Source organism: Lichenibacterium dinghuense (genome assembly GCF_021730615.1).
Classification (GTDB): domain Bacteria; phylum Pseudomonadota; class Alphaproteobacteria; order Rhizobiales; family Beijerinckiaceae; genus Lichenihabitans; species Lichenihabitans dinghuensis.
In genome coordinates this window covers 3385859-3498575 of record NZ_JAJLMN010000001.1, presented here as the reverse complement: position 1 = coordinate 3498575, position 112717 = coordinate 3385859, and the positions used below count along the sequence as shown (strand labels likewise).

Genomic DNA, 112717 nt, shown 5'->3' with positions numbered 1-112717 from the left:
TGGGTTGTGCTATGGCCTTCGCAGCCTCGAAGCCGCGCATGCCGTCGGCATTGGCAGTGGCGAAGTCCTCCATCTCGGGAACGTTGTCCACCTGCGCGTCGGCCGCGGTGATCTTGGTTTTCTTGAACAGGCTCATTCTGACCTCCCTGGGTCAGTCGAGAAACGCCCGTCGGCGCCGGAAAGTGCCCTATCAGCGGCCCGGCGTCGGCTGATCCTCGCGATCCACCTTGGCGATATGCGCTTCGAGGCGCGATCCAGGTTTCACGGGTGTAAGCGTGTCATCCTCGCAGGCCTTGCCCTTGCCGGGCGCAGTGACACTCCGCAGGTAGCCCCAGCTGGCGACAACGGCAGGAGCGTCGTGCCGCTGCGTCATGATGTCGGCTTCATGGTGGGTAGGGATGGTTCGACCTCACAGCGCAGCAAAGCCCCGTCTTCGCCCGGCTCGGGATCGGGCAGACGGGTGAAGCTTGCCGCGATCAGCGCGCCGAGGCTGTCCTCGGCAGTCTTTGCCTCGTCGAGGCTGAATGCCTGTCGGTCGAGCGGGACGAGGTTCTTGAGCGACATCGACAGATCCTTGAGCGCCGCGATCCGTCCGGGGACCTCGACGGCTTTCAGCATCGCGTTCCGGCGCTGCGGGGACTTGTCGTCCGCCGTTGCCTCCTCGATCAGCGCCACGAGTTCGTCCCGCTTCGTCGTCACCGCTTCGAGTTCGTTGAGCATGCGGTCGGCAAGGTCAAAACCCCGCCGGAGGATGGCTCGGTGCTCGCGCACGACAGCGACGCCGCGGTCAGCAGCCATGTCGATGGTTCGGGCCTCGCTCTCGCGTGAAGACCCCGAACCCGAACCCGAACCGAACCCCGAACCAACAGGCTTAGTATCCTCGCGGGCGAGCTTCGCCCTGGTCTCCTGGCGTACCCTCTCCCCGAGATCGCGGACCCATCCCTGGGCCTTGGCACGCTTGCGGATCGCCGCATCGGTGATGCCGTGCTGGCGGGCGATCTCGCATACCGAGAGCTGGCCAGCCCTGAATTCTCGCTGGATCGCCTCCCAATCCGCACGGGGGGCGTTATGGGGCGTGGTCACCTCTGCACCTGTTCGGTTTCACCCAGGATGGGCCCCAGGCGCGAGCGCATGAGATCGGCCATGCCCGCTGCCAGCTGGTCGGTCATCCCGCAGAAGATGGGCTCGACCCCGCATCGCTTCAGCACGGGAGCGATCGGCTTGAGATCAGCAGCCGACGCCCTGGACGCGATGGCGAGACGGACCTTGTGGAACACGCCGGCACCGCTGATCGCGATGCCCTGGGACATCACCTCGCCCACGGCGGGGAGGATGTCCTTGGAGGCCCGCCCGGCCTTGCACGCGATCACGGTTCCGGAGCCATCGGCGTGGAACAGCAGCAGGTCGATACGGCCTCGGGAGATTGGGAAACCGGTCTCGCAGCGAAGGATGGGCGGGAGATCGTACATCGCTGCGAGTTCGCCTTGGTCGAGCCAGTGCACCAGTTCCCGGATCACTCCAGCCTCGGAGCCGCCGAACTCGTCGTCCAGCACCTTCCTGACGCTGTCACGGTAGCGCTGGAAGCATGCGTCGACGGCTGGCCAGTCGATGGCGCTGGTCTGCTGGTGATCGGTCATCGGGCGGTTTCCTTCACGGTGGTGCGCCGAGAGGCGCGGGCGGGGCGGGGATGGGCGGCACCCTGGTGCTGGGCAGCGCGATCGAGCAGGGCGAAGCCGTGCGTGATGGCTCGCACGGGGTCGGCGAAGACGCCGAGGACCTGCCCCGAGACACCCACGACATGCACGGCGATGCCACCGGCCTTGAGCGTGAACACCAAGCGCGGCCCTACGCCGGTGACGTCGTCGAAGATCTCGGCGGCGCCATCGGCTGCGAGCGCGTCGCGGAAGGCCGTGGCGGCGTCGAAGCCCGGGGCCTGGACGCCGCCCCGCTGTCGGATGAACTGGCGGGGCTTGGTCACGCTGCGGTCCTCCGAGCATCCTCGATGAGGCGATTAGGGACACGACAGCCGGGCTTGCCGATCCCAGGTCCCCAGCCGTCGATCCACCCGCCGCGACGGATCACGTCCACCACGGTCGCCTCCGCCACGAGGCCGGCGGGGCCGAGGTCCACGCGGGGCACATGCTCCGCAGCTGTCGTGGCAGCCTTGGCGGTCAGGAAGCCCTCAAAGCGGCGGCTCGTGAGGAACTTGACCGCATGCACAGGCCGATAGGTCGGATCTTTGCGGCAGTAGGCTACGAACTCAGGAACCGCGGCCGTCGCCGAGAGGCGATCAACGTCGGTCATCCGGCTCCATGCCCGGCCTGCGTCCGCCTTCGACATGTTCGGATCGGTCGGGTAGCCCCGCCAGAACCGTTCGAAGTCCTCGGGATACGGCTTGCGGGTCCGATCGGGCGGAGCCCGTTTCGGACAAGAGATAGACTCTCCGTTCCGTTCTGTTCCGTTCAGAGCGTTTTCCGCGGGATTTCCGCCGGAAAAGTCTCTGGCCTCCGCCGGAACGGGCTGTGATGAGGCGTGGAAAGCCTCGCCGTTTCCGGTGTCCGGGGTCGGACCGGGAGTTTCGGGGAGCTTGCCCCCTTCTCCGTGTCCGTCCATTCGCTCCGAGGAGCCGCTCGGGGTCGGAGTGCTCACTCGGATCTCCAGCGGCTTCGCTGGATTTTCCAGCGGAAAGAGCCCGCGTTCCTCGCGGACCTTGTTCTCTTTCCTGATACGATCAACCTCTTTCCGCCAGCGGTGGAAAAGGGTTGAGTTCCAAGCCTCAATGGCCTTTTCGGCGAGGACACGATGATGCAGCCGTCCGTCGCTGCAGAGGACCCAGCCATAGAGCGCGCCCTCGCGATGCTCGCGCCACGCCGCCAGAGCTCGACCGAAGCCGGCGAGGGCCGAAAGTTCGACGTCGTCGGCCGGCAACGTTCCGGCCGGAACCTGATGCCAGGCGGCGCACCACAGGAGCAGGCCGCACCGGAAGGCCTCACCTGACACCGATGCAGCAAATCGACTGTCACGCAGCCGCACGACGTCGATGCTCATCGACGGAAAATGGCGGAGGTCGACGTCTGCCGGAACGAAGGGGGCGGGCAAGTTGCTCATCCGATCACCCGCGCGCATGGTCGGACATGGTCGATGACGCCATGTTGCACCAGAGCTTCACCGTCACAGTCGGGCCGGCACGATTTTTTCCAATGATCAACTCGGCGTCGTTCTGGACATCCAAGAAGCGTGAGAGCGCGGCGGGGTCGTTCGCCTTGAAGGCTTCCGAGGCCTGGATGTGGTGGGCCTCGCGGTGCAGGAAGGCGACCACGTCGGCATCGGCTTCCAGGTCACCGCTGTCCCGCAAATCGGCCAGGGTCGGACGCTTGTCCTCGCGCTTCTCCAGTTCGCGATTGAGCTGACAGAGCAAAACAACGCACACGTCTTCATCCTTAGCGATCTGCTTCAACGAATACGATATCTCGCCTATTTCTTGTACGCGATTACCCTTGTATCGATCTGAAGCGGAGACCTGCTTGAGATAGTCGATAAAGATCAACTTGAGATCGACACCGCGCGCCGCCATGCGCTGGCGTTCAGCTCGAACCCGCATGCGGATCTCCCCTGGCGACAGGCGCGATGCGACGTCGAGCACCAGTGGTCGCTTTGCCAGCAGTTCACGGGCATGATTCAGCTTTTCGAGCTGCGACTCATTGAGGACGTTGGCCTTCACCTGCGCCCGCAAAATATCGCTGTAGGTAATGGGATCGTTGGCCGAGTAGGTGATGTCGGCGAGCAGGCGCGCCATCACCTGCGGCTCGGAGATCTCCAGGCTGAACAACATGACACCCCAGCCACGACGAGCAACTCGATTAGCGGAACTCACCGCGAATGCGCTCTTTCCAACCGCCGGCCGAGCGCCGAGATTCCATAGGCTGCCGCCTTGGTAGCCGCCCGTGGCGCGGTCGAGGTCGGCGAAGCCGGTCGACACGGTCCGGTCCGGAACCTCACCAGCCATGGCCTGCCGGATCGAGCCCAGCACGGTCGAAGCGCTCACGTGGGCGTCGCGCCGCGTCGAGCGAGCGCCGTCTTCGCTAGCGAGCTTGAACAGGGTCTCGACGGCCTCGCCAGCGACCTGAGACGGGCGAACGGTCACGGGAAGATCGTGCGCCTGCTCGATCAGCTCGGCCGCCGCTTCGATCATGCGGCGCCGCACCGCGAGATCATGCACAGCGATGGCGAAGGAGCGTGCGGAGAGCGGCGCCGCCTCGTGAGCCGCAAGGCGAGCGAGGTAGTACCGCGTCGACATGCCTTGTCCGAGGTCGTGGTCGCCGAGGAAGTCGATCAGGGTCAGCGGTGTGGCCGCGCGCCCGGCAGCAATCAGGGATGCCGAGACCTCAAAGATGCGGCGGTGAACCTCCTCGGTGAAGTCCTCCGCCTTCACCAGCGGCGCCACGACATCCATCGTCCGATTGTTCAGCAGGAGGGAGCCGAGCAGCGCTCGCTCCATGTCGACGTTGGACGGTGGCAGGCGCACAGCGGCGCCAGCGTGCTGCGGCGTATAAGCATTCATGACCGATGCCCCCGGATTTTGGAGAGCACCCGCTTGAGGGTTGCTGTCTGCTTTTCGGACAGGTCGGCGTCGCTGCGGAGGGCGGGGACATTTGAAGCAATGAAATCCCGTTCCCACCGGGTCAGGTTCGAGTATGGATCGGCTGCTGCCTTCGTCAGCTTGTCTGCCTGGCGGCAGCGGATGGACGTGGTGCGCCGGCTAGAGCGGACTGGCGAGACGCGGATCGGCTCGGTCGGGCTGATCACCGCAGCGAGTACGTCCAGGTCCACCCCAGCGCCCACCAGCGTGCGGCGGAGCGCCCGAGCCGCGTCGAGAGCTTCGGCGTCCTCATCGGAGCCGAGGAGGCGCACGAGGTCGGCGACGCGCGGAGCGATGACGGAGGGAAGGGTCGCGGCCATCACGACGGCACTCCGCCGACCGGAGTGTCGCGAAGATTTTTGGCGCCTTCGACGTAGCCGAGCCAGTGCTGGAGAGCTTCGGCGAGGCGCTCGAACTGCTGGCGATCATTGCAGAGGTAGACGACTGCGCCCTTGATCGTGCCAGCGGCTAGATAGAGCGAGTCGGTATCGCCGTGCAGTTCCTGCAAGGCCTTCAGACCATCGAACACATCAGCCGCCATTCGGTCGACGATGTCGCTGTGAGCCTGCTCACGCTCGGCTGTGGTGCGGTGATCAGCCATTGGTGACCTCCACCAGCACCAGTTCGGCAGACGGGAAGCGCCAGCCGTCCACGGGCTCGCGAAAGGCGAGAGACGCAATGGCGCGAGCCGTAGCGGCAGGCATCCCGAGGCGCTGAAGCCGCCGCTGGCGGAGAGCGTGCGGGCTCGACTGAGGGATGACGATCCCGGAAGGATGTTGCGAAAAAACGGGCAAAATTTGCGCTCCAGAGATGAAGCGCGGCGCTTGGCGAATGGGCCGAGATGCGGTAAATGGAAGTTGCGAGCATCCTATACCGAATTTCGAGCCCCCGCCGGCATGCCGCGCGGGGTTTCGTTTGTTAGGCGGCCTGACCGAACTTCGGCAGACTCGCCATCATGCGGTCGATGGACGCCCGCGAGATCACAAGGCGCTTGCCGAGCTTGCGGCCTTCCAGCTCGCCGGCCTTGAGCTTGTTGTAGATGGAAGAGCGGCTCAAGGCCGAGTAACTTTTGGCACCATGGATGTCGAACCAGGCCTGTTCGGGCTTATCGCTCATCGTTTACCTCGTGCACGCCGCCATAGATCGTGGCGGACTGTGGTGGACGCACTCAGAGGTGACCGAAAAGGAAGCTCAAGGCGAAGGAGTTAAAGGGAGCCGAAGGGAGTGAAATTCAGCGACAGTTTCGATCCTCGCCCTTCCGCATACCCCGCTCGATGCGCTTGGACCTGGACTCTACCGATCCCGAACCGGCGGCCCGCCGCCCAACAGCTTCCAGAACGGTTTTACGAGGTTCACCACCGTTGATGCGTTGAAGCGCCTCGCTGATGAGAGGAGCATCCTGCTTGGCGAAACTCCCAGATCCGGGTGGGCGACCTCGTGAACGAAAACCCGTGGCTATGGCAGGCGCCGGCTCTTGTTCGATGCTTTCGCTAAAATGGAGCTTCAGACCATCAAGCGTCCATTTCCAACGCAAGACATCTGCCGCGACAATGACGGGATTCTCGTAGGCCGGCACGCCATCTCGCCGCAGTTCGTCAAAGCAACGTGTCTCTCCGTCGACTGTTTTCCAGGACAAGCGCGCCCATTCCACCGCGGGAATCTCTTGAGCCAACGCGCCATCGTCGCGCCGGGCTCGAACCTCACCACGGATCAGCGCTCGCCGGAGTACGGCACTCGCCTGCGCGAAGCTCATGAGGTGCCCTGGACGGCAGGCATCCCGCACGGTGCACCCTTGCCAGACCGCGAAGCTCGCCACGGCGAGCAGCGCGCTCCTGGGGTCCTGTGTCATGATCCAGCAGCAAGCTACCTGCCACGGCCAAGCATCGTTTCGAAGTGCAGTCGCATCCGCTTCGGTGATGAAGCTCGCGAAATTGCCCAAGACAGGGCCGAGTTCGGCTTCTATTTGCAGCTCGGCATCGAAGGGCTTGAGAGGTGGTCGCTGCTGATCATCGATCACTAGATCCATGATCTGCCGTCGCCTCAGGAAGGGCTCCGGTCGACTCCTCGCGTCCCGCTGCTCGGCCTGTATGTCGGCGAAGGTAAGCCCTGTCCCAGGCGGGGCGTCATCCGGCACTCGCCGCAAGATGCCTTTGGCATCCCGGAACATGCGTGGACGCTGGCGCTCTGGCGCCTCTTCATTATCGGTCATCGCCGCTCCCCAGCGGCCCCGCGAAGGCGGACGCGGAAGCGAGGCGGGGAACCTCGCGTGTCGGCCCGTCGACCTATCCGCGTCCTTCTCGAATGCCGCCGCAAGCGCGACGGCTGATCCTATGAGGCTACGCTCGACGGTGGAGCGAGGCGAGTCGAGCCGAATGGTCATCTCGAATCCTCCGCCGTCATGGTGATCTCGGCCGCGAGCTCGTCGACCTGCCGCGTCAGATCGGCCAAGCCCTGCCTAAGCACGGCGACGCGCTGCGCCAGCGTCAACGGTTCTGCCACGGTGACGGCCGGTCCCCGTCCTCGCCAGTCCGAGAAGCGCTGTCGGAGATCGTCCAGCGTCGCGGCCGACCATGCCCCTGCCCTGCCGTACCAGGCCTCGCGCACACGCCAGTCGTCCGGTTCATAGCCGAGGTGCCGCGCGGCTTGCCGGATCTGCGCCGCCACGGTCTTGCCCACCACGTCGTCGGCGGCCCGGCGCACGATGTTCCTGGCCTCGGCCGCGACGGCGCTCGATGCGTCCCCACCAGCCGTGGCGTGCCTCCCACCAGCCGTGGCGCGCCTGCGTCGCCGATCCTGCGATGCTGCCAGCACCAGAGGCAGGAGGACGACATGGCAGACGAGAACGACAGCGAAGAATTGGCGGCGATGTGGACCGTGCGCCTGAGCGACGTGGAACGGCTGCTTCCCGATGACGACGACGACGAGGGGCTCTGGGCCGTCGAGTTCGAGCTGAACGGGCCAGGCGTGAACGGGTCCCTCACCGCGTTGGTCGGTCGGTCGGTCAACGAGGACGACATCATTCCACGGGCGAGAGAGATGCTGCAGGACGGGTTGCGCCGATGGCTGCGAGTGCTGACGGCTCGGTCCGGCGCCGAGCAGGTTAAGCCGAAGCCGGAGTGACGCGGCGTCGATCAAGGCGTCTCTGTCGGCGACAGCGAGCCGGAGCCGGGCGCAGAGAACACGTCCGAGCACGTACAGTGTTCGATCGCGGCGAAGCGGCGTCCTATCAGCACGTAGGGAGGGCGCGATCACGCCGATGCCCCGAGCGCGGCAGCGTCGCGCACCGCCGACAGGACGAGGTCGCCGTAGCGCTCCAACAGGCCTGCGCGGGCCGTTGGATCCGTCCCGAGCACAGCGAGCACGGCCGCGGCCTTTGCTGCCAGCTCGGCCGACGTGCGGGCGGGCAGCTCGGCAAGCCGGGTCGCGGCTCGATTGAGGCGGGCCTGGGCTCGATCCTGCCGCCCGCGCAACGTCGGCAGGCCGAGGCGCTCGGCCTCGGCGACCTCCTGCTCTGGCGTAGCGTCGAGCGGGATCGCGTCTTCGGCGGTGGCGACTTTGTCCGCAAGATCGGTCAGGCGGGCCGCCAGCGCTGGGACGGAGGCAGCGACGTCGAGCAACGCGGTGCGGGCGAGCTGCGCGTCAGCAGCCGGGGCCGCAGAAGCGCCGCCGGTAGCGAGCCCGAGAGCTGCAGCACCGGCGCCGCCGATCGCATCGCGGCGGGTGAGGCGGGCCTTCACAGGCGAGGCGAGAGTGCTGACGGAGGCGCGAGTGTTCATGGTGTAGATCCTGAGGCAGTGCGGGATGACGTGAGGGGGCAGAAGCGTCGGGTCAGACAGTCGGCTGCGGGCTGAGAGCGTCAGCGACGCGGCGCGCCATGGCGCCGAGCGAGCGCCAGGGGTCGAGCGGGGCCGCGGGGGCGGGGTCGACGTCGACAGGCCCGAAGATCGCAGCGCGGCGCGCGAGGGCATCTCGCAGGTTCGGCAGGGGCGCCGGGGCCGGGAGCCGCGGCAGAGGAGCGGACGCGAGGGGTCGGTCACGCAAGAGCATGGTCGAATTCTCCACTGGATTTGTAGATGAATGGTGGTGGGCCGGAGCGGTTCAGGGCGTACGGATCACAACCGCATCCCGAGCGCGGCAGCGCGAGCGTCGATTGCGGCGACTTCGGCCACCATGCGGCGGGAGCTGTCGATCATGAGGGCGGCGGTGCGCTCGGCCAGGATGGCGGCGTGCGAGGCCGGGAGGGCAGCAGCAGCGCGGTCGCGCTCGTGGCACCAGCGCTGGGCGCGAGCGGTCTCCCAAGCCGAGGACAGCGCAGCCTTGAGCGCAATCTTGTAGCGGCGGACTCGGCCGCGCCGCGCCGCATCGGCGACCTCGTCACGAGCGAGGGAGTGGGCCAGATCCATGATGGCGCTGGTGTCGTAGCGGCCGGCTGCGGTGAGGAGGTGTGGTCGGGGTGGGGTGCGGGTGGAGGACATTTCGTTGACCTCAGTTCGCTGCTGTGCGAAACCTGAGGTATTATATGCGGCCTCAGGGCTCGTCAATGCCTCAGGCATCATATTATGCCAGAGGGATCGAAAAAGGATGATCCGTGCTGACAAGCGAGTTGATCCGAGCAGCGCGTGCGCTACTGCGATGGGAGCAAAAAACCCTCGCGGAAGCATCGGCGGTGTCGCTACCGACCATTAAGCGTCTTGAGGGGAAGCCGGGCCCACTTGGTGCGCACCAGCCAACTGAGAACGCTCTCCGCTCTGCCCTCGAAGCCGCTGGCGTCGAGTTCATCCCGGAGAACGGCGGCGGGGCGGGGGTGCGGCTGCGGAAGGTCGAGAGCTGATGGCTCGTGCACCCCGGCCTGAGGCGGCCGTCGTCGAGGCGAAGCCTGCCGCTCCCGAACGCATCAAGCGCACCGGGCGCAATCCGGAGTTCGAGGTAGACCTTGGCGCCCGCATTCGCGCCACTCGCCTAGCCGCCCACATGAGTCAGGGCGCCCTCGGCGCGGCCGTTGGCATCAGCTTCCAGCAAATTCAGAAGTACGAACTCGGCAAGGATCGCGTCGCCGCCAGCACTCTACAGGGCATCGCGGCAGTCCTGGGCGTCCATCCCGGATCATTCTTCGGCAGCGAAGGGCCGGCGCCGGCTGGCGGAGTTTCGAAGGTCCGCGAGGCCATGGCGGTCGCAGCCGACTGGCAGCGCATCAAGAACCCGGAAACCAGGAGAGGGCTTGCGAAGCTTATCGCGACACTCGCAGGAGAGAGCGAAGCCGGGCACGAGAGCGAGGACTGACGATGCGCCGTCCCCATGTCTTCGAGCGCTCGGCACCGCGAGCCCGGCGCGACGTCGAGCAGGAGGGCGGTGCCGACTACGTCCCCGCCGCCCGCGCTGCCATCGCCGCCCTGCCGGCGCTGTTGCGGGAAGCCGAGGCGGCCGGCGCCGTGACGTTGGCTCGCCACCTCGGGCAGGCGCTCACCGAGGCCGAGGGGATCGTGAGGCGGGCGCCATGATCTCCGCCGCCGACTATCACCGCGTCGTCGTGCTGCCCTCCCTCGCGGATTTCTGCGCCCGCAACGGAGACCTCCGGCTCGCCATGCACGCCGCGATCTCGCTGACCCACGCCATCGACTACGTGTTCCAGAACCGGGGACCGGACCCGAAGACGGCCGGCGAGGCCGCTGAGGTCTACCGGCGTGATCTCGTTGGGCGCTGCTTCTCGTTTCGTGTGGTCGAAGGGTTCGCGATGGCGTCGAAGCACTGCACGTTGAACCGGAGGGATCTCAGGGGCTTCTCGTCGAGCCAGCAAGCCGAGTTCTATCCTGCATACTGGGGGACGGCGAGATGGGGTAGGACCTTCTGGGGCGACAAGGTAGGCGGCATCTGCATCCGCTGGCTGGACCATGGGTGGGTCAACCTCACCGAAGCGCTGCGGGGAGCCTGCGCCATTCTGGAGACCGAACTCCCCGAGTTGACAGCCTCGCCAGAACCGCCACGGCCGGCGAACGCACCGTGACGCCCTCCCCCGATCTCTCGATCCTCCGCCACCTCGCCAGCCGCACCCACGCGGGCGCGGCCTTGCGAAATGGTAGGAAGCGCTCCATTATCCTCTCAGGGCCAAGCGCCCTCCGGCCGAGCGTTCCATTTCACGACGCGCTCACTACCGGCTTCGCAACGCGTGACGCGATCATGCTTCGGCGATGATCGAACGATCTGGGCGTCCTGTCCGGGTTGACCGTTACTTTGCGAGGTCGCATGTGCAATCGTCTTCCATCCTTCTCTTCCCTTTCTGCCATGTCGCAGCGAGACGCTGACATCGCGTTGTGGCCCTACAAGCGCGATCTTCTTGCTCAGCTCGACGATGACGGAGTCCACTATAGTCATCCTGGCCGCGCCTATCACCGGGGGCTCACCCGTCGCAAGCTTGCCAGGATTGCCGCGTTCGAGCGGCGTCTCGGCATCTCAGTGTGAATAGCTGAACTCGAAAAGCACCCCCTTCCCGGCCAGTGGTGATGACCTTCGGCCACGGAAGGAGCGACCAGCATTCAGCGGCGAGGATGGCGCGTGATCTCCTCCCCCGAACTCACCATCCTGCGCCACCTCGCCGCCCGCACCACCGCCAGCGCGACGGAGATCGGCACCGCCTGCGCCATGTCGCCCGGCGAGGTCCGCGGCCGCCTCGTCATGCTGGAGACCATGCGGCTCATCGCCGGCCGGCACGAGGCGCTCCTCGTCCTGCCGACGCGAGTGTTCGTGGTGACCGGTGAGGAAAAACGAAAGGTGGAGTCCTGACGTCACACCTCTCGCCATAGCGCAATGAATGCCGCAGTGCAGGCGCCGACCAAAGCCATGCACATCACGCAATTGAAGCCATCGCCCATCGCCCAACCCTCTCTCCTGAAACAGAGACGCGGCGACCTCGTAATGGTTGCGTTCAAGCTGTCTGTGCCGTAGCTGGCCCTGACTTGTCAGGGATCATAGCGTGGCTACATCAACACCTGATCTTGATGTGCTGTCCTGGCTCGCCAGCAACGAGCATGCTACGGCGTCGGAGGTCGGTCATGCGTCGGGCATTGCCCTACCGAAGGTTCGTGACAGGCTACGCCACCTGGAGAGGCAGAAGTTCGTCACCGGAAGGCCGAACGGTGCGGTGCCACCCAATCGGGTCTACGCGATCACGGATGAAGGGCGGCGGATGGTCCAATTCTCATGATCCCGACAGGCTCACAGATCCGGTCGGGACGCGAGTTGCTCGGCATGTCTCAAGATGACCTCGCCATCGCTGCTAACGTCGGGCTCGCGCTGGTGATCCGCGCCGAGATGGCGGCTCATCTCCCACAGATCACGCGGAAGGACTCGACGGCCATCCAGGGCGTGCTTGAGGCGGGAGGCGTGGAATTCGTCCAGCGGGATGGCGGGGTCGGCGTGCAGATGCGGAAAGCCGATCAACCGTGACAGCTTTCTACCGCGACAAGCTCATCGAGGCCGTGCGCGCTCTGGCCGACCACGGCGATCTCAACATGCGCCTGACGCATGCCGCGGGGTGCCTGCTCCAGATCGACGATGATGACGTGCCCGCGGGCATGCTGGGCGAGTTCGAGCGCGTCCGGGACCCGCTGATCGAGCAGCCCATGGTGGCGAAGGGCGAGATGCTGCCGCGAGAGTTCGAAGCGTCGAAGGCCAGGGCAGCAGCTCAGGACATCGTGAGCTTGCTCGTGGCGGAGATGACGAAGCCATGATACGCACCCGCGGCGGCCGCCTCCTCGCCTGCCACCATGAGGCCGGCCACGCGGTCGCGCGCTGGCGGCGAAAGGTCGACAGCGATGGCATCTACCGCTTTGGCTTCGTGCTCGCGATGCTGTTCGCGCCGACGGTCGCGAAAGCAGGCGAGCCCTCGCCGCGGCCATGTCCATCGCTCGTTAAGCCTGGGATACCGTCAGACGAGATCGGGTCGACACCCCTGTTCCGACCTCATTCACACGGAGCGACGGTGATCCCACCGTGGCTGTCCCAGATGTTGCAGGCCGAGGCTGCGGCTCGGGAAAGACGCGATGCCCCACCCTCACCAAGGGCTAGGTATCATCCAGGCTGTCTGGTGTGACCCCCTCCCCCGAACTGGCCATCCTCCGCCACCTCGCCACCCGCACCACCGCCAGCGCGACGGAGATCGGCGCCGCCTGCGCGATGTCGCCCGGCGAGGTCCGCGGCCGCCTCGTCATGCTGGAGAGCCAGCGCCTCATCGCCGGCCGCCCCGGCAAGGCCGCGGGCGAGAGAACGCCCCGCCGCGTCTACGTCATCACCGCCGAAGGCCGGCGCGCGGCCGGGGATCACACGCCGGCTCCGACCCGTTCGGGCCAAACGCTCAGTCCAGGGAGGTGATGACGCATGGCACGTCACAAGATGGAACTGCGGCACCTAGAAACGGCGGACCGCCACCTTGCCGAAGGCGCCGAGCGGATTGGCAAGCAGGAAGCGCTCGTCGCCCGTCTGGACCAGGATGGGCACGACACGGCGGAGGCGCTCCGCCTACTTGAGCAACTGAGGAGCCTGCAGGAGCAGAGCATCGCGCATCGGCAACACATCCTCGAAGCGCTCGCCGAACCGGGAGACGGAGTTACGATCAGGACCAGCGACGCGAGGTCGACGACGGTGTGACCGCCCCGCCGACACTCACGGCCGCCCAGGTCCGGCAGGCCCGCGCCCTGCTCCGGTAGTCCTCGCTGCGCCTCGCGAGGCAGTCCGGCGTGGCGTTCGACCTCGTGCTGAAAGCGCAGGGGGACGACGACGCCATGGCTGCCCTGCCCTTCTCCGACGGGTGGTCGCTCCGCTCGACCCTGGAGCGGGCCGGCGTGCGCTTTGCGTTCGAGGCCGAGGAGCGGCCGGCGTCGGAGATGGGCGGGACATGATGTCTGCGAGGTGATCCTGATCGAGGCGAACGCGATCTGTCGGTTGGCCGTCGCCGCTCTACGTCGTGCCGATCAGGCAGGAGCAGGCGATGTCGGATTACGTTTTGGCTGTGGGCACCCACGATCCGCACGGCTTCTCGGCGCAGGGTGAGGCGGACGCTGTCCGCTACGCGGTCGGCTACATCGAGGCTCGACATGCGGGCGAACTCACCGACCGGCCCGAGGAGGTCGCGACCCTCATGGGGCCGGACGGCCTCGTCACGCGCCCGAGCGAGCGCATCGATGAGTTCGTAAAGCGCGTGCCCGGCGACCATCCCGGCATCGACCCGACCGCGTTTCAGCCCGGCGACGCCAACACGCCGGACTGCAACGGGGACTGACTCCCTCGCCGAGGATCGGTGTCAGCGTGCCTCCCGTCGGTGTATACGGCTCGCGTAATGGAGCGGAGATCGTCGTGGCGGAGAGCGAACACCCTGCCGTGGAACTGCGCGGCTTCCGACCTGTCGACCTCGGCGACGATCAGATCCAACTGCGGTTCGACGCCCTCGCTGTTCCCGCCGGAGCCGTAGAGGTTGTGCCGACGCTCACCCTGTCGCGGGAAGACCTGGGCGACCTCGGCACCAAGCTGAAGCTGCTCGCGTCCGACCTGCCGATGGTCGACGGGGAATGACCGGTCATCTTCCGTGGCAGGGGCAGGCGTGAGACTGCGGATGGCTGAGCCGTAACCCTCACGGCGTTCCGACTCAGCAGGCGGCCGCTTATTCGACGACCCTCGCTACACCCACATCGCCTATTCCACAGGGCTCCTGCCCCTGTCTGCCCAAATTCACGAGGTCGGTTTGATCTTCGACTACGTCCAGTCGCTCAGCCTTGCGTCGCTGCTCGGCCTGCTCTTCATCGCCCTCGTCCTGGCCAGCGAGATCGGTCACCAACTCGGAAGGCGCTTCGGGCGTCCCTATCACCGCGACAAGGACGCCGCCACGCTTGCCACCGCAGCCTTCGCGCTTCTGGCCCTGCTGATCGCCTTTACCTACTCCATGGCGTTGATGCGCTACGACATGCGCCGCACCGTTGTGCTGGAGCAGGCGAACGCCTTACGCGACGCCGCTCGGGTCGCGCCCCTGCTGCCGAACGACGCCGGCCCGCCGATGGTGAACGACCTCCGCCGCGTCGCCGATCTCGCCATCGGCCTCGGGGTCCCCTACGACCCGAAGAAGTTCGACGCCGACGTGGCCGACATGACCGATGTGTCGACCCGGCTGTGGGGGCATCTCACCGCCACGGCGGCGGAGGCGCCGACCTCACTGCCCGTGTATCGCATGACCACGGCCCTGCAGGCTCTCGACGATGCCACCGAGCGGCGCGTCACCGCCCTGCGCAACCACGTGCCCATGACGGTCTACTGGATCCTGGTCGGCACGGCGCTGGTTGCGATGGCCTTCGCCGGTCACGGTGCCGGGTCTGCGGAGACAAGCCGGCGCGTGTCAGCCGCCATCATGGCCGCACTGCTCGCCTGTGTCATCACCGTCACGCTGGACCTGCAGCGGCCAGACCGCGGCACGGTCGAGATCCCCGTGACGCCGCTGCTCGACGCGCAGCGCGCGTTGGCGCCGAGATGACCGTCGCACTCGCCATCCTCCGCCACTTCACCGGCTACATGCACGACGCAGGCCTGCGGTCGTCGGGGGCACGATTTGCAACCCCGTACCGTCCTCCACGTTGGCGGACGCACAAGGGAGGAAGAAATGTGTGCCCTTCGAACAATGGTCATCGCGACCGCACTCGCCGCCTCCGTCTCGGCCGGCTCCGCTCAGAGCCTGACCAACGGCCCGAACGGAAACCAGCCGAACTCGCTCTCGTCGAATAACCCGGCCTCAGGGATCAACGCGAACAAGCCGAGCCGGGCCAGGACGCAGGGCTCAGGTGCCAGCCTCCTCCACGGCCACAAGCGCCACCAGCGCCACTGATCCGCATATCGGCATGGGTCGGCATGCTCCCGATCCACCCGGAATGTCACCCATGTCCGGATCGTAGTCGCCGCGCACGCCGCGCTGCTCGATCAAACGCCGGCTCTCTTGACCAGCAACGCCGCATCCCACGGCGGCCTGATGACGCGCGGCGTCCATGATCTGCAGCCGCGGGCGCGCGGCGGTGCTATCGGTGAGCCATGACCTCCTACGACGCTCCGCTCCGCGGCCCCTTCCACGATTGGTACGAGACCTGGCGCGCCCAGCAAGCCGACCGCCGCGAGGCTGCCGAGAAGGAGCGACGCGGGCACGAGCGGGACGACCGACGGATTGCGATGCTGCTGATCGCCTACATGGTCACGGGTGGCGCGCTGGCCGCCCTCGCCGTCGCGCTCGTGATGGCGCACTGAGGTGGGCTGCCGTCGCCGGTCCGTCCACCGCCCCCATCGATCGTTCCTCACCGTGACGGCGGCTGAGACCGCCTCAGACGTCCACACCCTCACCCGCCGGGTGGAGCGAGCCATTCAGGAGGCGGAGATCCTAGGCTTGCCAGATGTGCGGCACCGCCTCGACGAGGTGCTGGCGCTCGTGGTGCGGCATGCTACGGGGGACGAAATGATCGCCGGCGAGGCGCACGAGGTCGAATCTCTCGGCCAGCATGGGCCGACCGCATGAGGCTCGACGTCCAGCGGCGCACCGCCCTATCCCTGCGGCGCGGGCAACAGGACGCCACGCCGCGTCTACGCCATTACCGGTGAGAGGCGCCGGGAGGCGGGCATCAGCGTTGCACGGCGGACAGGTGCATGACGATCGTCTACTGCCCCGCCTCCAACGCCTTCGGCGGCCCACCACTGGACAGCACCCATCGCTCTCCGATCAGGCGCCACGTCGCCGAGGTCGCGGACCTGCGCCGGCCGACGGTCACCTTGTACTCGACCCGCAGCGTGTTGCTGGCTCCAGGCGGAATCACCCACGAGCCGGAGACGTCCGTGTTGGGCCCGCTATCTCCGACCGCGCCGGCGTCCGACGCCGATAGCGCGACGCGAGGTGAGGCCTCAACGTGCACCACACGCCCGGCATGGAACGCGTAGAAGTCGAGAAGCATGAGCGTGTGGCCCTGAAACGTGCCGCCGCTCTCGATCGCGATACCGTCGTCCTTCCCGATCCGAACGGGCGAAATATCGCCGGGGTAGCCCGAGGTCCCTGCCTGGCCGAAGTCGATGGCCTTGTTGACGAGCTTGAGCCCGCCGCCCGTCCGCGCCAGGAAGTAGGCCGAGAGCGATGCCGAGCAGCCGTGGCAGGCTTGTCCAGGCTCGTTGCCCATCGTCAGCAGCACGTCGGCGCTGCCGTATCGGAGCACCTGGAGCGGGTAGATGCAGGCGGCATCCTGCTGCGATGGCACCCCATAGTAGGGCTGGCCGAACACCTGCCGGACGGCGTCGGATAACTTGAAGTCGCCTTCCACATGCTGTCGGGCTGCCGCGCAGAAGTTGCGGATGCCCTGCGCCATGGCGGTGCTGGGCGAGGCAGCGCTCACAAAGGCAGAGAGGAGAGCGAGGGCGAGTCGGTAGCGCATGGGTTGCAGATTAGGCCCGCGTCCGCGTGAGTCGGAAGGGGGCGTTCAGCCTCCGCCATTGCCGATCGGCGTGGTGCGGTCTAAACGCCGCACCTCCACCGAGGACCCGCCATGCCGAAAGCTCCCAAGCCCGCCGTCCCTGACGCGATCGTGAAGACCCGCAAGGCCGGGCCCGGCCTGACGAAGCCCTACACACCCTCGACCGAACTTGCCGCGGTGGTCGGCCCTGGTCCGATGCCGCGGACAGAGGTGGTTGCCAAGGTGTGGGCCTACATCAGGGAGCACGGCCTGCAGGACCCAGCCAACAAGCAGGCCATCCTGGCGGACGACAAGCTGCGCGCCGTGTTCGGCCGGGACCGCTGCACCATGTTCGAGATGCAGGGTCTGCTCTCGCCGCACCTAACGGCGGTTTGAACGAAGTGTGCCGGTCGTATGGCTACCAACGTTCGTCTTCACGGGCGCGGCGCGGCCTCGACCGTGAGGCCGCGACCGCCTTTGGGCCTCGGGTCCGCGCCACCAGTGCGGCGGTTACGCTGAAACCCATGCGGCTCAACGCCGGCCAGCTCCCTGCCCTGCGTCTTCGTCACTACGGGTGAGGGGCGCAGGAAGACAGGGGTCAGTTCGCCGGTTCCATCTCCGACGCCAGTTCGTCTCAGGAGCAATCTCTAAATCCGTTCCATCAGCGGATGGGCATGTCGAGTTCTCGATTGCGATTGGCTGCGACGCGGTCGAACAAACCTCCAAGTGGGATGGTGTTCCGATGAGCAGCGCGGACGCTAGCAACGCAGGCTGCGGCCGACCTGCTCGCCTTCGCGACCTGTTCCGGAGAGGCTAAACGGTCGGCCTCGGAAAACTGGCCGCCGGTCAGAGCGTCGAGTAAGTCGGCCATCGCGCCGTCTACGGCGGGGCCGTCAGCACGCCATACCCGCGGTTTCCAGGTATCATAAGCGCCATCAACTAGAGCCTGAGCGGCCGACAGCTTAGCTTCCGCGACACGGAGCTTTTGGATGTCTACGGCGTCCTGACTCCAGTATTCGACTGCCTGTACGGAGGCGTCGACAATCGCCTTGCAGAGTTCGTCCGTCCTCGCCACGAACTCGTCCCGACGAAGCTTCCAAACGTTGAACACGGTCGAAAGTATGAAGCCGAAAGCGGCGCCGATTAGGCCGAAAAGCAGGCTCAAGGGCGCTCAACCTCGACGACGGCGCTCTTCGTCAATGTACCGATCCGCACGCACGCGGTGCGCAGCAAAACGAGGCGTCTCCGCCTCGATGCTGAGATGGTTCTGGACGTCGCGGAAGCTGAAGCCATTCCGAAGCAGCCCGGCAAACGCCTCGTCGAGGAAGGACGAGCCGTAGCCGGCCACGCCGTCAATCAGCACGTGAAGCCTGCCCCCGCCAGCGACAGCATTCCTTAAGGCGGGTGCGAGGATCTCCTCCCGGAACTGCTCCCCGCTGAAGCTGCCGTCGCGACGGTAGCGAGGGCCGGGATAACGGGAAAAGTCCTGGGCGACACTGATGGTCCTGTTTGGCATGTCGGCCACCTTCAGCGTAAGCGAAGCTTCCATTCCACCAGCGTGCCGTCGAGGGGTTGCGCCAAGCTGCGCGCTTGTGGTTTGGCCCCCGTCGTCCATACGAATTCCCCGTTCCTGCTCAGCACCCGCAATCGGCCCCAGGGCGCGCCCCGAGCGACCTCAAGCATCGTGTTCAGTCCCTTGCCATGTTGCGGCAGGCCCGTCGATGACCGAGCCACCGCCATGGCGAGACGTATTGCCATGCCATCGTATGTGGGGCTGTCCAGCGCCTCAATCACCCCCGCTCGCGCGGCGATCTTGGCCATCAAGCGCTCAAGCTTTCCGAATTGTTCCCAGCCGGGCAGGCTGGCTGGGATCGAGACGCCCTGATCGTAGGCTACGACGGTTACCTGGCCGGAACGGCTGTCGAAGGCTCCTGTGATCCACCAGCGTTTAAGCGGTGCGTGAGACCATCGGTGCCCGTCGGGGTATGCGTGATTGTGAGAATTGAGAATGGCTTCAAGGATGCCACCATAGGCGTTCGTATCGCGGAGGCGTTCTCCCTCGTCATCGGGCAGCATGGCCACTAGGGAGTTCTGGAGCCGATCGACCGAGACGCCATCCGCATTTTCTCCGGACAGGAACCTTAAGGTGCGGATCGGGCCATCGCTCACTTGTGGCAGGTCGCGTGCTTTGAGCTCCAGCAGCTCCTTGAATCCTAATTCCAGAAGCACGTCGCTGATGGCTGGGCGCCAACGCCGCTCATCGACGGTCGAGAGCTTAGTTCCGGTCATGTGCTTGCGCCGGTCGAAGATGGCGGCCAGGACAAGAGCAGCCGAGGTGCTGATCCGCCGCATGTTCGAGAAGTCGCTGTAGGCGCGATTGCCCGTACGCCTGAGCGCGGAGCGCTTTACCGAAGTGGCGCGATGGTCGTCAATGAAACGCTGTGCCTCACCGAGCATCTGAATGCGAAGTCGGCCGAGAAATCCCAGAGTCTCTTCGAGATTGTCTTCCAAGCAAAGAACCGCGGGCATAGGGAGGCGCTCTGTCGCCCACATGCGCCGCTCCGTCACGCCGTCGCTTACGACGACCCTGTGCCTGATGCCGCAGTTTTTCGCTCGACGCCATCTATTCCAGAGGAGCCGTCTGCGGAGATGATTGCGCGCGTGGATCGCTAGCCATCTTCGCCGCTGCAGCGGCAGTCGCTTCAACGACGCGAACCCAATCTGCATCGGCAAGGGGTTCGCCTTGATCTGGTGCGCCTCATGCCCGTGCTTTCAGCCTCGGCTTGCGGTGATGATTCGTGATCTTCGACCACCTGTCGGTAGAAGCCATAAACATCACCGTCGAGACCCACGTCAACTGACGCCGAAGATCAGCCGTGGTGGGGCTCACCATCCTCATCGGCCTCGTGGTGGTCATGCCGCTTCGGCCACCTTCGGACGTCCCCGCTTCGGCGTGACATGCGCCCGATACAGCACGGCGGTGAGAGCCCGCCATGCCGAGAGCCGCTTCGCGAAGGCGACCTCTTTCGCCTCGGCGAGCTGCTTCGGCGTGATATCCCGCAGCGCCACCGTGATCCGCTCGGCGCCGATCGCACCCGCATAGTCGGGGTCGAGCAACAGAGCCTCGGCGATGCGGATGTGGTCGGCGATCACCGGCGACAGCTCGGCAGCGGCGACGATCTCCAGCACCTCGCGGGCCCGCATGGCGCCGCGCTTGTCGACGAGGCGTCGCACCGCGCCGAGCGCCATCGTGTCGTTGACCCCGTAGACGCCATCGGTGGGCGGATAGGTCAGGAGCTTGATCCCGGCGCGGTCGAGCACGTTGCGGATCGTCGTGGCGTCCTCGTCGCCGGCCGCCACTGCGGCGTGCCAGACCTGGGCAGGGGTCGCCTGCAGGCGGTCCACAGCGTGAGACACGAAGGCCCGCGCCCGGCGCTCGTAGTCGCTGCCGTCCACGGCCAGGATGGGGATAGACGCGATGTCGGGATGGCTGGCCGCCGCGATGGCGGTGTGCTGGCCGTCGATCACCTCGAACCCGCGATCCGTGATGGCGACCACGGGCGGCTTGAACTTGAGCCAGTCCCAGCCCTCGACGATGGAGCGGATCAGCCGCAGCGAGCGCCCGGAGAGGCCGCGCTGGTAGCTTTCATCCACGAGGAGGTCGCCAGGCGCGATGCGGTCGAAGATGGGTTCCGCGACGCCGTCGAGGCGCGCCGGCTTGAGGCCGGGCAGGTCGACCGCGGCGACGGGGTGAACGGCAGCGCCGGACTTGGTCAGGGCAGCATGATGCGGCATCAGTTCGTCCCCATGGCTTTGGCGCGCCGCGCCGCGACTGCCGCGGCCGGGATGCTCGGGTATTTCATCATGACCATGCCGGCCGCGGTCTCACGGGTCGCCTTGACCTGCGCTTCGACGATGTCGTGCCGGACGTGCCCGGGCAGGTTCGGCCAGTCAGGCAGGTTGACCATCGCCCGCATGCGATCGTGGAGCAGGCCGCCGGCGATGCGCGCGAAGTCGTCGTGCTGCTGGTCGGAGAGGTCGACGCCGCGGATCTTCCGCTCCACCGGCGCGGGATAGACCCCGATGTCGAGCAGGGCCTGGGCGATCGGGTCCGCGTTGGCGCGCTGCTGGTAGATCGCCGTGGCGTAGGGGCCGCCGAGCGCGTCGCGGGCGGGGATCGGCATGCCCCAGACATCGCGTTTCGGCAGCAGCGACTCGGACAGGCCCGGGATCTTGGCCTTGATCGTGTCGACGATGGACCGGGCCTCGCGGCTGTATGGGTCCGAGGCGCGGGCCATTTGCGCCAGCGCGGTCGAGTAGGGCACGAAGCCGGCGAGCTGGTTCCGGATGTAGCTCGGGCCGTAGCGGGCGGGATCCTGCACGGCTTCGATCAGGTCGGCGGGGCCCTTCACGAAGGACTCATCCAGGATGTTCTGCGTGAAGGCGTGCATCACGGCGCCGCCGGCCTTCCCGAGGTCGCCGTCGCTGGCATAGCTGCCGATCTCCGACAGGTCGGCGGCGACACCCATCAGCATGCCCAGCGGCCCGAGGCGGTGGACGTCGTACCAGAGGTCGCCGACGCGGACGCTGTGAGCCTGGTTGCCGGCGAGCTTCCACATCGCCTGGAGATGACGCGTCTCCTGCTCGTCCTTCCCCTGCGGGCCGGAGCCCGTGACGAGGCCCTGTTTCGCCAACAGGCCGAACGTCGTGGCGAGCGCGGTCCCGGCGATCATGCGGCCCACGGCGAGATCCTGCGCCGCCGGGCCGTTCTTGCCGGCGAGGCTGGCGCTGATCTCGGGCGCGAAAGCGCCAAGCGGCGTCCGCTCCATCAGCGCCTGACCCATGACGTTGCCGGAGATCTTCACGAACGGGTCGATGAAGCGCAACGGTTGCACGGGGCCGACGCCGGGAAGCTCGGGCGTCCAGTTCAGCAGGGCGGAGAGGCGCTTCACGAACTCGCCGCCCTGGCCCATCAGGGTCAGGTTGGTGGCGGTGCTGCGCGCCTGCTCCATCACGGCGTCGGTCGGGTTGGCATGGATGTCGGCGACCCGCGCCGCGAGCTGCTCACCCGCAAGCCCCTCGTTCGCCGCCGTCCGGTAGGCGATGCCGGCCTTGTCGATGCTGTAGTTCATCGCCCGGAAGAAGGAGTGGATGGCGGCGACGTTGCGACCCGGGAAGCGGACCACGTCGCCGACGGGGAGCACCGTGACGCCGCGCACCGCGACGTTGGGCCAGTAGCCCGCCGCGGGATCGCGTTGCAGACTCACCATCGGGCCACCACGGGCGCCGGTGACGAGGTCGGAAGCCGATGCCCTGGCGATGCCGCCGGCCGCCAGCACGCCGTCTTTGAGGCCCTGCATGACGCTGAACAGCGTGGCGTGCTCGTCGAGACCGGCCGCCGGCGTGAAGTCGTGGCCCGCGAAGGGCAGGAACGCCGGCCCACCCTCGCCCGGGAGCAACGTCGTGGTGCCGGTGCGGTAGGCGTCGAGCATGGACTGCGCCGCCGGGGCGAGGCCGCCAGCGGCACCGCGGAGTTGTGCCCCGACCTCGCCCAGCCTGACGCCGCCTTCGCCGCCGAGCCCACGCCGGAGCGCGCCCACGGCCGCGGCGGTCGGCAGCTCCACCAGCATGCGGTTGGCGGTCAGGATCGTGTTGCCGATGGCGTAGGTGGTGTGGGTCACCGGCCCCGAGATCAGGCCGTTGACGTACAGCTCCATCAGCAGCCGGCCGGCGCTGGGCCGGTTCGTGTCGGCGGTGAACTTGGACAGCTTCTCGGGCGTGTCCATCGTCGCCATGAGGTCGGCTTCGCGCTTGAGCTGCAGCAGCGTGCGGCCGGTGGCCTCGCGGGCGAACAGGTCGGCCGACTTCGCCTCTCCGCTCATCGTGATGTCCCGGAAGGCGCGCAACGCCCGGCCCGCCTCGGCCGTCGCCTGCGCCACCGTGCCCTGCAGGAGCTGGTGACGGGCTTTGGCCTCGGCGAAGGACAGCAGGGCTTGCGGGTCGCCGTCCCTCGCGGCCCGGGCCGCGTCGGACAGCCCCTGTGCGGATTGCACCAAGGCCTTGCGGAGGGTCATCACCTCGACGGCGTTGAAGGCTTGGCCCTGGACGCGCTTCGCCACGATGTCCATGGCGCCGGACAGGCCCGCCGCCTCGGCGAGGTCCATCACCTGCCCATCGGTGACGCGCCCGCCGCGGTCGCCGATGAAGTCCTGATTTTCGGCCGCGGCATCGCGGATCGCCTGGCGCACGTCGTCCGACGTGGTCAGGGTGTCGAGCCGGATGTTGCCGGCGCGGTCTACGAACCGAGAGACGTCGGGTCGGAACCGGGTGGCGGGCCCTGGAGCGAGGGGCTTGCCGAAGTCGGCGGCGCTGCCGCCGGCGCTCCGCCCGGCGCCATCACGCTCGGAGGCGGCTGATCCGCCTCGCTCGCCGCCTCGAAGTCCATCGCCTTCTGCCGCATCGTCGCGACCGCCTTGGCGCTCCGAAGCTGCTGCGTCGCTAGCGCCGCCGCGCCCGGTGACAGCGTCGGGTCCGCCGCCACTGCCGCCCAATCCGTCGCGTCCGCCTGCGCCTTCGCCAGCTTGTCGGGCAGGCTGGGTTCCGGCGCCGCCTGCGGCTTGATGCTGCTCGGCTTCCCGTGCTGCGGTGACCCTGTTCCGTGCGGCTTCGACTTCACTGAGGTGCTCCGGGTGAGCTTCGGCGAGCGCGCGGGCGGCTTCGGCCTCGGCACGATCAGCGGCGCCGGCCGCTTCATGGGGCTCGACCGCGAGGGCATCGCCCTCGTGCACGTCGGCCAGCGACGGGCCGCCCTCGCGCTCGGGCGCAACCACCGTGCGCTGCGGGTCGGTCGAGAGCAGGCGGTCGAAGACGGCGCGAACGTCGGGGCTGATCTCGGGCCCGAGCCCCTTCAGAGTGCGGTAGATCGTGGTCAGCCAGTCGCGGAAGCGCGCGAACACGCCGGCGAGTTCCGGCGACGGCGCCACGCCCTCGCGCATGTACTGCTCGAACCCGCGGGCGAAGCGCTCGTGCTGCCTCGTCTTGAGCGGCCCGCCATCGCTCTTGAGCCAGTCGCGCACGGTCTGCGCGTCGGCGCGAAGATCGTCGGGCGCCTGCGGGTGAGCGGCGTCCTGCATCATCTCCTCCAGGAGCTGATGCCCGCTCTCGTGGATGAACGTCGAGGCGTCGGCGGTGCCGAACATCTTGAGCAGCGGCCGGGCGCCGGGCCGGAACGTGATGGAGGCGTTGGCGCGATCGGCTCGCGAGCCCTGGAACATGGTCGCCATGGCCTCGGGCGTCTTGGCCTCGGGCGGGAGCGCAGCCTCGGCGGCCTTCATGTTGGCGTCGAAGGTCGGGTCAGATGCCGCCCACCCGTCGCGATGCTCGGCGAGCCAGCGCGGCGACAGGAAATAGGAACTGCCGTCCCCCGCCTTCACCTCCTGATGCCACCTCACCGCGTCGGCGTCGCGCCGCTGCCACATCGCATGGCCGTCCGGCAGGAGCACGCCCGAGGGCTGCATCTTGATGCCGAGATCCTGCTGAACGGCGGCGTAGAGGTCCCTCGCCACGCCCTTGCCGCGGGCCGAGGGCTTCACCTCGACCATGGCGACTTCCCAGCGACCGTCCTCACGCTGCTTGAGCTGCACGTTGCCGAGTTCGCGGCCGAGGTCGCGCGAAGGCGTCCTCACGCTGTCGAGACCGCCTTCCGGTTTGGCATAGATCCGGTACGTTTTGACGTCGTCGGCGAAGGCGTGACGCTCGTCTGTCGCCACGGTGACGGCGTGCCGGCCGGCTTCGATCACCTTGGCCCGGGTGAACGGTGCGCCGCGGGGCGTGTTGGGATCGCGGGGCGCCGCCTTGTCGGCCGCGGGGAGCCTGTCGAACTCCGGAAGGGCCTCGCGGAACGCCGCGGCCGTGGCCTTCCGCTCGGCGACCTTCTGCGGGTCGGCGCCGCTGGCTTCGAGTTCGGCCGCCAGGCGGTCGTAGTGGTTCGCGGCCCGGAACGCATCCTGCCGCGTGAACCATCCCCGAGACGCCGGGACGTCGCCCATCGGCGGCAGCACGATCGAGAGCCGGGGCTGCTCGCGCTGAAACAGCGTCGTGGTGCTCTGCCCGCGCTCGGCCGCGTCGATCGCGCTGCGAATGTCGGCGAGGCCGTGCGGATCGGCGTCGTGCGCCCCGGCGTGCTGGGCGATGTCGAGGAGCCCCTGCGCGACCTCGGCCGCTGTGCCGTGGGGCTGGAAGAACGTTCCCTGGCCGGGGTCGACCTCGTCGGCGGCAGGCTGCGTCAGCTCGCGGGTGTCGGCTCCGGCGCCGAGGTGCTCGCCTGCTGTGCCAGCGACAGGGCCGCGAGCGTCTGCCCCATGGTCCAAGCCGCCTTCCACTGCTCGGCGGAGAGCTTGGAGGAACTCCCGGCCGGCGGCGGCGCGGCTGAGGTCGCCGGCCTTGAAGCGTCGGGCGACGTCGCTGAGGGCGTCTGAGACAGGGCCGGCGTGGGTGGCGAGGCTGGTGAAAAGGTCGGCCGCTTGCTCATCCGTGGACAGTCTCCCCTCGTTCGCGCTCCGATCGAGCGCATTGGCGCCGGCGCCTTCGATGCGTTCCGCCTCGGCCACCAGCGTGCGGAAAGTCGCCTTGTCCCGCCGGAGCTGCGTCATCGCCTCGTCGGCGACCTTCGCACGCTCCAGCACGATCGACGAGGCGAAGTGCTCGTCACCGAAGAGGCCGCCCTGGCGCGTCATCTCCTCGGTGCCGGTCGCCATGATCTCGCGGACCACCATCTCGGCCTGACGGGCGTTGTCGGGCTGCACCTTCGCCAGCACGCGCATGGCCTCGACCTGCTGCAGCGGGTCGGAGACGAGGCGGCCCACCATGGCGGCCTGCCCGGTCGGGACCACTTCGTTCACCGCCATGCCGAAGGCGTCCGGTCCGAGGCGGGCCAGCGCCTGGCCGTCGCGGACCAGGGCGGAGCGCGGCGGCAGCGGCGGCAGTTCGATCCCGCCGTCACGGGCCTCGCGGATGACCTTGGCGGCGTCGATCGCGGTCCCGGTGCCCTCGGCGATGTTTTTCGCCGCGGCGATGCTGCGAGCCTGCGCGTCCGTGATCCCGTCCCGGGCGTCCAGCACGTAGCTGTTCACGCGGATGCCGTCCTGCCCCTCCCCGGCGAGGCGCTGGGCGAGCCCGACGCGCTGGTGACCATCGGCCACCCAATGCTTGCCGTCGGCGTCGCGGAACACGAGCGCCGTCCCGGCGAGGCGCGGGTCCCACGTCGTGACGCCTTGCAGGCGATCCGTGAGGCCGCGGGCGTCGCCGCCGGCCTTGAACTGAAACCGTGCGGCATCCACGCCGATCTCGCGCGGGTCGAGCGCCTCGATGCCGCCGGCCGGGATGCCAGCGGGCTTGTCGCTGGGCGCCGCCGTCGCGGTGTCCCGACCGATGGTCGGTCGCTCCGGCGTAGGGATCAGCGGCGCCGGGTCGGCCGCCCGGGTCGCACCCGAGCGTGTGGCGGCGCTCTCCTGTGCGTCGAGGACGCCGCGGGCGAGTGGCGCCGGGCCCGGGATGCGTCGTCCATCGGGGCCGACCATCGTGGGCGAGATCCGGCGATACAGCTCCTCCGGCGTGCCCAGCGCACCCTTGAAGCGTGCGGAGCGGGTCGCGTAGTAGGCCGCGCTCAGGAGACCATTGGCCCGTGCTTCCTGCTCCGGCCGGCCCGCCGCGATGAGCTGCCGCATCACGTCCGCGGCGATGAACTGGCGCTGCCGCTCGATCGAGGCGGGCGTGAGCGGCAACGGTTCGGCCGCGGGGCCCCCCGTGGGACTGACCGGCGACGGGGCGGGCACCTGGCTCGACATCGGCGTGCCGGCCTCTGCGGCGGCTCCGGGCCGCACGGGCAGAGCCGCCGGCTGGGCCGGGGCAGTCGCGACCTGAGTTTCGACGGGCGCCGGCGCTGGAGGCTCGATGGTCGACGATGCAGGGTCGGCAGGATGCGCCACCGCCGGAACGGTCTCCACGGCGGCATGGTCGGCCGCCATGCGATACGCGCTCGCCACCTGGGGGCCGAGGTCGCGCAGCTCGTAGTCCACGGCCATGAGGTGCTGCCGCGCCTGCGCGACCTCGGGCGTGTCCACGGCGGTTCCGGCCGCAAAGGCGTCCCGGCGGGCCTGGATGGCGTCGACGCCGCGCTGTGCATCGCGGACCTGGGCACGGAGCCGGCGAAGCTCGGCCTTGTCGCTGCCGGCGCCGCTGGCCGGGATTTTGTCGAGCTGCGCCTGGATGGCGTCCCGCTTCGCCACGGCCTCGGCCATGGTGCCGTCGGACGGATTCAGCGCTTCGGCGATGGTGGCCCGGAAGGCGTCGCGCTGCTGCACGAGCCGTATCCCTGCGGTGAAGGCCGCCTTGTGGAAGGGGCGTCTCGCGGCTGAGATCTGCCCTTATTGACGTCCATAAGGTCAGAGCCTTGGCCCAGCAGCTCAACGTTGTCGAACTCGGCCGCCGCCGTCGCTGGTCCGAGGACGAGAAGCTCCGCATCGTGATGGAGAGCCTGGAGGCACCGCGGCTGGTGTCGCCGACGGCTCGCCGGTACGGCATCTCCCGGTCGCTGTTGATGGCGTGGCGTCGCGCGCTGAAGGTCGAGCGTGCTGCTCCCGATCCGGCGCCGGCCTTCGTGCCCGCCGTGGTGGTGCCCGAAACCCTTTCCGAGGCCAAGCCAATGGCTCGAAGGGCTCGGCGGCAGGCCGCGCAGGGCCGCATGGTGATCGAGGTGGGGCGGGGGCGGCGCGTGGTGGTGGACGGCGCCGTGGACGCCGAGGCGCTGGCCCGCGTGCTCGACGTGCTGGACCGGCGATGATCCCGGCCCCGTCCGCCGCCCGGGTGTGGATCGCGGCCGGCCACACCGACATGCGCCGCGGCATGAACGGCCTGTCGCTGCTGGTGCAGGAAGGCCTCGGGCGCGATCCCTTCGCGGGCGACCTGTATGTGTTCCGGGGCCGGCGCGGCGACCTGATCAAGTGCCTGTGGCACGACGGGCTGGGCCTGTCGCTCTACGCCAAGCGCCTGGAACGGGGCCGGTTCGTGTGGCCCGCGACGGCGGGCGAGAGCGTGGCCATCACGCCGGCGCAACTCGGCTATCTGCTCGAAGGCATAGACTGGCGCCATCCACAGCAGACTTGGCGACCGAGCCGAGCAGGATGAAGACGGGACTGTTATCAACACTATCGATGCTCGCCACTCTGGCGTTGTTCGAAGAACTATGATCGGCTCTGTTCATGGCGAAGCGGCCCAAGTCCGAGAAGATCGACGTCGAAGCGCTGCGCGCAGCCCTCGCGGCCGCCGAAGCCCGCGCGGACGAAGCCCGGGCCGCAGCCGATCGCGCCGAGGCCGAGGCGGCCGCGGTGAGGGCGCAGCTGTCGGGCGACGCCGCGTTGATCGCCCACCTGCGGCTGGAGATCGCCAGGCTCAACCGGACCCTCTACGGCCAGCGCTCCGAGCGCACGCAGCGCCTCATCGACCAGTACGAGCTGCAACTCGAGGAACTCGAGGCCTCGGCGGCCACCGACGCCCTCGCGGCCGAGAAGGCCGCTGCCAAGGCCGCGATACCGGCGCCGACGGAGCGTCGGAAGCCGTCGCGCCAGCCCTTCCCGGCCCACCTGCCGCGCGTGCGCGTCGTGGTGCCGGGCCCGGGCGCCTGCCCGTGCTGCGGCGGCACGCGCCTGTCCAGACTCGGCGAGGACGTCACCGAGACGCTGGAGGTGGTGCCGCGCAGCTGGACCGTGATCCAGACCGTGCGCGAGCGCTTCGCTTGCCGCGCCTGCGAGGGCGTCAGCCAGACGCCGGCGCCCTTCCACGCCGTGCCACGCGCATGGGCGGGGCCGAGCCTGCTCGCCATGGTGCTGTTCGAGAAATACGGCCAGCACCAGCCGCTGAACCGCCAAGCCGAGCGCTACGCCCGGGAAGGCGTGCCGCTCAGCCTGTCGACCCTGGCCGACCAGGTGGGCACCTGCGCGGGTGTGCTGGAGCCGCTGTTCCGGCTCATCGAGAAGCACGTGATGGCGGCGGGGCGGCTGCACGGGGACGACACCACCGTTCCGGTGCTGGCCAAGGGTAAGACCAGCACGGGCCGCGTATGGGTCTATGTGCGCGACGACCAGCCCTTCGGCGGCGCCGATCCCCCGGCGGCCCTGTTCCGCTATTCGCCCGACCGGCGGGGCGAGCACCCGCAGGCGCACCTCGCCGGCTGGACCGGGGTGCTGCAGGCCGACGCCTACGGGGGCTATGGCAGGCTCTACGAGGGCGGGCGCAAGCCCGCGCCGATCATCGAGGCCGCGTGCTGGGCCCACGCGCGGAGGAAGTTCTTTGAGCTGGCCGACATCGAGGCCGCGGCGCGCCAGAGGGCCCGCAAGAAGGTGGCGGTGATCGCGCCGCTGGCGCTCGAAGCCGTGCGGCGCATGGACGAGCTGTTCGCCATCGAGCGGGAGGTGAACGGCCGGCCAACGGCCGAGCGCCTGGCGGCGCGGCACGAGCGCTCCGCCCCGATCGTGGCGGCCTTGGAAGGCTGGATGCGCGCCGAGCGCGCCCGCCTGCCGCGCGGTGCCGAGGTGGCCCGGGCCATGGACTACATGCTCGAGCGTTGGCCGTCCTTCGCCCGCTTCCTCGACGACGGGCGCGTGTGCCTCAGCAACAACGCAGCCGAGAGGGCCCTGCGCGGCTTGGCTCTGGGCCGCAAGGCGTGGCTGTTCGCCGGCTCGGACCGCGGCGGACAGAGGGCGGCCTTCTTCAACAGCCTGATCGTGACGGCGAAGCTGAACGACGTCGACCCGCAGGCCTGGCTGGCCGACGTGCTCGGCCGCATCGCGTCTCACCCGGCCCAGCGCCTCGCCGAGTTGCTGCCGTGGAACTGGAAGCCGACCTCGGCCGCCCCGGCGAGCCTCGACGTCGCAGCCTGACCCGGACGCTCAGCCCCGGGCCTTCCCGACCCGCGATCACGCCGCGACGAAACCCGCAAGCCCCGTTTCCGCGGCCCTCGCCGTAGGCGTACCACGAGCCCGTCGTACCGACCGAAGATCTCGGGATCGAGCCGGCGCGCGACCTCGTGGAGAGCGGGGCCGGGCACGGACGGGCGCATCACCTCCGCTTCGGCGCGGGCAGTCTCCTGCGCCGCCATCTCGCTCGCCCCGTCCTGGACGTGGTCGCCGCGGAACACGTCTTCCGTGATCCCGGGGCCCATCACCTTGAGGTCGGCGGCCTCGGCCAGGGTCGGCGGGAAGGTGTAGGGCTGGAGCCGGCCGGCGAGGTGCTCGGGTGCCTCGAAGTTCTGCGCGAAGCCGTTGACCTCGTCCCAGCCGCCATGTGGCGTCACCTCCTCCGGGGTGGCGTCGAAGAAGTGGACCGTCTTTGGCCCGTCAAAAGCACGAAAATTGCGGGCGTACTCAGCATTGGGCGCGACCCATCGCGCCCCGCCGCTCGCTGGATCGGGGCCGCCCCGCCAGCCGTGAAAAAAGCGGACCATGCCGGGCTCGGGCGACAGCGTGCCCGCGCTTGGGGGAGCACCCTGCGGCCCCCCACCATCCTGCTCCGCCGCGATGGCGTCGACGGCCGGCGCCGCCTCTGGCGTGACACCGCGGCCGAGCCGCCCGCCCCAGGTCTCGATGGCCTCGCCGATTCGCGTGGGCTTGTTGAACACCGTCCCGAAGGCGGTGGCAGTCGCCACGCGACGCCAGTCGATCGGGGTGCCCTCGGCCTTCTCCTGGCCGAGTTCCATCCCGCCCATCAGCGTTCCGCCGAACATACGGGCCGTGACCGGGTTCGCCATCAGGCGCTGGATCGCGGTCGAGTTCTGGGCGAGCTGCGCCGTGCGGGCGAAGCCACCGGGCGACGCCATCAGCACCATGGGGGCGAAGCCGCCCAGCATCACCGCATCGGGGTGTTCTGCAGCCTCGCGCCGGCGGGTCCCCTCGTCCTGTCCGGCTGCTTCCTGCCATGACTCCGGCAGCTTGGAGATCGCGTAGTCCTGCGCCTTGGATGTGACGTAGCCGGCGCCCGTCGAGGTCAGCAGGCCGCCGATCAGCGCGCCGGCGGGGACTGTGATGGGAGCGAACGGCCCGCCGAAGGCGCCGAGCGCCGCACCACCAGCGGCGCCGGGCCCGAAAGCACCGGCGGCAGCGATGGTCGGGAAGACGCCGCGCTCGGCTTCGTGAAGCCCGGCAGCTCCGGCCGTGGTCGGCGCCCGATAGGGCTTGAGTTCGCCGGGGCCGACCGCGTCGAAGGGGTTGGCCTCGTCCACCGAACCCATCGCCGGAGCAGCGAGCACAGGCGCTACAGGCTCGGTCGCGGGCGCCGGCGTGGCAGGAGCCGGCTGCGGCGGAACTGGCGCGACAAGGGGATGATCGGCGGAGACGGACGCGACGTCGCCGCCGATGTCGTCGAAGGGGTTGCGCTGCTCGTCGAGGGCCATCAGCGCGTCGCTTCGGGCTGTAGTTTCAGCATCAGCGGCTCGCCACGCTTGGCGCGCTCGACGGCTTCGGCCACGAGACTGCGCAGGATCACGCCTGCGGACTCACCGGTGCGATCAGCGAGGCACAGGAAGGCCTCGTGTAAATCAGGCGGGCAGAGCGCGACAAGGCGCTTGGATTTCAAGACGGGTGACGGCTGCAGCATCTTCTGCACAGGTTCGATACAAGACCTGCATATTATCCACTTCGTCTATCCATCTTTCAATAAGGAATCCAGGAATGGTCAATCCGATGGTAATCATTCCATCGTCGTCCTCTATTGTCCACCAACGTTTTTTGTCGGTGCGATCAGGGTCACGTTAGTCGGCTCGACGATGCCCATTGCTGGTAAGGCGGCCCGCACCGTCTCCGCCACATAGGATGGTGCGAGATGGGCGTAATGCTTTTCGGTGATGCGGGTGTCGGCGTGGCCGAGCTGTGCCGCGATGACGCCCATGGGGACGCCCCTCATCGCTAGCGCCGACGCATAGGTGTGACGAAGAACGTGGAAAGTCGCGGGTGGGTCGATGCAGGCCCGCTTCGAAGCCACGTCGAGCGGCTTCTGTTGCTGTGATGCCTTCCAGGGCTCGCCGTCGTCGCGCCGGAACACCAGCGTGCGGCCGTTTTGCCCGGCGGTGAGAGCTTTGAACACGGTCTGCCCCTCATCGGTGAGAGCGACATGACGAGGTTTGCCGGCCTTCGACGTCCGCACCGCGATGGTTCCGCCTTCGGGGTGGAAGTCCTCGGCCCGCATCCGGGCAAGCTCGCCATACCGGGCGCCTGTGACCAGGGCGCCACGCACCAGCGATCGGAAAGCGGGCTCGCTGGCGTTGACCAGTCGCACGCACTCGTCCGCCTTGAGGAACCGCACCACGGCGGAGTCGACCTCGCGGAACGGCTTGACCTTGCGCCAGGCCTCATCCGAGGCCGCATGCTTCTCGTGGTAGGCATGGTTCAGTGCGGCTTTCAGGACCGTCAGGACACGGTTTGCCGTGGCACGTCGTGCACGAACGGCATCGGGGTCGTCTTCGTCATGCGCCTTAGTAGCGCGCTCCGCTGCGCCCTTCTTCGACCTGACCAGCTTCGCGGCGGCGGCGAGGCCAACGTGCCAGTCTGAGCTTGCCCCGGTTCGATGGACACCGATGATGCTTTCGCACGAGGTGTTCTCCCATGCCCAAGACACGTCCACCCTATGCGCCAGAGTTCCGACAGCAGCTGGTCGATCTGGTCCGCTCCGGCCGCGACGCGCAGGATCTGGCCCGAGAGTTTGAACCGTCCGCCCAGGCGATCCGGAACTGGGTAGCCGAAGCGGACCGCCGAGACGGCCGGCGAGAGCCGAAGCCGGCAGCGGTCGACGCCACACTGACATCGGTGGAGCGGGATGAACTGGCCCGCCTGCGCCGCGAGAACAAGCAGCTGCGCCTGGAGCGCGACATCCTCTCTCGAGCCGCGGCCTGGTTCGCGCGGGAGACCGGCGTGGTGCCCCCGGGCTCTACGCCTTCATGAGCGCGAACCAGGCTGCCTTCCCCGTGGCCGTGATGGCACGCGTCCTCGGCGTGTCGAAGGCTGGGTTCTATGCGTGGCGCGAGCGAGCCCCGTCAGCCCGTCAAGTGGCAGACGGGGCGCTGCTCGCGCGGGTGCAGGATGTGCACGGGGCCTCGCGCGACACCTACGGGGCGCCGCGGGTCCATGCCGCCCTGCGGGCCCAGGGCGAGCGGCACGGCCGCAAGCGCATCGCCCGGCTGATGCGCGCGGCCGGCCTTGTCGGGGCCAGTCACCGCAAGGGCGGCCCGACCACGACACGGCGCGACGAGGAGGCCCGACCAGCGCCCGACCTCGTCGACCGCAACTTCAAGGCACAGGCTCCTGATCGGTTGTGGGTGGCCGACATCACCTACGTACCGACGATGAGCGGCTTTTTGTACCTGGCTGTTGTTCTCGATGTCTACAGCCGCAAGATCGTCGGTTGGTCCATGAAGAACCATCTGCGGACCGAACTGATCCTGAACGCGCTCGATATGGCCATCGGTCAACGCAAGCCGAAAGACGTCATCCATCATTCCGACCAAGGATGTCAGTACACGTCGCTCGCCTTCGGCAATCGATGCAAGGAAGCCGGCGTCAGGCCCTCGATGGGATCGGTCGGGGATGCCTACGACAACGCCATGGCCGAGAGCTTCTTCTCGACCCTGGAATGCGAACTGCTGAGCCGGCGGTCCTTCTCTTCGCAGACCGAGGCTCGCATGGCCTGTTTCGCCTACATCGAGGGCTTCTACAATCCGCTGCGCCTGCACTCGGGCCTCGGCTATCGATCTCCCACCGACTACGAAAGGAGCTTCCATCACGACCAAGCCAGCCCTATGACGAGCCTACCCGAACAAGTCCACTGACCGTCCACGAAACCGGGTCAATCCCACCCTCGGATCTGCCGCGTGGTGAGCTTCGCGACCTCGATCATACCGAGCAGCGGCACAATGCGAGCGTCGGCCGCGTGCTTGTCCGCCTTGAAGCCCTTGGAACCCCGGGCGGTTCGGGCCGCGAGATAGTCGTTGAGCGCCAGGGCAACCGTGTACGGCCCGGCGTGGGTCTCGATCTCGCCAGACAGCTCCTTCGCTCGCTTGGCGAAGAAGGCGCGGGCCCGCTCCTGTGCTTGGTTGAAGGAAAACACGGTGCGGCCGTCGGGGTCGCGGGCATCATCGGCGGCCCCAAGCGCCTCGTGATGCTGTTTGCCGGTCTCATCGCGGAACCGTGCGAGCCACGTTCCGCCTTTAGCCCCGCGCCGGTAACCGATGGCGCATCCCTTCGCGATCACCGTCCAATAGGGCTCACGCCTCGCGACCAGGCCGGCCCGTGCCGTCCGGGTATCCATCTTCGGGTTCCGGACCGCCCTCGCCATCGCGCTCGACCTCCGTACGGAAAACGTACTGAAAAGCCGTAGGCAAACGATCGTGGACGATCAAGGACGGAAACGTCATTTTGTTCAGGCGGCGGCGCGTCCATGTCCGTCCACCGTTGACCAGAAAAGGGCGACTTGTCCCTCTCTCACGGCGAAAACCGGGGTTCGATTCCCCGTGGGCGCGCCATCCGCGTACAAAACCGGGAACACCGCCTTCATGCTGCCGGACGAGCCGCTGGAGCGTGTCGCGCTGTCCGACAATGCGGATGCGGTCGTACCCGACCTCGATGGTGCTGACGACGGACGCGATGTAGGCGCGCCGGGCATTCACGTCGCCCTGGTCGAGCTTGTCGCGCATGAGCTGGCCGAAGCGCTCGAGGACGGCTTCGTCGATCACGCACGCGGCTTCCGAGTGGGTGCCCGCGCGCCCGAGCGCCGCCTCGGCCTTGGCCTTCTCGGCGCGCAGCACCCGCAACCGGTCCTCGAGCACGTCGTCCACCTCGACTGCCCCGTCCTCGACGAGCCGGTACAGGCGCTTGAGCCTCCCCGCCGCGTCGGCCACCGCTGCCTTCAGGTCCGCGACCCGCCCCGCCACCTCGGCGTCGTTCCGCTTCTGGCGCTCAAGCAGCACCCTCAGGATCTCGCCGAGGCGGCCCGGCGCGAAGAGGCGCTCCTTCAGCGCGGCCAGGACGGCGTCGTCGAGCTTGTCCGCGGGCATGTGGCAGCCGCGGCACTCGGTCTTGCCTTTTAAATTATGGCCCGCGCAGCTGTAGTATGAATAGCGCTTGCCCCGGCGCGTCGTCCCGGTCCGCATCAGGCCGGCGGCGCAAGCGGCGCAACTCGTCAGGCCCGCCAGGAGGGCGGGACCGTTCACGACGCGCGGCGGCGTGACGTTCGGGTTGCGGCTGGCCAGCTTGGCCTGCACGCGCTCGAACTGCGCCTCGTCGATCAGCTTGGGGATCGGGATGTGCACCGTGACCTTCGCAGCATCCGGAGCGTCTGCCTGCCCGGTTCCGACCGTGTAGGGGTAGAGCCCCGTGGCGTAGTAGCTCGAGGTCAGGATGCTGTGGACCGGGCCGACGCCGAATCGCGCCCCTCTCCGCGTCCTGTAGCCGCGCTCGTTCAGGAGGTTGGCGACTTCCTTGACCCCGAGCGCCCCTCGGCCCGGTAGGCCGCGGTCGTACAGGTCGAAGATGGTGTGCAGTACTTCGGCCTCGACCGGCTCGACGGCGAGCCGCTTCTTCACCTTCGTCCCGCGGCGCTCGGCCTCGACCGACTCGTAACCCAGCGGCGTCGGCGTGCCGTTCCAGAAGCCCTGCTCGGCGTTCTCGCGCATGGCCCGCCGTACGTTCTTGCCGTTCTCGCGACTGGTGTGCTCATCGAGCACGCCGATGATCTGACGCAGCATCACCTGGGTGTGGTCGTCGCCGATCGGCTGCGACACGGACTGGACGCGGACGCCCTTCTTGGCCAAGTCGCGGATGAGCAACTCCGCTTCCGGACCGCTGCGGTAGAACCGGCTCAGGCTGTGAACCACGATGGTGTCGAACGGGCAGCCGGGCTGGCGGGTGAGCTCCAGCATGCGCTGGAAGTCGGGCCTGGCATCGTCGGTGCCGCTGATGGCGTCCACGAACTCGGCGACGACGGCCCTGCCGATCGTGTCGCAGTGCGCGAGGGCAGCCCTGCGCTGGGATGGGATCGAGACGTCGCCTTGGAGCTGTCGCGTCGTGGACACGCGGAGGTAGACGGCGGCGCCCGATGCGGGACGGGCCTGCCCCCTGTTCCGGAAGGCTTTCAAGCCTGCATCGCTCGCCATCGCCGTCCCTCGCCCCCTGCACCTGAGCCCGGCTCAGATCGGATCGTCCCCGCCTAGCCCGGGCAGGCCGGCGAGGAAAGCGCGCAGGTCCTCGCCCAACAGCACCTCAATGGCGTCGACCTCAGCGCGGGAGATCCCGGGCACGTCCGCCATGACGATCTCGACCGCCGGCAAGCTGTCGGGCATCCCGTTCCTCGCCGCCGCGCGCGAAGCCTTGCTCGACGTGGACCGGCCCGCACGCCGCGGCCGCGATGCTTCTCCGGCCGTGCAAGGCCGGTGCGCTGGATCGCATCGGGGTGTCGCGTCGGCGCCCTCCATACCCGCTGAGGACACGGCGGTGCGGTCGTCCGGTCGCGCCGGCACGTCGCCGGCTCGCGCGGGCGCGATCTTACCGTCGATCTGCTTCGGACGGGGCCGATGCCCGGAACGCGCCAACGCCTGCCTCCGCGAGGAGGCATCCAACTGTCACCTTTTCCACTCTCTGTTTTCAGGACTTATCTCGCGGACCGCGCCTCGTGCCCTCGCGCCAGCCGAGCCGTACCACCCCGGCTGGCGTCCTTGATTCGATCCGCGACGACACTGTGGACAGGCGCGGGGAGCAGTGCCCCCATGCTTGACGGCGGGGGGACGGGTGCGCCGCTGACCTCCTTCAACTTCGCGGTTGGGACAGAAGCGGGGGCTTCAGGCGAGGGTTAGAGCCGCCGAGATGGGCTTGCGGCCCAAGCCCTATGCTGGGTCCGATCGGTACGACGTCATGGCACGGCTTCCGAGAGCCGCTCGACGGAGGATTCAGTGCGGCAAGGCCGAGATCGAGAGCCTCATCGCCCAGTCCTGTTCGTCGAAAAGCGGTAGAGTGCTGGACATACAGAGATGGTTCGGGGGCACACATGACCACAGCCGACGAACAGGCCATCCTCGACCTCGCGGACGGGCGCTGCCCCACCAACTGCCGCGAGTTTCGGTGGGTTCGTGCTGACGGCATCTTCAACGTCGGCTGGCTCGCACGTTTCGTGAACCTGGGGATGGTGCAGGCCCTAAATCGCCGGCTCACGCCGGAGATGGTCGCCACGATGGCGATCGACGTCGTGCCGCTCAGCCAGAGCGATCAGGTCGGCGCGTTCGCGGACCTGACCCTGGCAGCACCCTGCCTAGGTTACGCGCGGCCCGACGGCACCGCAGTGCTGATCGATGGCCTGAAACGCGCCAGGCAGAGCTTCGCCTCGGGGCACCCCGACGTGCCCGCCAAGATCATGATGCTGGACGATGCCCGGAAGCTCGGCACGAGCGCCGAACATCGAAAGCTTTGGAAGGTGCTCGAGGCGACGGAGCATCATCCGGTCGGCGCCCGGCAGAAGCGCAACTTCGACAGAGCCATCGTCGAGCTGTCCGACGACCGCGAGGCCGAGACGCCCGGCCGCGGACAGCCCAGCTTCTCCGACGATCAGAACGTCCTCTCGTGCAGCGCGACCTACCACCTCGTGGCCTTGATCGAGGTGGAGTTCTATATCTACAGGACCCACCCTGGATCGGCGCTGTTTGGGCACATCAGACGCGGCCTCACGAGGCCCGTCTGGATCGAAGCCTTCCTGCGCGAGCTCAACCGCAGCGGCCGGCTCCCCGTCGCCCACAACACGAGCGAGGTGGCCAACTAGGCCGGGGTCGCGATCGCACGGGCGGCAGGTGTCGAGAACCGAGCCGCGTACAAGCGGCTGGGGAAGGCAGACTGGCAGCAGATGTCGCCTGATGCGCTGGTCGTCGAGAGGAATACAACTCTCGATCTCTGTGCCGCCGTCATGAAAGCCGCTCTGCGACTCAGGCTGAGGCAGACATCCAGTCGGACGCTCGTGAACTGGGAAAACGCTTCACGACTGGACGTACAGTGGCGAGATGTGCACGCCGCTGTGGAGGGACCTGACGAGCGTCGCCGGATAGCTTTCGACGGAAGCAAGCTGGCCTTTGATGACCAACTGATGGTGACACATCGTACCGGCGTCAACATGAACGACGTTTATCACGAATACACCAACTGGGATCCGCTCTTTCAGGCTTATGCCTTCGCCTTTCTCATCGAGCGACAAAGGAAAGCGCAAACAAATCCTTGTATGGTGGAGGCAGTCGTTCACCGCCGCGCGATGGACATCTTGGGTCAGAGCGACGCATTGACCTTTTTCTGGGACGGCCTCTTCGAGCAATGGCAGCGTGTGGGCCTCACCGATGCGAAGCTGCTCGATATAATTCGGGACCTCGATACCTTTCACGATTCAGCTCGCAATGTTTATGACGGCATGGAAGTCGTGGTCTTGTGAACGCTGAACGGGCTACGACCCGTCTCGCGGCGCTGCGTCGCCGAAGGCCCCCGGCGTCCGTGATCGGTCGATGGCGCCATCGAGCCAGCCCGAGATCAGCGCGGCGAGCTTGGCGACATGTGTGCCAAGCAGGCCTGCGCGTTGCGGATCGGCCGCGCGCACGCCTGCTCGGCCTCGGCGGTGTCTTTGACGGCATCCTCGAGCCTGCGCTGGACGATGGCGCGTCGCTCCTCGACCTCGCGCAACTCCGCTTCAAGCTTGCGGACGACCGCTCTGCCGTCGGCGGCCGCTCCCGCGAGATCGACGAGATGCCTGAAACTGACAGCCTGGTCTGCGAACAGTCTGTCCCGGACCGGGGTCGTGAGCCTGGCCAACTGGATGAGCGCCTCCGTCACGCCCCACTGATCCATGGACGCCGCGACCGCAAGCAGGCGCTGGATCATGCGCCCTCGAACCGCGGGCGGGTACAGGTCGAGCGCGTTGGCGAGCAAAACGATCGCAGGACCAGACCCGGGGCTGACGGCTGGGCTCGGCGTCCCGGCCAGTGTCGCGAGGTATGGGTACTCCTGGCCGTTCGGAGGGCTCGCCACGGCCGTCCGCACGATACGGAACGCCTCGGCCAGCAGCCCCCACCGGCGCGACAGTTCCTCGTCCGTGGACACCTCGTGCTCCGGGTCGATCGCGTGCACGACCCGCAGCGCCCGTTCATCCTCGAGGCTGACCCGGCGGTATCCGGCCCAGCTCGCCGCTGCGAAAGACAGTAGGAGCGTGAGGAGCACGCAGGTGCTGACGAGAAGGACTGCTCGCCCTAGCCCGTCCCTCGGCGGCCGCCGCCCGGGGGGCGCTTGGTTGGGGCTGTAAATGTAGTCGGCCGGGTCCACGTCGCGCATCGCGGTGCGCACGACGGGTAGCCAGCGCTTCTCGGCGTCGCTCACGGCAGGAACGTCCGGCGGATGGCTTCGGCAAAGGCGGACTCGAACGTTATGGTTTGACGCGCCATCCAGCGCGCGACAAAGAGTTGAAAACGACGCGTGAAGTATTTCGTCGCAATCTCGTGCTTGCGTCCGGTCAATCCCAGGCCGGCGATGGTTTTGCGCGCGATGTCGGCGATGCTGACCCCGCAGGCCGCCGCGAGGTCCGAGCACAGCGCGCCGGCGCTTTCGAGATCGCACTCGACCATGCCGGCCGCGAGCATCTCCCGGCGCTCGTCGGACTCCATCCAGATCGTGTAGTCGTCCGGCTCGCGCCCCTGGCCGAAGTTCCTGACCATGACGACGCCCATGTCGCCCGTCATGGCCTTGCTGCGCCCGAAGTCGATGCAGTTGTCCTGGTTGAGCGGGTTGGTGGTGATGGGCCGGATCACGATCAGGCGCGCCCCGAAGCTCTTCAAATGTTCCGCGAGCGGGGCGAGGTGCTGGTGGAAGTGATGCTCGCTCCCCGCCGCGCTGTCGACGACGACGCCATGCACCAGGCCGAGCTCCATCTGCTCGGCAGCCTCGAATAGGACGCCCTCAAGGTCCTTCTTGTCAGCGCGCACGGCATCATCCGCGCCCGACAGTCCCACGCGTGACAGGTTTTTGTTGATGAAATCGGCATCGAGCACGAGTACTTTGTTCTTCGCGCCTTTCTCACCAATGGAGATCGTCTCGTAGGCGATCTGGACCATGACGGACTTGCCGATACCGCCCTTCTGATCCAGCACGATGACGAAGAACTTGCGCAGCCGCTTGATCTCGACCCAGGCCCGCTCCTGCTTGGGGGATAGTTGCAAGGCGGCGGGCGTCTCCGCCGCGGGCTGGGCGCCGTCCGCCTTCACGCTTTCGGAGATGGCTGCGGGCCGGCGCGCCATCAGGTGCCTGACGGCCCGCCGAAGCAGGCGGTTGGCCGCGGTCGCCTTCTTGATCGGCCCGACGCCGGTCAGGAAGGGGCCGATCAGCGCGCCCGCCGCGGACGATAGGCTCGCCGCCGGTTGGCCCAAGGGTGTCTGCCGGTGCGGGCTGAGATCGGCACTGGTCTCGGCCATTCGGAAAACAGTGTCAGTCATTGGTGTGGTCCTTTGCGATCGTGGTCAGGAGCGCGGGGCGATAAACCTTTGGTAATCGGGTGCCCGCGTGGACGCTCGCGAGCGCTGGGCAGCGCTGCGGCCACCGCTGGAAGACTTGTCGGACGTCGTCGGCGGCGCTGGTACTGCGGGCGGCTCCGGTGTCACCGGGACAGACGGCGCGACGCCAGCCTTGCGGGCGGCCGCCAAATAAGTTTCCAGCGTCTTTAAGGCCACTGGGTCGCCATAGGCCGCTTCTACGGCGCGACGGATGACTTCCCATTCCGCGCGGCGGCGCCACCGCCGCGTGGCATCCAGCCATGCGGCGAGGACGACCGCGACCCGCGCCACGTAGGCCTTCAGGGACTCGCCGGGCGCGGCGGTGGGCAGCGGCTTCCGCCGCGCGGCGAAGCCGTCCGGGTGCATGCCGGGCGCATGCCCGCCGGTATCTTGATTTTCGTCATCCATGGTCTCGCGCCCTCATTGCGGTGGCTGGTGAGTTGATCGACGTCGATCGACCCGGTGCCACGAGGCGCCGGTCAGGCCGCGGAGATCAACAGGCCGCAAATAAGTCCTGAAAATCCTGCTCGGGCCGATGAGAGGCTGGCTGTGGTCCAGCGGGGTGAGCTGCTGCGGCAGAGTGAAAGGGATTCGCCGAATACCCGATCACGGACATGGCGCCGCGAGTGCCGGCCAATGTCACCGCGCACAGGGGGGGGGTGCGACCTCGTGAATGCGATGGCGAACCGTAGCTTTCAGGATCAGTGGTCAGAGCGCTGTCGCACACTGACAATGATCAAGTTCGATTAACGTCGGTCCAATCTGCATAGTTACTCACCCTTTCTCTTCCATTTGGAATGAGAAATGCGGATATACGGACGCAAGCGATCCTACCTAGACGAGAGTGATCTACGCTCTCGATTGCTAACGAACCAGATGATGGGGCGGACGCTATTTCGGAGTATCAGCATGAGCATGCCGCACACCGTCGCTGAGCTGTCGGCGGATGATCCCGTCTTCTTCTCCGTGCAGCCGCTGGCCACCCTGAGGCTGGCGCTCAGCACTGGCAGCCTGCCCGCGCTCACCACCATCTTGGCCGACCCCGCGGCGCAGACCGTCGGCGTGCGTGCTCACGACGTCGACAGGGCTGGAATGTCGCTTGCACCTCCCTTCCACGGCACGGTCGGCCAGCATGTGGCCCTGTCGGTGACCCCGCGCACGCTCGCCGCCTTCGCGTCGTCGCGACCCGGTGGTGCGGGCGCGACCCACTTCGAGCGCCATCAGCTTGCCATCGTCTGCCTGTCCATGGAGCAACTCTTGAAGCGTGGGCGCCGGGCGCTGTTCCACGCGCGCAGCCTCCTGCGATCGACCGACGGCGTGTCGGACGACCCCGCCGTCCTCCGCGAGGCGGCCTGGGATTTCATCACCCGTCACCACATCAGAAGGGATGCGAGCGACCCCGATCGCCTCCGGCGTTACGATGCGGGTGCGCTGGTGCGAGACAGCCTGCCGTTCGATGCCGTCCAGGCCATCGCCTGTGCGGGTCCAGAGAGCGAGGCCGAGGTTCTGGCCTGGGCGATGCCGCCCCATATCGAGGTGATCCAGAGGCCGAAGTTCTTCTGGTAGCCAAGCCGAAACGGCGCCGGTTCGCAGAGATCTCGCGCACCGACCCTTCAAGCTGTCCAGCGCCGTCTGCGTCGCCCGGGCCCGGCGACGCTCGTCATTCGACGCATCGACGCCCGGATGGCACACTGGCACCTTGTGCAGACCCGGTCGCTCGGGGAGCTATGTCGAAATCTGGGCGACGGGGCCGATCAGGCGGCGCGGTCTTTGGGAACTTCGATGACCTCGATCCCATCCTTGAACGTGACACCGGCGACGACCTTGGGCAACAGGTTTTCGCCCTTCAGCCTTCGCTAGGTCCTGGCGGCTGCCATGACGAGCTTGAACACCATCAGCTTGGCGGTGGTGGGAAACAGGGCGCCCTTTGTGCGAACCGTCCGGTGCCGGACCGTGGCGAAGACGGACTCGATCGGGTTCGTGGTCCGCAGATGATCCCAGTGCTCGGCCGGCAGGTCGAAGAAGGCGAGCAATGCGTCGCGGTCCTTCATGAGACATTCGGCTGCTTTGGGATACTTGGCGCCGTACTTCTCGACGAAGGCCGCGATGGCCTTCTCGGCTGCGGCCCTGGTGGGGGCCGCGGAGATCTCGCGCAGATCGACCTTCATGTCGCCCTGGACGGACTTCGGGACCTTGTCGAGGACGTTCATGACTTTGTGCAGCCAGCATCTCTGGTGGCACCTGCCGGGGAAAACCTCGTCGAGCGCTTTCCAGAAGCCGAGTGCGCCATCGCCGACCGCGATCTTCGGGGCGATCGACAGGCCGCGGGCTTTCATGCCGACCAGCAACTCACGCCAGCTCTGGGCGCTTTCGCGCACGCCGGCCTGAAAGCCGATCAGCTCTTTCTTGCCTTCCGGCGTGGCGCCGATCAGGACCAGCATGCACTCGGCCTGATCCTCCATCCGGGCCTGGAGGTAGATCCCGTCGGCCCACAGATACACGTATCGTCGCGTTGACAAGTCTCGCGCCTGCCAGCGCTCGTGTTCGGCCTGCCACTCGCCCGTGAGACGCCCGATCACCGAAGGTGACAGGTTCGGCGCGTCCTTGCCCAGCAGCGCCGACAGCGCCTGCTGGAAGTCTCCCGTCGAGATCCCGCGCAGGTACAACGTGGGCAGCAGGGCATCGAGACTGCGCGTCCGCCGCGCCCAGCGCGGCAGGATCGCCGAGGTGACCCGGATGCGCTCGCCGCCATCGGCGGCCCCGCGGTCCCGCACTTTGGGCCGGGCCACCGCGACGGCCCCGATCCCGGTCTGCACCTCCCGCTCGGGCGCGTGACCGTGACGGACCAGACGTGCTCGCCCGTCCGAAAGCTTCAGGCCCGCCCGCTCGGCCAGGAAAGCCTCCACCTCCAACTCCACCGCCTGCGCCAGGAGTTGGCGGGCGCCGGCCCGCAGCACCTCCGTCAGGGGATCATCGACCGCGTCGGGCTGACGAAGCCTGACAACGTTGCTATTGTCTTCCATGGTGTATCGATCTGTCCGGAGAGGTTCTGGCAGGCTTGGACACCCGCCTCGATACACCGCCTTTCTCAGGTCGCCGTCACCCAGAATCCCGTATAGCTCCCGCTCGGGTTTGCCCCGCTCGATGCCGCCTGCGGCCGACACGGCGCGGCGATGCCGGCCGAAGCCGAAGCAGCCTTCTACGCCGCGCTTGAGGCTATCCCGATGGCGGCGTAGCTTCCAAGCCAATCAGCCTCCGACAAACCCGGCGCGGTTCGGTATCCAGCTTGATCTCGTTCGTGCGCGTTCGGTTGGCGCCAGGTCCCGACGTTCAGAGATCGCCACCTTGCGGACATTCAGATCGAGATCTCGAGTGGACCGAGTCGATCCAACGCTGACTGAGGGAAGGTCCGCTGCCAGGCGAGCTCGGCTGGTTGGTCGAAGCGACGCTGCTGTAGATCTCATTTTTTCATACCAAGCTGCGGGCCCGGGCACGACACTATTTTGCTGACCCACGAATGATGGTTTACGATCCATAGCTGCAGCTGCGATACATATCTCGTGAGAACACAAGGGCGAGAAGTCGGATGGGTGGAACGGGGGTCGAACAGCGGATGGCAATTCTGCGAGGCTCGGTCGATCAGCAGATTGTCAAACCGTTCAGGACGCATGGCTGGACGGCTGAGATCACCGGCGTGGTCGAGGCCGGCGAGTACATGGTCGTAACTGCCACCAAGCTCGGCAAGACGAAGAAGGTGGCACTTCTTTATTCATCTGCTACAGACAACAGGGTGTACAAGGCGCTTGACTCCGAAGTCGACCGCACCTTCACAAATGGTGAACTGTATAAGCCAGAAAGTTTTGCGTACGGGCTTACCAAGCCAGTCACACCTATCGATGAATTTTATTCAACGCTTATAGGCTGGAACAAGGAGCTCTTCCCTGCGAATACTCGGCGGGCAGCCAAGTCCCGACCTTCGACCGTCCGGCGCATCAAAGCAGAAAACCCGCTGATCAGCGTGTGGGCGCGCCTGGATCAATTTGCAAGCACGCATCTGGCGGAGAAATTGATCTTACGCCGCGCAAGCGAACAGAATGTCCAGCTAATACCTGGTGCAGCCGGATCGAAAGGTGAGGGTCTCGCCTTCACACTGCGCAGTGCGTCTGACTACTTTAAATCAGCTCAAAATGAGAGCCTCAATCGCAAGATCATCAGCCTCTACTACGGGACCCTGGCACTATCCTTCGCTGAGATCCTAGCCTCGCCAAGCGGGCCCGTCGATCTCGATGAGATCGAGGGTTACACGAAACAAGGGCACGGCCTTTACACTTTCAGCACACAGGTCCGCGGTTTCAGTGAAATGGGCGTTGGAGTTCTGGCTACCGGCTTCCTGCCCAGGTGGGCTGCCTTCCTCGGCCACGACATCAGCCACTACCCAAAATCAAAGCCCAAAGCCGACGACGCTGTAGAGAAACTGCCTCGTGGCGTGTTCTGCACTGTCCGAGATCTGTTCGCGACGCTTCCTGAGTTGGCTGACCTATTTTCCGAAGTTTTCGAGAGCGAGCCGTCCTGGATCATGCCGTCGTACGACATGGAGGCTAGCCGTCTGCCCAGCTTCAAGCCTCAGCAGCAGTCTGGCAGCAGCTACATCAAGCTCATCGACCGCTCAGGTAAGGTCCGGCAGGAGCGCATCGAAGGCGCGGGCTGGCCGCTTGCCGAACTCAGTCGCCTTCCCGACCAGCCGGAAGGGCAGATTTTCCGGGCTCGCGTCGATCATCCCGATGCCACATACTGGCATGAAGTGCTTCCCATTCATCAGAGCTCTTTCGAGAACAGCGGGGCTCTGATCCTGCCGGCGCTAGCCGATCTCAATGAGTACAGGGTAACGGCGCTCTGCCTTCTGTACGCGCTGTCGATCATGGTGCGCTACATGCCAAGTACATGGAGGCGGGTTGAAGGAGGCGACCTCGATCAATATCTGACCATCGTCAAAACCGCCCTGAGCGTCTTCGAGAGGTCTCTTCCCCAGCTCTATCTTGAGACTATTACGGGCGAGCACATCGTCGCAGTACAGCCGGGCAGCTTGCTCGGCTGATCAGTCTCAACCTGGATCAGGAGTAAATCGCCTCTGCGCGCCTCTAGCTACAATGGCGTGCCGGCGGAGTCGATCTCTGTTACCAGCTGCAGCACTCTCAGCGGAGCAGGGCGACGTTTAGCGCCGGCGATTTCTTTTCCACCCGCGATTTAGCGCCAGGGCCGTCGGACAGACAAACGGCGTCCCTGGCGGGATGAAGCCCCCTCCGGTCTCGGCTCTGGAGCGGACACTCTGAGTGACGGCTGTGGGTCAGAACCGCCCATTCTCGAGGGCCTCGGCACCGGCTCGGATTGTCCGTATGAAGCTCATGCCAGCGGCGGATCCGGCAGGCGTTTCAGCATGTATGCTGCCGCCGCGGACGGTGGCCAAGTCAGGGCGGCGGCACTTCTAACTGCCCTGCACCGCACCCTCCTTGGGGGTGTGCGGCGACACCCGCGCCGCCTCCGTGACGCTGAGCGCTGCTCAGTCTCTGCTTCTGATTGAGAGCCACGCCACTTGGGAGACGGCGCCCCGGCCGATGTGGATGTAACCGCGCGCCGCCAGGTCCTCCAACTCGATCAGTTCTAGGCTGTCCGCTTCGCCCTCGCGGTCGCGCCTGTCGCCGGCCTGCCTACTCGACGGCCGCCACAAAGCACCCATCGGGCGGCAGCAGGCGGACATAGTGGTCGTGCCCGTGGGGCTCGCCGGCACCGACCCATGAGGGGCGCGACGCCGGAGAGCCCATCGGGCGACCGCGGCTGGGGCCGCCTCCGCCCACCTCGACCCGGATGACCGGCCCGGCCGGCCTTGCGCTCCCCACCCCGCAGGCCGGCGCGTCAGCCCCCCGCGGTCTCGCCGGCGGCCTCCGCCTCGGCATCCACCTCGCGCCGGATGGCGTCGAGCCGGGCCTTGCAGAAGGCGTGCGCCGCCTTGGCCTCGCGCAGGTCCTGGACTAGGGCGCGTTGACATTTAGCGACATTAGGTTTCCCAGCGGGCGAAAGTGGGATTCAAGGCTGGAAAAGGGAGGTTCCAGCATGGATCGCGACGTGTTGAAGGACGAGCAATGGGAGCGCATTGCCCTTCTGCTTCCCGGCAAGGTCGGTGATCCGGGGCGGTCGGCCAGCAACAATCGTCTGTTCATGGAAGCTATCCTGCACGTCGCACGGACGGGCGGACCATGGCGAGACTTGCCGGACCGGTTCGGCAACTGGAACTCCAATTTCCAACGTTTCCGCCGGTGGGCCAAGAAGGCGGTCTTCGACCGCGTTTTCGCCGCTCTGTCGGGCGACCCTGATTTTGAATACGCCATGGTGGATGGCACGATCATCAGGGTCCACCAGCACGGCACTGGCGCAAAAGGGGGACTCAGGATCAGGCCATCGGCCGTTCTCGCGGCGGTTTGACCACCAAGATCCTCGCCCTGGTGGACGCGCTCGGCAATTTGGTGCGCTTTGTGCTGCTGCCGGGGCACCGCCACGACGTCAAAGGCGTCAAGGATCTGATCGCCGACGTGCCCTTCAAGATGCTTCTGGCCGATAAGGCCTTCGACGTCGATTGGCTTCGGGAAAATCTTGAAGGCAGAGGCATTGCCGCGGTGATCCCGCCCAAAGCCAATCGCAAGCGGCACATCCCCTGCGATTTTGCCGCCTACAAATGGCGGCACCTCGTCGAAAACTTCTTCTGTTCGCTGAAAGCCTTTCGCCGCATCGGCACGCGTTACGACAAGACTGACACGAGCTTCAGCGCTATGATCTACGCGGCAAGCATCGCTCTCGCCCTGCGCTGAATGTCAACACGCCCTAGTCCATCGAGGTCAGCGGCCGCGCCGGCGCCCTTCAACTTTTCCGCAATGGCGGTCAGGCGCGCGTAGGCAGACGCGTAGGTCTCGGTCGTGGCCGGAGCCTTGACGGTGCTGGCGGCGATGGTGGTCTTCATGGCTGATCTCCCGTTGTGGGCTGATGGAGCCGCACGGCGATGGCGCCGTCGGCGAAGGTGAGGGTGACGCTCGCGGCGGCGCGGGCCGCCGCGGCCGAGGTGACGGGGCGCCCGGAGGCGTCCGTCACGAGCGCATAGCCGCGCTGCAGCATGTGCGACGGCTCGGCAGCGTCGAGTACGTCTGTGTGCCGGTCGAGCGCCGAGGCCGCCGCGTCGATCTGGCGGGCCGCAGACGCCTCGACCGTTCGCATCGAGCGTTCGAGGGCGGCGTCCTGCCGCCGATGCGCGGCGCTGACGGCTGCAGCGACGCCCGCGAGGGCGCGCGCCCCGTCGTCTGCGCGGCCGAGGCGGGCCCGCGCGTCGAAGCGCACCCGCTCAGCGCCCGCGTTGAGCGACGTCGAAGCGCGCGCGACCACCGCCGCAGCGGCGTCCGGCAGTTCGCGTCCGCGTGCGGCGAGCCCGACCTCCGCAGTCGCGACCAAGGCCTGCCCGCGGGCCACGGCGACGGCGAGCAGGCCAGCGCCGCCGTCCGCACCCGCCGAGGCTCGGCGCGCGCGGGCCCGCACCGCCTCCATCAGCGCGGCGAGCTCGGTCGCGCTCCGGTCGAGGCGGACGGGAGCGGCCCCGGCCGCGTCGGAGGCGAGCCGGTCGAGCGCGTCGCCCTGCCGCGTCAGGCGCCCGCGCGCGCCCTCGGCCGCCGTGCGCACCGCGCCCCAGGTGCGGTCGAGCGCCTCCGAGGTCGCCACAGCGCGTCGCGTCGCCTCGGTCGCGACCCGCCGTTCCGCCGCCGCGAGAGCGGGCCCGGCGCGGTCGAGGCCGGCCGCCACCGCGAGCAGCACCGCCCCGTAGTCCGCCCGCGCACGCCGGCTGGGCGCGGCCATCAGCTCGCGCAGAACCGTCAGCGTCTTGGACGGCGTATCGGCGCTGCGCCAGCACACGCGGTCGGCGAGCGTGAGATCGACCGCGTGGCCGAGGCCGCACAGGACCGGCACCGGCAGGGCCGCGACCGCCCGCGCCACGGCCTCGTCGTCAAACGGGGCGAGGCTCGAGGCCGCTCCGCCGCCGCGCACAACCAGCACGAGGTCGGGGCGGCCGCCCGCCACATCCTCGGCGGCGCGCCCGAGCGCGACCGCGATGCCCGCCGCGGCTCCGGGCCCCTCGAAGGCGGTCGGCACGGAGCGGACCGCGAGCAGTCCGGCCGCCTGCCATCGGGCGAGCTCGCCCGCGACGTCGGCCCAGCCGGCGGCACCGGCCGGGTGCACTACGGCGACGCGCGTGACATCGCGCGGCCGGGCGAGCCCGCGCTGGCGGTCGTAGGAGCCGTCGCGGCGTAGGCGCGCCATTGTCGCCTCGAGCGCGCGGCGGGCGAGGCTGGCTTCCAGCCCCGGGGCAAGCGCCTGCACCCGCCCCGACAGGCCCCACCGCGGCGACAGCTCGACGGCGAGGCGCGACGTCACCGTCATGCCGACGAGGTCGACGCCGTCGACCGCGTGCCCGGCCCGCTCGCGCAGCGCGGCCAGCACGGCGTCGGGCAGGTAGGCCCGCAGCACGCCCGCCTCCGCCCGCGACACCTCGGGCTCGACCAGCTCGAGCGAGCAGCCGCCGCGCGCCGGCTTGCAGGCCGCCACGGCCGCCACGACCCAGACCGCATCCGGGAGTCCAGTCCGGATGGCCGCGCTGGCCCGGCGCAGCAAGTCCCCGAGCGGCACCGCGCCCGCCAGCCCGGGCGCGGGCGGGCCACCGTCGATCGGCGCGGGCGATGGCCGCGGCGCGATCTCTCGCGCCGCGGACCTGCCCGTCATCGCGACGGCCGTCACTGGACCGGCCGTACATTGCGCAGCCCCAGCGCCGCGTCGACCACGATGTCGGCGCAGACCCGCGCCAGCGCGCCGAGGTCGGCCTGGGGCCTCATCAGCGTGATCTCGGTCGCGGCCTTGTATCTCGTGCCGTGCCGGTAGTAGCGGTGCAGGAACGCGGTCTCGACGCTGGCGCGGGCGCAGAGCACGCGGCCAGCCTCGGTGCCGGCCACCGTCTGCAGCCGCAGTGGCAGCAGCGCGCGGTTCAGCGCCGCCTCGAACTGCCCGGCTGTCATCCCGGGCGGCAGGTCCACCTCGACCCCGTGCAGGCACAGGCGCACCGGGCTCGCCACGTGTTGGGGCGCGAGCTGCAGCCTCGGCGCCGGGCTGAAGCAGCTGAAGCCGGCCTCGCGTCCGTAGCAGCGCGGGCCGCGCATCCAGGCGCCGTACTCACAGCGCCCGAGGTCGGCGACGCGCTGCGCGAGGCTCTCGAGCGCGGCGGTGCCGACCTTGGCGAGGCTCGTGCCGTTGAGGCGCGCGGACAGTGCGCCCAGCCCAGGCGCCTGCAGCACGTAGGCCACCACGGTCCGCGCCCGCTGATATGAAGCCGCCCAGGCGTCCGACCCATACACGGCCTCGTGGTCGCGCCCGGCCGTCAGCGCGGTTAGGCTCGGCAACTCGCCCACCTCGCGCGGTGTCCAGATGCGCCGCGCCTCGGTCACCCCGAGCGCTTCCAGCGCGGCGCGGCGTCCAGCCGCGTCGAGGCGCGCCAGCACCGCCACGGCGGCGACGGCCTCGGCGCCCAGCTCGGCTCCGCGCACACCATCGTTTCTGATCGGTTCCATTCCGATCTCCTCCCTTCTTCTCTCCTTGGGGGTCGACCCCGCCCGCCCCCACCCAGCGCGATTTGGACACCGCCCTTCGCCTCCGCCGCTCCCCCCGGCTCGCCATAGAACTCGGACCTACGCCGCGAGCCCGTCGCCTCCGAAGGTCAGTACGCTGGAGCCGGGCTCACGCCTCCCCGGCGACCTCACCGCCCCAGCGTCGTGCCTCCTGGGCGCCGCCGGCCGCGAGCACGGCGGCGAGTGCGGGCCGCCTCGGCCAAGCCCAGGCGGCGACGATATTCGCCACCCGCCTCCGATCGTCCGCCGCCGCGGCCGAGGCGGCCGGGACGACGCAGAGCGCGAGGCAGGCGCGTTCGAGTACCACCGCGGCCCGCGCCGCGACCGCGCGGTCGCCGGCGGACACGGCGACGGTCAGGCGGCGGAACGACGCCAGCACCGGACCGAACAGGAGCTCCGGGTCGGCCGCCCCGGCCAGGGCAGCGGCATAGCGGTCGCGGTCGCGCGCGGTCGGGCCTGCAGCGTCGGAGCCGACGACGCGGTTCACTGCAGCGCTCCACTCGCGCGCTCGAGCGTCGCGGAATGGAGCTCGAGGGCGAGCGCCGCCTCGACCAGGGCTCCGACGTGGCCAAGGCCTGCTCGGGCCAGCGCGGGTACGGCCCCGTCGAGCGTCGTGCGGCGGTGATCGCGATCCGCCCGCGAGGCCAGCGGCGCCGTCGCGAGCACCAGGACGCCGTGCGCCGCCGCCAGCGCGGCGCCGTGGGCGAGCGCGTCACCCCGGTCGGCCAGCCAGCGGTGAGCCGAGAGGTCGCGACGGATTCCCTCGATCTGCTCGGCCAGCGACCGCGCCGCCGCCGCGGCCGGCGGCGACACGGGCTCGTCCAGGAATGCCGGGCAGCGGCCGCGGCTCGGGGCGTCCGCGGTCACGCGGCGCCCTCCCGCGGCGAGCGCCCCGCCCGGCTCGCCATCACCGCAGCATCTCCGGCCGCCGCAGAGCGCACCATGGCGGCCGCGAGCGGCACCCCGACGCGCTCCAGCGCCTCGGCGCTCCGGCGCTTGATGCCGATGTCCACCTCCGCACTGGAGCCTTCCGAGCCGGCCGGCGTCGCCGCGCGCAGGAGCATCGCCCGCAGCATCACAGTGAGCGCGCCGGAGGCGAGCTGGATCTCGCCGGCGGCGAGGAGCAGCCTCGCATCCGCTGCCGCGTCATCGGCCACACGCTGCAGATCCGCGACCCGACCCTCGTCGGCCGCCGCCGCCGCGTAGCGCGCCTGCCGCGCGAGCGGTATGTCGTTCGCCATCGTCTTCTCCCATCGGGGCACGCCCATTGTCCCCCCACGCCGACTGCTCCTCACCGCCACCGTCGAGGCCGCTCCGTCCGTCGCCGAGCGTCGGCTGCGCTCCCGGCGCGGAGGCGCCCGAGCACCATCCGCAGCGCCGCATCTCTGATCGGAAAGCGCACGAAGCCGACCGTGCGGCCGGCGTGTCCGACCGACGCCGCTCCCGCGCCGCCTGGAGCCGCGGGGCTCACCCTCGATCGCGTCAGAATTGGACGAAGCCGGCCCGCTGTCGGACGATGCGTGGCGCGCCGCCGAGCAGGGCCGCGGCGGCACGGAGGTCGTCGGCCGTGAGGGCGTCGCGGCCGGCGTCGAGCGCGCCGGCGAGGGCGGACGCGATGAGCGCGCGGGCGCGGCGCAGCCCGACGCCGTCCAGCACTGCCAGCGCGTCGATGTCGAGCGCGGTCGGGGCGACGCCGTGGTCGAGCAGGATGTCGGCAGCGAGGTCGTCGAGCGCCCGGTGCCGCTCCCTCCCGGACAGCGCCGCAACCTCGATCACCACGCAGCGGTCGAGCAGCGGGGCGGAGAGGCCGTGGAGGTCATTGCCGCAGAACAGCCAGACGATGCCCTCGGCCCGCATCGGCACGTCGAGGTACCCGTCGCGGTAGTAGCAGGCCGTGCCGGACTCCAGCGCGGACAGCAGGGCGTCGAGCGGATAGGGCAGACCGTCGACGGCCTGGATCTTCTCGGCTTCATCGACGACGATGACTGGCGACGCCGTCGCGCCTTGCATGAGAGACTTGGCCACGAGCCCAGGGCTGGCTCCTTTCCACCCAGGATGGTAGCCGATGATCTTGCCGACGTCGGTGATGGTGCTGCCGACGATCGTGCTCGAGCTTACGCCGAGCGCCCCGGCCAGCAACGACGCGAACCGCGTCTTGCCGCAGCCAGGCGGGCCGACGAGGACGATGGGCGGCACACGGAGCGGCTGGCGGGCGTAGCGCGACACGACGGCTGCGCGCCGCACGATCTCCACGGCGCGGGCCATGTTCGGCGCCTCGCGAACGAGGCGGCCGACGCGCGCCAGCATGGCGTCGTCCGCGATGACGTGGCGGCGCCAGCACAGGTCCGGGTCGTCGCGATAGCGCGCGAGTTCGCGTTTGCGGGCAGCGTCCTCGCGCGAGGTCGCGCCCGCGCCGTCCCAGTCGTCGTCGGGCGACATGCCACCGACCGCCGCCTCGAGGTCGATGCGGCTCATGATGTGCACCCCCGGTACCTCGTCCGCCATCCCGATCGTCTCGTCGTCTCCGCGACCGCCCGCGCCGGCCGCGCCATCCATTTCCTCTCGCATCTGTCCGCTCCCGTGGGGCCTCGGGCCGGTGTCGACCCTTGCCCCCCAGCGCGCGGCCTTTCCCCCAAACCGCCGTTCCGCCACGTCGGCCGTGGCGCCCCAACGCGGGATCCCCAAAGCCCCGCGTCGGCGCTGGTGCGAGGATGCATCGATCTCGCACGGGCACGAGGCCGCGCCGTGCGCCGGGCCTCTCGGCGGCCTACCGTTCCCGGCCCTTGTTCCGGCGACCCAGCACGGCCTTTCGCTTCTTGCAACGCTTCTCGAGCTCCTCCTCCCACTTCTTGCGTCGGCGCTCGTCATCCGCCGCGGACGCAGCCTCGGCGTCCACATGCGGATCCTCCGTAGGCATGTGCATGCCCCCGTCGGGCGGAGGTGCCCGGCTCGTGATGGTTGCAGGTGGCGCGGCGGATGATGCGGCGGGCGGCACACTGCCGGTGGCCACGGCCGGCACGGCTGTGGTCGGACTCGCCTGCGTCGCCCGAGCGGCGGGCTCAAGTGCCGGAGCGCGCGAGGCGGGCGCGATCGGCGGGCCGTCGGAGCCCAAGGTGGGCGGGGCCGCGCCGGTCGCGCTATCGCCCGCCGGCGCCCTGTCTGAGGACGTCCTCGCCACCGCCTCACCGTCCCGCGACGAACCCTCCGCCGCCTTTGTCTGGACCACAGCCTTCGCAGCCCCCGCCGCCTCGGCCATTTCGGCCGCCGCCGCCCGCTCCGCCGCTTTCTCGGCCTTCTTGTGTGCTTTCAGGCTGTCGTAGAACGCATCGATCGCCTTCATGCGACCGTCGGCATCCTCGATGCCGTCGACGACGGCCTTGATCCACCGCGACACCGTCTCCGACACGGCGAGGAGGTCACCGAGGGTCGGCATGCCCTGCAGTCCCGGCATGGGCCGATGCACGTCGGCGCGGGTCGTGGAGTTCCGCCCAAGCCCGGCTTGATGGGCTGGTCGCGCCGTCGGCACACGGGTCGGCGAAGCCGCCCGCGCCGCCCCGTCCGCGCCATCGATCTTCTCGCGCGATGGTGTGGGCTGCGGCTCCGGCGACGGGCGCACCGACTCGGCCACGGCCTGCCGCATGATCGGCGACCGGGTCGTGCTCGGCGACTGCGTCAGCTCACGCCACTCGGTCACCGCAGCGGCGACCCGGACGCGCAGCGACTTCCTGGCCACCGCCGCCTCACGACGCGTCTTCTTCTGCTCCTCGAGCGCCGCCTCGTGCAGCAGTCGCGTGACAGCGGCGTCCGGGGCCTGGGCGCGCACGACCGGGTACTTCGACCTCGCGGCAGCCTCGACGGCCTTCGGAGCCGTCGCTTCGACGATGCGCCCGAGCGAGGCCATGGCGGCCCGCTCCATGACATTCACCTGCACCGCCTCGCGCCGGGCCCGAAGCAGGCGCTCCGCCGCGGGCTTCAGAAAGGCTCGCGGCACGGTCGACAGCGGGGACACCTGGAGATCGCGGGGCAGCGACGGCGCTGTCTTGCCGCCGCCCCGCAGGGACGTCGCAACCTTCAGTGCGTCGTCGAGCGCCACGACCTCGAGCACGTCCCTTTCGCGCCTGGCCGCGGCCTCCCGGAGCTCGGCCGCGATCATCCGCTTCGTGTACTGCCCGTCGAGCACGCTCGCTTTGCCGCCCTTGACCTTGTCCGCGACGATGCGGTTGACCGACCGCATCGGCACGACGGCGAGGCCCATGTTCTTGTAGGACCGGGCGTCGTAGACGACCCGCGCACCCTTCGCATCCGCGACCGCGTCGCGGGTAAGAACCTCGTTGACGACGCCCGCGAACTCGGCGCGGAGCATCGGAATGAAGCCGATCCCGCTGTAGGTCCTGAGCTTGCCCTGCCGGTAGGGACGCGAGGTGGCCATGACGCGGTTCTTCTTTCGGTGCGTCCGCGTCACCTCGAAGTCCCACCGGAGCGGCCCGGCGGGGTCGTCCGGGTCCACCATCCGTTTCGCAGGCCGCTCGCTATAGACTATGTGGGCGTGGAAGTTGCGGCTGTCATTGCCCGGGCCGGGCGCGTGCAGCGCCGCCCAGAACGGCACGCCGTCGTCCTCGAACCGCCGGCAGAACAGCTGCACCATGTCGAAGCGCGCTTTCGGCGAGGCCTCGTGGGGCAGCTCGACGATGAGGCGGTGCTGAACCCTCGCGTCCGGGTGTGCTTCGGCTTGCTCCAGCGCCTCCCAGAACCGGAGGCGGTCCTCGAAACGCTCGCCGATCGTGCCGAACGAGAAGGCGATCACTTCGCCGTTGACGAGTTTGGCCGGGTTTTCGACGTAGGCCTGCCCCGCCGACGCGCTCGTGGCCTGCACAGCGTCGCGCCCGACGCCGCCCGCCTCCCTGCCGTGCCCCTCCGGCGAGCGGTCACCTGCCGACGCGGCGACTGCCGGCCCGTCGATGTCCTGGCCGCGGCCGCATTCCACGGCCGTCTCGCGCTCGATGTAGCGCATGTGCGCGGCTGAGCGCCCGGTCTTGCTGCGGTTGCTCACCGAGCCCACCCCTAGCGGCGACGCCCCGGCCGGGGTAGCGCCGGGTCTCGACGACGACGCCCTCCGCGGTGCGTCGTCTTTCTTGATGACGCTGTGGGCGAAGTGGAACGACCGGCCGCCGGTATCCGGCGCCTTCTGCCGGATCGAGGTCTTGCCGCTGATGTTCCCCCTCAGCTCGAGCGCCTTCGACAGTTCGGCTGCGAGCCGCGAGCCCTGGCGTCCTCCGCTGCCGGCCTGCACGAGCCGTCCGAGGTCGCGCACCGCCGCCGCCGCGCTCCGACCCGCCTGCCGAGCCTCTTTCTCCCGGGCGCGCTCGAGCAGGCGCTCGATGAGCGTGCGCGAACTCGCGGGGAAGAGGGCGACGACCGTGTCGATGGCATCGATGCTCTTCGCCATGACCATACCCGCGCGCCCTGAGCCGAATCGCTCCGGGGCCGAGTCTACCCGGCTCGTCCATCACCGTCGCCCAGTCACCGTCGCCCAGTCGCCTTAGGCGGCCTTGCTTGTTGCTGCGCGAGTTGCCGCGCCGCAGTGCTCAAGGGAAAACGGCGGAGAGACACCAGCACACAACGAATTGATGTGTGCTCAGCAACCCACGTGGATGGGAGGCTTCGTACATTCGAGAGATGGGGCCATCATCGGCCGGTGTCGACCCGAACCGGGCGTAGCCAAGCCTAACAGCAATCCGCGGAAGCAGACGTAGCCAGCACAGCGGGCCGCCGCCCGTCGCTCCTTCCTGTGACCGAGCAGCGACAGCTAAACCGCCATGGCCTTGCCGGCGAGCGAGGCGAAGGTCACAAGCATTGGAGACAGGCCCGCGGCGTGCAGGTCCGGGGACGATCGGGTATCGATGGCGAAGGAACCTTGGCGGATTGGGGTGCTCTTTTCTCGCACCGGGGCGACCGGCGCGATCGAGCAGACGCAGCTCAACGGCACCCTGTTAGCGTTGTCGGAGGTGAACGCAGCAGGCGGTGTCCTTGACCGGCCGCTTGAGGCGGTCGCGTACGACCCTGCTTCGAATCTCAGGATCTACCGTCAATTCGCGGAACGGCTTCTCACCATCGATCGAGTCAGGTTGATCTTCGGATGCTACATGTCTAGCTCGCGCAAGGTCGTGCTTCCACTCGTCGAATCTCATCACGCACTGCTCTTTTACCCGACGCCGTACGAAGGCTTCGAATACTCTCCAAACTGTATCTACACAGGGCTTGCGCCGAACCAGAGCTCGCTACAGCTGGCGAAATACCTACTCGAAATGCACGGCAGCCGATTCCTCATGGTGGGCTCCAATTACGTCTATCCCTACGAATTAAATAGAATCATGACTGATCTGGTCGTACAATCGCGCGGCAAGGTGCTCGACGAGATCTACGTGCCGCTCGACGCCGAGCCAGGCCACTTCGACGGGGTTGTCTCCAAAGTCCGCAAGCTGAAGCCAGACGTCGTGTTCTCCACGGTGGTCGGTCGGTCGACAGGTCTGTTCTATCAGGCCTATCACGCTGCCGGCCTGGAGTCCGCCGACATACCCATCGCCAGCCTGACGACGAGCGAGGCGGAAGTCGCCGACATGCCTGCGGAGGCCGCTGCCGGGCATATCACGGCCGCCCCGTTCTTCGAGATCTTGCCGACGCCGGCCGCCGCCCGGTTCGTGAAGGCCTATAAAGCGATGTTCGGGGCGGATGCGCCCGTGTCGGCGGGTGCCGAAGCGGCCTACTTCCAGGTCCACCTCGCCGCTCAGGCCATGCGCCGCGCCGGGACCGACAACCCAGAGCGCCTCGTCGGGGAACTCCGGGGAGCCGAATTCGATGCCCCGCAGGGCCGTATCCGCGTCGACCCGGAGAACAACCACACCTTCCTGTGGCCGCGCGTCGCGCGGATCGACGATGCCCGGCGCTTCCAAACGGTGTGGAACCCGGGCCTGCGGGTGAAGCCCGACCCCTACTTTATCACGCAGAGCCTCGACGATTGGTCGGCGGACGCGCTGCTCAGGCCCTCCGTCGGCGTCGGAAAGCCTTGAGCCATGTCGACCAACGTCCTGCGCGACCTGCGCGATCTCCGCATCCAGGTCGTCCATCCGCCCGACGATGACGGGCGCAGCCTCGTCGAGCACCTGCGCCGGATCGGATGCACCGTCGACGCGAACTGGCCGATGCCTGATGGACCATCTCCCAACGCCCAATTGGTCATGCTCGTGGTCGACTACGAGCAGCGCGATCTCATCCGACGGTTCGTGAAGTCGGAGGGGCAGGCGAGTGCCGCCCTCATTGCGATCGTCGACTACGAGAATTCGGCCACACTCCAGGTGGTTTTGGAATGTGGGGCGCTCGCCGTGGTCGAGAAGCCGATCCGTCCCTTCGGCCTCCTCACGAACGTCATCCTCGCCCGCACCTTGTGGCTGGAGCGCCAGGAAATGCACAGGAAGCTCCGAAAGTTGGAGAACAAAATCGCCGGCGTGCAAAAAATCCAGCGCGCCAAGGCAATCCTGATGCAAAGCCAGGCACTTAACGAGGAAGATGCCTATAAAACAATCCGCCAGCAGGCCATGACGAAGCGGATCTCGATGGAGGAGATGGCCAACGCCATCATCAACGCCAATGAGCTCTTGACAGCACGTCCGAGAGCCACCTAACCTTAAAAACGGTCGAGGTGCGCTGCAGTGCTGCAGTGACGTCCGACCTGGTCGAGCCGCCAGTGCTGTCGGTTTGATGTGGCGATGTAGCCCGAACAGCCCTTCACGGGGCTATTCGGGCTTTTTGCGTTTTGTACTTCACCGAAGCCGCGTTTCCCGAGTCGTCGACCCCCGAGCCGTCTTGCGGACGCGCCCGCCTTTGCGCGCCAGTCCGCGCGGAGGTGCGGCCGGCCGCTCCCGAACTGCCCGCAACTGCCTCGCCCCCGAGGCTCGAAACGAGAGACGATAATCGATGCAGATGAACCGCCGCTCCTTCCTGCAAGCCGGCGTCGGAAGCGCCGCCGCGCTCGCCGGCCCGACGTTTCTGCCCCGCGCGGCCTTCGCTGCCGACACCATCGACGTCGGCGTGCTCTTCTCGCTCACGGGCGGCCTGTCCATCGTCGAGAAGTCCCTGCACGACGCCACCATGATGGCGATCTCCGAAATCAACGCCTCCGGCGGCGTCATGGGCAAGCAGGTCCGCGCCATCGAGGAGGACGGGGCTTCGGACCCCAAGACCTACAACGAGAAGGCCTCGAAGCTCGTCATCGAGAACAAGCTGCCGACCGTCTTCGGCTCCTACACCTCGGCCAGCCGCAAGGCCGTGCTGCCAGTGTTCGAGAAGCGCAACTCGATGTACTTCTATCCGACCTACTACGAGGGCTACGAGTGCTCCCGCAACGTGGTCTATACGGGTGCGGTGCCGAACCAGCAGCTCTCGAATTTCGTGCCGTGGATCATCGAGAAGCTCGGCAAGAAGAAGTTCTTCATCGTTGGTTCGGACTACATCTACCCGCGCGAGATGGCCAAGGTCGTCAAGATCCTGCTTGAGAAGCACGGCGCGACCTACGTGGGCGACGAGTACCTCGAGCTCGGGCACTCCGAGTGGGGCTCGATGGTCAACAAGATCAAGAACTCGGGCTGCGACGTGGTGCTGTCCAACGTGGTGGGCGACTCGGTCGTGGCCTTCTACCGCGAATACAAGAACCAGGGCCTGACGATGGACAAGCTGCCCATCTGCGCCACGGTGACGTCGGAGATCGAGATCGCCGCCATGGGACCGGAATATGCGGTCGGCTCCTACACGTCCTTCCCCTACTTCATGGCCATCGACACGCCGGAGAACAAGAGCTTCATCGAGCGCTACCGCGCCTTCGTGAAAGACCCCAAGGCGGTCACCCACCACGCCATGTGCTCTGCCTATTTCCAGGTGTTCCTGTGGAAGCAGGCCGTCGAGAAGGCCAAAGACACGAGTCCCAACGCGGTGCGCGAGGCAGTGCGCGATCAGTCGTTCCTGTCGCCGGGCGGCGAAGTGAAGGTCTCGGCCGAGAACCTCCACACCTGGCTCACACCCCGCATCGCCCAGTGGGGGGCCGACGGCCAGGGCAAGATCGTCGACGCCTACCCCGGCCCGATCTACCCGCTGCCCTACGTGGCTTACGGCGAGACCGAGCAGAATCCGTTCTGCACGCCGAAGGGCCTCGACGTGAAGAAGCTCAAGGGCTGACGCCGGATCACGCCGGCCCTCGTCCGAGAGCCGGCGCACACTCGAAAACCTCAAGGCGGGTCAGCATGGTCGACGTCATCCTCATCGGGCTGAGCCTCGGCTCGATCCTGCTGCTCATCGCGCTCGGCCTCGCCATCACCTACGGCGCCATGGGCGTCATCAACATGGCCCATGGCGACCTCGTCATGGTGGGGGCATACACCACGGTGATGGCCGGCATCTGGCTCCACCTCGGCTTCCTGGCATCGATCCCCCTCGCCTTCGTGGTCACGGCGGCGATCGGGCTCGCCATCGAGAAGCTCATCGTGCGCCACCTCTACGGCCGGCTGCTCGACACGCTGCTCGCCACCTGGGGCGTGGCCATCCTGCTCCAGCAGGCGGTACGACTCGAGTTCGGCGCCTCGTTCTTCGGCCGCCACGTCGAGGGATTGGGATCCGGCCTGCAGAAGGTCGACGTGCCGACCTGGATGACGGGCTCGGCACGTCTGCTCGGCACCGACGTGAACCTCTACCGCACCTTCATCATCGGCGTGACCCTGATCCTCGCGGCGGTGACTTGGTTCATCATGTACCGCCTGCCGATCGGCACGCAGGTGCGGGCCATCATGCGCAACCCCAAGATGGCTGCAGCCTGCGGCATCGACGTCGAGCGCGTCAATGCCATGACCTTCGCCTACGGCTCGGGGCTCGCGGGCGTGGCCGGCGTGATGATGTCGGGCTTCAAAACCGTCTTTCCCGACATGGGCACCCCCCTCGTGGTCGACGGCTTCCTGGTCGTCGTCGTCGGCGGCGTCGGTTCGCTCTTCGGCGCCGTAGCGGCCTCCGGCTTGCTCGGCCAGATCAACGGCGTCGTCGCCGCGGCCACCAACGACACTCTCGCCCGGGCCGTCATCTTCGCCGTCGTCATCGCCATCATCGTCCTCAAGCCCCGCGGCTTGTTCTCCTACAAGGGTCGCTGACCATGACGGCCAAGCGTCAATTCGAGATCGCGTCCTACGTCCTCTTCATCGCCCTTATCCTGGTGCTGCCGGCGTTCCTCGGCGAGTTCTGGCTCAACCGCATCGCGAAGTACCTCGTCTTCGGCATGCTCGGCGTCGCAATCTGCCTGTCCTGGGGCTACGCCGGCATCCTCAACCTCGGCCAGGGCCTGTTCTTCGGCCTCGGTGCCTACCTGATGGCGATGTCGCTGAAGCTCGCGTCGAACACCTCGATGCAGCAGGGCTCCGACACCCCGATCCCCGACTTCATGTTCTGGAACGCAGAGCCGGGCGCCAAGCCCGACCTGTGTTGCATCACCAAGACCTCGTTCCTGTGGATCCCATTCCAGAGCCAGTGGGTCGGCCTCGTCATGGCCGTAGCGGTGCCGACGGTCGCGGCGGCCGCGCTCGGCGCCGTCATCTTCAAAAAGCGCATCGCCGGCGTCTTCATCTCCATCATCACCCTGGCCCTCGTGCTGCTGGCGCGTCTCCTCGTGATCGACGGGCAACCGCTCACGAACGGCTTCAACGGCCTGACCGACCTCGGCAGCTTCACCCTCGGGGACTTCAGCTTCGACAGCTACGGCAAGCCCACCTACTACGTCGTGGCGACCGCCCTGGCCCTGGTGCTCGTCGGCACGCGGTTGCTGGTTGAGACCCGCGCCGGCTTGGTCCTCCAGGCGGTGCGCGATGACGCCAACCGCGCCCGCTACCTCGGCTTCGACGTGCCGAACTACCAGGTGTTCTTTTTCGCCGTGTCGGCCGCCATTGCGGGCCTCGCCGGGCTGCTCTACGTCAACGTCGCCGAGTTCGCTTCCCCGACCTTCCTCGACCTGTCCTTCTCCATCACCATGGTGGTGTGGGCCGCGGTCGGCGGACGCAACTCGCTGCTCGGCGCCTGCATCGGCGCGATCCTCATCAACATGGCCGAGGCCGGGATGAGCGAGACGCAGAGCCTCGTCGAGTCCTGGCGCGCCATCATCGGCCTCATCTTCATCCTCGTCGTGCTGTTCCTGCCGAGGGGTCTCGCAGGCCTCGCAGACGACGCGCTGGGCGCCCTCCTCGGGCGTCGCCGCGGCCGTTCGGTCGCTGCATCGGAGCCCGACGCCGTCCACGCCAGCTCCAAGGGAGGCCTGTGATGGCCGTGGCACTCACCATCGACGGGCTCGGGGTCGACTTTTCCGGGTTCAAAGCCGTGTCAGGCGTCTCCACCACGGTGGAGGACGGCGAGCTGAGGGTCCTGCTCGGCGCCAACGGCGCCGGCAAGACGACGCTCATGGACCTGATCTCGGGCCGCACGCAGAGCACGGAAGGGCGGGTATTCCTGTTCGACCGGGACATCACCAACCGCGACGAGCACGTGATCGCCCGCGCCGGGCTGGGCCGCAAGTTCCAGATCCCCAGCGTGTTCAAGGAGCTCTCGGTGCGCCGCAACCTCGAGGTCGCCAGCTGCCCCGGCCGCGGCGTGTTCTCGAACCTGCACTTCGGGTTCCCGAAGGCCAGCCGCGACCGCCTTGAGGAGGTCCTCGACCTCGTCGCCCTGCGCGACGTCGAGCACGAGACCGCCGCGAACCTGTCGCACGGGCAGACGCAGTGGTTGGAGCTCGGGCTCCTCATCACCCAAAACCCGAAGGTGCTCCTGCTCGACGAGCCCACGGCCGGCATGACGGCCGGCGAGACCCAGAAGACCGCCCGCATCATCAACGACCTCAAGGGACGGCACACGCTCATCGTGGTCGAGCACGACATGGCCTTCGTGCGCGAGATCGCCGAGCGCATCACCGTGCTGCACCTCGGCCAGATCATCGCCGAGGGCGGCATCTCCGACATCGAGAACGACCCGAAGGTCAAGGAAGCCTACCTCGGCTCCGGGGGGATCCACTGATGTTGAACGTCCAGGGCGTCGACAGCTTCTACGACCGCAGCCACATCCTGCACGGGGTGTCGCTCGGCATCGCCCGCGGCGAGATCCTGTCGGTGCTGGGCCGCAACGGCACGGGCAAGACCACCCTGCTGAAGACCCTCATGGGCCTCACCGACCGGTCCACGGGCCGGATCGCGCTCGGCGACGTCGAGATCGGCGCCGCGCCGACGCACAAGCGGGCGCGGGCCGGCATAGCCTACGTCCCGCAGGGCCGGCAGATCATCCCGGACTTCACGGTGCGGGAGAACATCCTCATGGGCGCCTTCGCGCGGCCGGACGGCCGGCAGGCGATCCCCGACCTCGTGCCGGCCCTTTTCCCCTACCTCATGGCCAACCTCGGCCGTCCCGGCGGCCTGCTGTCGGGCGGCCAGCAGCAGCAGCTCGCCATCGCCCGCGCGCTCGCCGCGCAACCCAAGGTCCTGCTGCTCGACGAGCCGACCGAGGGCATCCAGCCCAACATCGTGCGCGAGATCGAGGACATCATCCTGCGCCTCAACCGCGACGAGGGCCTCACCATCGTCCTGGTCGAGCAGAACATCCCGTTCGCCCGCAAGGCGGCTGACGCCTTTGTCATCATGGAGAAGGGTCGCGTCGCGGCCTCCGGCCGCCGGGCCGAGCTCGGCGACGACCTGATCCACCGCCACCTCGCCGTCTGAGCCACCGGTCTCGCGGCGCCAGCGCCCACCCCACCGGATCAAGTCCAACAAGCCAGCCCAGGGACGAACCCCATGCTCCACGGTGACATCTCCTCCAGCAACGACACGGTCGGCGTCGCCGTCGTGTCCTACAAGATGCCCCGCCTCCACACGAAGGCCGAGGTCATCGCCAACGCCAAGAAGATCGCCGACATGCTGATCGGCATGAAGTCCGGCCTGCCCGGCATGGACTTGGTGATCTTCCCGGAATACTCGACCCACGGCATCATGTACGACTCGAAGGAGATGTACGAGACGGCCTCGACCATCCCCGGCGACGAGACCGAGATCTTCGCCGAGGCCTGCCGCAAGGCCAAGGTCTGGGGCGTGTTCTCGCTCACCGGCGAGCGGCACGAGGAGCATCCGCACAAGGCGCCCTACAACACCCTCATCTTGATGAACGACGAGGGCGAGATCGTCCAGAAATACCGCAAGATCATGCCTTGGGTGCCGATCGAGGGCTGGTATCCGGGCGACTGCACCTACGTGTCGGAAGGCCCGAAGGGCATGAAGATCTCGTTGATCATCTGCGACGACGGCAACTATCCCGAGATCTGGCGCGACTGCGCCATGAAGGGCGCCGAATTAATCATCCGCTGTCAGGGCTACATGTATCCCGCCAAGGAGCAGCAGATCATGATGTCCAAGAGCATGGCCTGGGCCAACAACTGCTACGTGGCCGTGGCCAACGCTTCGGGCTTCGACGGCGTATACACCTACTTCGGCCATTCCTCGCTGATCGGCTTCGACGGCCGCACCCTCGGCGAGACCGGCACCGAGGAGATGGGCATCCAGTACGCGGCCCTGTCGAAGTTTCTGCTCCGCGACTTCCGCAAGCACGGCCAGTCCGAGAACCACCTCTTCAAGCTCGTGCATCGCGGCTACACGGGCACGATCAACTCGGGCGACGGCGACAAGGGCGTCGCGGCCTGCCCCTACGACTTCTACGCGAAGTGGATCGCCGACCCGGAGGCCACGCGCGAGGCCGTCGAGGCCCTGACACGCGACACGGTGGGCACCGACGAAGCGCCGATGGAGGGCATCCCCAACCGGAAGACGGTCGCCCATCGCTGAAACCGCGCGGAGCCGGGGCGCCTTCGGGTGCCCCGGACCTCTCCCTCGGACGGAGACGACATGATCCTCATCGAAAGCGTCCTCGGCAGCCGCCTGGATCCCGCGCTGGCCGACCGGCTGCACCACCTCGAGCACCACGGCCGCGTCGACGTCCTGACGCTGCCGCCCGGCGAACTCGCCCGACGCCGCTTCCGCGCCACCTCGGCGGGGGGAAAGGACGTCGCCGTCGCCCTCTCGCGCGACGCGGCGCTCTACGACGGTGCCGTGCTGAGGCTCGACGACGATGGGGCGTTGGTGGTCCGCGTGGATACGCAGCACTGGCTGCGCCTCCAGCCCCGCTCCATCGCCGACGCCCTCGAACTCGGGCATCACGCGGGCAACCTGCACTGGCGGGTGCGCTTCGGCGGCGAGGCGATGCTCGTCGCGCTCGAGGCCCCGGCGGACGACTACCTGGAGCGTCTCGGATCGCTGGTCACCGAGCGACGCGTCAGCGCCTCGGTGCTCGAAGGGGGTGGCTGAGGCCTTGCGAGCGATCCTGGCGGCGCTCTGGCAAGGCGACTCCGCCTTCCCGAGCGGCGGCTTCGCCTTCTCGAACGGCCTCGAAGGGGTCGCGGCCCTCGCCGGCCCGCTCGACCGCGCTGGCCTTTCCGCGGTGATGGACGCGGCCCTGCGCCATCGCTGGGCGACGGTCGACCGGGTGGCCCTGCTCCACGCCTTCGCGGCGGAGGACCTCGACCGCATCGCCATCGTCGACCGCGCCGTGGAGGCCGCCACGCCTACGGAGGCCTTCCGCGTCGGGTCCCGTCGCAACGGCAGGGCGCTGCTGATCGCCCACGGACGGCTGGCCACGCCCGAGGCCGCCGAGCTCAAGGCGGCGGTCGCGGCCGGCCGTGCGCTGGGGCACCTGCCGGTGGTGCAGGGGTGGGTGTGGCGCCGGTGCGGGCTCGACGCGCGGGCGGCCGTGGCCGCCTCCGCCTACACGGTCGCGGCAGGCCTCGCCAACGCGGCCGTCAGGCTCGGCTGGCTGGGCGCCATCGATGCCCAGGGCGCGCTGGGCGACAGCCTCGACCTCGCCGCCGACCTCGCACGCGAGGCCGACGATCCCCCGCCACTCCGGCTGTCGAGCGCGACGCCGTGGCTCGACGTCGCGGCGACGCGCCACGCGCGCTCCGGGCTGCGCCTCTTCTCGAACTGACGGACCTTGCGATGCTCCTCACCCCGACCGAGATGGAGAGACTGACGATCTTCACGGCCGCGGAACTCGCCCGCAAGCGTCGCGCGCGCGGCCTGCGGCTGAACCACCCCGAGGCCGTGGCCCTCATCACGGACGAGATCCTGGAGGGTGCCCGAGACGGGCGGAGCGTGGCGGACCTCATCGGCTGGGACTCCACCATCCTGACCGCGGCGGATGTCATGCCGGGCGTCCCCGCGATGACCCCGATCCTGCAGATCGAGGGGGTGTTCCCGGACGGCACGAAACTCGTCACCGTCCACGAGCCCATGCGCCCGGTCGAGGGCGGCGAGGCAGACGCGCTGGAGCCCGGCGCGCTCGTGGTGGGCGAGGGCGATATCGAGCTGAATGCCGGGCGCCGGACCGTCACGATCGACGCCGTCAACACGGGCGACCGCCCCGTGCAGATCGGCTCGCACTACCACTTCTTCGAAGCCAACAAGGCCATGTCGTTCGACCGCGCCGCTGCCTTCGGCATGCGCCTCGACATCCCGGCCGGCACGGCGGTCCGCTTCGAGCCCGGCCAGTCGAAGGCCGTGACGCTGGTCGTCTACGGCGGGCGGCGCGAGGTGACGGGCTTCCACGGCTTGACCGAAGGCGTGACCGACGGCGATGCGGCCCGCGATGCGGCGCTGGCCCGCGCCCGCGCTGCCGGCTTCAAGGGGGCGTGACGATGGCGCGGATGACGCGGCGCCACTACGCCGAGCTCTACGGTCCCACGGTCGGGGACGGCTTCCGCCTTGGCGACACCTCGCTCGTCGCCATCGTCGAGAGGGACTTCACCGCCTACGGCGACGAGTGCCTGCACGGCGGCGGCAAGACGCTGCGCGACGGGGCCGGCATGGCGCCCGGGGTGACGAGTCAGGGGGGCGCGCTCGACCTCTTGCTCTGCAACGTCGTGGCGATCGACGCGGTGCTGGGCGTCGTGAAGGGCGACCTCGGGATCAAGGACGGCCGCATCGTCGGCTTCGGCAAGGCCGGCAACCCCGCCGTGATGGACGGCGTCGACCCACGCCTCATCGTGTCGCAGGGCACCACCGTGCGGGACTGCGAGGGGCTGATCGCGACGGCCGGCGCCATCGACGTGCACGTCCATTTCGACTCCGCCGGGCTCTGCGACCACGCCATATCGAGCGGCATCACCACGATGCTGGGTGGTTCGCTCGGGCCGATTACGGTCGGCATCGACTCCGGCGGCCCGTTCAACACTGGCAAGATGCTCCAGGCGGCCGAGGGCTTTCCGGTGAACTTCGGCTTCCTGGGCCGCGGCAACTCCCACCGGCCCGCCTCGCTGCACGAGCAGATGGAGACCGGGTGCCTCGGGCTGAAGCTGCACGAGGACTGGGGCTCCATGCCGGCCGCCATCGACTGCTGCCTCAAGGTGGCGGACGAGCTCGACTTCCAGGTGCAGATCCACACCGACACGCTGAACGAGAGCGGCTTCCTGGAGGACACGCTGGCCGCCATCGGCGGCCGCACCATCCACATGTACCACACGGAGGGGGCCGGCGGCGGCCACGCGCCCGACATCATCCGGGTCGCCGGGCTCGCGCACTGCCTGCCGTCGTCGACGAACCCCACCAACCCCTACACGGTGAACACGTTCGACGAGCACCTCGACATGACGATGGTGTGCCATCACCTCAACCCGGCGATCCCGGAGGACGTGGCCTTCGCAGAGAGCCGCATCCGGCCGCAGACGATCGCCGCCGAGGACGTGCTGCACGACATCGGCGCGATCTCGATGCTGGGATCGGACAGCCAGGGCATGGGTCGGATCCACGAGGTCATCTGCCGGACGTGGCAGTTGGCCTCAAAGATGAAGGACCAGCGCGGCCCCCTCCCCGAGGAGCGGCCCGGCCGCGGCGACAATGCCCGCATCCGCCGCTACGTCGCCAAATACACGATCAACGCCGCCCGCACCTTCGGCATCGCCGACCACGTCGGTTCGCTCGAGGACCGCAAGATGGCCGACGTCGTCGTGTGGCGCCCGGCCTTCTTCGGCATCAAGCCGGAGCTCGTCATCAAGGGCGGCTTCATCGCCTGGGGCGCCATGGGCGATTCCGCGGCCTCGCTGATGACCTGCGAGCCGGTGCTGATGCGGCCTCAGTGGGGGGCCTTCGGTCGCGCCGCGCCCGCCCTTTCGGCCTGCTTCGTCCACCCGGCTGCGATCGCGGGAGGGCTCGACCGCAAGCTCGGGCTCACCAAGGGCCTGCTGCCGGCGAGCGGCACCCGTTCGCTGCGCAAGTCGGACATGCTGTGGAACGACGCCTGTCCCGACATACGGGTCGACCCGCAGACGTTCGAGGTCTTCGTCGACGGCACCCTCGCCACGTGCGACCCGGCGGAGCGGCTCCCGCTCGCGCAACGCTACATGTTGAGGTGAGGCGGATGAGCGCGGCCCGCATCGGGATCGGTGGCCCCGTCGGCTCCGGCAAGACCGCCCTGATCGAGCGCCTTATCCCCGTCTTGGCGGGGCGGGGCGTCGACCTCGCCGTCGTGACGAACGACCTCGTGACTCACGAGGACGCGGAACGCCTGCGCCGCTCGGGCCTCATCGACCCCGAGCGCGTCGCCGCCGTGGAGGCCGGTGCCTGCCCGCACACGGTGATCCGGGAGGATCCGACCCTCAACATCGCGGCCGGGGACGAGCTCGAGGCCCGCTTCCCGGGGGTGGAGTTGATCATCTTCGAGTCGGGCGGCGACAACCTCGCCTCGACCTTCTCGCTCGACCTCGTGGACTGGTGGATTTTCGTCATCGACGTCGCCGGCGGAGACGACATCCCTCGCAAGCGCGGCCCCGGGATCCTGCGAAGCGACCTCCTCGTCGTCAACAAGACCGACCTCGCGCCCCACGTCGGGGTAGACCTGCCGCGCATGCTGTCGGAGGCCGAGCAGGTGCGCGGCGGTCGCCCCATCATCGCCACCAGCCTGCGCCGCGGTGAGGCCGTCGAGGCCGTGGCGGACGCGATCCAGCGCGCCGTCCTGTTCACGGCCTGACGTGCTGCGGCGACCCGACACCCGGTCCGTGCATCCGGGCCGCACGAGCCGGGCCGAGCTCGGCTTCGCGGTCGGCGGAGGCCGGACGTTCCTGGCGCGCCAGAGGGTTCCCTACCCATTCCACGCCACGCGGCCCCACCATCTCGGGGCGGGGAGGCCCGACCTGGCCACCCTCGTGCTCCAGTCCGCCTCCGGCGGCCTGTTCGGCGGCGACCGGCTCGACCTTGTCGTCACGGCGAACGCCGGCGCGGCCGCGCACGTGACCAGCCAGGCGGCGACCGTGGTGCACTCCGCCCGCGGCGACGGGTCGGTCGTCGCCAATCGGATCGAGGCCCGGGACGGCGCCATGCTCTCGGTCACGACGGATCCCTACGTCCTATTCCCGGAAGCGCAGCTTTCGGTCGCCACGGAGATCGTCCTGGCGCCGACCGCGACCGTCGTCGTGGCCGACGGCTTCGCCACACACGATCCCGCCGGCCGGGGCTCGCCGCCCCGGCGCCTGTCCACCCGGTGCAGGGTCCTGTCGGAGGATGGGTCCCTGCTGGTCGACGACGCGTGCGAATTGGACGGGACGGCCCTTTTCGGACCCGGGTCCGTCCTGGGCCCGCACGCGGCCTTCGGCTCCGTCCTCGTCCTCGGGGCCGCGGCGGGTCGGCTCGATCCCGCAGCGGTCGAGGCACGGCTCGACGCCCTCGGCGCGCTGGCGGGCGCCTCGCCGCTGCCCAACGGCGCCGGGCTGGGGATCCGGATCCTGGCCAAGCAGGGAGGGGTCCTGGCGCGCGCCCTCGACGACGCTCACGCTGCTGCCTTCGCGGCGACCTTCGGTGCCGAACCGTCCGGCCGTCGCCGCTGACCCGGCGACGGCTCAGCGGCGCGCGATCCTGAAGTAGAGGTCCGAGAGACGGGCGGGCAGGTCTTCGATGCGGCGCACGGGCATGTGGTTGGCCCGGCCGAACACCGACGCGCCCGCACCCTGGCCCGATGGGTCGAGGGTGATACCGAAGACGTCGACGCCCCGGCCGCGCAGCGACAGCACGGCCCGGCGCGCGTCCTCGACGAGGTCGGCCGGGTCCGGCACGTCGACGTCGGAAGGCGCGCCGTCGGTCAGCACCAGGACGAGGCGCCGCGTCGCGGCGATCGCCGCGAGCTCGGCCCCTGCATGGCGCAACGCCGCCCCGAGCCGCGTCGAGTGGCCGGGCGCGAGGCCGGCAAGGCGCGCCTTGGCCGCACCGTCGAAGGCGCCGTCGAAGTCCTTGATCCGGGTCAACCGCACGGCGTCGCGCCCGTCCGACGCGAAGGCCCGCAGCGCGAGGCGGTCGCCGAGCCGGTCCATAGCGTCGGCCAGGACCGCAACGGCGCGGGTCTCGACGTCGAGCACCGACGCGTCGAGACCCGGCACGCGGTCGCGCGTCGATTCGGAGACGTCGACGAGCACCAACGCGGCCAGGTCGCGCGCGCGGAGCACCTTGCGGGTGTGGATGCGATCCTCGGGCAGCTCGCCCGCGCGGAGCGCCGTCACGGCCTCGATCGCGGCGTCAATGTCGAGGTCGAGCCCGTCCGGCTGACGTCGCAGGCGCGTCGGCCGGCCCACCCGGGCCTCGCGCACCAGCCGCTCGACGCGACGCGCGAGGCCGACGTCCCGCGCGAGCGCGTCGTCGATCGCGGCGGGGTCGCCGAGGGCGGGCGGCGCCTCGCGGATCGTGCACCAGTCGGGCCGCTCCAGCCCGGCGGCCCGGTCCCATTCGGGCGTGCGCGCCACCGCGATCCCCCGGGCGTCCGGGGCGATCGGCCTGGCGCGGCCCGCCGCCCCTTCACGCCGCTCGGGATCGTCCGGGTCCGGCGGCGCGTCGTCGTCCCCGTCGGGCCGGTGCTCCATGCGGACCGCCTGGACGGCGACGTCGACACCCTGGAGCGCCGCGTCGGGGGGCGGGGGCGGCAGAGCCCAGAGGCCGAGGTTGTCGTCGCGGTAGCGCGGCTCCACGACGTGAGATTTGGCGTCGAACTGGACGCGCATCTGGCCGATGTCGTTGCCGATCAAGCCGCCGATGCGCCGTGACAGGCCGGGGTCGGCGAGGTCGGGCTCCGCGCCGAAGAGCGCGCGTGCCTTGGCCACGACGCCGTCGTCGTCGGCATGCTCGGGGTCGAACAGGGCGCGGGCCACCCGGGCCAGGATCGCCGGCGCGGTCTTCAGGTGCGAGGGCTCGACGGTGTGGAACGGCGCCCACAGCGCTCGCAGGCCGGGCAGCCGCCGCATCGCCAGGGCCTCGACCCGCGCGTCCTCGACGAGCCCGACGAGCGCCACCTGCACGGGCTTCAGGTGCCCGGGGTCGAAGGGCACGGCCCCGAGCGCCAGATGCGCCGTCGCGTGGGCGACGGTGGCCCGGTACAGGTCCGAGGCCGCCGCGCGGGGCACGCCGCGGAAGACGTCCGGCACGAGCACGATGCCGGAGGACACGGCCGCGCGCCGCGCGCTCGCGGGCATGTCGGCGGCGGGCGGCAGCTCCTTGATGGGGAACGGCCTCCCCCAGAGCGCCGTCGCGTAGGCCTTCAGCTGCGGGCCCAGGCGCGACAGGGTGACGGCGCCCCCGAGCCGGTCGAGCACGCGGCGCGCCTCGGGCGAGCGGAGGGCGAAGAAGGAGAGGCGTGCACCGCGGTCGGTGCCCGAGCGGAGTCCGGCGGCCACGAAACCCTCAAAATTCGCCGCCCCGCAGCCGTCGAGCACGGCGCCGCTCGCGGCAGCCAGGGCGGGGACGCAGTCCGGCGCCTCGCGCGAGAGACGGACGAGGCCGCGCCACCATGCGGCCTCGTCGGCGGCCGTCCAGTTCGCCAGACGCGGCGCGAGGTCGAGGCGCGCGTTGAAGGCGGCTTGGGTCGCCGCCGCCCCGGCTTTGCGGCACAGGTCTGCCGCGGCGAGCGCCGCGCCCGTCGCACGGGGGAGCGCCCCGGGGGCCGTCGTCGCGGCGAGGCGCAGCGCCGCCATTAGCGCGGCGGCGCCGGCGTTGACGTTGGCGAGGCGCAGCACGGCCTCCGCGAAGGCGTCGCGCTCCGCCGGCGGCGCACACGCGTGGCGGCCCGCCGCGGCCCGCCAGGGGGCGAGCAGGACGGGACGCGCCCGCGCCATAGCGTCGAGCCGCGCCGCCGAGGCTTCGATGACGCTGCCGCGCGACCGGCGGGCGGCGGTGGCTGGAACGTTCACGGCAGGCAGGCCGCCACCGCGGCCGTCAGGGCCTCCCGCACGTCGGGATCGTCCGTGATGGGCAGGACGACGCCCGACCGCAATGCGGCCGGCAGCGGGATGCCGGCCCCGGCGAGCCGGGCCGCGTGGATCAGCATGCGGGTCGAGGCGCCCTCGTCGAGGCCGTGGCCGCGCAGGTTGCGAGAGCGTTCTCCGACCGACACGAGCAGTGCAGCGAGTTCCGGCGCGGCGCCGGACTCGCGAGCGACGATCTCGGCCTCGACCGACGGAGAGGGGTATGAGAACTCGATCGCCACGAAGCGCTGCTTCGTCGATTCCTTGAGGTCCTTGACCGCGCTCTGGTAACCCGGGTTGTACGAGATGGTGAGCTGGAAGTCGGGATGGGCCGCGACGATCTCGTTGCGCTTGTCGAGGGGCAGCACACGCCGCGCATCCGTCAGGGGGTGGATCACCACGGTGGTGTCTTGGCGCGCCTCGACGATCTCGTCGAGGTAACAGATGGCACCCCGGCGGACAGCCAGCGTCAGCGGCCCGTCGTGCCACACGGTCCCCTCGGGGGCGAGCAGGAAGCGTCCGGCCAAGTCGGCGGCGGTCATGTCCTCGTGGGCCGCCACCGTCACCAACGGCACGCCGATCTTCCAGGCCATGTGCTCGACGAAGCGGGTCTTGCCGCAGCCCGTCGGCCCCTTGAGCATCACGGGGAGGCGGTCGCGATAGGCGGCCTCGAAGAGTTCGACCTCCCCGCCGGTAGCGCGATAGTAGGGTTCCGAGGTGATCCGGTAGGCGTCCATCGCGTCGATGTGTCTCCGATCCCTAGCCTGCCTCATCCGACCCGGAGGGTCGGGGGCCGGCGGTGGCGCGTGCCAGCCTCGTAGGCGAAGGCGAGCGCCAGAAGGTCGGCCTCGCTCCACATCGGGCCGACGAAGATCAGGTTGAACGGCGCGCCGGAGGCGTAGAAGCCGGCCGGCACCGTCACTCCCGGCAGGCCCGCGATGTTGATCTCCCCGACCGTGGTCTCCTGGATGGTGCCGCTGCCGTGCAAGGGCGGCAGCTGCTCACGCATCTGAGGGAACACCAAGCCGTCCAATCTCTGGCCTGTCCAGACCTCGCCGAAGATCGCGAGGTAGCGCTCCTTCAGCGCCGTGAACTCCGACAGGTCCGGCGGGCGGGATGGGTCGGCCAAGCATGGGCCGAACTGCGGCAGGTTCGGCATGAAGCCGAGGACGCCGGACGGGGCGAAGGCGTCCTCGGACGCGGTGGCGAGGGCGAAGTCGGCGAAGCTCCGCAAGGCTGCGTCGGGCCCGAGGCGTTCCAAGTAATTTTGAAGGTCGTGGGGCACGGATTCGAGGCCGCGTGCGTCGAAGTTCGCGAGGGGTGGGGTCGGCTCGCGCAGGGAGGCGAAGCCCGAGCCGGCGAAGGGATCGTCGACCAGCACGGCGCCGAGCCGCTCCATCTCGTCCCGGGCGCGCCGGTAGAGTTCGTCGGCCTCCGGCGACAGGGGCTGATCGCGCCAGCCTGGGCCGTAGAGGCCGAGGCGCTTGCCCTGCAGGGCATCGGCATGAAGCTTCGACGCGTAGCCTCCGGCGGGACGGTGGCCGATGCCCGCCACGGTCTTGGGATCTTCGGCGGTGTAGCCCGCGAGCACGTCGAGGCAGAGAGCCGCATCCCTCACGCAACGCGAGATCGGTCCCACGACATCGCGGTTGGAGGAGAGCGGCATGACGCCCGCGTTGGGCACCAACGCGAACGTCGGCTTGATGCCGACCAAGCCCTGCGCCGAGGCCGGGTTCTGGATCGAGCCGCCGGTCTCCTCGGCGAGGCCCAGCACGGCCATGCTGGCGGCGACTGCGGTGGCGGTGCCGGCGCTGCTGCCTCCGGGCAGGAACTCGCGCCCGGCCGCGTTGTACGTCGGTCCGGCCCAGCTGTCGTTGGCGTGGCTGCCGGTGTGGCTGAGCACCGGCACGTTCGTCTTGCCCAGGATCACGGCACCGGCCGCCTTCATGCGGGCGACGACCGGGCTGTCCGTGGCGGGCATGAGGTCCACCCCGCCACTCGCGGCATGCAGGAGGCGCCAGCCGGCCGTGGTCGGGAAACCGACCATGTCCATCGGGTCTTTCACCACCACGGGAACACCATCGAGTGGGCCCAGGGTCTGCCCCGCGGCCCGCCGCCGGTCGCTGGCGCGCGCGGCGTCGAGCGCTTCGGGGTTTAAGAAGACGATGGCTGTGTAGTGCGGGTCCCAGGTCGCGATACGTTCCAGGAACGCCTGTGTCAGGGACACCGCGTCCGCGACGCCAGCCGCGAACGCCGCCTGCACCTGGTCGACCGTCATCTCGACGACATCGATGGAAACTACCCGGTCATCGATCATCGGCTCGGCCATGAGATCTCCAGCCCCTTCCTGCTGCTCGGAACGGCCAACTTATCATGCACGTCCTGGGCCGTGAACGATGCGCGTGCGGGCTGGCTCGTGCAGGCCGTATTCCCGATACCGACCGAACTCGACCCAACTTTGCCGTTCCGCGTGCATGTCGCCGTGCTCTGAAGCAGACGATCAGGCTACGGATGGTTCTTATGCCTCGTCTCGCTCATCAGTTGCATGATGCCTTACCGGCACATCCTGTTGGACCTGTCACCCAGACATCCAGACCCTCGTAGAGGCATCTCCACAGACGACGACGCTTGAAACTGTCCCTCCTTGGGCGTCCCGCTTATCGCCACGGGGAAGGCGAGAACGGCAGGACCTTCACCCGACGGCCATGGCGGCCCGCGCGTAGGCCGCCTCGGTGAAGAGGAGGGGCATGTTGCCAAGCAGGCCCGGCGAGTGGCGTGCGTCGCCGGCTTCGGAGAACAGCCGGTTCGTGCCGCGGCAGGCCTCGGCGCACTCCAGCGCCCGCTTCGCCTTCTCGGGCTCGCCCAATATCTGCCACGCCTCGGCGAGCCACATGGTGCACATCAGGAACGCGCCCTCGCAGTCGCCCATCGGCTGGTCGGGCCGGCCCGGCGTCTTCTCCGGGATGAAGCGATGCACGAGGCCGTTGAGCCTGAGCACTTTGTCGACGCGCTCCACCGTGGCGCGGACCTTCGGATCGCCATCGCGCGGGCGCTTCTGAAGGACGCCCCGATCCTCGTCCTGGACGAGCCCACCGAGGGGCTCGACGCCGCCTCGGAGCGCGCCGTGCTCCTCGCCCTCGACCGCCTGATGGTGGGCCGCACGACGCTGCTGGTCACCCACCGGCCGCAGGCCCTCTGCCACGTCGACGCGGTGCTGCGCCTGGAACGCGGCGCGCGTGACGTCGTGAAAGCCTGACCGACGCGTTCGGGAGGGCGATCTCGGGGCCGCTATAGAGGTGCGCTGCCCCTGTCGGCCCCGAGACGCAGGCGAAGCCGCCGCTCGCCATATCTTGAGCGCTGTGCCAAAGCCTCGGCTTAGCCGTCCCGCGACATCCGAGGCCTCTCCGTGGTTTTCCAAGCCATCCAGGCGCTCAGCCTCGCGTCGCTGCTCGCCCTGCTGTTCGGCGCGCTCATCCTGGCCAGCGAGGTCGGCCATCGGCTCGGCGCTCGCTTCGGGCGGGGTCGACACCGCGACAAGGAGGCTGCCACGCTCGCCACCGCCGCCTTCGCGCTCCTGGCCCTGCTGATCGCTTTCACCTATTCGATGGCGCTGACGCGATACGACATGCGCCGCACCGTCGTGCTGGAACAGGCGAACGCGCTGCGCGACGCCGCGCGTGTCGCATCCCTGCTCCCGGGCGACGCCGGGCTTCCGATGCTGCACGACCTGCGACGCGAGGCCGACCTCGCCGTCGGGCTCGGCGTCCCCTACGACCCGGTCAGATTCGAAGCCGACGTAGCCGACATGGCCGACGTGTCGACCCGGCTGTGGGGACATCTCGCCGAGGCGGCGCGGGACGCGCCCGCGTTGCTCGCCGTCCACAGCATGACGTCCGTGCTGCAGTCGCTCGACGATGCCACCGAGCGGCGCGTCACGGCCCTGCGCAACCACGTCCCCATGACGGTCTATTCCATCCTGATCGGCACCGCCCTCGTCGCCATGGGTTTCGCGGGCCATGGCGCCGGCGCCGCGGAGGTGAGCCGACGCGTGTCTGCCACCATCATGGCCCTGCTGCTCGCCTGCGTGATCACCGTGACCCTGGACCTGCAGCGGCCCGATCGCGGCACGGTGGAGATTCCGGTGACGCCGCTGCTCGACGCGCGGCATGCCCTGAGCCCCCCGTGACCTCGGCCCTGGCGGTCCCGGTGGCATTCGCCAAGAGCCGCGAGGCTTTATGTAGGCACCCTCTATTGAGCCCCACCCGCCGCGCACGGCCGGACGGACGGCGCCCTCACGAACTTTCCACCGTGCCGACGGTTGAACGGCTCGGAGCGAGCCGGACGAGTGGACCTCTACCCCCCGGGTGCTGCTGCCCTCGATGCGGCGTCTCCATCGGAGACGCTGGATGCATCTGTTCGGGATCGACTGGGTCGGGGTGAACGCGGAGAACGGGCGCAAGCTCGTGCTGTCGCTCGTGTTCATCGCGGTCGTGGTGGCGGTGCGGATCGGGCTCAGGGCGCTGGTCGGCCGAGTCGCCGGGAGGTCCTTCGACGCCACGACCCAGCTCCGCTTCTGGTCGCGCCAGGGCATCAGCCTGCTCGCCGCCGTGGTGCTGGTGCTGGGCCTGCTGTCGATCTGGTTCAACGACCCGACGCGCCTCGCCACGGCTTTCGGCCTCGTGTCGGCCGGCGTCGCCTTCGCGCTGCAGCAGGTCATAACCTCGCTGGCCGGCTACCTCGTGATCCTGCGCGGCAACACCTTCACGGTCGGCGACCGGATCTCGATGGGCGGCGTGCGCGGCGACGTGATGCGGCTCGGCTTCATCCAGACCACCATCATGGAGATGGGCCAGCCCCCGTCCGTGCAGGGCTCGGACCCCGCCATGTGGGTGAAAAGCCGCCAGTTCACAGGCCGCATCGTTACGGTGTCGAACAGCCAGATCTTCTCCGAGCCGGTCTACAACTACAGCCGGGACTTCCCCTTCATCTGGGAGGAGATGATGATCCCCATCACCTACCAGGCGGACCGTGCCTACGTCGAACGCACGCTGATCGAGGCGGCACGCCTCCACGCGACCGACCCCGACACCATGGCGACTGGCGCGAAGGAGCACCTCCAGCGCACCTTCGGGGTCGAGCCGATTGAACTTCATCCGCGCGTCTACTGGCGCATCACCGACAACTGGATGGAGCTGACGGTCCGGTTCATCGTCGGCACGCATCAGATCCGCGGCGCCAAGGACGCCATGACGCGCCATATCATCGGCAAGCTCGACGAGGCGGGGATCGGCATCGCCTCGGCGACCTACGACATCGTGGGGATGCCCAAGCTCCGCATCGAGCGCGGCATGCGCGTCCGCGGCTCTGAGGCGCGGGACACCTTCGATGCCGCGGACCCATCATCGTGATCGGCCGTTTCCGGGCGTGGATCGCCGACTTCGGCGGCAACACGCGCGTCCGCGCCTGGATCGAGGACCTGGGCGACCAGTTCTGGCTCCGACCGGCTCTTGTCGTGGTGCTCTGCATCGGACTCGCGCTCGTTGCCACCTGGTACGATCACGACACGGCGGGCTCCGATCCGTCGTCGGGCTCCTGGGGCTACTCGGGCGGCGGGGAAGGCGCGCGCAGCCTGTTGTCCGCCGTGGCGTCGTCGAGCATCGGTGTAGCCGGCACTATCTTCTCCATCACCATCGCGGCCCTGTCCCTCGCGTCAGGGCAGATGGGGCCCAGGCTTCTGCGCAACTTCGTGCGCGACGTGCGCAACCAAGTCGCCCTAGCAGGCCGCTGAAAAAGGCTTCGGGGTCTGGCCAGTTCGTGATTCACTCCGCCTTGCTCATGGGGGGAGTATCGAGTGCGCGGACAGGACAGCCGGAGCGGCTCGCTGTTTTCCTACGTGGACCTGGAGCAGCGGGTCCGTTCGGATCATCCCCTGCGTACGATCCGGGCTTTGGTGAACGAAGCTCTGGCGTCGCTCGACGGGCGCTTCGGCGAGATCTACTCGGAGATCGGCCGTCCCTCGATCCCGCCCGAGCAGCTGCTGCGGGCGATGCTGCTGCAGGTCTTCTATTCGGTGCGGTCCGAGCGCCAGCTGATGGAGCAGCTCGACTTCAACCTTCTGTTCCGCTGGTTCGTGGGCTTGGGCATCGACGATCCCGTGTGGGACGCCTCGACCTTCTCCAAGAACCGCGACCGCCTGCTCGACGGCAGCGTGGCGGCGGCGTTCCTGAGTGCGGTGCTGGCCATCCCGCGGGTGAAGCGGCTGCTGTCGCAGGACCACTTCAGCGTGGACGGCACGCTGATCCAGGCCTGGGCCTCGATGAAGAGCTTCAGGCCCAGGCACGGCGACACGCCGCCGAACCCGCCCGCTTCTGCCGAGCCGCCCGCGGGCGGGCGCGGTGGACGCGGTGGACGCAATGCCGAGGCGGACTTCCACGGGGAGCGCCTGAGCAACGACACGCATCGGAGCGTCACGGATCCCGAGGCGCGGCTTTACCGCAAGGGACGGGGCCGGGAAGCCGGGCTGTGCTTCATGGGGCATGCGCTGATGGAGAACCGCCATGGGCTGATCGTGGACGGCTGCGTGACCGAGGCCAACGGCCACGCCGAGCGCACCGCGGCCCTCGCCATGATCGAGAAACGCGCCGATCGGCCGGGCCGCATCACGCTCGGGGCCGACAAGGGTATGACGCCGAGGACTTCGTCAACGAGCTGCGGAGCATGAACGTCACGCCGCACATCGCCCGCAACACGGCCAAGCGCCGCTCGGCCGTCGACGGGCGCACGACGCGTCACCCCGGCTACGCCGTGAGCCAGCGCATCCGCAAGCGCATCGAGGAGGGGTTCGGCTGGGGCAAGGAGTTCGGGCTGCTGCGCCGCATCCGGATGCGCGGCCGCGAGCGGGTCGACATGGCCTTCGCCGTCTCGGCCGCGGCCTGCAACCTCATACGCCTGCCAAAGCTGCTGGCCGAACCAGCGGTGGCGTGAGGTGGCGTGACATGGGGCCCTGTCCCGTCGCGACGAGCGCCAGCCCCGTCGCGGCGGCAAAGGAGCGGACAGCAAAAAGACCGACCCTCACGCTTTCCATCGTCCACCCGCCAAAAACGACGCCGGATGAAGCTCAGGGGCTGAACGTCGACCTTTTTCAGCGACCTGCTAGGCATTTTTCTCGGCACCTTCGCCTATGCCCTGACCGTGCTACGCACGGTACGCACGGTGGACGAGGGCAAGTTCGTGCCCCATGTCGGCGTGACGGGCGCCATGGCACTGGCGCTGGTCTGCATCGGCACGCTGGTCTGGTACGTCCACCACATCGCGACATCCATCAACGTCGAGACGGTGGTGGACGTCGTCCACCAGGACCTCGTCGAGGCCATCGCGGGCAAGACGCTCGACGCCGCCGACCTCATGCCACCCGCCGACCCTGTGACTGGCGAGGCTGTGACGGTGTCGGGCAGCGGATTTCTGCAGGCCGTAGACAGCGAAATCCTGGCCGACTGGGCTCACCAGCATGGGGTGACGATTGTCCTGCGGGTGCGCCCCGGCGCCTTCGTGCCGCTCGGCGCGCCGGTCGCGACCGTGTCGGCGGCGGTCGACGAGACGCGCGACGTCTTCGACAAGGCGATGACCTTCGGCCGACGGCAGGCCGCCTTGCAGGACCTCGAATATCCGGTGCGGCAGCTCAACGAGATCGCCGTACGGGCGCTGTCGCCGGGCATCAACGATCCGTTCACGGCGGGGAGCGTGGTCGACCGCTTCGCCGATGCTTTGTGCCGCATCGCGCCCCGCCACCTGCCGCGCGGCGCCGTGGAGCGCGGCGGCCGCGTCGTGCTCATGCTCGACGTGGTGAGCTACGACGGGCTCTGCGACGGCATGTTCCACACGGTCCGGCAGAACGGCTCGGGCTCGGCCTACGTGCTGATCCGGCTCCTGGAGGTGCTCTGCCGCATCGCCGAAGTCGAGCGCCTCGTAGACCGGCGCGCCACCCTACGGCGCCACGCCGACCTCGCGATAGCGGTGGCCCGCGAGGGGGTGAGCGATCCCGCGGGCCTGATCGACTGCGAGGCGCAGTTCCGCGCCTTCGCGGACGTGCTCTGATCGTGACGGCCCATCCTTCGGCTCGTCCACGGCCCGGAACGGGGTGAGGCTCTGATGTCCATCCTCAATCTGTCTGCGATCCTCCTCACCCTGTCGGCCGTGTTCGGCTGGCTGAACCGCAAGGTCGATCTCCTGCCTCATGCCATCGGTCTCCTGCTGATGGGTGTCGCGGCCTCGCTGGTGCTCGTCGCTGTCGACGCCGTCGTGCCCGGCCACCGCGCGTCCGGGGCGCTGGGCCGAGTCCTGCACCAGATCGACTTCAGCGCCGTGGTGATGGACGGTATGCTGGCCTTCCTGATCTTCGCCGGCGCCCTCCACGTCGATGTCGGCAAGCTGCGAAGCCACGCCGTCCCGGTCGTCGTGCTGGCGATCGTCGGAACCGCGATCTCCACGGCCGTCGTCGGTTGCGGCTTCTGGGTGATCGCCCGTCAACTCGACCACCCGCTCCCGCTGATCTGGGCGCTGGTGTTCGGGGCGCTGATCAGCCCCACAGATCCCGTGGCCGTGATGAGCACGCTGAAGACGGTGAGCATTCCCGCGAAGCTGGAAGTGCAGCTCCAGGGCGAGTCGCTGTTCAACGACGGCGTCGGCATCGTGATCTTCACCGTGCTGTTGCGCTACGCCACCGGCGCGCCCGCGGCCGAGACGACGCCAACGGCCATCGCGGAGCTGCTGCTGCTCGAAGCCGGCGGCGGCCTGTTGCTCGGGACGGCGGCCGGCTATGTGGCCTACCGCGCCATGCGGGCCATCGACGATTATCCCGTCGAGGTCCTGATCACACTGGCGCTGGTCACGGCTACCTACGCGGTGGCCGAGGCGATACACGTCAGCGGCCCCCTGGCGATGGTCGCGGCGGGGCTACTCATCGGCGACCGGGGCCTGCGCTTGGCGATGAGCGACACCACGAAGAGATACGTCCTCGCGCTGTGGACGCTCATCGACGAGGTGCTGAATTCCGTGCTGTTCCTGCTGATCGGCCTGGAGGTTCTGCTCGTCGCCTTCGACCGCGGCGACGTCGCCCTGGCCCTGTTGGCCGTGCCGCTCGTGATCGCGGCGCGCGGCCTGGCGCTGGCCGTCCCCGTCGCGGTGTTCGCGCGGAGCGGGCACTTCTCGGCCCGCAACGTGCCGTTCCTGACCTGGGCTGGCGTCCGGGGCGGGATCTCGGTCGCCCTGTCCCTGGCGGTCCCGGACGGCCCGTCAAAGTCCATCATCTTGGTCGCGACCTACGCCGTGGTGCTGTTCAGCATCGCCGTGCAGGGATCCACCCTGGGATGGCTGGCGCGCCGCACCGTGGGGACGTGAGGGCGCGGGGCCGGGGCGGCGATGGTGTCGTCCGAAGGCGAAGCGCAACGATCGCGGCCATCCGGGCTGCGACGTCGCCCGCGTTGACCCCGGCCATCCGAAGTGCCTCATATCGCGAGGACCGTCGGGATCTTTGATGGACGTGGGTTTCGGTGCCGTCACCGAGGACGGACGAGGCTCGCTCATGGACGGCTCGGTTGCGGCGACGTCGACCCCCGCGGTCGCGGCACATCCCGCCCGGGCGGCGCTTCTTCTCGGGGCGTTGGGCGTCGTCTTCGGCGACATTGGGACCAGCCCGATCTATGCGTTCCGCGAGTCGTTGAAGGCCGCCGGGGACGCCTCCACCGAGGCGACCGTGCTCGGCGTCCTGTCGATGATGTTCTGGGCCATCTTCCTGATCGTCGCCGTGAAGTACGTCGTCTTCGTCATGCGGGCCGACAACGGGGGCGAGGGCGGGACGATGTCGCTGCTCTCGCTCGCCCTGCCTGTGGCAGGTCGGCTCCAGGCCGTCCTGCTCGTCGTCGGCTTGGCTGGGGCGTCGCTGTTCTTCGGCGACGCCATGATCACGCCGGCCATCTCGGTGCTGAGCGCGGTCGAGGGATTGGAGATCGTGCTCCCCTCGGTCACGCCCTACGTCGTCCCGATCGCGGCGGCGATCCTCGTCGCGCTGTTTGCGATCCAGAGGCGAGGCAGCGGTGCGGTCGGTTTCCTGTTCGGGCCGGTCATGGCGGCGTGGTTCGCCGTGCTCGCCCTCTCCGGGCTGTTCCACCTGCTGCGCCATCCGGCGGTGTTGTGGGCCCTCGATCCCCGCTACGCCGTGGCCTACGTCGGCCACGCGGGCGGCGCCACCTCGTTCCTGGTCCTCGGGTCGGTGTTCCTGGCCCTCACCGGCGGAGAGGCCCTCTACGCCGACATGGGGCATTTCGGCAGGGCCCCCATCCGCGTCAACTGGTTCGCCCTGGTCATGCCCGCCCTGGTCCTGAACTATCTCGGCCAGGGCGCCTCAGTCCTGGCCGACCCCGCCGCTGCGGCGAACCCGTTCTTCCTGCTGTTCCCGGGACGGCTCCTGATCCCGGCGCTCCTTCTCACGACCGCCGCGACCATCATCGCCAGTCAGGCCGTGCTGTCCGGCGCCTTCGCCCTCGTGCAGCAGGCGATCCAGCTCGGCGCCGTGCCGCGCCTCGAAGTGCGGCAGACGTCGGACGAGTCTGCCGGTCAGGTCTACGTGCCACAGATCAACTGGCTGCTCGCCGTCGTGGTCCTGGGTCTGGTGTTCGGCTTCCGGTCCTCCGACGCCCTGGCCAATGCCTACGGCATCGCGGTCGCGGGCGACATGCTGGCCACGACGCTCCTGGTGACCACGGTGGCCATCGGGCTGTGGCGCTGGCCCGCATCGCTCGTCTATCCGGTCGCTGGCGCTGTCCTGCTGCTCGACGTGGCCTTCGTGTCGGCGAACGTGCACAAGATACCGGCCGGGGGCTGGTTTCCCATCCTGGTCGGAACGGCGACGCTCACGGTGATGCTGGTGTGGCGAAAGGGACGGCAGGCCGTCTTGACCCGACGTGACAAGGACGCCGCCCGGCTTCCCGCCTTCATCGCCAGCCTGGGACGGCCGGATGCACCCCTGCGGATGCGGGGGACGGCCGTCTACCTGACCAAGCAGTCCGAGATCGTGCCGGCCGCGCTCGCCCTCAACGTCAGGCACAACGGCGTCGTCCATCGGCAGGTCGTCCTGCTCAAGGTCGTGACGGAGCGCGTGCCGAGGGTGCCAGACGACGGCCGCGTCGCCATCGAGTCGAGGACGGCCGGGTTCTCGATCGTGACGCTGACTTTCGGCTTTGCCGAGAAGCCCGATGCCATGTCGGCCCTGAGGGCCCATCGAGGGCAGGTCGGCTTCGACCCGGACGAGGCCTCGTTCTTCATCGGCCGGGAAACGCCCGTGCCGTCGGTGCGCCCGGACCTGTCGCCGTGGCAGGAGGCGCTGTTCGGGTTCCTGACGCACAACTCGGCGACCGCCTCGGACTATTTCCTCATCCCGGCGCCCCGTGTGGTCGAGATGGGGACGCGCATCGAGCTTTGACCCGAGGCCTGGGTGCTCGCATCGCGAGGTGAACGACGTCGGGACACTCTGGTGTATGCGCGCCGGTGGGTGTCTCTTCAGCTCTCGGACAGGCCGATCTTAACTGACGGCCAGCCAAGCTTACAGAACAGCCGCGCATGGCGTCGGCCGTCGATCAGGCGGGGGCGAACGTGCCGGTCAGGCGCACGGCCGGCTCGCTGCCGACTGGCAGGAACTCGATGCCCTGCCGCTTCAAGTAGTCCTGGATCTGCTGCGCCCGGGCGAGCGTGACGGGGCACTCGCCGTCGCTCGCTTCAGCGATCTTGACCGTCAGGGACGGGATGTGCAGGCGCTCGGCGAGCTTGGACCGCGGAAGGCCCAACAGGACGCGGGCCTCCCTGAGCTGTTTGCCGGTCAGCATAGTGATGTCCATTCGCCTTTGAAAGAACGGAGCGACGCGCCAGGTCACCTTGCGGCAGCCCGGCGCGTCCAGGTCTCAGCTAGACCGCGACGTCACTTCGGCATCAGCACGCTGTCGATGACGTGCACGACGCCGTTCGACTGGTACACGTCCGGCGTCTCGACAAAGGCGCCGCCGCCCTTCTCGTCGATGAGGGCGATCCTGTCGCCGTCCATCTTGGCCGTCAACGTGCCGCCCTCGACCGTCTTCATGTTGTAGGTGCCGCCGCCCGCCTTGATGTCCTTGGCGAGTTCGGCCGCGTCCACCTTGCCTGCCACAACGTGGTAGGTCAGCACCTTCTTTAGGTCGGCCTTCATGTCGGGCTTCATCAGCGCCTCGACCGTGGCCTTGGGCAGCTTGTCAAAGGCCGCGTTGGTGGGCGCGAACACCGTGAACGGGCCGGGGCCCTCCAGCGTGTCGACGAGCCCGGCTTCCTTCACGGCGGCGACCAGCGTGGTCAGGTTCTTCGCCTGCGAGGCGTTCTGGACGATGTTCTTGCTGGCCATCATCGGCGCGCCGCCCACCATCGGATCGGCCGCGTAGGCCACCGACGCCGTCCCCATCGCGAGGGCGGTGGCGAGGGTCAGGGCGCGCAGGCCCTTGGTCATCGTCGTCATGCTTTGCTCCTGTCAAACTCAGCACCGACGCGAGCGTCGTGTGCGAGAGAGGCAGGAGTTACGCATTTCATCCGAAAGAGTTTCGAGGATGGATGAATGTTAATCGTTCTGCTCCGCGCTGCTGGGCGCCCCCGAGATAGTTCTATCTTGAGCATCGGATCAGGCATGGAACGATCTTCAGTGATGTCGCGTCGAGACGCGGAACATGCCTGACCGACCATTCGCTGGTTAGCTGGCCACATCAGGAGGATGACGATTTTGCGAAAGCTCACTTTGACGGCGCTCGCCGCTTCGTTCCTGTCTTTATCGATGGCTGCGCCAGCCTCCGCGCTCCCGATCGACACAGCCCCAAGGACCATGCCCATGTCGCTTATGCATGCTGGGACCGTGCAGGACGTCGCTTTTCGGCACTTCGGCGCCTTCCACGGCGGCGGCTTCCATCGCGGCTTCGGCGGATTCCACCACCGAGGCTTCGGCTTCCACCGAGGCTTCGGCTTCCATCGCGGTTTTGGTCGTCCCCGTTTTTATGGTGGGCGTGGGGTCTACGGTCGTCGCTTCGGGTACGGCGGCTACGGTGTTGGCGCCGGAGTCGCGGGTCTCGCGGCCGGTGCGATCATCGGGGGGGCTGTAGCGTCGGCGGCACGGGCCAATAGTTCAGTCGCATATTGTGAGCGTCGATTCAGGTCATACAATCCGGCGACAGGGACATATCTGGGCTATGACGGGCTACGCCATCGATGCTCGTGATGCCGAGGTCATGCGAACGCACATAGCCCATTCCAACCTGAGGCGTCCGAGCAAGGGCGACTTCAATCCCGTCGCTGAAAGGAGCACTGAATCATGAACATCAGGATCGCTATGGTCGCTGCTCTGACCATACCGTTGATGGTCCCTGCCACGACCTGGGCGCAGGGCATCGTGGGCGGCGCACAGAATGGCGCTGCTGCTGGACGTAACGCGGCTGGGCCGGTTGGCGGCGTCGTCGGCGGTGTCGTCGGTGGCGCAGTCGGTGGTGTCGTCGGCGGCGCGCGCGGCGTGCTCGGGTTGCCTCGCCGGCACCACCTTCCGGGCTACCATCATCGTCGGTATCGTCATCATCGCTGACGATGTGAACACATCCTCGGGATGATCGCCGGATCGGAGGAGTACACATGCGTATTGGCCTTCTCCGATCGCCTCCTACCGTGGTTCAGCAATCGGTGAACGCGACGGACCTTGGCGTGAGGTCGGGCACGAGGCAGAGCGCCTCGCGCGAGAGCATGACCTCATGCCTGCGACCCGGGATCGCGGGCTTCAGAAGCCAGCAACTCTAAACTCGGCGCGGGCTCTGTATACGATGCATGGCCCGCGTCTCGATGCCGGGATGTGCGACGAGCGTCACGACTGTCGGGCGCCGGAGGAAGAGCTTTCACCGAAAGTCGGCAGAACCACGACGCCGACCGGAACGATTTCACGACGGCACCGACGCGTCCGGATGCAGGACGCCCCGGAAGCGCAATTCGTCCCAGAACGCGGGCGGGATCTTCGCGCGCAGGGCAGCTTGATCGGCTAGGATGTGGAACGGCTTGGCAGTTCCCACGATCAGCGCGGATGCCTCGTCGGGCGCGAGGCTGAATTGGAGCGCCGCGGCGACGAGGTCGACGCCGTGGTCGCCGGCGATGGCGCGCAGGCGAGCCAGCTTGTCGCGCTTCTCGGCCGGAATGACGCTGTTCCCCTCGCCGTAGTTGTAGCGTGGCTCGCCGCCGAGGAAGCCCGCGTTCAGCGCAGAGCCGATGACGAAGCTGACGCCCTTCTCGCGCGCTGCCGGCAGCACCTGCTCGACCGCGTTGGCGTGGTCGATGAGCGAGTATTGGCTCGCCAGGAGGTGGACGTCGCTGTCTGCGCGTTCGAGGCAGCGCAGGATCGGCTCCGGCCTGTTCACGCCCATCCCCCAGCCGTCGATCACGCCCTCCTCGCGCAAGCGCGTCAGCGCCGGGAACGCCCCCTTCTCCGCGTCCGGCCACAGTGCTTCCCAGTCGTCGGGCAGGTAGCCGTTGTCGGGGGACAAGTCGTGGACGAACACGATATCAAGGCGGTCGAGGCCGAGCCGCTGCAGGCTGTCCTCGACCGAGCGCAGCACGCCGTCTGCCGTGTAGTCGAAGTGCGGCGTGTTGGGCGAGGTCGTGAAGGGGAAGAAGCGCTTGGCCTCGTTGGTCCGGCTCGCCCGCAAAAGCTTGCCGACCTTGGACGAGATGATGAACTCGCTGCGGGGCTTGCGCGACAGGAAGCGCCCGAAGCGGCGCTCGGCGAGGCCGAGCCCATACCAGGGCGAAACGTCGAAGTAGCGCACGCCGGCGTCCCAAGCGGCGGCGAGCGTCGCCTCGGCCTGCTCGTCGGTGGCGAACTCGAACTCGTTGCCGATCGCGACTCCGCCGAGGCCGAAGTCGAACGGGGGGCGGTAGCGCGTCGGAGTCATGCTGCTTCTCGATCTCGGTGCCAGACCAGAACACTGGATCGATCTGACCCTGATCCCGGTTCCGCCCGCGAGGCGGTCCGGGTGCAGCGACTATGGGCGGCGCCAAGTCGCCCATCGGCAGAGCCGTCTGTGACGTAGCGCTCCAGATCGCAGTTGCGGGCCCGCGATCCCTCTACGGCGCCGGCCAATGCACGGTATGGGATCGCCGAACTGCCTTGTCGTCGCGACCCCGTAGGCCCGGTCGACATGGCCGATGTTCCGACGAGGCTGTACGGACAGCTCGGCGGTACGTCCGCCGGGCCGCCCCGCTTCCGTCGAGCCGTCACCTGGTCGCCGTGGTTTCGGCTTCGGGCGTCGCGTCGACCTTCGTTCCGGCCTTGAGCTTCTGGAGGTTGTCGACCGCGATGCTCATGCCGGGGTGCAGCCCGTCCAGCACCGCCGTGTCATCGCCGTAGGCTTCCCCGGTCTCCACCGGCTGCGGGTGGGCGACGCCGTCCTTCACCGCATAGACGATCTGCTGGTTCAGCTCCGCCGACAGCGCCTTCGTCGGCACGAGCAGGCGCTGCCGGGTTCCGACCGTGAGCCGGATCCGCAGGAACTGGCCCGGCACGAGCGACCCGTCGGGGTTGGGCAGACCGGCGCGCACGTTCAGGCGCGAGGTGCGCGGGTTGAAGGCGTTGTCGAACTGTTCGACCGTCGCCGTCTTGCCGCTGGGCTGCCCGTCGGCGCCGAGGAGTTGCACATCCGGCTTGCGCCCCTCCGCCATGGCGGAGCGCAGCGCGTCCACGTCTGAGGCCGACAAGGCCACCTGGACCTGGATGGGGTCGGTCTGGGCCAGCGACACGAGCTGGGTCTGGTCGGCATTGGCGAGGTCGCCGACATTGACGTCGGTCAGGCCCGCCTGGCCAGTGAAGGGCGCACGCACGGCCGCGTAGTCGATGTTGAGCTTCTGGCGCGCCACGTTGGCCTCGTCCTGGCGGAGCTGGCCCGCCGCCGTATCGCGGTCCCGCGTCACCTGCTCGATGCGCTCGTCCGACGCGAAGCCCTTCTTGGCCAGGGGCGCGAAGCGCTCGACCTCGGCCGACGCGAAGTCGAGGCTGGCCTGCGCCTGCGCCTGCTGGCCCTGCGCCTCGGCCAGCGCCGCCTCGAAGGGGCGCGGGTCGATCTGGAACAAAAGGTCGCCCTTCGCGACCCGGCTTCCCGGCGCGAAGCCGCGCTCCAGCACCGCCCCCGTGACGCGGGGCTTCAACTCGGCGATCTGCGGCGACACCACGGTGGCCGTATAATCGAAGGACACCGGCACCGCGCGCTCCTGGAGTGCCAACACGTGCACCGGCACGGGCTTAGGGGCCGCCTGGGCCTCGCCGTCGCCCCCGCCGAACACGTTCGGCAGAAGCCCGGCATGCCAGGCATAGCCGGCGACCAGCAGCAGAACCGCTGTGACGGCTGCGATGCCGATGACTCCTTTTCGCTGCACTCTGGTCTCCCGACGCGGTGATCGCGCATGGCCGAGCCATTGAAACGAAGCTGTTGGTTCGGCGTTCCAGACCGGTCTGCGACGGGCGCGGGCGGGAAAGGTTGTCGGTTGGGATCCTTCTTCATCGGACGTCCGGTGTTCGCGGCCGTCATCTCGATCGTCATCGCCCTCATCGGCGCCCTGTCCTACTTCGTGCTGCCGACCGCGCGGTTCCCGGAAATCGCACCGCCCAACATCTCCGTCTCGGCCACCTACACGGGTGGCAACGCCGAGACGGTGGCGCGCACCGTGGCGACCCCGCTGGAGAACCGCATCAACGGCTCGCCGGGGATGATCTACCTGCAGTCCAGCAGCACCAACGACGGCCAGGTGTCGATCAACGCCACCTTCAAGGTCGGCTACAACCTCGACGCCGCCACGGCCGACGTGCTGACCCGCGTCAACCGCGCGACGCCCGACCTGCCCCAGAGCGTGCAGCGCCAGGGCGTCGAGATCCGGCGGTCGAGTCGGCAGCTCCTCGCCATCGTGGCCCTGCACGGCTCCACGAGCAGCGACTACGACGAGCTATTCCTGAGCAACTACGCCGAAACCCAGATCATCCCGGAGCTGCGGCGCGGGGTGGGCGTCGGCCGCGTGCGCGACCTGAGCTCGAAGCGCTTCGCCATGCGGATCTGGCTCGACCCTGCCAAGCTGGAAGCGCTGCGGATCGACCCGCAGGCGGTGCTGAAGGTTGTGCAGGCGCAGAACGCCGACCTCGCGGCGGGCTCGCTCGGCAAGCAGCCGATGGCCGACGGCGCCGCCCCCGCCTTCACGGTGCAGCTTACCGCCGAGGGGCGGCTGAAGACCACGGAGGAGTTCGGCGACATCGTCGTGCGGGCGCAGCCTGACGGTGCCGTGGTGCGCATCCGCGACATCGGGCACGTCGAACTCGGCTCCGAGGTCTACGGCGTGCGCTCGGGCTTCTCGGGCGGGCCCGCCGCCGCCATCCTGATCTATCAGACGCCGGGCGCCAACGCTGTCGAGGTGATGGACGGCGTGCGCGCCACGATGGAGAAGCTCGCCAAGCGCTTCCCTGTGGGGGTGTCCTACGACATCGCGTCGGACCGGACAACCTTCGTGTCGGCCGCGCTGCACGAGGTGCTGATCACGCTTGCCATCGCCATCGCGCTGGTGGTGATCGTCACCTACCTGTTCTTGCAGAGCTGGCGGGCGACGCTGATCCCGACGATCGCCATCCCGGTGTCGCTGCTCGGCACCTTCGCGCCGCTCGAAGCCTTCGGCTTTTCGCTCAACACGCTGAGCCTGCTCGGCCTCGTGCTGGCAGTGGGCCTCGTGGTCGACGACGCCATCGTGGTGGTGGAGAACGTCGAGCGCCAGCTTGAGGAGGGCAAGGCGCCGGCCGAGGCGGCCCGCGCCGCCATGGCGGAGGTGACGGGCCCCATCGTGGCCACCACGATCGTGTTGTTGGCGCTGTTCGTGCCCGTGGCCTTCATCCCGGGCATCACGGGCCAGCTCTACGAGCAGTTCGCCCTCACCATCGCCTTCTCGGTCGGCTTCTCGGCCCTGGTGTCGCTGACCCTGACGCCGGCGCTCTGCGCCATCCTGCTGCGTGTGCCCGACGAGGATGCGAAGGAGCATCGCGCCCGATGGGTGCGGGCGCTGCGCAAACCACTCGACTGGATCGACGCCGGACTCGCGCGCGGGGGTCGGGCACTCGGGCGCGCGGTGGGCTGGTTCGGGCGCCACGCCTGGGTGATGGGCCTCGCCTTCGCGGCGCTGATGGTGGCCACCGTGGCGCTGTTCGAGACGCGGCCGAGCGACTTCGTGCCCGAGGAGGATGAGGGCTACTTCTACGCCGTGGTGGACCTGCCGCCGGGCGCCTCCGTGGTGCGGACCCAGGCGGTGGTGGACCGTGTCGAGAAGCGGCTCCTCGGGGAGCTGGCCGTGCTCAACGCCGTGACGGTGTCGGGCGACAACAACGTGTCCGACGTCACCGCTCCCTATTACGGCTTCGTGGTGCCGACGCTGAAGCCCTGGGACGACCGCAAAGAGACGGCGGCCGCCATCATGGCGAGGCTGCAGCCCGAGTTCGACCGCTACACCGACGCCCGCGTGCGCCTGGTCAACCCGCCCTCGCTGCCCGGCCTCGGCACCCACGGCGGCCTGACGCTGGAGATCGAGGACCGCGCCGGCGGCGACACGGACGCGCTGCTCAAGACCGCCGACAGCTTCCTGCAGAAGGTCCGCGCCCTGCCGGAGGTGGACACGGCGGAACCCACCACCCAGGGCGGGGTGCCGCAGCTCAAGCTCGGCATCGACCGGGTCAAGGCCGAGCAGCTCGGCGTGTCGGTCGACAGCCTGTTCTCCAACCTGAGCCTGCTGGTGGGCTCCACCTACGCCAACCTGTTCAACCGCTTCGGCCGCACCTACCAGGTCTACCTGCAGGCCGACGGGCCGGACCGTCGCACCGAGGCCGACCTCGCCGCGCTGACCGTGCCGAACGACCGCGGCGAGCCCGTGCGGGTGGGCTCGCTCATCCACCCCCGCTTCACCACGGGCCCGACTCAGGTATCGCACTACAACGTCTACCCGGCGGTCGAGACCGCCGTGTCGCCGTCGAACTCGTCCGGCGCGGCCCTCGCGGCCATCCAGGCCCTGGCCGACCGCGAGCTGCCGGCCGACTACGCCATCGAGTGGTCGGACGTGGCCTACCAGCAGCAGAAAACCGGCGGCTACACGCCGATCATCTTCGCGCTCGGCGTCGTGCTGGTGTTCCTGACCCTGGCGGCGCAATACGAGAGCTGGATGCTGCCGGCCGTGATCGTACTCACCGTGCCGCTCGCGGGCCTCGGCGCGCTGGGCTTCCTCGCGTTGCGCGGCCTGTCGCTCGACGTCTACGGGCAGATCGGGCTGCTGATGCTGGTGGGGTTGGCGGCCAAGAACTCGATCCTCATCGTCGCCTTCGCGCGCGACCGCCTGCTGGACGGAGCCGACCGGCTCGAGGCCGCGAAGGCCGCCGCCAAGCTCCGCATGCGCCCCATCATCATGACGTCGCTGGCCTTCATCCTGGGCACGCTGCCGCTGGCCATCGCCACGGGGGCCGGCGCAAATTCCCGCATCTCGATCGGCACCACCATCGTCGGGGGTATGTTGGTCGCCACCGTGCTGAGCCTTTTCATGACGCCCACCTTTTTCGTCGTGGCCGACCGCTGGCGCGGCGGCACCGGCGGGAAGGACGAGATGCCCGAAAAGTGCGGGGACGGCGGCGAGGGCCGGGCGGCCGGCGGCGACGCCTGAGCACGGGAGCCACCATGCGCCACGCCATCCCGCTTCTGACCCTGCTCGCCGCGACGCTGCCCGCCGCCCCGGCCGATGCGGCGACCGAGCGCGCCGTGCTGCGGGTCTGTGCCGAGCGGCCGGGCAGCCTCGGAATCGGCGTGGACCCCTTCGCCGACGGGCCGCTGACGGTGCCGGAGCGGACGATGTTCCGATTCAGCGGCGTGCCGTTCCACTTTGACCTGCACCCGACCGACAGCAGGCAGGCAGAAGGCGAGAATTCGCACCACGGCCATCCTGCCCTCGTGACGGAGCGCGCTCTGCGCCTGACCCCCGCTCATCCCTGCGCCGAGGCGCCGGCCGCCGCGCTGCTGTCGCCCCGCTTCGGGTGGCACGAGGCGCATGTCTCCGGGACAGGCCGGGCCAACTTCGCGCCGCACGGGCTCGTGCGTCACGGCCGCTTCGACCCCGGCTACGGCGGAGCTTCGGCGGCCTTCAAGCGCGCGGCGGTCGGCGGCCGCATCCGCGCGACGCTGCGGGGCACGACCGAGCGCACGCTTCACCTGGTCCACCGAGACCTGCACGTCGTGCCGCGGCACCGCTGACAACGTCGTGTCAGGTTCGTCCTGACGGTCGCGCCCGGCGCGGCCCTGCTACGCTGTCAGATCCGCGGAGCCCTCCGGCGGGCCTATGAAGCCCCTTCCCCATGATGACCGACACCCTCAAGCGGACCGCCGTCTGCACCCTCCTCGTCCTCGCGCTGCCGGGCGTCGCTTCAGCGCGGATCAGGTCCGAGCGCGACCGCCTGCGCGCCGAGGCCGAGCACGCCTGCTACGGCGACGCCCAGCGCCTGTGCCCCGACGCTTTGCCGAACGAGGCCAAGGTCGAAGCCTGCATGAAGGCCCAGCGCGCCCGGCTCAGCCCCGCCTGCGGCAAGATCTTCGATCGCGGCACCCGGGGGTAAGATCCCACCCCGCGACGCCCGCCCCCGGCGGGCCTGCACGACCAAAGAGCCACGATGCAATTCGACCTGTCCCAAGCCCTCGCGTCGCTCCAGGCCATGGCGGCCAGCTTCGTCGCCTTCCTGCCCTACCTCGTCGTGGCGCTGATCGTCTACGCGGCCTTCCATTTCGCCGGTCGCTACGCCAACCGCGCCATCATCTACTTGACGGAGCGGCGACGCCGGCACCGCAATCTCGGGCGCGTGCTGGGGCGGCTCGCCCAGGGTGGCCTCATGCTGGTGGGCCTGCTCGTCGCCCTCGTCATCGCGGTGCCGTCTTTTCAGCCCGCGCAGCTCGTGCAGCTGCTCGGCATCAGCGGCGTCGCCATCGGCTTCGCGTTCCGCGACATCCTGCAGAACTTCCTGGCCGGCATCCTCATCCTGCTCACCGAGCCTTTCCGCATCGGTGACCAGATCTCGGTCACGGGCTTCGACGGCACCGTGGAAGAGATCGAGACGCGCGCCACCTTCATCCGCACTTTCGACGGCCGGCGCGTGGTCATCCCCAACTCGACGCTGTTCTCGCAGTCCGTCACGGTCGACACGGCCTACGAGAAGCGCCGGCTGCAGTACGACGTCGGCATCGGCTACGGCGACGACATCGCCCGCGCGCGGAGGGTCATGCTCGGCGCCATGGGCGGCATCGACGGCGTGCTCTCCGAGCCGGCGCCCGAGGTGCTGCTGGTCGACCTCGCCGGCTCCAGCGTCAACCTGCGCGCCCACTGGTGGATCGCCTCGGCCCGCCGCGCCGACCTCATGGGCAGCCAGGACCGCGTGCTGCAGGCGCTGAAGGAGGCGCTGCAGGGCGCCGGCGTCGACCTGCCCTATCCCACCACGCAGGTGCTGTTCCACGACCAGACCGAGACGACGGACGGCGACCGCGCCCGCCAGCGCGAGGGTTGGCCCGCCGGCGACGGCGCGGGGCCGGGCGCGCGCGACCTCGTCGCGGCGATCCGAGCCCGGCGGCACGACGAGGCCGAGGGGCGACCGGATGCCGGCGCGACCGCGTCAGGGTAATCCTGACAGCGTGCGCCGGAAATCGGCGGAACAGTCGGAGGACGCAGGCAGTTTAAAGGCGGATCCAGCCGGCGAACACTGCATTCGCCGGCGATCTTCTGCGGCCGACATCGAAGATCGGCCCGCTGTTCACGGAGAATATCATGAAGAACCTCATCCTCGCCGCCGCGTTGTCGTCGCTCGCGGCCGGCTCCGCCTTCGCGGCAGATGCCAACGGCGGCATGATGATGGCCGACCATGCCACCGCCACGATCCATTACGTCACGGTGGCGCCCGCCGACATCATGTCGTCCAAGCTCGTCGGCCAGGACGTGTACAACAACAAGGGCGACAAGATCGGCAATGTCGCCGACCTCGTCATCGACAACGGCAAGACGATCACGGGCGTCGTGCTCAGCGTCGGCGGCTTCCTCGGCATGGGTGAGCATTACGTGCTGATCGACCCGGCTTCCATGGTGCTGAGCGACAAGAACGGCCTGCACGGCGTCGTCGACACCGACAAGGACAACCTGAAGAACGCCCCGGCGTTCAACTACAAGAAGTCCTGATCCGCCATCCCCCGCCGGCCGGCCCGGCGGGGACCTCGGAATTCGGCCGCCGCCCTGTCGGGTCGGCGGCCTTCGCGCGTCCGCGGGGGCGCTTCAGGGCTTCGGCGGCACGGCGGGCGCCGCGGCGAACTCGGCCGCGGTCATGTGCGCCCGGAGCACGTGGGCCTTGGCGTCTGGCGTGACCCGGCTCCAGGACACGAAGACGTTCCGGCCGCCGAAGCCCAAAAATCCGCCGAAATGCGCCGACAGCCCGGTGACCCGGCCGTCGGGCAGCCCGATCATGACGCCGTTGACTTTGCCCGTGGAGCCGTTGCCGTTTACCTTCAACGGCCAGCCGCGCAGCCCGGCCGCGGCGATGCTGACCTCCGGCGCGGCGGGCGCGGCCACGACGGGCGCCACGGCCCCGGGCATCGCTGGGCTCGGCGCCGATGCGGCGACCTGCGATCCAGCCCCGGGCTTCGGCGCCTGCGGCTCTGCCATCGCCGCCGGCGGCGGCACGGGGGTCGGCACCGGTGTGCCCGGGATCGCGGAAGCCGTCGCGCCGGACGCGGGCGTCGCAGGGGCCGCGGCGGGAACGGGTGTCGGGGCCGGCGTGCCCGGCACCGCGGAAGCTGTCGCGCCGGGCGCGGGCATCGCGCTGGCCGGAGCGGGAACGAGCGTCGGGGCCAGGGTGCCGGGAACCGCTGAGGCGTATGGCACGGCCACTGCGGGCGCGGCCGGCATCAGCACGGCATCCACGGCGTCGATCACGCCCGGCCCGGCGGGGATGTCGCCCTGGACCACGTAGGCGAGCCGACCCGTGGCCGGGGCGCGATGGTCGCGCAGCGACAGGCGGCCCACGTACCAGGTCACGTCGAAAACCGTGCCGTTCTCGGACGTGATGGTCTTGTCGACGTCGTTCGACGTCATCGCGGTGCCGGGGAACACGAACCGGCCCACGAGATCCTTCAGGCCTTCGGGCGACAGGGCGTCAATGGACGTGCGCTGCGCGGCGGGCAGGCGCGAGAAGGCGCCGTCGGTCGGCATGAAGACGGTGACGGGCGCTGCGCCGAGCGTGTCGGCGAGCCCCGCGCGAGACACGAGCGACAGGAAAGTCCCGAAGCCGCCGTGGGCCTGCGCGGCCTTGACGAAGTCTGTGTCGGCCGCCGCGGCGGGCCGGCACAGCGCCGCCAGGCCCGACACGACGAGGGCCGCGTGCCGGCATGCGGCGGATGACGACATGGGCATGGTTCGGGCTTCCGCGGTTGACGATGGATCCGCGGCGAACGGTGCGGGCGGAGCGCGGGTTCCTCAGATGCTGCTCCCGCGAATTTGCGCGACTGTGCCCGACAGGAGATCCCGCGGCCCCGCTCCGCCGGGAGGTCGCGCGTGTCAGGTTTTCCCCGACAGGCCGTTCGGCGACGCCCGACTGATCGTCGGATCGGGGCGCGCCATATCGATCCCGACATCGACGCGCTTGGCCTACCTTGGCCCGGCGGGAGCGCCCTGCGCCGGACGGCCGCTTCGTCATCCTTCCCGGCACAGGACCGACCCGCATGACTTCCCCGATCAGATCCGCGTCGCTCGTCGGCGCCGCCCTCCTCCTGCTGGGCGCGTCGCTCGGCGCCGCCGAAGCCATGCCGGTCGCGCCGATGACGGCGGCGGGCGTGGAGGTTTCGAGCGTCGAACCGGCGGCCTACCTCCACAGGCACTACCGTGGTTATCACAGCCCGTCGGCCCGCCGCTTCCGCCACGCCCGGCGTAACTCGCCCAACCGCTACTGCCAGAACCAGCCGTCGCGCTGCCGTTGAGGCCGGGCCACATTCCGCCCGGGGCGTGCAGCGACGGCGTGGCACGCCGTCGATGACTCCATCGCGCGTCCGCCGCCGATGCGGCGGGCGGCTTCCCCGGCGGGGTCGAGCGACAGTCGGCTCCCTCCGAACCCCATCGAGATGTCCGTGCTCCGCATCGCCGCGACCGTCCTGTTCTGGCTCTTGAGCCTCGCGATCGCCACCGTTCTCACCGCGTCGCTGCTGCCCTTCGTCGATACACGGTGGTGGCTGGTGCGCCTGCTCGACTTCCCGCACCTCCAGTTCGGCATCGTCACGCTGGCGCTGCTGCTGCTCCTGCCGTGCTTCTCCCGCCACCGTCCTCGCGCCGTGCTGGCGCTGGCGGCGGCGGCCGTCGTGGCGCTCGGAGCCGATGCCCTCGTGCTCTGGCCCTACCGCCCCTCCGCGCATCTGGCGACCGCATCGGACGCTTGCCCTGCGGACCGCCGCCTCGCGGTGATGATCTCCAACGTGCTGCTCACGAACCGGCAGTCGCAGACCCTGCTCGACGAAGTGCGGGCCGAGAGGCCCGACCTGTTCCTCGCCATGGAAGTGGACGACTGGTGGGATAGGACGCTGCAGCCGCTCAGCGCCGACATGCCCTACGGCGCGACGAAGGTCACCGGCTCCTACTACGGCATGCGGCTGTTCTCGCGCTTGCCGCTGTCGGACACCGACGTGCGCTTCCTCGCGGGCCGCGACACGCCGTCGATCGTCACCACGGTGAAGCTGCGCGACGGCGAGGACGCGACCTTTCTCGGCATTCACCCGCGCCCGCCGCTGGTCGGCCAGTCGGCCCTGCCGCGCGACGCCGAACTGTACGCGGCGGCGCAGATCCTGCGCGGGCACGAGGGCCCGGCCGTCATGGCTGGCGACCTCAACGCCACGCCCTGGGAGGACGCGGTGCAGAGGACGCGCCGCATCGCCGGCCGCGTGTCGCCGCGCCAGGGCCACGGCTACGTGTATAGTTTCGATGCGAAGTCCTGGTGGGCCAAGTGGCCGTTCGACCAGATCGACTACAAGCCGGGCTTCACGGCGCTGTCGCTCGACCGGCTCGCGCCGATCGGCTCGGACCACTACCCCTACGTCGTCCGCCTTTGCCGCGACCCGTTCGTCACGGCGCCCGCTGCGGTGCCCGAGGGCGAGGACGACCGGGAGCGCGTGGACGAGGCCGACCGCGCCGCGCGGGCCGCCGCGGGATCGGCTGCGCGATGAAGCGGATCGACGGCGCGACCTGGGCCGTCATCCTCCGCCGCACCTGGGCCGAGATCGGCGCGGACCGCGCCTCCATCGTGGCCTCGGGCGTGGCCTTCCGGGTCGCGCTGGCGCTGTTCCCCGCCATCGCCCTCCTGGTCTGGGTGGCGAGCCGCACCGTGGGGCCACAGGAGGCCAGGGCGCTGGTCGGCACGCTGTCGGATCTCGTGCCCGACGCGAGCCGCTCCATCGTCGCGAATGCGGTGGACTCCGCCCTGCGCTCCAACCCTGCCGACGCCAAGGCCGAAGCGCCCTGGCTCGGCGGTTTCGCGCCGACGCTCGGCGTCGCGGCGACACTGTGGACCACCAACAGCGGCACCAAGGCGCTCTTCGCCGCGCTCAACATCGTCTACGACAAGGAGGAAAGCCGGGGCTTCCTGCGCCGCACCCTCGTCACGCTGCTGTTCACCCTGGGCACGCTGGCGCTGCTCGTCCTCGCGCTCGCCGCACTCCTGGCCTCGCCCGTCGTCCTGTCGCGGATGGGCTTCGGCGCCTTCGCGGCCGCGGCGGTGCATTGGCTGCGCTGGCCCGCCCTGTTCGTCGGCTTCGCGCCGTCGCTGTCGGTGCTCTACCGCTACGCGCCGAACCGCGAGCGCGAGCATTGGCCCCTCGTCACGGTGGGCTCGACACTGGCGGCGGGGCTGCTCGCGGTCGGCACGGCACTGTTCTCGTGGTTCACGGCCCGGTTCATGGGGCTCAGCGCGACCTACGGCCCGCTGAGCACCGTCGTGGCCTTCCTGCTGTGGCTGTGGTTCGGGTTCTACGTCGTCCTCGCCTGCGCGGAGCTCGACTCAGTGATCGAGCGACGGACGGGGCTCTACGGCGGCGGCGAGGTCGAGGGCGGGGGACGGAATGGCGGCTGAGAACACGGGCGCGATCCTCACGGCGGCGGCGAGCAACCTCGCGATCGCGGCCGCCAAGTTCGTCGGCGCCGGGCTGACGGGCAGCTCGGCCATGCTGTCAGAGGGCGTGCACTCGGTCGTCGACACCGCGAATCAAGGATTGCTGCTGCTCGGCCTGAAGCGGGGCGAGAAGCCCGCCGACGCGGCGCATCCGTTCGGCTACGGCCGGGAGGTGTATTTCTTCTCCTTCGTCGTCGCGCTGATGATCTTTCTCGCCGGCGGCGCCTACTCGCTCTACGAGGGCTACGAGAAGATCCGCCGCCCGGAGGCCATCGGCGAGGTGTCGATTCTCGGGCTGCACCTGCCCGGCATCGCCGTGAACCTGGCCATCCTGGTCTTCGCGGTCTGCGCCGAGGGCTATTCGCTCTTCAAGGCCTGGACCTCGCTTCCGAACAGCGCGGCCTCGCCGTTGTCGGCCATCCAGCGTTCCAAAGACCCGAGCCTGTTCGTCGTCGTGGCCGAGGACTCGGCCGCGGTGGCGGGCCTGCTGCTCGCCATCCTCGGCGTGAGCCTGTCGGCGCTCCTCGACGTGCCGGCGCTCGACGGGGCGGCCTCGGTCGGCATCGGCCTCGTGCTGCTCGGCATGGCGGGGCTGCTGATGTGGGAAACGCACGGCCTGCTGATCGGCGAAGCGACCGACCCGGAGATCGTCGCCTCGATCCGCGACATCGCGCGCGGCGAGGCGGCGGTGCGCCACGTCAACGCGGTGCTCACCCAGCACCTCGGCCCGTCCGACATCCTGGTCAACCTCAGCCTCGACATCGACGACGCCTGCCGCGGCGGCGAGGTCGAGCGGCTCGCGACGCGACTGGAACAGCAGCTCAAGGCGAAGCACGCCGCCGTGCGGCGCGTGTTCATCGAGTTCCAGTCGGAGGCCGCCTCGCGGGCATCGTCCGGGGCCGACGGGACCGCTTGACCGTCGGGAACAGTGCCATGTGGCAAGGTGGTTCCGAGGGAACCAACACAGGAACGCGTCGGAGACACCCGATGAATATTTCGCATCAGATCGGCCACGCCCTGCTGATGAGCCTCGGCATGATGTGGCAGACCGGCTGGACGCTCGTGCTCGGCTTCGCCGTGTCGGCCGTGCTGCAGACGGTGGTGCCGGCCGCGAAGATGCGGGAAGCGCTGGGCGGGGGCGGCACGCAGGACATCGCGGCCGCGACCGCGCTCGGCGCCGCCTCGTCGAGCTGCTCCTACGCCTCCGCCGCGATCATGCGGACCCTGTTCAAGAAGGGCGCAGCGCTGTCCACCTCGCTCGCCTTCATGTTCGCCTCGACCAACCTCGTGCTGGAGCTGGGCATCGTGCTCTACGTGCTGATGGGCTGGCAGTTCACGGCCGGCGAGTGGGTCGGCGGCGTCGTGCTCGTCATCGTGATGAGCCTGTTGCTCAAGCTGGTCTACCCGGAAGCGCTGATCGAGGAGGCGCGGCGCCACGAGGAGGCCGGGTCGGGCCACCACCACATGTGCATGACGGTCGAGGGCGACACGTGGTGGGAGCGGCTGCGCAAGCCGGAGGCGCGGGTCCGCATCGCCCAGAACTTTGCCATGGAATGGTCGATGCTGTGGAAGGATCTGCTGATCGGCTTCGCCGTCGGCGGCTTCCTCGCGGCCTTCGTGCCGGACGCGTGGTGGAAGGCCATGTTCCTCCAGGACGCCTCGCCCTGGATCAAGGTGCCGTTCGACGCGCTGATCGGCCCCGTGGTGGCCTGCCTCACCTTCGTGTGCTCGATCGGCAACGTGCCGCTGGCGGCCGTGCTGTGGGCCGGCGGGGCGAGCTTCGGCGGCGTGCTGTCCTTCCTCTACGCCGACCTCATCGTGCTGCCGCTGCTGGACGTGTACCGCCGCTACTTTGGCTGGCGCATGGCGGCCTTCATGGCGGGGCTGTTCTTCGCCACGATGGCGCTCTCGGCCGCCGTCATGGACCTCGCCTTCACGGCGCTCGGCCTCGTGCCGTCGCACGACTCGGACGTGCGGGCACAACTGACGACCTTCAGCCTGAACTACGCATTCTGGCTCGACCTCGCCTTCGGCGCGCTCGCCCTGTACCTGTTCTGGGTGAACCGGCAGCACCCGATGGATCACGGCCACCAGGGTCACCAGGACCACGACGATGCGTCGCGCGATGGACACCGGCGCGGCACGGCGCCTGTACGGGCCTGATGCAGGGCGCCGGTGGACCTTGGCGCCGAGCCTGTTCCCTGTTTTGCGCCTCGGCGGATGGGCATGCGCCAAGCGGAGAAGATCGGGCGAGCACTTGAGTAGGTGACTTTGCGTGTGGGCGTCGACCCGCTAATTGATCTATGCTCCATCGTCAAGAAACGACCCAAGCCGGGCATAGCCTGCTCTGATTGGCATGCTTCGAAGCGGACGCAGCGGACGGGCACCCCACCGACACGCGACCGGCTCGGGTCAGTTCGCCTTGGAAACGCTCCAAAGAGGGATAGGCTAGGAGTATCGGGCAGCGACATGCGCCGGCCCGCCGCGGGCTCCGGTCCGCTCCAGTCTGTCTAAAGCATCCGGCGGAGGCCGCCATGACGAACCACAGCGACGACGAGCGCCCAGCATCGGTCAGCCGCAGGCGGTTCCTCGGGGCTACGGCTTCGACCGCGGCCCTTCCACTCATGGGAGCGGCGGCAGGACAGGCCGCAGCGCAGACTGTCCCACCCCTCGACCCGCAGGCTCCGGTCGACGTGAAGCTTTCGATCAACGGGGAGCCGTACCGCCTGGGCCTCGACGTGCGCACGACGTTGCTCGACGCTCTGCGCGACCACGTCGGGCTCACCGGATCCAAGAAGGGGTGCGACCACGGCCAGTGCGGCGCCTGCACGGTGCACGTGGACGGCCGGCGCACCCTGGCGTGCCTGACGCTCGCGGTCGCCGCGCAGGGCCGGGAGATCACCACAGTCGAGGGCCTCGCGCGCGCCGACGGCCCGCTCCACCCCATGCAGCAGGCCTTCGTCGACCACGACGCCTTCCAGTGCGGCTACTGCACGCCGGGCCAGATCATGTCGGCGATCGGCTGCGTGAAGGAGGGCCACGCGGGCGACGACGACGCCATCCGCGAATACATGAGCGGCAACCTGTGCCGCTGCGCCGCCTACCCCAACATCGTCGCGGCCGTGCGCCAGGCGAAGCTGCAGATGGAGGGCTGAACCGATGCGCCCCTTCGTCTACGACCGGGCCACCTCCGCCGACCTCGCGGCCCGCGCCCTCGCTTCCTCCGCGAACGCCGCGCCCGTGCAGGGCCGCGTGCCGGCCGAGTACCTCGCGGGCGGAACCACCCTGCTCGACCTGATGAAGCTCGACGTGATGCAGCCCGCGCGCGTCACCGACATCACAGCCCTCGACGCGCGGCACGGGACGATCGCGGTCACCGACGGCGGGCTGAGGCTCGGCGCGCTGGTCAAGATGTCGGCCGCGGCCGACCACCCCGAGATCGTCGCGCGCTACCCCGTCCTGGCCCAGAGCCTGACGCTCGCCGCCAGCGCGCAGCTGCGCAACATGGCGACCCTCGGCGGCAACGTCCTGCAGCGGACGCGCTGCAACTACTTCCGCGACACGTCCTGGTCGGCCTGCAACAAGCGTAACCCCGGATCGGGGTGCGCGGCGCTCGACGGGGTCAACCGGCAGCACGCGGTGCTGGGGGCCAGCGAAGCCTGCATCGCCACCTACCCGGGCGACTTCGCCCAGGCCCTAATGGCGCTCGACGCCACGGTCGACGTCGCCGGGGCCGCGGGGCCCCGCACCATCCCCTTCGCGGAGCTGCACCGGCCGCCCGGATCGACGCCCCACGTCGAGACCACGCTGGCGCCGGGCGACCTCATCACCAGCCTGTCGGTCCCGGCGGGCCCGTGGACGCGGCGCTCGCTCTACCTGAAGGTCCGCGACCGGCAGTCCTACGCGTTCGCGCTCGCCTCGGCGGCCGTCGCGCTCGACCTCGATGGGGGCGTCGTTCGGCAGGCGCGGATCGCGCTCGGCGGCGTCGCCACCACGCCGTGGCGTGCGCGGGAGGCCGAAGCCGCGCTGGCCGGCAAGCCCGTCACCGAGGCCACCGCCGCCGACGCGGCCCGGATCGCCTTCGCGGGAGCGAAGCCGCGCGAGCACAATGCCTACAAGGTCGCGTTGGGTCAGGAGACTGTCGCGCGCGCCCTGCTGCAAGCCGCCGCGCTGGAGGGTTGACCATGGCCGACGCCGCCTTCTCGACCCTCGTCGAAGCGCCCGCCCCGAAGGACGGCATGGGCGAGCCCGTGCCGCGCTACGACGCCCGCGCCAAGGTGATGGGCGGCGCGCTCTATGCGTCCGACGTCGCCCTGCCGGACGTCGCCCACGCGTTCCTGGTGACCAGCGCCATCGCCAAGGGGCGCATCAGGTCGTTCGACCTCAAGCAAGCCCGCGCGTTGCCCGGCGTGCTCGACATCCTCACGCACGAGAACATCGGCGACGCGATCCGCCCCGTGAAGTTCTTCACCGAGGGCGGCCCGGCGTCGAACAGCGTGCTGCCCCTCGGCTCGCCCGAGATCGCCTACGGGGGGCAGACGATCGCGGTCGTGCTCGCCAACAGCTACGAGGTCGCGCGCGACGCCGCGCACCGCATCGTGGTCGACTACGAGGTCGACCGTCCCTCGGCGACGTTCGCGTCACCGGGCGCGGTCGACCAGGAATTGGCGACGCAGAACAAAAGGCACGACGACCCGAAGGTCGGCGACTTCGCCGGCGGCTACGCGTCGTCCCCCGTCACGGTCGACGTGAGCTACTCGACCCCGGCGCAGCACCACAACCCGATCGAGCTCTTCGCCACCCAGTGCGCCTGGACCGGCGCGCACCTCACCGTCCACGAGCCGAGCCAGAACATCTACGGCATCAAGAACGGCCTCGCGGCCCAACTCGGCATCGAGCCGAGCCAGATCCGCGTCGTCAGCCCCTTCGTCGGGGGCGCCTTCGGCTCCAAGGGGGGCCTGACGCAGCGCACCGCGCTGGTGGCGATCGCCGCCCGCAAGCTGGGCCGCCCCGTGAAGCTCGTGCCGACGCGCGAGCAGGGCTTCACGGTCGCCACCTACCGGGCCGAGACGAAGCACAGGGTGAGGCTTGGCGCGACCCGCGACGGCCGGCTCCAGGCCCTCAGCCACGACGGCTTCGAGGTGACATCACGGCCGGACCCCTACGCGGTGGCGGGGACCGACGCCTCGACGCGCATGTACGCCTGCCCCAATATCGCCAGCAACGTCACCATCGTGCGGGCGGACCGGTCGACGCCCGGCTTCATGCGGGCGCCGGCCGAGACGCCCTATTTCTTCGCGCTCGAAAGCGCCATGGACGAGCTTGCCGTCGCGCTCGCCATGGACCCGATCGAGCTGCGGCGCGTCAACGACACGATGAGGGAGCCCATCAAGGGACTGCCCTACACCAGTCGCGCCCTGATGCCCTGTTTCGATAGGGCGGCGGAAGCCTTTGGCTGGACGAAGCGCGACCCGCGGCCCGGTTCCATGCGAGACGGCGACTGGCTGATCGGCTGGGGCTGCGCCACCTCGGCCTACCCGACCCAGATGGCGGCCGCCTCCGCCCGCGTCAGCCTGTTCCCGGACGGCACGGCCCGCGTCGAGACCGCCGGCCACGAGATCGGCAACGGCCTCTACACGGTGGCGGCGCAGACGGCGGCGGAGCGGCTCGGCCTGCCGGTCGGACGCGTGTCGGTGCTGCTCGGCGACACGGACCTGCCGCCCGCCCCCGTGGCGGGCGGCTCGATCTCGACCGCGAGCGTGTGCTCGGTCATCGCCCAGGCCTGCGACGCCATCCGGGCGAGGCTGTCCGACGGCACCGCTCCGGCGGGGGACCTCGTTGCCGCCCTGAAGGAGCGCGGCATGGGTTCGGTGCAGGAATATGCCGAATGGGTGCCGCACGGTGCGCCCAAGGGGGCGATGGGCCTGCTATATCAGGGCAAGGCGCAGCCGACCGGTGGAGCCAAGCTCGCCGACCGCATCCAGTTCGCCTTCGGGGCGCAATTCGTGGAGGTGCGGGTCCATGCCCGCACCCGCGAGATCCGGGTGCCCCGTATCGTCGGCGCCTTCGCGTCGGGCCGCATCATGAATACCCGCACGGCCCACAGCCAGTACATGGGGGGCATGATCTGGGGCATCGGCTCGGCGCTGCACGAGGAGACCGAGATCGACGCCGGCGCGGCACGCTACGTCAACACCAACTTGGCTGACTACCTCATCCCGGTGAACGCCGACGTCGTCGACGTGGAGGTGATCATGGTGCCGGAGGAGGACCGGGACGTGAACCCGCTCGGCATCAAGGGCATCGGCGAGATCGGCATCGTGGGGACGTCCGCGGCGGTCGCCAACGCTGTTTACCACGCCACGGGCCAGCGGTTGCGCGATCTCCCCCTGCGAATCGACACGCTGGTCGCGGGCGCGTAGTCACTTCAACCCTGACATCGGGTCGTCGAACACCGGCGCTCGCTCGAAGCCTACGGTTCAGAGGCGCACGGGCGCACGCAGGCGGCCAGTGTCGACCCAACCTGGGCGCTGGGCCCTGCTGTCGGGCAAGTCGACAGCGGACGTTCGAACTCGTCGGCGTGCGGTGCGGTGTTGTCAGAGCGGCCGTTCGCCGAGCGTCCAGGAGGGTCCCGGGACAGAATGTCCCTGCGGCACGCGTCCGTCTGCCCTGTAGGTCTGGATCCAACCCGGATAGCGCGGCGCAGGACGGCTGACCTCATCCAGTGCCACCAGATCGTCGGCGGCGAGCGACACGTCCAGCGCCGCCAAGTTGTCAGAGAGCTGGGCGGGGCGCTTCACGCCGCAGATGACGCTGGTGACCCCCGGCCTGGTCAGCAGCCACGCCAGGGCGATCTGGGCGGCGCTGACGCCGCAGCGGTCCGCGACGCCGCGCAGGACGTCGATGATGTCGAAGGTCCTGGCTTCGTCCACCGGCGGGAACTGGATCTGGGCACGGCGGGACGTCTCGTCCGAGGCGCCGTGCCGATCGAACTTGCCGGACAGCAGCCCGCCCGCCAACGGGCTCCAGCAGAGCAGCCCGACCCCTTCTTCCCGCACCGCCGGGATCAACTCGGCCTCGACGTCGCGGCACGCCAGCGAGTAGAAGCTCTGGATCGACACGAAGCGCGACAGGCCCCCGCGGTCAGACAGCCCGAGCGCCTTGACGAGTTGCCAGGCGGCGAGGTTCGAGCAGCCGATGTAGCGCACCTTGCCCTGGCGTACGGCATCGTCCAGGGCCCGCAGGACCTCGTCGGGCGGCGTCAACGGGTCATGGTTGTGGATCTGGTACAGGTCGACGTGGTCGGTCTTGAGGCGGCGCAGGCTGGCTTCGAGGGCGTCCATGATGTGCAGCCGCGACTGGCCTACGTGGTTCGGCCCCGGTCCTGTCCTCGCGCTGAGCTTCGTGGCCAGCACGACATCCTGCCTGCGGCCCTTCAGGGCGTCGCCGAGCCGCGTCTCGGAGGCGCCCCCACCGTAGACGTCCGCCGTGTCGATGAAGTTGACACCGGCGTCCAGCGCCTGACCCACGATGGAGTCCGTCTCGTCCTGCGACAGGCGGCCGATGGCCGAGGTGACGGGGTTCTCGGCCCCGCCGAACGTCATGGCGCCGAGGCAGATCCGCGACACGAACACGCCCGTCCGACCGAGTTGGGCATACTGCATGATGGTGCTCCTCTTCTCGCGGGATCGGAAGATTGCAGACCACGACAGGCGAAGCCATGATGGAACGATCGTCTTTCATGCGCGATCGGCCGGAGGTGCTCATGGATCCCCTGTCCGATGTCCTGTCACTCTCGTCCGTGGATGGCGTGCTGTCGGCGCGGTTCGAGGGGCGAGGCGCCTGGTCGATGCACTTCCCTGGCTACCGCCACCTCAAGTTCGGCGGCGTCCTGCAGGGCGCAATGTGGCTCTGGGCGGACGACACCGCCGTCACGCCCGTTCGACTCCAGGCCGGGGACGTGTACCTTCTCACCAGCGGCCATCCCTACAGGTCGGCGAGCGTGCGTGATCTGCCGCCGGTCGACGGGGGCGCGGTCTTCCGGGACGGCCTGGGGCCGGACGGCGTCGTCCGCCTCGGTTCCGAGGGCGACGCGACCGTGGTGACGGGAGGGCGGTTCACCTTCGCCGATGACGTGAGCGGCATGTTGCTCGGCCTCCTCCCGCCCGTCGTCCACATTCCCGCCGCGTCCCCCGCCGCCGCCCCGCTCCGGGCCACCCTCGACCTCGTGGGTTTCGAGACGGGGGCGGCCCGGCCCGGGGCGCGCGTCGTGAACGGTGCCCTGGGCACGCTGGTCCTCGTGCAGATCCTGCGCGCGCATCTCGCGTCGGAGGACGCCATGCCGGGATGGCTCGGCGCCTTGGCGGACCCGCGGATCGGGCCCGTGCTGGGACTGCTCCACGGCGACCCCGCGCGCCGTTGGTCCGTGGCCGACATGGCGAGCGCGGCCGGCATGTCGCGCACGGCCTTCAACGGTCGCTTTACCGCCAAGGTGGGCACGTCGCCGCTGAACTACATGATCCGCTGGCGCATGGCGTTGGCCAGCGCCGCCTTGAGGACCGGTGAGCAGAAGCTGGCCGACATCGCCGTCAAGGTGGGCTACGCTTCCGAGAGTGCCTTCAGCATGGCGTTCAAGCGCCTCCACGACGAGAGCCCGGGGCACCACCGATCGGCAAGCAGAGGTCGAAGGGATCGCTCGATCGAGGCCTGACCATCGGGCTCGCCCTTCACCAGGCCCGGTCTGCGAAGGGCGACGCGGCTGACGTGCACGAAGCCGACCAGGCGGCTAGGCTACGGTCAGGCGAGGCGGTGTCGTCGAAGTGACCGTTTGCGAGCAACCGGTTCTGCCTTGGGACGAACTCCGTCTCACCGGGTTGGATCACGCAGCTACCGGGAGGCGATCAGCGCTGCGAGACGGTTCCGTATAGGAACAGCGCCACTGCGGCCTCGACGCGGCGGTCGACCTGTTCGGGGTCGACCGCGATGCCCAGCATGGCCAGGCGTGACAGGCGGCCGACCACGAGGCTGAGGAACAGGTCGGCGGCCATCTCGCTGTCCTCGACGTCGATCTGGCCCTCCTGAGCGAAATGGTCGAGCACGGCCGCGATCGAGGCGTTGGACCGCTGCCACGCTTCGCGATGAACCATCTGGGCCAACTCGGGGAAGCGGATCGCCTGGGCGGTCACGATGCGGTTGATCGCGATGGCTTCGGGGATCAGGATCGCCGCTACCATGCGCCGTCCCATCGCCAATAGGACGTCGGCGACTCGGTCACCCGGGCGCGGGGCTTCTTGCGCGCTGACCGACACCCAGCGGTCGATCTGCCGCTGGACCACGGCGGCGAACAACGCTCCCTTGTCGTGGTAGCGCGCATAGAGCGTCGCCTTGCCGACGCTGGCGGCCTCCGCGACCGCGTCGATCGTCGTGACGTCGAAGCCGCGCTCCATGAACATGGCGGCAGCGATCTCGATCAGCCGCGCATCACGGCGCAGCGCCTCGTCCTGCGACGGGCGGCCGCCCGTTCCGCGCCGTGGCTTTTTGGCGGCGAAGGCTTCGGCGGCTGCGGGAAGGTCGGCGAGGTCGAGCGTCATGTAGCGGTCTTACACCTTGCGTTCATCGCTGCCCGCGATCATAACAGAACAGAACCGTTTTGTTCAATCGGGTGGATGACAGATGGACGGCCTCTCTCCCGACCGCCAAGCCTTCGGCTTGGCCGAGCGCGACGTCGAACGCGATGACGCCGAGCACGACGCGAAGGCAGAGCGGAGCGACGCGCTGGCCCGCAGCGCGTCACCCGATCCCGTGCCGGCACCGATCGACAGGCCGATCGCGACCCCGACCTCGCCCCAGCAGGCCGCAGCTCCGCAGCCGGGCGCATCCACGGCGGCCTTGCCTGCGCCGGCCGTGCCGGCGACCCCGCCGCCGAGAAAGGGTGGTATGAAGAAGCTTCTCCTCGCCGCGGTGCTGCTCGCCGGTGCCGCTTACGGCGGGCACGCGGGTTGGCACTGGTGGACGGTGGGCCGCTTTCAGGAGACGACCGACAACGCCTTCCTGCAGGCCGACAAGGTGACGGTGTCGCCCCGCATCTCTGGCTTCGTCACCGCGGTGGCGGTGGGCGACAATCAGCCCGTCCATGCCGGAAACGTGATCGCGACGATCGACGACCGCGACGCCCGCATCCAGGTCGAGGGCGCCAGGGCCGAGGTGGAGAAGGCCCGCGCGCAGCTCGCCGGCTACAAAGCCGCCGTGGTGCAGCAGGCTGCCACCGTGGCCTCCGCCCAGGCCGACGTCGTCAACGCCGAAGCCGGCCTCGCCTTCGCGACCCAGGAAGCCAAGCGCTACGCCGACCTCCTCACCTCCGGCGCCGGGACGTCGCAACGCGCCCAGCAGACCGACGCCGACCTGCGGCAGCACCGGGCGACGCTCGACAAGGATCGGGCGGCGCTCGACTCCGCCCAGAAGCAGGTCCACACCTACGAGGCGCTGGCCGCCAGCGCGGTCGCCGGCATCGCGTCGGCGCAGGCCAAGCTCGACGGGGCCGAGCTGAACCTCGGCTACACGACCGTGAGGGCGCCCGTCGACGGCGTCGTGGGCGACCGTTCGGTGCGAGTCGGCCAGATGGTGCAGGCGGGCATGGGGTTGCTGACCGTCGTACCGATGGGCCGCGACATCTACCTCGTCGCCAACTTCAAGGAAACGCAGCTCGGCGACATGGCGGTGGGCCAGCCGGTGGAGTTCACCGTGGACGCCTTCGGCGACCACGCGTTTCGCGGCACCGTGGACAGCTTCTCGCCCGGCACGGGGGCGCAGTTCGCGCTGCTGCCGCCCGAGAACGCCACCGGCAACTTCACCAAGGTGGTGCAGCGCGTGCCGGTGAGGATCCGCCTCGCCACCGACGACCCGATGCTCGACCGCCTGCGGCCCGGCCTGTCGGTCGAGGCCACGGTGGAGACGCGGGGTGACGCGCCCGCCGGCCGCACGCGCGTCGGCCTCCTCGACGGCCGCTGAGGCGAAGCCATGAGCGCCGACCCTGAACGCGCCTCGCTGCGCCAGTGGCTCGCCGTCGCAGCGGCGATCCTCGGCGCCTTCACGGCCATCCTGGACATCCAGATCACCAATTCCTCGCTCAGCGACATCGAGGGCGCGCTCGGCGCCTCCTCGGACGAGGGGAGCTGGATCTCGACCGCCTATCTGATGGCGGAGATCATCGTCATCCCACTCACGGGTTGGCTCGGCTCCATCTTCGGGCTGCGGCGCTACTTGGCCGTCAACACGGGCCTGTTCATCGGCTTCTCGGTCGCCTGCGCGCTGTCGACGAGCCTGCCCGAGATGATCCTGTTCCGCGCCGGCCAGGGCTTCACCGGCGGCGTGCTCATCCCCACGGCCATCACCATCGTGCGCACGCGCCTGCCGAAATCTCAGCAGGCGGTCGGCATCGCCTTCTTCGGCCTCACCGCCACCTTCGCGCCCGCCATCGGCCCGACGGTGGGCGGCTGGCTGACCGACAATCTGTCGTGGCATTACATCTTCTATCTGAACCTCGTGCCCGGCCCGCTCGCCCTGGCGCTGCAGCTCTACGCGCTCGACCCCGCGCCGCTGAAGCTCGGCGACCTCGCCAAGGGCGACTGGCTCGGCATCGGCCTGATGGCGACCGGCCTGCCGGCCCTGACCTTCGTGCTCGAGGAAGGGCAGCGCAAGGACTGGTTCGGCTCACCGATCATCGTCGAGGGAGCGCTCCTCGCCGTGCTCGGCATCGGCGGCTTCATCCTCCGCGAGCTGACGGCGGAGCGGCCCTTCATCAACTTGCGCGTGCTCAAGAACCGCTCCGTCGGCGGCGGGTGCCTGCTGATGACGGTGCTGGGCGCCGTGTCGTTCGGCTCGATCTACGTCATCCCGGTCTATTGCGCGCAGATCCAGGGCTACAACGCCGAGCAGATCGGCTACGTAGTGATGTGGAGCGGGCTGCCGCAGCTCGTGCTCTTCCCCGCCATGCCGCTGCTGATGAAGCGCTTCGATCCACGATTCCTGGTGGTTGCCGGCACGCTTCTCTTCGCCCTGAGTTGCTTCATCAACGTCGGCCTGACCCACGACGTCGGCATGGACCAGCTGATCCTGCCCCAGCTGTTGCGCGCCGCCGGCCAGCCGCTGTTCACCGTGCCGCTGTCGCAGATGTCGACGGCCGGCCTGGCGCCGCGCGACACCGCCGACGCATCCGCCTTGTCCAACATGATGCGCAATCTCGGCGGCTCCATCGGCATCGCCATGCTGTCGACGATGATCGACCGGCGCGAGCACATGCACTTCTCGGTTCTGGCGGAAGCGATGACGCAGAATGCCGTGCTCACCCAGTCGCGGCTCGCCGAGATGACTCGCGCCATGCAGGCCCACGTGGTCGACCCCGTCGCGGCAAAGGCGCAAGCGCTCGGGATAATCGCGTCGCAGGCGCGGCGCGAAGCCTACGTGATGGCCTACAGCGACGCGTTCTGGATCATCGCGGTCGGGCTCATCATCAGCCTCGCCGCGATCCCTCTGCTTAAGAAGCCGCAGAAAGCCGCGGGGCCGATCGAGGCCCACTGAGGTGGCCTCTGCCTGAACGTCAGCTCTCGCCTGCGGCTTCGTAGAAACCGGTAGGACTGCTCTCCACCCGCCTTCGCTGTGCGGCCGGAGTCGACCCAACTTTGCCGCTTCGCGTGCATATCGCCGTGCTCTGAAGCGGACGATCGGGCTACGGATTATCCTCGTGCCCTGTCTCGCTCATTCGCTGCAGGACGCTTCACCGACACACCCCGCCGGACCTGTCACGCGAACGTTCAGATCTTCTCGGAGCCGACCCCACCGACGACGACGTTCAAAGATGTCCCTTCTTGGCCGTCCCCCCTCATTCCCACGGGGAAGGCGAGAACGGCAGGATCTTCACCCGACGGCCAGGGCGGCCCGCGCGTAGGCCGCCTCGGTGAAGAGCAGGGGCATGTTGCCGAGCAGACCCGGCGAGTTTCGTGCGTCGCCGGCTTCGGAGAACAGGCGGTTCGTGCCGCGGCAGGCCTCGGCGCGCTCCAGCGCCCGCTTCGCCTTCTCGGGCTCGCCCAACATCTGCCACGCCTCGGCGAGCCACATGGTGCACATCAGGAACGCGCCCTCGCGATCGCCCATCGGCTGGTCGGGCCGGCCCGGCGTCTTCTCCGGGACAAAGCGGTGCACGAGGCCGTTGAGCCTGAGCACCTTGTCGATGCGCTCCACCGTGGCCCGCACCTTCGGGTCGCCGGGCGGCAGGAAGCCCATCAGCGGGATCAGCAGGGCGGTGCCGTCGAGGGCGTCGCTGTCGTAGCGCTGGCGGAAGGCGCCGGCCTTCTCGCTCCAGCCGTGCTCCAGCACGTCCTCGCGGACGCGTTCGCGCGACTGGGCCCACCGCGCCGGGGCTTGGCGGCCGGTCCGTTCCGCCACCGCGATCGCCCGGTCGAGCGCCACCCAGTTCATCACCTTTGTGGCGGTGAAGTCCTGCGAGGGCATCAGCTCCCAGGTGCCCGCATCCTTCTCGGCCCAGTTCTCGGCGATGAAGTCGGCCAGGCGCCGCATCACCTCCCAGTGCCGGTCCTCCAACGTGCCTCCGGCCTCGACGAAGCGGTGGATGCAGTCGGCGAGGAAGCCGAAGCCGTCGATCTCGTGCATTTGGTAGACGGCGTTGCCCATCTGCACCGGCTGGCAGTCGCGGTAGCCCGAGATGTCGGACCGCTCGTCTTTCGGCGTCTTGGCGCCCCCGTCGATGCGGTACAGCACCTGGAGCGGCATCTTCGACTTGTCGTCCGTATCGGGCCGGAGGCGAGCCGCCACGAAGTCGAGGAACCGCGACACGGGCCGGGTGTCGCCGAGTTGCGCCAGCAGGCTGACCGTGAGCGACCCGTCGCGGATCCAGCAGTAGCGGTAGTCGTAGTTGTAGGTGCCGGGCACGCGCTCGGGCAGCGACGTCGTCGGGGCCGCCACGAGCGCTCCGGTCGGCGCGTAGGTGCACAGGTGCACCACCATGGCGGCGCGCCGGACCTCGTCGGCCCGCGAGCCTCCGCACCTGAGCTTGCCCGACCAGGCCTTCCACCAAGCGACGGTCGCGTCGAGCGCGACCCGGGCCGTGTCGATGCTCCAGTGTCGCGCCTCTTCGGCACTGTCGAGCACCGTCCAGATCTCCTCGCCGGACCCCAGGGCGGTCACGAGGTGTGCTTCCGTCCCGTCAGGGCCGACCTCGGGGTTGTGCGACGACCATAGCCCGAGGTCGAAGCCCCGCATCGAGACGCGTAGCGCGCCACCCTCCTCCAAGATCGCGGCGGTCGTGCGGAAGTCTTCCCACGGCTCGATGCGGTGGACGACGCGCCGTTCGCCGGACACGCACCGCAGGCGGCGAACGATCACGCGCCGGGCGGCGAGGCCGGGCTCGCGTTCGTCCTCGGGCCACAGCATGCATTCAATTAGTTCGAGCACGGCTTCGGGGGTGGTCCAGCGCGTGGTCAGCACGGCGGTGCCGTCCACGTAGCCCTGCTCGCCGAAGTCGCGGTCCTCGGGACCGAGGCGCCAGTAGCCGCCTTTTTTCAAATCTAGGATGGCACCGAACACCGGCGTGGCGTCGAAGCGCGGCAGGCAGGCCCAACAGACCGGGCCGTCGGCCGCCACCATGGCGGCGGTCCGGCGGT

113 protein-coding genes and 3 pseudogenes (2 of these 116 cut by a window edge) are annotated in these 112717 nt (G+C 68.9%); 64 read left to right on the top strand and 52 right to left on the bottom strand.

Features of this window, described 5'->3' with window-relative positions:
- From L7N97_RS16740 to L7N97_RS16685, 12 genes are all read right to left on the bottom strand, one after another.
- Positions 1–136, bottom strand: the 5' end (the start) of a protein-coding gene (locus L7N97_RS16740) for a hypothetical protein (protein ID WP_237479437.1). It extends 215 nt beyond the left edge of the window; the window shows 136 of its 351 coding nt (coding positions 1–136); the start codon lies at positions 134–136; its stop codon lies off the left edge, out of view.
- Positions 137–190: 54 nt separating this feature from the next.
- Positions 191–373 (bottom strand): hypothetical protein, encoded by a 183-nt coding sequence (locus tag L7N97_RS16735; protein WP_237479436.1) that lies wholly within the window; start codon positions 371–373, stop codon positions 191–193.
- Entirely contained in the window at positions 370–1083 is a 714-nt protein-coding gene (locus L7N97_RS16730; RefSeq protein WP_237479435.1) for a hypothetical protein, read from the bottom strand. The genes L7N97_RS16735 and L7N97_RS16730 overlap by 4 nt, the downstream gene beginning before the upstream one ends.
- On the bottom strand, positions 1080–1637 hold the full coding sequence (locus L7N97_RS16725) for a hypothetical protein (RefSeq protein ID WP_237479434.1): 558 nt from the start codon (positions 1635–1637) through the stop codon (positions 1080–1082). The genes L7N97_RS16730 and L7N97_RS16725 overlap by 4 nt, the downstream gene beginning before the upstream one ends.
- Positions 1634–1978, bottom strand: a complete 345-nt coding sequence (locus L7N97_RS16720; RefSeq protein WP_237479433.1) for a hypothetical protein — start codon at positions 1976–1978, stop codon at positions 1634–1636. Before L7N97_RS16720 ends, L7N97_RS16725 begins: the two co-directional genes overlap by 4 nt.
- Complete coding sequence (locus L7N97_RS16715) at positions 1975–3108, bottom strand: DUF1376 domain-containing protein (protein ID WP_237479432.1); 1134 nt, start codon at positions 3106–3108, stop codon at positions 1975–1977. Before L7N97_RS16715 ends, L7N97_RS16720 begins: the two co-directional genes overlap by 4 nt.
- 4 nt (positions 3109–3112) lie before the next feature.
- Entirely contained in the window at positions 3113–4561 is a 1449-nt protein-coding gene (locus L7N97_RS16710; protein ID WP_237479431.1) for a replicative DNA helicase, read from the bottom strand.
- Positions 4558–4959 carry a hypothetical protein gene (locus L7N97_RS16705; RefSeq protein ID WP_237479430.1) on the bottom strand — a complete coding sequence of 134 codons (402 nt, stop codon included), beginning with the start codon at positions 4957–4959 and terminating at the stop codon, positions 4558–4560. Before L7N97_RS16705 ends, L7N97_RS16710 begins: the two co-directional genes overlap by 4 nt.
- A complete protein-coding gene (locus L7N97_RS16700; RefSeq protein WP_237479429.1) occupies positions 4959–5240 on the bottom strand; it encodes a hypothetical protein in 282 nt (93 codons plus the stop codon). The genes L7N97_RS16705 and L7N97_RS16700 overlap by 1 nt, the downstream gene beginning before the upstream one ends.
- A gap of 317 nt (positions 5241–5557) precedes the next feature.
- A complete protein-coding gene (locus tag L7N97_RS16695; RefSeq protein WP_237479428.1) occupies positions 5558–5755 on the bottom strand; it encodes a helix-turn-helix domain-containing protein in 198 nt (65 codons plus the stop codon).
- 115 nt (positions 5756–5870) lie between these two features.
- Positions 5871–6848: a hypothetical protein gene (locus tag L7N97_RS16690; protein WP_237479427.1), complete on the bottom strand. Its 978-nt coding sequence runs from the start codon at positions 6846–6848 to the stop codon at positions 5871–5873.
- A 167-nt stretch (positions 6849–7015) separates the two neighbouring features.
- Positions 7016–7339, bottom strand: a complete 324-nt coding sequence (locus L7N97_RS16685) for a hypothetical protein (protein ID WP_237479426.1) — start codon at positions 7337–7339, stop codon at positions 7016–7018.
- 129 nt (positions 7340–7468) lie between these two features.
- Here L7N97_RS16685 and L7N97_RS16680 point away from each other — a divergent pair, with 129 nt between their 5' ends.
- The gene (locus tag L7N97_RS16680) at positions 7469–7759 is read left to right on the top strand and encodes a hypothetical protein (RefSeq protein WP_237479425.1); all 291 of its coding nucleotides are present in this window, start codon (positions 7469–7471) and stop codon (positions 7757–7759) included.
- A gap of 128 nt (positions 7760–7887) precedes the next feature.
- Here L7N97_RS16680 and L7N97_RS16675 read toward each other — a convergent pair whose 3' ends face one another.
- From L7N97_RS16675 to L7N97_RS16665, 3 genes are all read right to left on the bottom strand, one after another.
- Complete coding sequence (locus L7N97_RS16675; RefSeq protein ID WP_237479424.1) at positions 7888–8415, bottom strand: hypothetical protein; 528 nt, start codon at positions 8413–8415, stop codon at positions 7888–7890.
- 52 nt (positions 8416–8467) lie between these two features.
- Positions 8468–8686, bottom strand: coding sequence for a hypothetical protein (locus L7N97_RS16670; protein ID WP_237479423.1), 219 nt, complete (start codon positions 8684–8686; stop codon positions 8468–8470).
- A 65-nt stretch (positions 8687–8751) separates the two neighbouring features.
- Complete coding sequence (locus tag L7N97_RS16665) at positions 8752–9114, bottom strand: hypothetical protein (RefSeq protein ID WP_237479422.1); 363 nt, start codon at positions 9112–9114, stop codon at positions 8752–8754.
- Between the two features lie 355 nt (positions 9115–9469).
- Here L7N97_RS16665 and L7N97_RS16655 point away from each other — a divergent pair, with 355 nt between their 5' ends.
- From L7N97_RS16655 to L7N97_RS16595, 13 genes are all read left to right on the top strand, one after another.
- Positions 9470–9919, top strand: a complete 450-nt coding sequence (locus L7N97_RS16655) for a helix-turn-helix domain-containing protein (protein ID WP_237479420.1) — start codon at positions 9470–9472, stop codon at positions 9917–9919.
- A 2-nt stretch (positions 9920–9921) separates the two neighbouring features.
- Positions 9922–10137, top strand: a complete 216-nt coding sequence (locus tag L7N97_RS16650) for a hypothetical protein (RefSeq protein WP_237479419.1) — start codon at positions 9922–9924, stop codon at positions 10135–10137.
- On the top strand, positions 10134–10640 hold the full coding sequence (locus L7N97_RS16645; RefSeq protein WP_237479418.1) for a hypothetical protein: 507 nt from the start codon (positions 10134–10136) through the stop codon (positions 10638–10640). Before L7N97_RS16650 ends, L7N97_RS16645 begins: the two co-directional genes overlap by 4 nt.
- A 548-nt stretch (positions 10641–11188) precedes the next feature.
- Entirely contained in the window at positions 11189–11416 is a 228-nt protein-coding gene (locus tag L7N97_RS16640; protein ID WP_237479417.1) for a hypothetical protein, read from the top strand.
- 417 nt (positions 11417–11833) lie between these two features.
- The gene (locus L7N97_RS16635) at positions 11834–12079 is read left to right on the top strand and encodes a helix-turn-helix domain-containing protein (RefSeq protein ID WP_237479416.1); all 246 of its coding nucleotides are present in this window, start codon (positions 11834–11836) and stop codon (positions 12077–12079) included.
- Positions 12076–12363, top strand: a complete 288-nt coding sequence (locus L7N97_RS16630; RefSeq protein WP_237479415.1) for a hypothetical protein — start codon at positions 12076–12078, stop codon at positions 12361–12363. Before L7N97_RS16635 ends, L7N97_RS16630 begins: the two co-directional genes overlap by 4 nt.
- Before the next feature lie 358 nt (positions 12364–12721).
- Positions 12722–13003 carry a helix-turn-helix domain-containing protein gene (locus tag L7N97_RS16625; RefSeq protein ID WP_237479414.1) on the top strand — a complete coding sequence of 94 codons (282 nt, stop codon included), beginning with the start codon at positions 12722–12724 and terminating at the stop codon, positions 13001–13003.
- Between the two features lie 6 nt (positions 13004–13009).
- Positions 13010–13279 (top strand): hypothetical protein, encoded by a 270-nt coding sequence (locus L7N97_RS16620; protein ID WP_237479413.1) that lies wholly within the window; start codon positions 13010–13012, stop codon positions 13277–13279.
- A gap of 89 nt (positions 13280–13368) precedes the next feature.
- Positions 13369–13530 (top strand): hypothetical protein, encoded by a 162-nt coding sequence (locus tag L7N97_RS16615; protein ID WP_237479412.1) that lies wholly within the window; start codon positions 13369–13371, stop codon positions 13528–13530.
- Positions 13531–13619: 89 nt separating this feature from the next.
- Positions 13620–13910 (top strand): hypothetical protein, encoded by a 291-nt coding sequence (locus L7N97_RS16610; RefSeq protein ID WP_237479411.1) that lies wholly within the window; start codon positions 13620–13622, stop codon positions 13908–13910.
- Between the two features lie 74 nt (positions 13911–13984).
- The gene (locus L7N97_RS16605; protein WP_237479410.1) at positions 13985–14200 is read left to right on the top strand and encodes a hypothetical protein; all 216 of its coding nucleotides are present in this window, start codon (positions 13985–13987) and stop codon (positions 14198–14200) included.
- 169 nt (positions 14201–14369) lie between these two features.
- Positions 14370–15149 carry a bestrophin-like domain gene (locus tag L7N97_RS16600; protein WP_237479409.1) on the top strand — a complete coding sequence of 260 codons (780 nt, stop codon included), beginning with the start codon at positions 14370–14372 and terminating at the stop codon, positions 15147–15149.
- A gap of 548 nt (positions 15150–15697) precedes the next feature.
- Positions 15698–15907, top strand: coding sequence for a hypothetical protein (locus L7N97_RS16595; protein ID WP_237479408.1), 210 nt, complete (start codon positions 15698–15700; stop codon positions 15905–15907).
- Between the two features lie 404 nt (positions 15908–16311).
- Here L7N97_RS16595 and L7N97_RS16590 read toward each other — a convergent pair whose 3' ends face one another.
- Positions 16312–17007, bottom strand: a complete 696-nt coding sequence (locus L7N97_RS16590) for a hypothetical protein (RefSeq protein ID WP_237479407.1) — start codon at positions 17005–17007, stop codon at positions 16312–16314.
- A 177-nt stretch (positions 17008–17184) separates the two neighbouring features.
- Between L7N97_RS16590 and L7N97_RS16585 the strand changes: the two genes are divergently transcribed.
- Entirely contained in the window at positions 17185–17487 is a 303-nt protein-coding gene (locus L7N97_RS16585; RefSeq protein WP_237479406.1) for an SWIB/MDM2 domain-containing protein, read from the top strand.
- A 265-nt stretch (positions 17488–17752) separates the two neighbouring features.
- Here the strand turns inward: L7N97_RS16585 and L7N97_RS16580 are convergent, their stop codons facing one another.
- The 5 genes from L7N97_RS16580 to L7N97_RS16560 form a co-directional block, all read right to left on the bottom strand.
- Positions 17753–18256 (bottom strand): hypothetical protein, encoded by a 504-nt coding sequence (locus L7N97_RS16580; protein ID WP_237479405.1) that lies wholly within the window; start codon positions 18254–18256, stop codon positions 17753–17755.
- Positions 18257–18262: 6 nt separating this feature from the next.
- A complete protein-coding gene (locus tag L7N97_RS16575; RefSeq protein ID WP_237479404.1) occupies positions 18263–18607 on the bottom strand; it encodes an STAS-like domain-containing protein in 345 nt (114 codons plus the stop codon).
- Positions 18608–18618: 11 nt separating this feature from the next.
- Positions 18619–19644, bottom strand: coding sequence for a hypothetical protein (locus L7N97_RS16570; protein ID WP_237479403.1), 1026 nt, complete (start codon positions 19642–19644; stop codon positions 18619–18621).
- A gap of 360 nt (positions 19645–20004) precedes the next feature.
- A complete protein-coding gene (locus tag L7N97_RS16565) occupies positions 20005–20886 on the bottom strand; it encodes a DUF6551 family protein (protein WP_237479402.1) in 882 nt (293 codons plus the stop codon).
- Positions 20886–27452: a hypothetical protein gene (locus tag L7N97_RS16560; protein ID WP_237479401.1), complete on the bottom strand. Its 6567-nt coding sequence runs from the start codon at positions 27450–27452 to the stop codon at positions 20886–20888. The genes L7N97_RS16565 and L7N97_RS16560 overlap by 1 nt, the downstream gene beginning before the upstream one ends.
- A gap of 89 nt (positions 27453–27541) precedes the next feature.
- Here L7N97_RS16560 and tnpA point away from each other — a divergent pair, with 89 nt between their 5' ends.
- From tnpA to tnpC, 3 genes are all read left to right on the top strand, one after another.
- Complete coding sequence (tnpA, locus tag L7N97_RS16555) at positions 27542–27931, top strand: IS66-like element accessory protein TnpA (RefSeq protein WP_237477091.1); 390 nt, start codon at positions 27542–27544, stop codon at positions 27929–27931.
- Complete coding sequence (tnpB, locus tag L7N97_RS16550) at positions 27928–28275, top strand: IS66 family insertion sequence element accessory protein TnpB (RefSeq protein ID WP_237479400.1); 348 nt, start codon at positions 27928–27930, stop codon at positions 28273–28275. The genes tnpA and tnpB overlap by 4 nt, the downstream gene beginning before the upstream one ends.
- A gap of 74 nt (positions 28276–28349) precedes the next feature.
- Complete coding sequence (gene tnpC, locus L7N97_RS16545) at positions 28350–30026, top strand: IS66 family transposase (RefSeq protein ID WP_237479399.1); 1677 nt, start codon at positions 28350–28352, stop codon at positions 30024–30026.
- Here tnpC and L7N97_RS16540 read toward each other — a convergent pair.
- The 3 genes from L7N97_RS16540 to L7N97_RS16530 all read right to left on the bottom strand — a co-directional run bounded on the left by L7N97_RS16540 (position 29939) and on the right by L7N97_RS16530 (position 32760).
- Complete coding sequence (locus L7N97_RS16540; protein ID WP_237479398.1) at positions 29939–31534, bottom strand: hypothetical protein; 1596 nt, start codon at positions 31532–31534, stop codon at positions 29939–29941. The two genes, tnpC and L7N97_RS16540, sit on opposite strands and share 88 nt — an antisense overlap.
- The gene (locus L7N97_RS16535) at positions 31534–31746 is read right to left on the bottom strand and encodes a hypothetical protein (protein ID WP_237479397.1); all 213 of its coding nucleotides are present in this window, start codon (positions 31744–31746) and stop codon (positions 31534–31536) included. The genes L7N97_RS16540 and L7N97_RS16535 overlap by 1 nt, the downstream gene beginning before the upstream one ends.
- A 102-nt stretch (positions 31747–31848) precedes the next feature.
- Positions 31849–32760 (bottom strand): tyrosine-type recombinase/integrase, encoded by a 912-nt coding sequence (locus tag L7N97_RS16530; protein ID WP_237479396.1) that lies wholly within the window; start codon positions 32758–32760, stop codon positions 31849–31851.
- Here L7N97_RS16530 and L7N97_RS16525 point away from each other — a divergent pair.
- Positions 32742–33961 (top strand): IS3 family transposase gene (locus tag L7N97_RS16525; protein WP_237479395.1). Its coding sequence is split into 2 segments (ribosomal slippage): positions 32742–33021 and positions 33021–33961, totalling 1221 coding nucleotides; the frame shifts between segments, so codons are not numbered across the junction. The two genes, L7N97_RS16530 and L7N97_RS16525, sit on opposite strands and share 19 nt — an antisense overlap.
- A gap of 17 nt (positions 33962–33978) precedes the next feature.
- Here the strand turns inward: L7N97_RS16525 and L7N97_RS16520 are convergent.
- From L7N97_RS16520 to L7N97_RS16510, 3 genes are read right to left on the bottom strand one after another with little or no spacing between them, the layout of a single operon-like run.
- A complete protein-coding gene (locus L7N97_RS16520; protein WP_237479394.1) occupies positions 33979–34440 on the bottom strand; it encodes a hypothetical protein in 462 nt (153 codons plus the stop codon).
- Positions 34397–36283, bottom strand: coding sequence for a recombinase family protein (locus L7N97_RS16515; protein WP_237479393.1), 1887 nt, complete (start codon positions 36281–36283; stop codon positions 34397–34399). The genes L7N97_RS16520 and L7N97_RS16515 overlap by 44 nt, the downstream gene beginning before the upstream one ends.
- 33 nt (positions 36284–36316) lie before the next feature.
- Complete coding sequence (locus L7N97_RS16510; protein WP_237479392.1) at positions 36317–36469, bottom strand: hypothetical protein; 153 nt, start codon at positions 36467–36469, stop codon at positions 36317–36319.
- Between the two features lie 701 nt (positions 36470–37170).
- Here L7N97_RS16510 and L7N97_RS16505 point away from each other — a divergent pair.
- Both L7N97_RS16505 and L7N97_RS16500 read left to right on the top strand, forming a co-directional pair.
- On the top strand, positions 37171–37935 hold the full coding sequence (locus L7N97_RS16505) for a hypothetical protein (protein WP_237479391.1): 765 nt from the start codon (positions 37171–37173) through the stop codon (positions 37933–37935).
- A gap of 81 nt (positions 37936–38016) precedes the next feature.
- Positions 38017–38589, top strand: a complete 573-nt coding sequence (locus L7N97_RS16500) for a hypothetical protein (protein ID WP_237479390.1) — start codon at positions 38017–38019, stop codon at positions 38587–38589.
- Positions 38590–38684: 95 nt separating this feature from the next.
- Here the strand turns inward: L7N97_RS16500 and L7N97_RS16495 are convergent, their stop codons facing one another.
- Genes L7N97_RS16495 through L7N97_RS16485 form a run of 3 tightly spaced genes read right to left on the bottom strand, consistent with a single transcriptional unit; the run spans position 38685 to position 41098 of the window.
- Positions 38685–39524 (bottom strand): hypothetical protein, encoded by an 840-nt coding sequence (locus L7N97_RS16495; protein ID WP_237479389.1) that lies wholly within the window; start codon positions 39522–39524, stop codon positions 38685–38687.
- Positions 39521–40633: a hypothetical protein gene (locus L7N97_RS16490; RefSeq protein WP_237479388.1), complete on the bottom strand. Its 1113-nt coding sequence runs from the start codon at positions 40631–40633 to the stop codon at positions 39521–39523. The genes L7N97_RS16495 and L7N97_RS16490 overlap by 4 nt, the downstream gene beginning before the upstream one ends.
- Positions 40634–40657: 24 nt before the next feature.
- Positions 40658–41098, bottom strand: coding sequence for a hypothetical protein (locus L7N97_RS16485; RefSeq protein WP_237479387.1), 441 nt, complete (start codon positions 41096–41098; stop codon positions 40658–40660).
- A gap of 501 nt (positions 41099–41599) precedes the next feature.
- On the opposite strand from L7N97_RS16485, the gene L7N97_RS16480 reads away from it, so the two are divergent.
- Positions 41600–42256, top strand: a complete 657-nt coding sequence (locus L7N97_RS16480; RefSeq protein WP_237479386.1) for a DarT ssDNA thymidine ADP-ribosyltransferase family protein — start codon at positions 41600–41602, stop codon at positions 42254–42256.
- A gap of 188 nt (positions 42257–42444) precedes the next feature.
- Here L7N97_RS16480 and L7N97_RS16475 read toward each other — a convergent pair.
- A pseudogene (locus L7N97_RS16475) lies at positions 42445–43713 on the bottom strand (IS256 family transposase).
- A gap of 563 nt (positions 43714–44276) precedes the next feature.
- On the opposite strand from L7N97_RS16475, the gene L7N97_RS16470 reads away from it, so the two are divergent.
- Positions 44277–45785, top strand: a complete 1509-nt coding sequence (locus tag L7N97_RS16470; protein ID WP_237479385.1) for a YaaC family protein — start codon at positions 44277–44279, stop codon at positions 45783–45785.
- A 1013-nt stretch (positions 45786–46798) separates the two neighbouring features.
- Positions 46799–47550 (top strand): IS5 family transposase gene (locus L7N97_RS16465; RefSeq protein WP_428980973.1). Its coding sequence is split into 2 segments (ribosomal slippage): positions 46799–47129 and positions 47129–47550, totalling 753 coding nucleotides; the frame shifts between segments, so codons are not numbered across the junction.
- On the opposite strand, the gene L7N97_RS16460 is transcribed toward L7N97_RS16465, so the two are convergent.
- The 8 genes from L7N97_RS16460 to L7N97_RS16425 form a co-directional block, all read right to left on the bottom strand.
- Positions 47517–47699, bottom strand: a complete 183-nt coding sequence (locus L7N97_RS16460; RefSeq protein ID WP_237479384.1) for a hypothetical protein — start codon at positions 47697–47699, stop codon at positions 47517–47519. The two genes, L7N97_RS16465 and L7N97_RS16460, sit on opposite strands and share 34 nt — an antisense overlap.
- Positions 47696–49501 carry an exodeoxyribonuclease VII large subunit gene (locus tag L7N97_RS16455; protein ID WP_237479383.1) on the bottom strand — a complete coding sequence of 602 codons (1806 nt, stop codon included), beginning with the start codon at positions 49499–49501 and terminating at the stop codon, positions 47696–47698. The genes L7N97_RS16460 and L7N97_RS16455 overlap by 4 nt, the downstream gene beginning before the upstream one ends.
- Positions 49502–49512: 11 nt before the next feature.
- Positions 49513–50340, bottom strand: coding sequence for a hypothetical protein (locus L7N97_RS16450; protein ID WP_237479382.1), 828 nt, complete (start codon positions 50338–50340; stop codon positions 49513–49515).
- 166 nt (positions 50341–50506) lie between these two features.
- Positions 50507–50884, bottom strand: a complete 378-nt coding sequence (locus L7N97_RS16445) for a hypothetical protein (RefSeq protein WP_237479381.1) — start codon at positions 50882–50884, stop codon at positions 50507–50509.
- Positions 50881–51264 carry a hypothetical protein gene (locus L7N97_RS16440; RefSeq protein ID WP_237479380.1) on the bottom strand — a complete coding sequence of 128 codons (384 nt, stop codon included), beginning with the start codon at positions 51262–51264 and terminating at the stop codon, positions 50881–50883. The genes L7N97_RS16445 and L7N97_RS16440 overlap by 4 nt, the downstream gene beginning before the upstream one ends.
- Positions 51261–51638 carry a hypothetical protein gene (locus L7N97_RS16435; protein WP_237479379.1) on the bottom strand — a complete coding sequence of 126 codons (378 nt, stop codon included), beginning with the start codon at positions 51636–51638 and terminating at the stop codon, positions 51261–51263. Before L7N97_RS16435 ends, L7N97_RS16440 begins: the two co-directional genes overlap by 4 nt.
- Before the next feature lie 241 nt (positions 51639–51879).
- The gene (locus tag L7N97_RS16430) at positions 51880–52902 is read right to left on the bottom strand and encodes an AAA family ATPase (RefSeq protein ID WP_237479378.1); all 1023 of its coding nucleotides are present in this window, start codon (positions 52900–52902) and stop codon (positions 51880–51882) included.
- A gap of 262 nt (positions 52903–53164) precedes the next feature.
- On the bottom strand, positions 53165–55843 hold the full coding sequence (locus L7N97_RS16425; protein ID WP_237479377.1) for a MobA/MobL family protein: 2679 nt from the start codon (positions 55841–55843) through the stop codon (positions 53165–53167).
- A 454-nt stretch (positions 55844–56297) separates the two neighbouring features.
- On the opposite strand from L7N97_RS16425, the gene L7N97_RS16420 reads away from it, so the two are divergent.
- From L7N97_RS16420 to L7N97_RS16355, 14 genes are all read left to right on the top strand, one after another.
- The gene (locus tag L7N97_RS16420) at positions 56298–57464 is read left to right on the top strand and encodes a transporter substrate-binding domain-containing protein (protein WP_237479376.1); all 1167 of its coding nucleotides are present in this window, start codon (positions 56298–56300) and stop codon (positions 57462–57464) included.
- Between the two features lie 3 nt (positions 57465–57467).
- Positions 57468–58076 carry an ANTAR domain-containing response regulator gene (locus L7N97_RS16415; protein ID WP_237479375.1) on the top strand — a complete coding sequence of 203 codons (609 nt, stop codon included), beginning with the start codon at positions 57468–57470 and terminating at the stop codon, positions 58074–58076.
- A 292-nt stretch (positions 58077–58368) separates the two neighbouring features.
- Positions 58369–59622, top strand: coding sequence for an ABC transporter substrate-binding protein (locus tag L7N97_RS16410; RefSeq protein ID WP_237479374.1), 1254 nt, complete (start codon positions 58369–58371; stop codon positions 59620–59622).
- A 65-nt stretch (positions 59623–59687) separates the two neighbouring features.
- Positions 59688–60581: an urea ABC transporter permease subunit UrtB gene (urtB, locus tag L7N97_RS16405; RefSeq protein WP_237479373.1), complete on the top strand. Its 894-nt coding sequence runs from the start codon at positions 59688–59690 to the stop codon at positions 60579–60581.
- Positions 60582–60583: 2 nt separating this feature from the next.
- The gene (gene urtC / locus L7N97_RS16400) at positions 60584–61738 is read left to right on the top strand and encodes an urea ABC transporter permease subunit UrtC (RefSeq protein ID WP_237479372.1); all 1155 of its coding nucleotides are present in this window, start codon (positions 60584–60586) and stop codon (positions 61736–61738) included.
- Entirely contained in the window at positions 61735–62484 is a 750-nt protein-coding gene (gene urtD / locus L7N97_RS16395; protein WP_237479371.1) for an urea ABC transporter ATP-binding protein UrtD, read from the top strand. Before urtC ends, urtD begins: the two co-directional genes overlap by 4 nt.
- Entirely contained in the window at positions 62484–63179 is a 696-nt protein-coding gene (gene urtE / locus L7N97_RS16390) for an urea ABC transporter ATP-binding subunit UrtE (RefSeq protein WP_237479370.1), read from the top strand. The genes urtD and urtE overlap by 1 nt, the downstream gene beginning before the upstream one ends.
- 72 nt (positions 63180–63251) lie before the next feature.
- Positions 63252–64292: an aliphatic amidase gene (locus L7N97_RS16385; RefSeq protein WP_237479369.1), complete on the top strand. Its 1041-nt coding sequence runs from the start codon at positions 63252–63254 to the stop codon at positions 64290–64292.
- 60 nt (positions 64293–64352) lie between these two features.
- Positions 64353–64811 (top strand): urease accessory protein UreE, encoded by a 459-nt coding sequence (gene ureE / locus L7N97_RS16380; RefSeq protein WP_237479368.1) that lies wholly within the window; start codon positions 64353–64355, stop codon positions 64809–64811.
- Positions 64812–64815: 4 nt separating this feature from the next.
- Positions 64816–65487, top strand: coding sequence for an urease accessory protein UreF (locus tag L7N97_RS16375; RefSeq protein ID WP_237479367.1), 672 nt, complete (start codon positions 64816–64818; stop codon positions 65485–65487).
- An 11-nt stretch (positions 65488–65498) separates the two neighbouring features.
- Positions 65499–66194, top strand: coding sequence for an urease subunit beta (locus L7N97_RS16370; RefSeq protein ID WP_237479366.1), 696 nt, complete (start codon positions 65499–65501; stop codon positions 66192–66194).
- Positions 66195–66196: 2 nt separating this feature from the next.
- Entirely contained in the window at positions 66197–67909 is a 1713-nt protein-coding gene (ureC, locus tag L7N97_RS16365) for an urease subunit alpha (protein ID WP_237479365.1), read from the top strand.
- 5 nt (positions 67910–67914) lie between these two features.
- Complete coding sequence (gene ureG / locus L7N97_RS16360; protein ID WP_237479364.1) at positions 67915–68523, top strand: urease accessory protein UreG; 609 nt, start codon at positions 67915–67917, stop codon at positions 68521–68523.
- A gap of 28 nt (positions 68524–68551) precedes the next feature.
- Complete coding sequence (locus L7N97_RS16355) at positions 68552–69376, top strand: urease accessory protein UreD (RefSeq protein WP_237479363.1); 825 nt, start codon at positions 68552–68554, stop codon at positions 69374–69376.
- Between the two features lie 12 nt (positions 69377–69388).
- On the opposite strand, the gene L7N97_RS30315 is transcribed toward L7N97_RS16355, so the two are convergent.
- The 4 genes from L7N97_RS30315 to L7N97_RS16335 form a co-directional block, all read right to left on the bottom strand.
- Positions 69389–71719, bottom strand: coding sequence for a nitric oxide reductase activation protein NorD (locus L7N97_RS30315; protein WP_237479362.1), 2331 nt, complete (start codon positions 71717–71719; stop codon positions 69389–69391).
- Positions 71716–72510: a CbbQ/NirQ/NorQ/GpvN family protein gene (locus L7N97_RS16345; protein WP_237479361.1), complete on the bottom strand. Its 795-nt coding sequence runs from the start codon at positions 72508–72510 to the stop codon at positions 71716–71718. Before L7N97_RS16345 ends, L7N97_RS30315 begins: the two co-directional genes overlap by 4 nt.
- A 32-nt stretch (positions 72511–72542) precedes the next feature.
- On the bottom strand, positions 72543–74102 hold the full coding sequence (locus L7N97_RS16340) for an amidase (RefSeq protein ID WP_237479360.1): 1560 nt from the start codon (positions 74100–74102) through the stop codon (positions 72543–72545).
- 363 nt (positions 74103–74465) lie between these two features.
- On the bottom strand, positions 74466–74750 hold the full coding sequence (locus tag L7N97_RS16335) for a hypothetical protein (protein ID WP_237479359.1): 285 nt from the start codon (positions 74748–74750) through the stop codon (positions 74466–74468).
- Here L7N97_RS16335 and L7N97_RS16330 point away from each other — a divergent pair.
- From L7N97_RS16330 to L7N97_RS16295, 8 genes and pseudogenes are all read left to right on the top strand, one after another.
- Positions 74745–75029: a P-loop NTPase family protein gene (locus L7N97_RS16330; RefSeq protein WP_305069275.1), complete on the top strand. Its 285-nt coding sequence runs from the start codon at positions 74745–74747 to the stop codon at positions 75027–75029. The two genes, L7N97_RS16335 and L7N97_RS16330, sit on opposite strands and share 6 nt — an antisense overlap.
- A gap of 150 nt (positions 75030–75179) precedes the next feature.
- Positions 75180–75959: a bestrophin-like domain gene (locus tag L7N97_RS16325; RefSeq protein ID WP_237479358.1), complete on the top strand. Its 780-nt coding sequence runs from the start codon at positions 75180–75182 to the stop codon at positions 75957–75959.
- 220 nt (positions 75960–76179) lie between these two features.
- Positions 76180–77181, top strand: coding sequence for a mechanosensitive ion channel family protein (locus tag L7N97_RS16320; RefSeq protein WP_237479357.1), 1002 nt, complete (start codon positions 76180–76182; stop codon positions 77179–77181).
- Positions 77182–77201: 20 nt separating this feature from the next.
- A pseudogene (locus L7N97_RS16315) lies at positions 77202–77549 on the top strand (DUF2254 family protein); the annotation flags it as partial.
- A 75-nt stretch (positions 77550–77624) separates the two neighbouring features.
- Positions 77625–78757, top strand: a pseudogene (locus L7N97_RS16310) (IS5 family transposase).
- 165 nt (positions 78758–78922) lie between these two features.
- A complete protein-coding gene (locus tag L7N97_RS16305) occupies positions 78923–79867 on the top strand; it encodes a DUF2254 domain-containing protein (protein ID WP_309242868.1) in 945 nt (314 codons plus the stop codon).
- A 51-nt stretch (positions 79868–79918) separates the two neighbouring features.
- The gene (locus tag L7N97_RS16300) at positions 79919–81169 is read left to right on the top strand and encodes a cation:proton antiporter (protein ID WP_237482273.1); all 1251 of its coding nucleotides are present in this window, start codon (positions 79919–79921) and stop codon (positions 81167–81169) included.
- Positions 81170–81353: 184 nt separating this feature from the next.
- A complete protein-coding gene (locus tag L7N97_RS16295) occupies positions 81354–83249 on the top strand; it encodes a potassium transporter Kup (RefSeq protein ID WP_428981059.1) in 1896 nt (631 codons plus the stop codon).
- Positions 83250–83403: 154 nt separating this feature from the next.
- Here L7N97_RS16295 and L7N97_RS16290 read toward each other — a convergent pair whose 3' ends face one another.
- The 3 genes from L7N97_RS16290 to L7N97_RS30310 form a co-directional block, all read right to left on the bottom strand.
- Positions 83404–83649, bottom strand: a complete 246-nt coding sequence (locus tag L7N97_RS16290) for a helix-turn-helix domain-containing protein (RefSeq protein WP_237479355.1) — start codon at positions 83647–83649, stop codon at positions 83404–83406.
- 92 nt (positions 83650–83741) lie between these two features.
- Positions 83742–84296, bottom strand: coding sequence for a fasciclin domain-containing protein (locus L7N97_RS16285; RefSeq protein WP_237482271.1), 555 nt, complete (start codon positions 84294–84296; stop codon positions 83742–83744).
- Between the two features lie 312 nt (positions 84297–84608).
- On the bottom strand, positions 84609–84806 hold the full coding sequence (locus tag L7N97_RS30310) for a hypothetical protein (RefSeq protein ID WP_309242875.1): 198 nt from the start codon (positions 84804–84806) through the stop codon (positions 84609–84611).
- Between the two features lie 111 nt (positions 84807–84917).
- On the opposite strand from L7N97_RS30310, the gene L7N97_RS30305 reads away from it, so the two are divergent.
- Positions 84918–85052, top strand: coding sequence for a BA14K family protein (locus L7N97_RS30305; protein WP_309242867.1), 135 nt, complete (start codon positions 84918–84920; stop codon positions 85050–85052).
- Between the two features lie 187 nt (positions 85053–85239).
- A complete protein-coding gene (locus L7N97_RS16275; protein ID WP_237479354.1) occupies positions 85240–85434 on the top strand; it encodes a hypothetical protein in 195 nt (64 codons plus the stop codon).
- Positions 85435–85755: 321 nt separating this feature from the next.
- On the opposite strand, the gene L7N97_RS16270 is transcribed toward L7N97_RS16275, so the two are convergent.
- Both L7N97_RS16270 and L7N97_RS16265 read right to left on the bottom strand, forming a co-directional pair.
- Positions 85756–86760 carry an aldo/keto reductase gene (locus L7N97_RS16270; RefSeq protein WP_237479353.1) on the bottom strand — a complete coding sequence of 335 codons (1005 nt, stop codon included), beginning with the start codon at positions 86758–86760 and terminating at the stop codon, positions 85756–85758.
- A 322-nt stretch (positions 86761–87082) separates the two neighbouring features.
- Positions 87083–88237 (bottom strand): efflux RND transporter periplasmic adaptor subunit, encoded by a 1155-nt coding sequence (locus tag L7N97_RS16265; protein WP_237479352.1) that lies wholly within the window; start codon positions 88235–88237, stop codon positions 87083–87085.
- Between the two features lie 135 nt (positions 88238–88372).
- On the opposite strand from L7N97_RS16265, the gene L7N97_RS16260 reads away from it, so the two are divergent.
- The 5 genes from L7N97_RS16260 (at position 88373) to L7N97_RS16240 (ending at position 94078) form a co-directional block, all read left to right on the top strand.
- Positions 88373–91534: an efflux RND transporter permease subunit gene (locus L7N97_RS16260; protein WP_237479351.1), complete on the top strand. Its 3162-nt coding sequence runs from the start codon at positions 88373–88375 to the stop codon at positions 91532–91534.
- A gap of 14 nt (positions 91535–91548) precedes the next feature.
- The gene (locus L7N97_RS16255; protein WP_237479350.1) at positions 91549–92118 is read left to right on the top strand and encodes a hypothetical protein; all 570 of its coding nucleotides are present in this window, start codon (positions 91549–91551) and stop codon (positions 92116–92118) included.
- Between the two features lie 101 nt (positions 92119–92219).
- On the top strand, positions 92220–92477 hold the full coding sequence (locus L7N97_RS16250) for a hypothetical protein (protein ID WP_237479349.1): 258 nt from the start codon (positions 92220–92222) through the stop codon (positions 92475–92477).
- Between the two features lie 54 nt (positions 92478–92531).
- The gene (locus L7N97_RS16245) at positions 92532–93530 is read left to right on the top strand and encodes a mechanosensitive ion channel family protein (RefSeq protein ID WP_237479348.1); all 999 of its coding nucleotides are present in this window, start codon (positions 92532–92534) and stop codon (positions 93528–93530) included.
- A 143-nt stretch (positions 93531–93673) separates the two neighbouring features.
- Positions 93674–94078 (top strand): PRC-barrel domain-containing protein, encoded by a 405-nt coding sequence (locus tag L7N97_RS16240; RefSeq protein WP_237479347.1) that lies wholly within the window; start codon positions 93674–93676, stop codon positions 94076–94078.
- Between the two features lie 93 nt (positions 94079–94171).
- Here the strand turns inward: L7N97_RS16240 and L7N97_RS16235 are convergent, their stop codons facing one another.
- Positions 94172–95299, bottom strand: a complete 1128-nt coding sequence (locus tag L7N97_RS16235) for a fasciclin domain-containing protein (RefSeq protein ID WP_237479346.1) — start codon at positions 95297–95299, stop codon at positions 94172–94174.
- 314 nt (positions 95300–95613) lie between these two features.
- Between L7N97_RS16235 and L7N97_RS16230 the strand changes: the two genes are divergently transcribed.
- From L7N97_RS16230 to L7N97_RS16195, 8 genes are all read left to right on the top strand, one after another.
- Positions 95614–95868 (top strand): hypothetical protein, encoded by a 255-nt coding sequence (locus tag L7N97_RS16230; protein WP_237479345.1) that lies wholly within the window; start codon positions 95614–95616, stop codon positions 95866–95868.
- 147 nt (positions 95869–96015) lie between these two features.
- Complete coding sequence (locus L7N97_RS16225; protein WP_237479344.1) at positions 96016–97101, top strand: endonuclease/exonuclease/phosphatase family protein; 1086 nt, start codon at positions 96016–96018, stop codon at positions 97099–97101.
- Complete coding sequence (locus tag L7N97_RS16220) at positions 97098–98003, top strand: YihY/virulence factor BrkB family protein (RefSeq protein WP_237479343.1); 906 nt, start codon at positions 97098–97100, stop codon at positions 98001–98003. The genes L7N97_RS16225 and L7N97_RS16220 overlap by 4 nt, the downstream gene beginning before the upstream one ends.
- Positions 97993–98958, top strand: coding sequence for a cation diffusion facilitator family transporter (locus tag L7N97_RS16215; RefSeq protein ID WP_237479342.1), 966 nt, complete (start codon positions 97993–97995; stop codon positions 98956–98958). The genes L7N97_RS16220 and L7N97_RS16215 overlap by 11 nt, the downstream gene beginning before the upstream one ends.
- A 71-nt stretch (positions 98959–99029) precedes the next feature.
- The gene (locus L7N97_RS16210; RefSeq protein ID WP_237479341.1) at positions 99030–100205 is read left to right on the top strand and encodes a permease; all 1176 of its coding nucleotides are present in this window, start codon (positions 99030–99032) and stop codon (positions 100203–100205) included.
- A 371-nt stretch (positions 100206–100576) separates the two neighbouring features.
- Positions 100577–101197: a (2Fe-2S)-binding protein gene (locus tag L7N97_RS16205; RefSeq protein WP_237479340.1), complete on the top strand. Its 621-nt coding sequence runs from the start codon at positions 100577–100579 to the stop codon at positions 101195–101197.
- A gap of 4 nt (positions 101198–101201) precedes the next feature.
- Positions 101202–102224, top strand: coding sequence for an FAD binding domain-containing protein (locus L7N97_RS16200; RefSeq protein ID WP_237479339.1), 1023 nt, complete (start codon positions 101202–101204; stop codon positions 102222–102224).
- A gap of 2 nt (positions 102225–102226) precedes the next feature.
- Positions 102227–104464 carry a xanthine dehydrogenase family protein molybdopterin-binding subunit gene (locus L7N97_RS16195; RefSeq protein WP_237479338.1) on the top strand — a complete coding sequence of 746 codons (2238 nt, stop codon included), beginning with the start codon at positions 102227–102229 and terminating at the stop codon, positions 104462–104464.
- Positions 104465–104638: 174 nt separating this feature from the next.
- On the opposite strand, the gene L7N97_RS16190 is transcribed toward L7N97_RS16195, so the two are convergent.
- On the bottom strand, positions 104639–105706 hold the full coding sequence (locus tag L7N97_RS16190; RefSeq protein WP_237479337.1) for an aldo/keto reductase: 1068 nt from the start codon (positions 105704–105706) through the stop codon (positions 104639–104641).
- Positions 105707–105807: 101 nt separating this feature from the next.
- On the opposite strand from L7N97_RS16190, the gene L7N97_RS16185 reads away from it, so the two are divergent.
- Positions 105808–106752, top strand: coding sequence for an AraC family transcriptional regulator (locus L7N97_RS16185; protein WP_237479336.1), 945 nt, complete (start codon positions 105808–105810; stop codon positions 106750–106752).
- Positions 106753–106942: 190 nt separating this feature from the next.
- On the opposite strand, the gene L7N97_RS16180 is transcribed toward L7N97_RS16185, so the two are convergent.
- Positions 106943–107632 carry a TetR/AcrR family transcriptional regulator gene (locus tag L7N97_RS16180; protein ID WP_237479335.1) on the bottom strand — a complete coding sequence of 230 codons (690 nt, stop codon included), beginning with the start codon at positions 107630–107632 and terminating at the stop codon, positions 106943–106945.
- Between the two features lie 82 nt (positions 107633–107714).
- Here L7N97_RS16180 and L7N97_RS16175 point away from each other — a divergent pair, with 82 nt between their 5' ends.
- Together L7N97_RS16175 and L7N97_RS16170 are read left to right on the top strand one after the other, a co-directional pair.
- Positions 107715–109049, top strand: a complete 1335-nt coding sequence (locus L7N97_RS16175; RefSeq protein WP_237479334.1) for an HlyD family secretion protein — start codon at positions 107715–107717, stop codon at positions 109047–109049.
- 9 nt (positions 109050–109058) lie between these two features.
- Complete coding sequence (locus L7N97_RS16170) at positions 109059–110618, top strand: MDR family MFS transporter (RefSeq protein WP_237479333.1); 1560 nt, start codon at positions 109059–109061, stop codon at positions 110616–110618.
- Positions 110619–110954: 336 nt separating this feature from the next.
- Here L7N97_RS16170 and L7N97_RS16165 read toward each other — a convergent pair whose 3' ends face one another.
- Positions 110955–112717: the 3' portion of a glycoside hydrolase family 15 protein gene (locus L7N97_RS16165; RefSeq protein WP_237479332.1), read on the bottom strand. Its footprint extends 73 nt past the window's final position; the window shows 1763 of its 1836 coding nt (coding positions 74–1836); the start codon falls outside the window, past its right edge; the stop codon is at positions 110955–110957.

Excerpts from the sequence above, each read along its gene's own strand:
- L7N97_RS16735 (WP_237479436.1), bottom strand. The coding sequence starts at position 373 with ATGACGCAGCGGCACGACGCTCCTGCCGTTGTCGCCAGCTGGGGCTAC.
- L7N97_RS16725 (WP_237479434.1), bottom strand. The coding sequence starts at position 1,637 with ATGACCGATCACCAGCAGACCAGCGCCATCGACTGGCCAGCCGTCGAC.
- L7N97_RS16715 (WP_237479432.1), bottom strand. The coding sequence starts at position 3,108 with ATGAGCAACTTGCCCGCCCCCTTCGTTCCGGCAGACGTCGACCTCCGC.
- L7N97_RS16710 (WP_237479431.1), bottom strand. The coding sequence starts at position 4,561 with ATGAATGCTTATACGCCGCAGCACGCTGGCGCCGCTGTGCGCCTGCCA.
- L7N97_RS16705 (WP_237479430.1), bottom strand. The coding sequence starts at position 4,959 with ATGGCCGCGACCCTTCCCTCCGTCATCGCTCCGCGCGTCGCCGACCTC.
- L7N97_RS16700 (WP_237479429.1), bottom strand. The coding sequence starts at position 5,240 with ATGGCTGATCACCGCACCACAGCCGAGCGTGAGCAGGCTCACAGCGAC.
- L7N97_RS16695 (WP_237479428.1), bottom strand. The coding sequence starts at position 5,755 with ATGAGCGATAAGCCCGAACAGGCCTGGTTCGACATCCATGGTGCCAAA.
- L7N97_RS16690 (WP_237479427.1), bottom strand. The coding sequence starts at position 6,848 with ATGACCGATAATGAAGAGGCGCCAGAGCGCCAGCGTCCACGCATGTTC.
- L7N97_RS16680 (WP_237479425.1), top strand. The coding sequence starts at position 7,469 with ATGGCAGACGAGAACGACAGCGAAGAATTGGCGGCGATGTGGACCGTG.
- L7N97_RS16675 (WP_237479424.1), bottom strand. The coding sequence starts at position 8,415 with ATGAACACTCGCGCCTCCGTCAGCACTCTCGCCTCGCCTGTGAAGGCC.
- L7N97_RS16670 (WP_237479423.1), bottom strand. The coding sequence starts at position 8,686 with ATGCTCTTGCGTGACCGACCCCTCGCGTCCGCTCCTCTGCCGCGGCTC.
- L7N97_RS16665 (WP_237479422.1), bottom strand. The coding sequence starts at position 9,114 with ATGTCCTCCACCCGCACCCCACCCCGACCACACCTCCTCACCGCAGCC.
- L7N97_RS16655 (WP_237479420.1), top strand. The coding sequence starts at position 9,470 with ATGGCTCGTGCACCCCGGCCTGAGGCGGCCGTCGTCGAGGCGAAGCCT.
- L7N97_RS16650 (WP_237479419.1), top strand. The coding sequence starts at position 9,922 with ATGCGCCGTCCCCATGTCTTCGAGCGCTCGGCACCGCGAGCCCGGCGC.
- L7N97_RS16645 (WP_237479418.1), top strand. The coding sequence starts at position 10,134 with ATGATCTCCGCCGCCGACTATCACCGCGTCGTCGTGCTGCCCTCCCTC.
- L7N97_RS16635 (WP_237479416.1), top strand. The coding sequence starts at position 11,834 with ATGATCCCGACAGGCTCACAGATCCGGTCGGGACGCGAGTTGCTCGGC.
- L7N97_RS16620 (WP_237479413.1), top strand. The coding sequence starts at position 13,010 with ATGGCACGTCACAAGATGGAACTGCGGCACCTAGAAACGGCGGACCGC.
- L7N97_RS16610 (WP_237479411.1), top strand. The coding sequence starts at position 13,620 with ATGTCGGATTACGTTTTGGCTGTGGGCACCCACGATCCGCACGGCTTC.
- L7N97_RS16595 (WP_237479408.1), top strand. The coding sequence starts at position 15,698 with ATGACCTCCTACGACGCTCCGCTCCGCGGCCCCTTCCACGATTGGTAC.
- L7N97_RS16590 (WP_237479407.1), bottom strand. The coding sequence starts at position 17,007 with ATGGCGCAGGGCATCCGCAACTTCTGCGCGGCAGCCCGACAGCATGTG.
- L7N97_RS16585 (WP_237479406.1), top strand. The coding sequence starts at position 17,185 with ATGCCGAAAGCTCCCAAGCCCGCCGTCCCTGACGCGATCGTGAAGACC.
- L7N97_RS16575 (WP_237479404.1), bottom strand. The coding sequence starts at position 18,607 with ATGCCAAACAGGACCATCAGTGTCGCCCAGGACTTTTCCCGTTATCCC.
- L7N97_RS16570 (WP_237479403.1), bottom strand. The coding sequence starts at position 19,644 with ATGTGGGCGACAGAGCGCCTCCCTATGCCCGCGGTTCTTTGCTTGGAA.
- L7N97_RS16565 (WP_237479402.1), bottom strand. The coding sequence starts at position 20,886 with ATGCCGCATCATGCTGCCCTGACCAAGTCCGGCGCTGCCGTTCACCCC.
- tnpB (WP_237479400.1), top strand. The coding sequence starts at position 27,928 with ATGATCCCGGCCCCGTCCGCCGCCCGGGTGTGGATCGCGGCCGGCCAC.
- tnpC (WP_237479399.1), top strand. The coding sequence starts at position 28,350 with ATGGCGAAGCGGCCCAAGTCCGAGAAGATCGACGTCGAAGCGCTGCGC.
- L7N97_RS16540 (WP_237479398.1), bottom strand. The coding sequence starts at position 31,534 with ATGGCCCTCGACGAGCAGCGCAACCCCTTCGACGACATCGGCGGCGAC.
- L7N97_RS16520 (WP_237479394.1), bottom strand. The coding sequence starts at position 34,440 with ATGGATACCCGGACGGCACGGGCCGGCCTGGTCGCGAGGCGTGAGCCC.
- L7N97_RS16515 (WP_237479393.1), bottom strand. The coding sequence starts at position 36,283 with ATGGCGAGCGATGCAGGCTTGAAAGCCTTCCGGAACAGGGGGCAGGCC.
- L7N97_RS16510 (WP_237479392.1), bottom strand. The coding sequence starts at position 36,469 with ATGCCCGACAGCTTGCCGGCGGTCGAGATCGTCATGGCGGACGTGCCC.
- L7N97_RS16505 (WP_237479391.1), top strand. The coding sequence starts at position 37,171 with ATGACCACAGCCGACGAACAGGCCATCCTCGACCTCGCGGACGGGCGC.
- L7N97_RS16500 (WP_237479390.1), top strand. The coding sequence starts at position 38,017 with ATGTCGCCTGATGCGCTGGTCGTCGAGAGGAATACAACTCTCGATCTC.
- L7N97_RS16490 (WP_237479388.1), bottom strand. The coding sequence starts at position 40,633 with ATGACTGACACTGTTTTCCGAATGGCCGAGACCAGTGCCGATCTCAGC.
- L7N97_RS16485 (WP_237479387.1), bottom strand. The coding sequence starts at position 41,098 with ATGGATGACGAAAATCAAGATACCGGCGGGCATGCGCCCGGCATGCAC.
- L7N97_RS16480 (WP_237479386.1), top strand. The coding sequence starts at position 41,600 with ATGAGCATGCCGCACACCGTCGCTGAGCTGTCGGCGGATGATCCCGTC.
- L7N97_RS16470 (WP_237479385.1), top strand. The coding sequence starts at position 44,277 with ATGGGTGGAACGGGGGTCGAACAGCGGATGGCAATTCTGCGAGGCTCG.
- L7N97_RS16460 (WP_237479384.1), bottom strand. The coding sequence starts at position 47,699 with ATGAAGACCACCATCGCCGCCAGCACCGTCAAGGCTCCGGCCACGACC.
- L7N97_RS16455 (WP_237479383.1), bottom strand. The coding sequence starts at position 49,501 with ATGACGGGCAGGTCCGCGGCGCGAGAGATCGCGCCGCGGCCATCGCCC.
- L7N97_RS16450 (WP_237479382.1), bottom strand. The coding sequence starts at position 50,340 with ATGGAACCGATCAGAAACGATGGTGTGCGCGGAGCCGAGCTGGGCGCC.
- L7N97_RS16435 (WP_237479379.1), bottom strand. The coding sequence starts at position 51,638 with ATGGCGAACGACATACCGCTCGCGCGGCAGGCGCGCTACGCGGCGGCG.
- L7N97_RS16430 (WP_237479378.1), bottom strand. The coding sequence starts at position 52,902 with ATGGCGGACGAGGTACCGGGGGTGCACATCATGAGCCGCATCGACCTC.
- L7N97_RS16425 (WP_237479377.1), bottom strand. The coding sequence starts at position 55,843 with ATGGCGAAGAGCATCGATGCCATCGACACGGTCGTCGCCCTCTTCCCC.
- L7N97_RS16420 (WP_237479376.1), top strand. The coding sequence starts at position 56,298 with ATGGCGAAGGAACCTTGGCGGATTGGGGTGCTCTTTTCTCGCACCGGG.
- L7N97_RS16415 (WP_237479375.1), top strand. The coding sequence starts at position 57,468 with ATGTCGACCAACGTCCTGCGCGACCTGCGCGATCTCCGCATCCAGGTC.
- L7N97_RS16410 (WP_237479374.1), top strand. The coding sequence starts at position 58,369 with ATGCAGATGAACCGCCGCTCCTTCCTGCAAGCCGGCGTCGGAAGCGCC.
- urtB (WP_237479373.1), top strand. The coding sequence starts at position 59,688 with ATGGTCGACGTCATCCTCATCGGGCTGAGCCTCGGCTCGATCCTGCTG.
- urtC (WP_237479372.1), top strand. The coding sequence starts at position 60,584 with ATGACGGCCAAGCGTCAATTCGAGATCGCGTCCTACGTCCTCTTCATC.
- urtE (WP_237479370.1), top strand. The coding sequence starts at position 62,484 with ATGTTGAACGTCCAGGGCGTCGACAGCTTCTACGACCGCAGCCACATC.
- L7N97_RS16385 (WP_237479369.1), top strand. The coding sequence starts at position 63,252 with ATGCTCCACGGTGACATCTCCTCCAGCAACGACACGGTCGGCGTCGCC.
- ureE (WP_237479368.1), top strand. The coding sequence starts at position 64,353 with ATGATCCTCATCGAAAGCGTCCTCGGCAGCCGCCTGGATCCCGCGCTG.
- L7N97_RS16370 (WP_237479366.1), top strand. The coding sequence starts at position 65,499 with ATGCTCCTCACCCCGACCGAGATGGAGAGACTGACGATCTTCACGGCC.
- ureC (WP_237479365.1), top strand. The coding sequence starts at position 66,197 with ATGGCGCGGATGACGCGGCGCCACTACGCCGAGCTCTACGGTCCCACG.
- ureG (WP_237479364.1), top strand. The coding sequence starts at position 67,915 with ATGAGCGCGGCCCGCATCGGGATCGGTGGCCCCGTCGGCTCCGGCAAG.
- L7N97_RS16345 (WP_237479361.1), bottom strand. The coding sequence starts at position 72,510 with ATGGACGCCTACCGGATCACCTCGGAACCCTACTATCGCGCTACCGGC.
- L7N97_RS16340 (WP_237479360.1), bottom strand. The coding sequence starts at position 74,102 with ATGGCCGAGCCGATGATCGATGACCGGGTAGTTTCCATCGATGTCGTC.
- L7N97_RS16330 (WP_305069275.1), top strand. The coding sequence starts at position 74,745 with ATGCACGAGGCCGTTGAGCCTGAGCACTTTGTCGACGCGCTCCACCGT.
- L7N97_RS16320 (WP_237479357.1), top strand. The coding sequence starts at position 76,180 with ATGCATCTGTTCGGGATCGACTGGGTCGGGGTGAACGCGGAGAACGGG.
- L7N97_RS16295 (WP_428981059.1), top strand. The coding sequence starts at position 81,354 with ATGGACGGCTCGGTTGCGGCGACGTCGACCCCCGCGGTCGCGGCACAT.
- L7N97_RS16290 (WP_237479355.1), bottom strand. The coding sequence starts at position 83,649 with ATGCTGACCGGCAAACAGCTCAGGGAGGCCCGCGTCCTGTTGGGCCTT.
- L7N97_RS16285 (WP_237482271.1), bottom strand. The coding sequence starts at position 84,296 with ATGACCAAGGGCCTGCGCGCCCTGACCCTCGCCACCGCCCTCGCGATG.
- L7N97_RS30310 (WP_309242875.1), bottom strand. The coding sequence starts at position 84,806 with ATGGAAGCCGAAGCCTCGGTGGAAGCCGAAGCCTCGGTGGTGGAATCC.
- L7N97_RS16275 (WP_237479354.1), top strand. The coding sequence starts at position 85,240 with ATGGCGCTGCTGCTGGACGTAACGCGGCTGGGCCGGTTGGCGGCGTCG.
- L7N97_RS16270 (WP_237479353.1), bottom strand. The coding sequence starts at position 86,760 with ATGACTCCGACGCGCTACCGCCCCCCGTTCGACTTCGGCCTCGGCGGA.
- L7N97_RS16255 (WP_237479350.1), top strand. The coding sequence starts at position 91,549 with ATGCGCCACGCCATCCCGCTTCTGACCCTGCTCGCCGCGACGCTGCCC.
- L7N97_RS16250 (WP_237479349.1), top strand. The coding sequence starts at position 92,220 with ATGATGACCGACACCCTCAAGCGGACCGCCGTCTGCACCCTCCTCGTC.
- L7N97_RS16245 (WP_237479348.1), top strand. The coding sequence starts at position 92,532 with ATGCAATTCGACCTGTCCCAAGCCCTCGCGTCGCTCCAGGCCATGGCG.
- L7N97_RS16240 (WP_237479347.1), top strand. The coding sequence starts at position 93,674 with ATGAAGAACCTCATCCTCGCCGCCGCGTTGTCGTCGCTCGCGGCCGGC.
- L7N97_RS16235 (WP_237479346.1), bottom strand. The coding sequence starts at position 95,299 with ATGTCGTCATCCGCCGCATGCCGGCACGCGGCCCTCGTCGTGTCGGGC.
- L7N97_RS16230 (WP_237479345.1), top strand. The coding sequence starts at position 95,614 with ATGACTTCCCCGATCAGATCCGCGTCGCTCGTCGGCGCCGCCCTCCTC.
- L7N97_RS16220 (WP_237479343.1), top strand. The coding sequence starts at position 97,098 with ATGAAGCGGATCGACGGCGCGACCTGGGCCGTCATCCTCCGCCGCACC.
- L7N97_RS16215 (WP_237479342.1), top strand. The coding sequence starts at position 97,993 with ATGGCGGCTGAGAACACGGGCGCGATCCTCACGGCGGCGGCGAGCAAC.
- L7N97_RS16210 (WP_237479341.1), top strand. The coding sequence starts at position 99,030 with ATGAATATTTCGCATCAGATCGGCCACGCCCTGCTGATGAGCCTCGGC.
- L7N97_RS16205 (WP_237479340.1), top strand. The coding sequence starts at position 100,577 with ATGACGAACCACAGCGACGACGAGCGCCCAGCATCGGTCAGCCGCAGG.
- L7N97_RS16200 (WP_237479339.1), top strand. The coding sequence starts at position 101,202 with ATGCGCCCCTTCGTCTACGACCGGGCCACCTCCGCCGACCTCGCGGCC.
- L7N97_RS16195 (WP_237479338.1), top strand. The coding sequence starts at position 102,227 with ATGGCCGACGCCGCCTTCTCGACCCTCGTCGAAGCGCCCGCCCCGAAG.
- L7N97_RS16190 (WP_237479337.1), bottom strand. The coding sequence starts at position 105,706 with ATGCAGTATGCCCAACTCGGTCGGACGGGCGTGTTCGTGTCGCGGATC.
- L7N97_RS16185 (WP_237479336.1), top strand. The coding sequence starts at position 105,808 with ATGGATCCCCTGTCCGATGTCCTGTCACTCTCGTCCGTGGATGGCGTG.
- L7N97_RS16180 (WP_237479335.1), bottom strand. The coding sequence starts at position 107,632 with ATGACGCTCGACCTCGCCGACCTTCCCGCAGCCGCCGAAGCCTTCGCC.
- L7N97_RS16175 (WP_237479334.1), top strand. The coding sequence starts at position 107,715 with ATGGACGGCCTCTCTCCCGACCGCCAAGCCTTCGGCTTGGCCGAGCGC.
- L7N97_RS16170 (WP_237479333.1), top strand. The coding sequence starts at position 109,059 with ATGAGCGCCGACCCTGAACGCGCCTCGCTGCGCCAGTGGCTCGCCGTC.